The sequence below is a fragment of the Pseudomonas sp. TE3-3-F2023 genome, assembly GCF_036784815.1.
Lineage (GTDB): Bacteria > Pseudomonadota > Gammaproteobacteria > Pseudomonadales > Pseudomonadaceae > Aquipseudomonas > Aquipseudomonas pudica.
Window position 1 is genome coordinate 4833206 of sequence record NZ_CP145113.1, and the last position, 114926, is coordinate 4948131.

111 protein-coding genes (2 of these 111 running past the window's edge) are annotated in these 114926 nt (G+C 63.0%); 22 read left to right on the forward strand and 89 right to left on the reverse strand.

From position 1 onward, the window contains the following. From V3314_RS22210 to V3314_RS22230, 5 genes are all read left to right on the forward strand, one after another. On the forward strand, window positions 1–481 hold the final stretch of the coding sequence (locus tag V3314_RS22210; RefSeq protein ID WP_338459650.1) for a glycerate kinase. The gene continues 794 nt to the left of window position 1, outside the view; the window shows 481 of its 1275 coding nt (coding positions 795–1275); the start codon falls outside the window, past its left edge; it ends in the stop codon at window positions 479–481. After that, window positions 478–1893, forward strand: coding sequence for a pyruvate kinase (pyk, locus tag V3314_RS22215; protein WP_085601234.1), 1416 nt, complete (start codon window positions 478–480; stop codon window positions 1891–1893). Before V3314_RS22210 ends, pyk begins: the two co-directional genes overlap by 4 nt. A gap of 187 nt (window positions 1894–2080) precedes the next feature. After that, window positions 2081–2953, forward strand: a complete 873-nt coding sequence (locus V3314_RS22220) for an urea transporter (RefSeq protein ID WP_108480565.1) — start codon at window positions 2081–2083, stop codon at window positions 2951–2953. A gap of 45 nt (window positions 2954–2998) precedes the next feature. Then, window positions 2999–3820 (forward strand): ion transporter, encoded by an 822-nt coding sequence (locus tag V3314_RS22225; RefSeq protein ID WP_338459651.1) that lies wholly within the window; start codon window positions 2999–3001, stop codon window positions 3818–3820. A gap of 217 nt (window positions 3821–4037) precedes the next feature. Further along, window positions 4038–5039: a sulfate ABC transporter substrate-binding protein gene (locus tag V3314_RS22230; protein WP_046615020.1), complete on the forward strand. Its 1002-nt coding sequence runs from the start codon at window positions 4038–4040 to the stop codon at window positions 5037–5039. A gap of 124 nt (window positions 5040–5163) precedes the next feature. Here the strand turns inward: V3314_RS22230 and V3314_RS22235 are convergent, their stop codons facing one another. Beyond that, complete coding sequence (locus V3314_RS22235; RefSeq protein WP_085601232.1) at window positions 5164–6090, reverse strand: class I SAM-dependent methyltransferase; 927 nt, start codon at window positions 6088–6090, stop codon at window positions 5164–5166. 212 nt (window positions 6091–6302) lie between these two features. Further along, entirely contained in the window at window positions 6303–7202 is a 900-nt protein-coding gene (locus V3314_RS22240) for a DMT family transporter (protein ID WP_338459652.1), read from the reverse strand. A 134-nt stretch (window positions 7203–7336) separates the two neighbouring features. On the opposite strand from V3314_RS22240, the gene V3314_RS22245 reads away from it, so the two are divergent. From V3314_RS22245 to V3314_RS22255, 3 genes are all read left to right on the forward strand, one after another. Beyond that, entirely contained in the window at window positions 7337–7774 is a 438-nt protein-coding gene (locus V3314_RS22245) for an Lrp/AsnC family transcriptional regulator (RefSeq protein WP_025340043.1), read from the forward strand. A gap of 559 nt (window positions 7775–8333) precedes the next feature. After that, entirely contained in the window at window positions 8334–9866 is a 1533-nt protein-coding gene (locus tag V3314_RS22250) for an NCS1 family nucleobase:cation symporter-1 (protein ID WP_108480568.1), read from the forward strand. A 16-nt stretch (window positions 9867–9882) separates the two neighbouring features. Then, window positions 9883–10611: an aspartate/glutamate racemase family protein gene (locus V3314_RS22255; RefSeq protein WP_046615016.1), complete on the forward strand. Its 729-nt coding sequence runs from the start codon at window positions 9883–9885 to the stop codon at window positions 10609–10611. 138 nt (window positions 10612–10749) lie between these two features. Here V3314_RS22255 and V3314_RS22260 read toward each other — a convergent pair whose 3' ends face one another. From V3314_RS22260 to ccmA, 16 genes are all read right to left on the reverse strand, one after another. After that, window positions 10750–11412 (reverse strand): hypothetical protein, encoded by a 663-nt coding sequence (locus tag V3314_RS22260; RefSeq protein WP_025340046.1) that lies wholly within the window; start codon window positions 11410–11412, stop codon window positions 10750–10752. A gap of 238 nt (window positions 11413–11650) precedes the next feature. After that, complete coding sequence (locus V3314_RS22265) at window positions 11651–11989, reverse strand: FKBP-type peptidyl-prolyl cis-trans isomerase (RefSeq protein ID WP_046615015.1); 339 nt, start codon at window positions 11987–11989, stop codon at window positions 11651–11653. Window positions 11990–12064: 75 nt separating this feature from the next. After that, on the reverse strand, window positions 12065–12472 hold the full coding sequence (locus V3314_RS22270) for a GFA family protein (protein ID WP_046615014.1): 408 nt from the start codon (window positions 12470–12472) through the stop codon (window positions 12065–12067). A gap of 174 nt (window positions 12473–12646) precedes the next feature. Beyond that, a complete protein-coding gene (locus tag V3314_RS22275; protein ID WP_085601228.1) occupies window positions 12647–13435 on the reverse strand; it encodes a PhzF family phenazine biosynthesis protein in 789 nt (262 codons plus the stop codon). Window positions 13436–13485: 50 nt separating this feature from the next. Next, window positions 13486–14424 carry a 2-hydroxyacid dehydrogenase gene (locus tag V3314_RS22280; RefSeq protein WP_046615012.1) on the reverse strand — a complete coding sequence of 313 codons (939 nt, stop codon included), beginning with the start codon at window positions 14422–14424 and terminating at the stop codon, window positions 13486–13488. A gap of 54 nt (window positions 14425–14478) precedes the next feature. Next, window positions 14479–14700, reverse strand: a complete 222-nt coding sequence (locus V3314_RS22285; RefSeq protein ID WP_338459653.1) for a hypothetical protein — start codon at window positions 14698–14700, stop codon at window positions 14479–14481. 649 nt (window positions 14701–15349) lie between these two features. Continuing rightward, window positions 15350–15766 (reverse strand): hypothetical protein, encoded by a 417-nt coding sequence (locus tag V3314_RS22290; protein ID WP_025340051.1) that lies wholly within the window; start codon window positions 15764–15766, stop codon window positions 15350–15352. 12 nt (window positions 15767–15778) lie between these two features. After that, window positions 15779–16969: a c-type cytochrome biogenesis protein CcmI gene (gene ccmI / locus V3314_RS22295; protein WP_046614556.1), complete on the reverse strand. Its 1191-nt coding sequence runs from the start codon at window positions 16967–16969 to the stop codon at window positions 15779–15781. Then, complete coding sequence (locus tag V3314_RS22300) at window positions 16962–17450, reverse strand: cytochrome c-type biogenesis protein (RefSeq protein WP_046614557.1); 489 nt, start codon at window positions 17448–17450, stop codon at window positions 16962–16964. The genes ccmI and V3314_RS22300 overlap by 8 nt, the downstream gene beginning before the upstream one ends. Beyond that, window positions 17447–17983, reverse strand: a complete 537-nt coding sequence (locus V3314_RS22305) for a DsbE family thiol:disulfide interchange protein (protein ID WP_046614558.1) — start codon at window positions 17981–17983, stop codon at window positions 17447–17449. Before V3314_RS22305 ends, V3314_RS22300 begins: the two co-directional genes overlap by 4 nt. Next, window positions 17980–19953, reverse strand: a complete 1974-nt coding sequence (locus tag V3314_RS22310; protein WP_178081808.1) for a heme lyase CcmF/NrfE family subunit — start codon at window positions 19951–19953, stop codon at window positions 17980–17982. Before V3314_RS22310 ends, V3314_RS22305 begins: the two co-directional genes overlap by 4 nt. An 11-nt stretch (window positions 19954–19964) precedes the next feature. Continuing rightward, a complete protein-coding gene (gene ccmE / locus V3314_RS22315; protein ID WP_015271187.1) occupies window positions 19965–20420 on the reverse strand; it encodes a cytochrome c maturation protein CcmE in 456 nt (151 codons plus the stop codon). Next, window positions 20417–20593: a heme exporter protein CcmD gene (ccmD, locus tag V3314_RS22320; RefSeq protein ID WP_013973562.1), complete on the reverse strand. Its 177-nt coding sequence runs from the start codon at window positions 20591–20593 to the stop codon at window positions 20417–20419. The genes ccmE and ccmD overlap by 4 nt, the downstream gene beginning before the upstream one ends. After that, window positions 20590–21357 (reverse strand): heme ABC transporter permease, encoded by a 768-nt coding sequence (locus V3314_RS22325; protein WP_012273476.1) that lies wholly within the window; start codon window positions 21355–21357, stop codon window positions 20590–20592. Before V3314_RS22325 ends, ccmD begins: the two co-directional genes overlap by 4 nt. A gap of 46 nt (window positions 21358–21403) precedes the next feature. Continuing rightward, the gene (ccmB, locus tag V3314_RS22330) at window positions 21404–22072 is read right to left on the reverse strand and encodes a heme exporter protein CcmB (protein ID WP_012273477.1); all 669 of its coding nucleotides are present in this window, start codon (window positions 22070–22072) and stop codon (window positions 21404–21406) included. Next, the gene (gene ccmA / locus V3314_RS22335; protein ID WP_046614560.1) at window positions 22069–22701 is read right to left on the reverse strand and encodes a cytochrome c biogenesis heme-transporting ATPase CcmA; all 633 of its coding nucleotides are present in this window, start codon (window positions 22699–22701) and stop codon (window positions 22069–22071) included. Before ccmA ends, ccmB begins: the two co-directional genes overlap by 4 nt. A 266-nt stretch (window positions 22702–22967) precedes the next feature. Between ccmA and V3314_RS22340 the strand changes: the two genes are divergently transcribed. The 3 genes from V3314_RS22340 to V3314_RS22350 all read left to right on the forward strand — a co-directional run bounded on the left by V3314_RS22340 (window position 22968) and on the right by V3314_RS22350 (window position 25928). Then, complete coding sequence (locus V3314_RS22340) at window positions 22968–24524, forward strand: flagellar hook-length control protein FliK (RefSeq protein WP_338459654.1); 1557 nt, start codon at window positions 22968–22970, stop codon at window positions 24522–24524. Next, complete coding sequence (locus V3314_RS22345) at window positions 24521–24865, forward strand: EscU/YscU/HrcU family type III secretion system export apparatus switch protein (RefSeq protein ID WP_046614562.1); 345 nt, start codon at window positions 24521–24523, stop codon at window positions 24863–24865. The genes V3314_RS22340 and V3314_RS22345 overlap by 4 nt, the downstream gene beginning before the upstream one ends. A gap of 91 nt (window positions 24866–24956) precedes the next feature. After that, the gene (locus V3314_RS22350; protein WP_080958442.1) at window positions 24957–25928 is read left to right on the forward strand and encodes a helix-turn-helix domain-containing protein; all 972 of its coding nucleotides are present in this window, start codon (window positions 24957–24959) and stop codon (window positions 25926–25928) included. 10 nt (window positions 25929–25938) lie between these two features. On the opposite strand, the gene V3314_RS22355 is transcribed toward V3314_RS22350, so the two are convergent. The 6 genes from V3314_RS22355 to V3314_RS22380 form a co-directional block, all read right to left on the reverse strand. Next, complete coding sequence (locus V3314_RS22355; protein ID WP_338459655.1) at window positions 25939–26865, reverse strand: dienelactone hydrolase family protein; 927 nt, start codon at window positions 26863–26865, stop codon at window positions 25939–25941. 71 nt (window positions 26866–26936) lie between these two features. Then, entirely contained in the window at window positions 26937–27164 is a 228-nt protein-coding gene (locus V3314_RS22360) for a hypothetical protein (protein ID WP_046614564.1), read from the reverse strand. Further along, a complete protein-coding gene (locus V3314_RS22365) occupies window positions 27157–28422 on the reverse strand; it encodes an aminotransferase class I/II-fold pyridoxal phosphate-dependent enzyme (RefSeq protein ID WP_046614565.1) in 1266 nt (421 codons plus the stop codon). Before V3314_RS22365 ends, V3314_RS22360 begins: the two co-directional genes overlap by 8 nt. Before the next feature lie 50 nt (window positions 28423–28472). Next, a complete protein-coding gene (locus tag V3314_RS22370; RefSeq protein WP_046614566.1) occupies window positions 28473–29702 on the reverse strand; it encodes an MFS transporter in 1230 nt (409 codons plus the stop codon). Window positions 29703–29725: 23 nt separating this feature from the next. Next, a complete protein-coding gene (locus V3314_RS22375) occupies window positions 29726–30448 on the reverse strand; it encodes an iron-containing redox enzyme family protein (protein WP_085691635.1) in 723 nt (240 codons plus the stop codon). 75 nt (window positions 30449–30523) lie between these two features. Beyond that, complete coding sequence (locus V3314_RS22380; RefSeq protein WP_338459656.1) at window positions 30524–31099, reverse strand: GNAT family N-acetyltransferase; 576 nt, start codon at window positions 31097–31099, stop codon at window positions 30524–30526. 235 nt (window positions 31100–31334) lie between these two features. Between V3314_RS22380 and V3314_RS22385 the strand changes: the two genes are divergently transcribed. Both V3314_RS22385 and V3314_RS22390 read left to right on the forward strand, forming a co-directional pair. Continuing rightward, entirely contained in the window at window positions 31335–34088 is a 2754-nt protein-coding gene (locus V3314_RS22385) for a DUF6543 domain-containing protein (protein ID WP_338459657.1), read from the forward strand. Beyond that, window positions 34085–36949 carry a DUF6543 domain-containing protein gene (locus V3314_RS22390; RefSeq protein WP_338459658.1) on the forward strand — a complete coding sequence of 955 codons (2865 nt, stop codon included), beginning with the start codon at window positions 34085–34087 and terminating at the stop codon, window positions 36947–36949. The genes V3314_RS22385 and V3314_RS22390 overlap by 4 nt, the downstream gene beginning before the upstream one ends. Before the next feature lie 57 nt (window positions 36950–37006). On the opposite strand, the gene V3314_RS22395 is transcribed toward V3314_RS22390, so the two are convergent. The 63 genes from V3314_RS22395 to V3314_RS22705 all read right to left on the reverse strand — a co-directional run bounded on the left by V3314_RS22395 (window position 37007) and on the right by V3314_RS22705 (window position 105599). Beyond that, window positions 37007–37402 (reverse strand): DUF2802 domain-containing protein, encoded by a 396-nt coding sequence (locus V3314_RS22395; protein ID WP_023663283.1) that lies wholly within the window; start codon window positions 37400–37402, stop codon window positions 37007–37009. Between the two features lies 1 nt (window position 37403). Then, window positions 37404–37883 carry a chemotaxis protein CheW gene (locus tag V3314_RS22400; RefSeq protein ID WP_003254393.1) on the reverse strand — a complete coding sequence of 160 codons (480 nt, stop codon included), beginning with the start codon at window positions 37881–37883 and terminating at the stop codon, window positions 37404–37406. 41 nt (window positions 37884–37924) lie between these two features. Continuing rightward, window positions 37925–38818 carry a CheW domain-containing protein gene (locus V3314_RS22405; protein WP_046614570.1) on the reverse strand — a complete coding sequence of 298 codons (894 nt, stop codon included), beginning with the start codon at window positions 38816–38818 and terminating at the stop codon, window positions 37925–37927. Then, window positions 38818–39606, reverse strand: coding sequence for a ParA family protein (locus tag V3314_RS22410; RefSeq protein WP_025340066.1), 789 nt, complete (start codon window positions 39604–39606; stop codon window positions 38818–38820). Before V3314_RS22410 ends, V3314_RS22405 begins: the two co-directional genes overlap by 1 nt. Window positions 39607–39817: 211 nt before the next feature. Then, window positions 39818–40675 (reverse strand): flagellar motor protein MotD, encoded by an 858-nt coding sequence (motD, locus tag V3314_RS22415; RefSeq protein ID WP_338459659.1) that lies wholly within the window; start codon window positions 40673–40675, stop codon window positions 39818–39820. A gap of 3 nt (window positions 40676–40678) precedes the next feature. Continuing rightward, the gene (locus V3314_RS22420) at window positions 40679–41419 is read right to left on the reverse strand and encodes a flagellar motor protein (protein ID WP_046614572.1); all 741 of its coding nucleotides are present in this window, start codon (window positions 41417–41419) and stop codon (window positions 40679–40681) included. Continuing rightward, on the reverse strand, window positions 41419–42558 hold the full coding sequence (locus V3314_RS22425; protein WP_338459660.1) for a chemotaxis response regulator protein-glutamate methylesterase: 1140 nt from the start codon (window positions 42556–42558) through the stop codon (window positions 41419–41421). The genes V3314_RS22420 and V3314_RS22425 overlap by 1 nt, the downstream gene beginning before the upstream one ends. A 46-nt stretch (window positions 42559–42604) precedes the next feature. Then, complete coding sequence (locus tag V3314_RS22430; protein WP_338459661.1) at window positions 42605–44836, reverse strand: chemotaxis protein CheA; 2232 nt, start codon at window positions 44834–44836, stop codon at window positions 42605–42607. 12 nt (window positions 44837–44848) lie between these two features. Beyond that, the gene (locus tag V3314_RS22435) at window positions 44849–45637 is read right to left on the reverse strand and encodes a protein phosphatase CheZ (protein ID WP_046614575.1); all 789 of its coding nucleotides are present in this window, start codon (window positions 45635–45637) and stop codon (window positions 44849–44851) included. Between the two features lie 20 nt (window positions 45638–45657). Then, on the reverse strand, window positions 45658–46032 hold the full coding sequence (locus tag V3314_RS22440) for a chemotaxis response regulator CheY (protein ID WP_161551427.1): 375 nt from the start codon (window positions 46030–46032) through the stop codon (window positions 45658–45660). A 103-nt stretch (window positions 46033–46135) separates the two neighbouring features. Further along, the gene (gene fliA / locus V3314_RS22445) at window positions 46136–46876 is read right to left on the reverse strand and encodes an RNA polymerase sigma factor FliA (protein ID WP_046614576.1); all 741 of its coding nucleotides are present in this window, start codon (window positions 46874–46876) and stop codon (window positions 46136–46138) included. After that, window positions 46873–47706: a flagellar synthesis regulator FleN gene (gene fleN / locus V3314_RS22450; RefSeq protein ID WP_039612698.1), complete on the reverse strand. Its 834-nt coding sequence runs from the start codon at window positions 47704–47706 to the stop codon at window positions 46873–46875. Before fleN ends, fliA begins: the two co-directional genes overlap by 4 nt. A 93-nt stretch (window positions 47707–47799) precedes the next feature. After that, complete coding sequence (gene flhF, locus V3314_RS22455; RefSeq protein WP_046614577.1) at window positions 47800–49110, reverse strand: flagellar biosynthesis protein FlhF; 1311 nt, start codon at window positions 49108–49110, stop codon at window positions 47800–47802. Between the two features lie 11 nt (window positions 49111–49121). After that, complete coding sequence (flhA, locus tag V3314_RS22460) at window positions 49122–51251, reverse strand: flagellar biosynthesis protein FlhA (protein WP_025340073.1); 2130 nt, start codon at window positions 51249–51251, stop codon at window positions 49122–49124. 218 nt (window positions 51252–51469) lie between these two features. After that, window positions 51470–52612: a flagellar biosynthesis protein FlhB gene (gene flhB / locus V3314_RS22465; protein ID WP_046614578.1), complete on the reverse strand. Its 1143-nt coding sequence runs from the start codon at window positions 52610–52612 to the stop codon at window positions 51470–51472. A 2-nt stretch (window positions 52613–52614) separates the two neighbouring features. Further along, a complete protein-coding gene (gene fliR / locus V3314_RS22470) occupies window positions 52615–53391 on the reverse strand; it encodes a flagellar biosynthetic protein FliR (protein ID WP_046614579.1) in 777 nt (258 codons plus the stop codon). Window positions 53392–53398: 7 nt separating this feature from the next. After that, a complete protein-coding gene (gene fliQ / locus V3314_RS22475) occupies window positions 53399–53668 on the reverse strand; it encodes a flagellar biosynthesis protein FliQ (RefSeq protein WP_046614580.1) in 270 nt (89 codons plus the stop codon). 21 nt (window positions 53669–53689) lie between these two features. Continuing rightward, window positions 53690–54445 carry a flagellar type III secretion system pore protein FliP gene (fliP, locus tag V3314_RS22480; RefSeq protein WP_003257293.1) on the reverse strand — a complete coding sequence of 252 codons (756 nt, stop codon included), beginning with the start codon at window positions 54443–54445 and terminating at the stop codon, window positions 53690–53692. Then, window positions 54445–54879 (reverse strand): flagellar biosynthetic protein FliO, encoded by a 435-nt coding sequence (gene fliO, locus V3314_RS22485; protein ID WP_046614700.1) that lies wholly within the window; start codon window positions 54877–54879, stop codon window positions 54445–54447. The genes fliP and fliO overlap by 1 nt, the downstream gene beginning before the upstream one ends. A gap of 12 nt (window positions 54880–54891) precedes the next feature. After that, window positions 54892–55362, reverse strand: coding sequence for a flagellar motor switch protein FliN (gene fliN / locus V3314_RS22490; protein ID WP_046614701.1), 471 nt, complete (start codon window positions 55360–55362; stop codon window positions 54892–54894). A 47-nt stretch (window positions 55363–55409) separates the two neighbouring features. Continuing rightward, window positions 55410–56378 carry a flagellar motor switch protein FliM gene (fliM, locus tag V3314_RS22495; RefSeq protein WP_013973595.1) on the reverse strand — a complete coding sequence of 323 codons (969 nt, stop codon included), beginning with the start codon at window positions 56376–56378 and terminating at the stop codon, window positions 55410–55412. 9 nt (window positions 56379–56387) lie between these two features. After that, the gene (fliL, locus tag V3314_RS22500; protein WP_025340078.1) at window positions 56388–56885 is read right to left on the reverse strand and encodes a flagellar basal body-associated protein FliL; all 498 of its coding nucleotides are present in this window, start codon (window positions 56883–56885) and stop codon (window positions 56388–56390) included. A gap of 218 nt (window positions 56886–57103) precedes the next feature. Next, on the reverse strand, window positions 57104–58372 hold the full coding sequence (locus tag V3314_RS22505) for a flagellar hook-length control protein FliK (protein ID WP_046614581.1): 1269 nt from the start codon (window positions 58370–58372) through the stop codon (window positions 57104–57106). A gap of 72 nt (window positions 58373–58444) precedes the next feature. Continuing rightward, window positions 58445–58792: an Hpt domain-containing protein gene (locus V3314_RS22510; RefSeq protein ID WP_046614582.1), complete on the reverse strand. Its 348-nt coding sequence runs from the start codon at window positions 58790–58792 to the stop codon at window positions 58445–58447. 48 nt (window positions 58793–58840) lie between these two features. After that, on the reverse strand, window positions 58841–60532 hold the full coding sequence (locus V3314_RS22515; RefSeq protein WP_046614583.1) for a fused response regulator/phosphatase: 1692 nt from the start codon (window positions 60530–60532) through the stop codon (window positions 58841–58843). 8 nt (window positions 60533–60540) lie between these two features. After that, the gene (locus tag V3314_RS22520; RefSeq protein WP_013973600.1) at window positions 60541–60846 is read right to left on the reverse strand and encodes an STAS domain-containing protein; all 306 of its coding nucleotides are present in this window, start codon (window positions 60844–60846) and stop codon (window positions 60541–60543) included. Between the two features lie 191 nt (window positions 60847–61037). Continuing rightward, window positions 61038–61490 (reverse strand): flagellar export protein FliJ, encoded by a 453-nt coding sequence (gene fliJ / locus V3314_RS22525; RefSeq protein WP_046614584.1) that lies wholly within the window; start codon window positions 61488–61490, stop codon window positions 61038–61040. A gap of 6 nt (window positions 61491–61496) precedes the next feature. Then, complete coding sequence (fliI, locus tag V3314_RS22530; protein WP_046614585.1) at window positions 61497–62855, reverse strand: flagellar protein export ATPase FliI; 1359 nt, start codon at window positions 62853–62855, stop codon at window positions 61497–61499. Next, window positions 62845–63633: a flagellar assembly protein FliH gene (gene fliH, locus V3314_RS22535; protein WP_046614586.1), complete on the reverse strand. Its 789-nt coding sequence runs from the start codon at window positions 63631–63633 to the stop codon at window positions 62845–62847. The genes fliI and fliH overlap by 11 nt, the downstream gene beginning before the upstream one ends. Window positions 63634–63815: 182 nt before the next feature. Then, window positions 63816–64835: a flagellar motor switch protein FliG gene (gene fliG, locus V3314_RS22540; protein ID WP_003257289.1), complete on the reverse strand. Its 1020-nt coding sequence runs from the start codon at window positions 64833–64835 to the stop codon at window positions 63816–63818. Then, complete coding sequence (gene fliF, locus V3314_RS22545; RefSeq protein WP_046614587.1) at window positions 64828–66606, reverse strand: flagellar basal-body MS-ring/collar protein FliF; 1779 nt, start codon at window positions 66604–66606, stop codon at window positions 64828–64830. Before fliF ends, fliG begins: the two co-directional genes overlap by 8 nt. Window positions 66607–66621: 15 nt before the next feature. Beyond that, window positions 66622–66954: a flagellar hook-basal body complex protein FliE gene (gene fliE / locus V3314_RS22550; protein WP_013973606.1), complete on the reverse strand. Its 333-nt coding sequence runs from the start codon at window positions 66952–66954 to the stop codon at window positions 66622–66624. 219 nt (window positions 66955–67173) lie between these two features. Further along, window positions 67174–68529 (reverse strand): sigma-54 dependent transcriptional regulator, encoded by a 1356-nt coding sequence (locus tag V3314_RS22555; RefSeq protein WP_046614588.1) that lies wholly within the window; start codon window positions 68527–68529, stop codon window positions 67174–67176. Then, window positions 68529–69746, reverse strand: a complete 1218-nt coding sequence (locus V3314_RS22560; protein ID WP_230386480.1) for an ATP-binding protein — start codon at window positions 69744–69746, stop codon at window positions 68529–68531. The genes V3314_RS22555 and V3314_RS22560 overlap by 1 nt, the downstream gene beginning before the upstream one ends. 383 nt (window positions 69747–70129) lie before the next feature. After that, on the reverse strand, window positions 70130–71605 hold the full coding sequence (gene fleQ, locus V3314_RS22565; RefSeq protein WP_046614590.1) for a transcriptional regulator FleQ: 1476 nt from the start codon (window positions 71603–71605) through the stop codon (window positions 70130–70132). Between the two features lie 166 nt (window positions 71606–71771). Beyond that, window positions 71772–72068 (reverse strand): hypothetical protein, encoded by a 297-nt coding sequence (locus tag V3314_RS22570; protein ID WP_003257286.1) that lies wholly within the window; start codon window positions 72066–72068, stop codon window positions 71772–71774. Window positions 72069–72082: 14 nt separating this feature from the next. After that, entirely contained in the window at window positions 72083–72478 is a 396-nt protein-coding gene (fliS, locus tag V3314_RS22575) for a flagellar export chaperone FliS (RefSeq protein WP_046614591.1), read from the reverse strand. A gap of 134 nt (window positions 72479–72612) precedes the next feature. Continuing rightward, window positions 72613–74031 (reverse strand): flagellar filament capping protein FliD, encoded by a 1419-nt coding sequence (fliD, locus tag V3314_RS22580; protein WP_046614592.1) that lies wholly within the window; start codon window positions 74029–74031, stop codon window positions 72613–72615. A gap of 78 nt (window positions 74032–74109) precedes the next feature. Continuing rightward, window positions 74110–74469: a flagellar protein FlaG gene (locus V3314_RS22585; RefSeq protein WP_015271224.1), complete on the reverse strand. Its 360-nt coding sequence runs from the start codon at window positions 74467–74469 to the stop codon at window positions 74110–74112. 69 nt (window positions 74470–74538) lie between these two features. Beyond that, window positions 74539–75387, reverse strand: a complete 849-nt coding sequence (locus V3314_RS22590; protein WP_046614593.1) for a flagellin domain-containing protein — start codon at window positions 75385–75387, stop codon at window positions 74539–74541. A gap of 252 nt (window positions 75388–75639) precedes the next feature. Further along, on the reverse strand, window positions 75640–76575 hold the full coding sequence (locus V3314_RS22595) for a ketoacyl-ACP synthase III (protein ID WP_338460331.1): 936 nt from the start codon (window positions 76573–76575) through the stop codon (window positions 75640–75642). Window positions 76576–76823: 248 nt separating this feature from the next. Further along, complete coding sequence (locus V3314_RS22600) at window positions 76824–80366, reverse strand: glycosyltransferase (RefSeq protein ID WP_338459662.1); 3543 nt, start codon at window positions 80364–80366, stop codon at window positions 76824–76826. Window positions 80367–80408: 42 nt separating this feature from the next. Further along, window positions 80409–81563 carry a dTDP-4-amino-4,6-dideoxygalactose transaminase gene (gene rffA, locus V3314_RS22605; protein ID WP_178081806.1) on the reverse strand — a complete coding sequence of 385 codons (1155 nt, stop codon included), beginning with the start codon at window positions 81561–81563 and terminating at the stop codon, window positions 80409–80411. A gap of 23 nt (window positions 81564–81586) precedes the next feature. Further along, window positions 81587–82966, reverse strand: a complete 1380-nt coding sequence (locus V3314_RS22610; RefSeq protein ID WP_338459663.1) for an FAD-dependent oxidoreductase — start codon at window positions 82964–82966, stop codon at window positions 81587–81589. A gap of 11 nt (window positions 82967–82977) precedes the next feature. After that, complete coding sequence (locus tag V3314_RS22615) at window positions 82978–83745, reverse strand: hypothetical protein (protein ID WP_046614598.1); 768 nt, start codon at window positions 83743–83745, stop codon at window positions 82978–82980. Between the two features lie 36 nt (window positions 83746–83781). Next, window positions 83782–84417, reverse strand: a complete 636-nt coding sequence (locus tag V3314_RS22620) for a class I SAM-dependent methyltransferase (protein WP_046614599.1) — start codon at window positions 84415–84417, stop codon at window positions 83782–83784. Continuing rightward, complete coding sequence (locus tag V3314_RS22625; RefSeq protein ID WP_046614600.1) at window positions 84414–85112, reverse strand: WbqC family protein; 699 nt, start codon at window positions 85110–85112, stop codon at window positions 84414–84416. The genes V3314_RS22620 and V3314_RS22625 overlap by 4 nt, the downstream gene beginning before the upstream one ends. A 109-nt stretch (window positions 85113–85221) precedes the next feature. Beyond that, on the reverse strand, window positions 85222–87969 hold the full coding sequence (locus V3314_RS22630) for a glycosyltransferase (protein ID WP_338459664.1): 2748 nt from the start codon (window positions 87967–87969) through the stop codon (window positions 85222–85224). 54 nt (window positions 87970–88023) lie between these two features. Continuing rightward, entirely contained in the window at window positions 88024–91599 is a 3576-nt protein-coding gene (locus V3314_RS22635) for a glycosyltransferase (RefSeq protein ID WP_085601611.1), read from the reverse strand. 76 nt (window positions 91600–91675) lie between these two features. After that, a complete protein-coding gene (locus V3314_RS22640; RefSeq protein WP_046614603.1) occupies window positions 91676–93259 on the reverse strand; it encodes a flagellar hook-associated protein 3 in 1584 nt (527 codons plus the stop codon). Window positions 93260–93272: 13 nt separating this feature from the next. Continuing rightward, window positions 93273–95306, reverse strand: coding sequence for a flagellar hook-associated protein FlgK (gene flgK / locus V3314_RS22645; protein ID WP_338459665.1), 2034 nt, complete (start codon window positions 95304–95306; stop codon window positions 93273–93275). A gap of 12 nt (window positions 95307–95318) precedes the next feature. Continuing rightward, a complete protein-coding gene (flgJ, locus tag V3314_RS22650) occupies window positions 95319–96473 on the reverse strand; it encodes a flagellar assembly peptidoglycan hydrolase FlgJ (protein ID WP_046614605.1) in 1155 nt (384 codons plus the stop codon). Between the two features lie 11 nt (window positions 96474–96484). Continuing rightward, window positions 96485–97600: a flagellar basal body P-ring protein FlgI gene (locus V3314_RS22655; RefSeq protein WP_013973619.1), complete on the reverse strand. Its 1116-nt coding sequence runs from the start codon at window positions 97598–97600 to the stop codon at window positions 96485–96487. Window positions 97601–97606: 6 nt separating this feature from the next. After that, entirely contained in the window at window positions 97607–98302 is a 696-nt protein-coding gene (gene flgH / locus V3314_RS22660; RefSeq protein WP_015271238.1) for a flagellar basal body L-ring protein FlgH, read from the reverse strand. 50 nt (window positions 98303–98352) lie between these two features. Then, window positions 98353–99138: a flagellar basal-body rod protein FlgG gene (gene flgG, locus V3314_RS22665; RefSeq protein WP_015271239.1), complete on the reverse strand. Its 786-nt coding sequence runs from the start codon at window positions 99136–99138 to the stop codon at window positions 98353–98355. Between the two features lie 47 nt (window positions 99139–99185). Next, window positions 99186–99926 carry a flagellar basal body rod protein FlgF gene (locus V3314_RS22670; RefSeq protein WP_015271240.1) on the reverse strand — a complete coding sequence of 247 codons (741 nt, stop codon included), beginning with the start codon at window positions 99924–99926 and terminating at the stop codon, window positions 99186–99188. 274 nt (window positions 99927–100200) lie between these two features. Further along, complete coding sequence (locus V3314_RS22675) at window positions 100201–100386, reverse strand: hypothetical protein (protein WP_046614606.1); 186 nt, start codon at window positions 100384–100386, stop codon at window positions 100201–100203. Between the two features lie 72 nt (window positions 100387–100458). After that, window positions 100459–101814 carry a flagellar hook protein FlgE gene (gene flgE / locus V3314_RS22680; protein ID WP_046614607.1) on the reverse strand — a complete coding sequence of 452 codons (1356 nt, stop codon included), beginning with the start codon at window positions 101812–101814 and terminating at the stop codon, window positions 100459–100461. Between the two features lie 31 nt (window positions 101815–101845). Next, window positions 101846–102550 (reverse strand): flagellar hook assembly protein FlgD, encoded by a 705-nt coding sequence (gene flgD / locus V3314_RS22685; RefSeq protein WP_338459666.1) that lies wholly within the window; start codon window positions 102548–102550, stop codon window positions 101846–101848. 15 nt (window positions 102551–102565) lie between these two features. Beyond that, window positions 102566–103009: a flagellar basal body rod protein FlgC gene (gene flgC / locus V3314_RS22690; RefSeq protein ID WP_003257260.1), complete on the reverse strand. Its 444-nt coding sequence runs from the start codon at window positions 103007–103009 to the stop codon at window positions 102566–102568. 2 nt (window positions 103010–103011) lie between these two features. Then, the gene (gene flgB / locus V3314_RS22695; protein ID WP_015271243.1) at window positions 103012–103422 is read right to left on the reverse strand and encodes a flagellar basal body rod protein FlgB; all 411 of its coding nucleotides are present in this window, start codon (window positions 103420–103422) and stop codon (window positions 103012–103014) included. A 368-nt stretch (window positions 103423–103790) separates the two neighbouring features. Next, complete coding sequence (cheR, locus tag V3314_RS22700) at window positions 103791–104618, reverse strand: protein-glutamate O-methyltransferase CheR (protein ID WP_046614609.1); 828 nt, start codon at window positions 104616–104618, stop codon at window positions 103791–103793. 51 nt (window positions 104619–104669) lie between these two features. After that, entirely contained in the window at window positions 104670–105599 is a 930-nt protein-coding gene (locus V3314_RS22705) for a chemotaxis protein CheV (RefSeq protein WP_013973629.1), read from the reverse strand. Window positions 105600–105676: 77 nt separating this feature from the next. Between V3314_RS22705 and flgA the strand changes: the two genes are divergently transcribed. The 4 genes from flgA to V3314_RS22725 all read left to right on the forward strand — a co-directional run bounded on the left by flgA (window position 105677) and on the right by V3314_RS22725 (window position 108249). Beyond that, entirely contained in the window at window positions 105677–106429 is a 753-nt protein-coding gene (flgA, locus tag V3314_RS22710; protein WP_046614610.1) for a flagellar basal body P-ring formation chaperone FlgA, read from the forward strand. Window positions 106430–106593: 164 nt separating this feature from the next. Continuing rightward, window positions 106594–106908 carry a flagellar biosynthesis anti-sigma factor FlgM gene (gene flgM / locus V3314_RS22715; protein WP_015271247.1) on the forward strand — a complete coding sequence of 105 codons (315 nt, stop codon included), beginning with the start codon at window positions 106594–106596 and terminating at the stop codon, window positions 106906–106908. 49 nt (window positions 106909–106957) lie between these two features. Beyond that, window positions 106958–107425 carry a flagellar protein FlgN gene (locus V3314_RS22720; RefSeq protein WP_085601607.1) on the forward strand — a complete coding sequence of 156 codons (468 nt, stop codon included), beginning with the start codon at window positions 106958–106960 and terminating at the stop codon, window positions 107423–107425. An 80-nt stretch (window positions 107426–107505) separates the two neighbouring features. Then, entirely contained in the window at window positions 107506–108249 is a 744-nt protein-coding gene (locus tag V3314_RS22725; protein ID WP_046614612.1) for a flagellar brake protein, read from the forward strand. Window positions 108250–108418: 169 nt separating this feature from the next. Here the strand turns inward: V3314_RS22725 and V3314_RS22730 are convergent, their stop codons facing one another. Further along, entirely contained in the window at window positions 108419–109759 is a 1341-nt protein-coding gene (locus V3314_RS22730; RefSeq protein WP_046614613.1) for an MFS transporter, read from the reverse strand. A 249-nt stretch (window positions 109760–110008) separates the two neighbouring features. On the opposite strand from V3314_RS22730, the gene V3314_RS22735 reads away from it, so the two are divergent. Beyond that, window positions 110009–110593 (forward strand): hypothetical protein, encoded by a 585-nt coding sequence (locus V3314_RS22735; protein WP_152666418.1) that lies wholly within the window; start codon window positions 110009–110011, stop codon window positions 110591–110593. Between the two features lie 24 nt (window positions 110594–110617). On the opposite strand, the gene bkdR is transcribed toward V3314_RS22735, so the two are convergent. After that, window positions 110618–111103 carry a Bkd operon transcriptional regulator BkdR gene (gene bkdR / locus V3314_RS22740; RefSeq protein WP_012273540.1) on the reverse strand — a complete coding sequence of 162 codons (486 nt, stop codon included), beginning with the start codon at window positions 111101–111103 and terminating at the stop codon, window positions 110618–110620. Window positions 111104–111301: 198 nt separating this feature from the next. On the opposite strand from bkdR, the gene V3314_RS22745 reads away from it, so the two are divergent. The 4 genes in view from V3314_RS22745 to lpdA are tightly spaced (at most 2 nt apart) and all read left to right on the forward strand, a layout consistent with a single transcriptional unit that may run on beyond the window. After that, on the forward strand, window positions 111302–112534 hold the full coding sequence (locus V3314_RS22745) for a 3-methyl-2-oxobutanoate dehydrogenase (2-methylpropanoyl-transferring) subunit alpha (RefSeq protein ID WP_013973636.1): 1233 nt from the start codon (window positions 111302–111304) through the stop codon (window positions 112532–112534). A gap of 1 nt (window position 112535) precedes the next feature. After that, window positions 112536–113594, forward strand: coding sequence for an alpha-ketoacid dehydrogenase subunit beta (locus V3314_RS22750; protein ID WP_108481249.1), 1059 nt, complete (start codon window positions 112536–112538; stop codon window positions 113592–113594). Beyond that, entirely contained in the window at window positions 113595–114881 is a 1287-nt protein-coding gene (locus V3314_RS22755) for a dihydrolipoamide acetyltransferase family protein (RefSeq protein ID WP_338459668.1), read from the forward strand. Window positions 114882–114883: 2 nt separating this feature from the next. Beyond that, window positions 114884–114926, forward strand: partial view of a dihydrolipoyl dehydrogenase gene (gene lpdA, locus V3314_RS22760; protein WP_108481250.1) — the 5' portion only. Its footprint extends 1337 nt past the window's final position; the window shows 43 of its 1380 coding nt (coding positions 1–43); it begins with the start codon at window positions 114884–114886; the stop codon falls past the right edge of the window.

The following is a 114926-nucleotide window of genomic DNA, read 5'->3' on the forward strand; positions in this document are numbered from 1 at the left end:
CCGCCAGGCCGGGTTCAGCCCGCTGATCCTCGGCGACCTGGAAGGCGAATCACGCGAAGTGGCCAAGGTGCACGCCGGTATCGCCCGCCAGATCGTCCTGCACGGCCAGCCGCTGAAGGCACCCTGCGTGATCCTGTCCGGCGGCGAAACCACAGTGACCGTGCGCGGCAATGGCCGCGGCGGGCGCAACGCCGAGTTTCTGCTCAGCCTCACCGAAAGCCTGAAAGGCCTGCCGGGCGTGTACGCCCTGGCCGGTGACACCGACGGTATCGATGGTTCGGAAGAAAACGCCGGCGCCTTCATGACCCCGGCCAGCTACGCCCGCGCCGAAGCCCTGGGCCTGTCGGCCAGCGACGAGCTGGACAACAACAACGGCTACGGCTATTTCGCCGCCCTGGATGCGCTGATCGTCACCGAGCCGACCCGCACCAACGTCAACGACTTCCGCGCCATCCTGATCCTCGAGACTGCCCAATCATGACGCCTGATAAAAAAGTAAAGATCCTCGCCACCCTCGGCCCTGCGATCAAAGGCATCGACGACATCCGCCAACTGGTAGAAGCCGGGGTGAACATCTTCCGCCTCAACTTCAGCCACGGCGAGCACGCCGATCACGCCCTGCGCTACCAGTGGATCCGCGAAGTCGAGCAGCAACTGAACTACCCGCTGGGTATCCTCATGGACCTGCAGGGGCCGAAGCTGCGCGTCGGCCGCTTTGCCGAAGGCAAGGTGCAGCTGCAACGCGGCCAGGCCCTGCGCCTGGACCTGGACAACACCCCGGGCGACAGCCGCCGGGTCAACCTGCCGCACCCCGAGATCATCGCCGCCCTCGAGCCGGGCATGGACCTGCTGCTGGACGACGGCAAGCTGCGCCTGCGCGTCACCGCCAAGCACAGCGACGCCATCGACACCGAAGTGCTGGCCGGTGGCGAGCTGTCCGATCGCAAGGGTGTCAACGTGCCGCAAGCGGTGCTCGACCTCTCCCCGCTCACCGAGAAAGACCGCCGCGACCTGGCCTTCGGCCTTGAACTGGGCGTGGACTGGGTTGCCCTTTCGTTCGTGCAGCGCCCCGAAGACATCACCGAAGCACGCCAGCTGATCGGTGACCGTGCCTACCTGATGGCGAAGATCGAAAAACCATCGGCAGTCGAACAGCTGCAAGCCATCGCGCAGCTTGCGGATGCGATCATGGTGGCCCGCGGCGACCTGGGCGTGGAAGTACCGGCCGAAAGCGTGCCGCAGATTCAGAAACGCATCATCGGCACCTGCCGCCAACTGGGCAAGCCGGTGGTGGTGGCTACGCAGATGCTCGAATCCATGCGTTTCTCGCCAGCGCCGACCCGCGCCGAAGTCACCGACGTGGCCAACGCCGTGGCCGAAGGTGCCGATGCGGTGATGCTGTCGGCCGAGACTGCCTCGGGTGAGTACCCGCTGGAAGCCGTGCAGATGATGAGCAAGATCATCCGCCAGGTGGAGAACGGCCCGGATTACCAGGCCCAGCTCGACGTTGGCCGGCCGAAGGCCGAGGCCACCGTGTCGGACGCCATCAGCTGCGCCATCCGCCGTATCAGCGGCATTCTGCCGGTGGCGGTGCTGGTCAACTACAGCGAGTCGGGCGCCTCGACCCTGCGCGCGGCACGCGAGCGGCCACGGGCTCCGATCCTCAACCTGACCCCGAACCTGACCACTGCGCGCCGCCTGAGCGTGGCGTGGGGCGTGCACTCGGTGGTAAACGACCGCCTGCGCCAGGTGGACGAGGTGGTTTCCACTGCGCTGGAGATTGCCCAGGCACAAGGCATGGCCAGCCGTGGCGACACGTTGCTGATCACTGCCGGTGTGCCTTTCGGCAAGCCAGGGTCGACTAACACGCTGCGGATCGAGACCTTGATCTGACCGCATCGCCGGCAAGCCGGCTTCCACAGGGATCGCACCACTTCAAAGGCCTTTGCAATCCCTGTGGGAGCTGGCTTGCCGGCGATTGGAGGGCAAAGCCCTCCTTGTACACAGAAACACCAGAGCTGCGGAAAACCCGAGGCCCAAAGAGGCCCACCGCGCCCCATCAACCTCACTGACTGCCCCGATGTACACCAAAAATTTCGTCAACCCGTGCCCCGACTGGGCCACGGCGTTACTCAACGGCTTCAGCCAGGTGCTGCTGCTGCGTGACCCCCTGTGCGGCCTGTGCTGCCTGCTGGCCATCCTGCTGACCGCCCCCGGCCTGGTCGGTGGTGCCCTGCTCGGCGCCCTGGCCGGCCTGCTCACCGCCCAGGCACGCGGCTACGACCGTGCCGACCGCCAAGCCGGGCTGTACAGCTACAACGGCGTCCTGATCGGCATCCTGATCAGCGTCGTACTGCCCTGGTCGGCCATCCTGCCGCCATTGATCATCGCCGCTGGCGGCCTGTCCAGCATCATCACCCACCAATGGCGCAAACGCGGTGGCAAGCTGTTGATCGCCTACACCGCCCCCTTCGTGCTGCTTGGCTGGGCCGTATTGCTGATAGCCACCCCCTCGCCCAGCGGCTTCGTCGAGGCCGACCCGCTTTACGCGTTGGCGCGTGGCGTGGGCCAGATCTTCCTGCTCGACCAGCCCCTGGCCGGTCTGCTGATCATCATCGGCATGTTCATCGCCAACCCTTATGCCGCAATGTGGGCAGTGATCGGTTCGGCCATCGGCGGCGGCGCGGCACTGCTCACCGACCAGGCGCAAGCCGCCTGGCTGGGCCTGTATGGTTTCAACGCTGCGCTGGCGGCACTGGCGTTCAGCAGGCAGGGTGAAAAGCCGTGGGTGACACTGCTGGCCATCGCCCTGGCCCTGCTGCTGCAACCACTGTTCAAGCTGCTACCGGTGCCCGGCCTGACCGCGCCCTTCGTCGCCGCCTGCTGGCTGATGCACCTGGGCAACCACCTGGCCCAGCCTCGGCAGCGTGACGCCAGCCGCTTGCACAGCTGAAATGCAGCCCCTAGGCTCAGCCCATCGCTTTTGTGGAACGAGCCAATGAACAATCCTGCGAGCCTGCGCGAGCAGCTCTACATCATCGTCTTCCAGACCGATACCGTGGCTGGAAGACGCTTCGACAAGATCCTCCTGCTGATCATCCTGGCCAGCCTGGTTACCGTCATCCTCGACAGCATCGACGAAGTACACCAGGGCTACGCCGGCCTGCTGGCCGGCATCGAGTGGGGCTTTACCGCGATTTTCCTGGCCGAGTACCTCACCCGCCTGTACTGCTCGCCCAAGCCTTTGCGCTATGCCTTCAGCTTCTATGGCCTGGTCGATCTGCTGGCGATCGTGCCGGGGATCATCGCGCTGTACTACAGCGACGCCCAGTACCTGCTGATCATCCGGGTGATCCGGATGCTGCGGATTTTCCGCGTGCTCAAGCTCAGCCCCTATCTGAAGCAAGCCTATTACCTGATGGAGGCGCTGCGCGGCAGCAAGCAGAAGATCATCGTGTTCCTGGTGACGGTATCGACCCTGGTGACGGTGTTCGGCACCTTGATGTATGTGATCGAAGGGCCTGAGCATGGCTTTACCAGCATTCCCAAGGGCATCTACTGGGCCATCGTTACCCTGACCACGGTAGGCTTTGGCGATATCGTGCCGAAAACCCCGCTTGGGCAGGTGCTGTCCTCGCTGGTGATGATTACCGGTTATTCGATCATCGCCGTACCGACCGGGATCTTTACCGCCGAGCTGGCCAATGCCATGCGCGGGGAACAGTTGCAGCACGACTGCCCGACCTGCAGCAAGAAGAGCCATGAGCATGGCGCGGCGTTCTGTTCGCGTTGCGGGAATGTGCTGTTTCCCAAGCAATGATGTCGCCTGTTCCGGCCCTATCGCCGGCAAGCCCGCTCCCACAGGTACTGCACAATGCCCAAGACCTGTGCAGTACCTGTGGGAGCTGGCTTGCCGGCGATAGGGCCAGTACAGTCAGCAGCATAACCAAAGTCGTTTTAGTTCTTTAGCCGTTACAAACCCACCCGCTATAGTCGCAGGCAAACTGCCAACACCTTCTCGATAACAAGGAAGCAACGTGAAAAAACTCTTCACCGCCTCGCTGCTCGCCGCAGGCCTTGCCTTGGGCAATTTCGCCCAGGCCGCCCCCACCCTGCTCAACGTTTCCTACGACGTGATGCGCGACTTCTACAAGGACTACAACCCGGCCTTCCAGAAGCACTGGGAAGCCGAGCACAACGAAAAGGTCAACGTGCAGATGTCCTTCGGCGGCTCGAGCAAGCAGGCGCGAGCGGTGATCGATGGCCTGCCGGCCGATGTCATCACCATGAACATGGCCACCGACATCAACGCCCTGGCCGACAATGGCAAGCTGGTGCCGGACAACTGGGTCAGCCGCCTGCCGAACAACAGCGCGCCGTTCACCTCGGCCACTGTGTTCATCGTGCGCAAGGGTAACCCCAAGGCGCTGAAAGACTGGCCCGACCTGCTCAAGGATGGCGTGCAGGTGATCGTGCCCAACCCCAAGACCTCGGGTAACGGCCGCTACACCTACCTGTCGGCCTGGGGCTATGTGCTCAAGCAAGGCGGTGATGAAAACAAGGCCAAGGACTTTGTCGGCAAGCTGTTCAAGCAGGCGCCGGTATTGGACACCGGTGGCCGTGCCGCCACCACCACCTTCATGACCAACCAGATCGGCGACGTGCTGGTAACTTTCGAGAACGAAGCCGAAATGATCGCCCGCGAGTTCGGCCGCGACCAGTTCGAAGTGGTCTACCCGAGCGTGTCGGCCGAAGCCGAGCCGCCGGTCAGCGTGGTCGACAAGGTAGTGGCGAAGAAAGGCACCCAGGCTGCGGCCGAGGAATACCTGAAGTACCTGTGGTCGCCTGCCGCCCAGGAAATTGCCGCACAGAACTACCTGCGCCCGCGTGATGCGACGGTACTGGCCAAGTACACCGACCGCTTCCCGAAAGTGGACTTCCTGTCGGTGGAGAAGACCTTCGGTGACTGGCGCACCGTGCAGAAGACCCACTTCAATGATGGTGGGGTGTTCGACCAGATCTACACCAACAATCAGTAATTGATGCAGGCAGGTCCGGCCCTGTCGACGGCAAGCCAGCTCCCACAGGTACTGCACAGGTCTTGAGTACTGTGGAGTCCCTGTGGGAGCTGGCTTGCCGGCGATAGGGCCGGTACAGGCGACATCAGACCTGGCGGAATACCAGGGCCTTCAAGCCCCCCGCCGGGTCCACGTCAGGAAACTCCGGTGGGTTCTCCAGCCGTTCGACGAAATTCAGCGACGGCGCATGCTCCGCCATCCCCTCGATCAGGAACTCCGGCCCGATGCCCGGATCGTTCACGCACGCCAGCACCGTCCCGCCCTCGCTCAACAACTCCGGCAAGCGCCGCAGGATCTTCGCGTAATCCTGGGTCAGCACAAAGCTGCCACGCTGGAAGGTGGGCGGGTCGATGATGATCAGGTCATAAGGCCCGTACTTGCGTACCTTGCCCCACGACTTGAACAGCTCGTGCCCCAGGTACGCCACCCGCGACGCATCGTGACCATTGAGGCGGTGGTTGTCACGGCCCCGGGACAACGCCGACTTGGCCATGTCCAGGTTCACCACCTGCTCGGCGCCACCGGCAATCGCCGCCACCGAGAAACCGCAGGTGTAAGCGAACAGGTTCAGCACACGCTTGCCCGCCGCCTGCTCGCGAACCCAACGCCGACCATAGCGCATGTCGAGGAACAGGCCATTGTTCTGCCGCACGCCCAGGTCCAGCAGGTAGGTCAGCCCATCCTCGACCACCTCGCGCTGCTGGCACGGTTCGCCCAGCAGCCACTGGCCCGGGCTGTCGGGCAGGTAGCGATGCTGGAGAAGGATGGCCTGGCCAGTCCACTGCGGGCGCTCGGCGAGATTACGCAGCATGGCCTTTAGTTCGGCCAGCTGGCCTTCCGCTGGCTCGCGGAACAGGGCGACCGACAGCACGCCCTGCAGCCAGTCGACGGTAACCTGCTCCAGGCCCGCCCAGCAGCGACCGCGGCCGTGGAACAGGCGGCGGGTTTCCTGCGGGGCAGGGTCGAGGGCGGCGAGCAGGTGTTGCTCCAGAGTCTGGATCGGCGAAGTCATCATGGGTCGCAAGCTGGCAAAAGCGGCATTCTACCCCCTGAGGGCGCTTCGCGCCCTATCGCCGGCAAGCCAGCTCCCACAGGTCCTGGGCAAGCTTCGAGTCCATTGCAGTACCTGTAGGCAAGCCAGGCCCCTATAGGTACTGCGCTTGGCTTGAGCCCGATGCGGTCGAGGTGGGAGGTGGCTTGCCGACGATAGGCCGCAGAGCGGCCTCAATGGCCCTTGACCGCTATCGTCCTGGGCCTGAACCACCACCCCTGCTGCATTCCCGCCGCCGCCAGCAGGATCAACGCCACCCCCAGCCACTGCAACGGTGCCAGCCGGTGCCCGAACGCCACCCAGTCCACTAGAATCGCCGCAATCGGGTAGATGAACGACAGTGCCCCGGTCAGCGCCGTGGGCAAGCGCTGGATGGCGCTGTACAGCAACACATACATCAACCCGGTGTGCACCATGCCCAAGGTCAGCAGGCTGGCCAGCGCCGGCATTTCACCCGGCAAGCCGCCAAGCTTGACCCACGGCGCCAGCAACAGCACACCCGTGGCCACCTGGATCAGCGCGATCAGGTGCGGTGGCGTGCCACTCAGGCGCTTGATGATCAACGCCGCGATGGCGTACAGGAAGGCCGCCCCCAGCGCCAGCGCAATGCCCAGCAAATAGTCCTCGCCGCCACCCTGCCCCGCGCCATGGGCACTGACGATGGCCAGCATGCCGAGGAACGCCACACTCAGCCAGGTGACCTTGGCCAGGGTGATCTTCTCGCCAAGGAACATGGCCGCCAACCCTACCAGCATGAATGGCTGCACGTTGTATACCGCCGTGCCGATGGCAATCGACGCCCGCGAGTAAGAGGCGAACAGCAGTACCCAGTTGCCGACGATGGCCACACCACTGGCAATCGCCAGCAGTAATGCAGTGCGGCTGATCACGCCTGGCCGCAGGAAGCCGAACCCCGCGCAGATTGCCAGCAAGGTCACGGCACCGAACACGCAGCGCCAGAACACCACCTCGAGCACCGGCTGGCCGGACACCAGCACGAACCAGCCGATGGTCCCGGAAATCAGCATGGCAGCAATCATTTCCAGCGAGCCACGACGCAATGAACTGTCCATCTCATACCTCCTGTTGAAGATGGCAACAGTATGCAAAGGTTGCTGGCCGACCTTCCAGCGGATAACGAAGGAAGATTGGAATGTTTGCCTTTACTATCAAGGCAAATCAATCGAACAACCTTATTGAGGTAACCATGACCGATGCCATCGACCAACTGCTGATCAACGCGCTCATGGAAGACTCGCGCCGCTCGCTCAAGGCCCTGGCGCAAATCAGCGGGCTTTCGGCGCCCAGCGTCAGCGAACGCCTGCGCCGCCTGGAGGAGCGCGGCGTGTTGCGCGGTTACACCGTAGAGGTCGACCCGCGTGCCTTTGGCTACCAGTTGCAGGCCATCGTGCGCATCCGCCCGCTCCCCGGGCAGTTGCAGGAGGTGGAACGGCAGATTGTCGCCATTGCGGAGTTCACCGAGTGCGACAAGGTAACTGGCGAGGACTGCTTCATTGCCCGGCTGCATGTGCGCTCGATGGAGCAGCTGGATACCCTGCTCGACCGCATCAATGTGCTGGCCGAGACCAACACCGCCATCATCAAGAAAAGCCCGGTGAAGCGGCGGTTGCCGCCGATGGATTGATTTCTTCCTGTTCTGGCCTCTTCGCGGGCACGCCCGCTCCCACAGGATCTCCACAGTCCAGGATGCTGTGCGGCCCCTGTGGGAGCGGGCGCGCCCGCGAAGAGGCCAGAACAGGAAAAAGCTGACTAAATTTTGTACACAGGAATGTCACCTTAAGTGCCGTTTTTGTGTGCACTTTCCCAGATCACGCCCCAATACGTTACACACTTCCCACAACTTATTCTGACCAAATGATCAACTAAATCATCTTCGAAAAATTTAAAACTGTTCATTTGGTCAACTTATATTCCCTTCATTTCATAAACTTATATTTCAGAATGATAGATTCAAAATGATGGCAAACTGAAAGTTGCTACTTGCTTGGCATGGAACTCGCTTTTGTGTGTTCGTGTTTTGTATACAAATCAAGCAAAACATAAATACACAAGAACCCGCGACGCCGCCCAAACATCGGCCGCCGCGCCCCAAACCCTGAGATGCCAACGCTGCACCGACGAGATTGGCGAGCCCGTGCGCATGCCCGCTCATCGCAGTCCACGTGCATCAGGAGCCCGCCGGAATGAGTACCAGCCTCGACCTTGCCCCTGAACTATCCGTCGCCAGCACCCACCCCGCGTCCCCTCTAGCCGGCAGCCAGCCGGAACTTGCCTTGAGCCCGCGCCTGCATAACCGCGACCTTGCCCCGACGCGCATAGAAGGCCGCCGCTGGGGCGGCTACAGCATCTTCGCGCTGTGGACCAACGATGTGCACAACATCGCCAACTACTCGTTCGCCATGGGCTTGTTCGCCCTTGGCCTGGGTGGCTGGCAGATCCTGCTGTCGCTGGCCATCGGCGCGGCGCTGGTGTACTTCTTCATGAACCTGTCCGGCTACATGGGGCAGAAGACCGGCGTGCCGTTCCCGGTCATTAGCCGCATCGCCTTCGGTATCCACGGCGCACAGATCCCGGCGCTCATCCGCGCGGTCATCGCCATCGCCTGGTTCGGCATCCAGACCTACCTGGCTTCGGTGGTGCTGCGCGTGCTGCTCACCGCCGTATGGCCACAAATGGCAGCCTACGACCATGACAGCATCCTGGGCCTGTCGAGCCTGGGCTGGGTATGCTTCGTGTCGATCTGGCTGGTACAGCTGGTGATCCTGGCCTACGGCATGGAGATGGTGCGCCGCTACGAGGCCTTTGCCGGCCCGGTGATCCTGCTGACCGTCGCCGCCCTGGCGGTATTCATGTACTTCAAGGCCGACGCCCGCATCGCCTGGTCGGTGGCCGAACCGCTGACCGGCTACGAGATGTGGCGCAACATCTTTGCCGGCGGCGCACTGTGGCTGGCGATCTACGGCACCCTGGTACTGAACTTCTGTGACTTCGCCCGCTCCTCGCCATGCCGCAAGACCATCCGCGTCGGCAACTTCTGGGGCCTGCCGGTAAACATCCTGGTGTTCGCCATGATCACCGTGGTGCTGTGCGGCGCGCAGTTCCAGATCAACGGCCAGATCATCGACAGCCCGACCCAGATCGTTGCCGCCATACCCAGCACAGCATTCCTGGTACTGGGCTGCCTGGCCTTCCTGATCGTCACCGTGGCGGTGAACATCATGGCCAACTTCGTCGCCCCGGCCTTCGTCCTCAGCAACCTGGCACCGCGTCACCTGAACTTCCGTCGCGCCGGGCTGATCAGCGCCACCCTGGCGGTGCTGATACTGCCTTGGAACCTGTACAACAGCCCGCTGGTGATCGTGTATTTCCTGTCCGGCCTGGGTGCCCTGCTCGGCCCGCTGTACGGGGTGATCATGTCCGACTACTGGTTGCTGCGCAAAGGCTGCATCAACGTGCCGCAGCTGTACAGCGAAGACCCGGCCGGCGCCTACCACTACACCAAGGGCATCAACCTGCGCGCGGTGGCCGCCTTCGTACCGGCTGCACTGCTGGCCATCGTCCTGGCCCTGGTACCCAACTTCCACGGCATCGCGCCGTTCTCCTGGCTGATCGGTGCCGGTATCGCCGCCGCCCTGTACCTGCTGATCGCACCACGCAAATGTCATTACCACGACGTCAGCGGTGAATGCATCGCCGTTGACCACAGCAGCCATTGACCAGGGAGGGCTACCCATGCGCATTCTGATCGCCAACGTCAACACCACCGAAGCCATCACCGAAGCCATTGCCGAACAGGCCCGTGCGGTGGCCGCGCCCGGCACCGAAATCATCGGCCTCACCCCATGGTTCGGTGCCGAGTCGGTAGAAGGCAACTTCGAAAGTTACCTGGCCGCCATTGCGGTGATGGATCGGGTGCTGGCCTACGAAGGCCCTTACGACGCCGTGATCCAGGCGGGTTACGGCGAACATGGCCGCGAAGGCCTGCAGGAACTGCTGAACGTGCCAGTGGTGGATATCACCGATGCCGCCGCCAGCACGGCGATGTACCTGGGCCATGCCTACTCGGTGGTGACCACCCTGGACCGCACCGTGCCCCTGATCGAGGACCGCCTGAAGCTCTCCGGCCTGTATGACCGCTGTGCATCGGTACGCGCCAGCGGGCTGGCGGTGCTGGAGCTGGAAGCCGACCCACAGCGCGCCGTGGAGGCGATTGTCGAGCAGGCGGAACGCGCCGTGCGTGACGACAAGGCCGAGGTGATCTGCCTGGGTTGCGGCGGCATGGCTGGTTTGGACGAGCAGATCCGCCAGCGCACCGGCGTGCCGGTTGTGGATGGCGTGAGCGCGGCGGTGACCATAGCCGAATCGCTGGTGCGCATGGGCTTGAGTACTTCCAAGGTACGTACCTATGCCACGCCACGGGCGAAGAAAGTGGTGGGTTGGCCGATGCGGTTCGGGCGCTAACCCTCTATTTGCCTGTGCCGACCTCTTCGCGGGCTTGCCCGCTCCCACAGGCCCCCACCGCTCTCAAGGGCTGTGCTGTACCTGTGGGAGCGGGCAAGCCCGCGAAGAGGCCGGTACAGGCAAACCATCAACAGCGGATCAGGTCGGGCAGCTATGCGCACCATCATTCAGGCCCTGACGCACGTTGCGGCTGAGCAGGCTGGCCTTGCCGTCATGCCAGGTCAGGGTCAGGACGTACAGGGTGTCGAAGTCGTCGCCGCTCCAGTCCTCGGTGATCACCCGCTCTTCACCGAGGGCCTTGCCAGCCACGGCATTGATCAGGTCGGGGAGGTAGCCATGCGACCAGGCGGTGTACACGGTCGCGTTACGGTACTTGTCACGCAGCAACTCTTCGGCCAGCGCGTCGGTGTCGTTGGCGCCGTAATCGATGTTTACCGGCAGGCCCAGGCGAATGGCGCTGGGGCTGATGGTCATCAATGGGCGAATGTAGCTGTAGCTTTCGTCCTTGCTGCCTTCCTCGACATGCCGCGAGGGGTTGGCAGCGAACACGTAGTCGGCCTTGCCAAAGCGCTCGGGCAACACGGTAGCCAGGTCCAGCGCACGGTTGAGGCCCTGGCAGTTCAACTGCCCCAGCCCCTCGCCCGGCTTCTCGGCGTGACGCAGGAACACCAGGGTCTGTGTGCCATCCACCGGTTGCGCCCGGCTTTCGACAGCTTCCAGCGCCAGCGGTACGGCTATGGCTGTAAGCGTCAGGCTCAGCAACCAGTGACGACGGCGGCGGAAGAACGTTGGCAACTTCATCAAGACGGGCCCATGTGGCAGAAAGAATCGGGTAGACCCGCCACATCGCCCCGCCAACAGCACCGCGGGGCATCCTTGTAGTGAATGCCGTCCCTGGCAACGAGTGTGGGTGAGAGTGCCCTGAACCCGTTTGGTTCCTCCCTGGAGGTGATGCCGTTCCCTAGGCAAGGCTTAGATTAGAGGATGGGTGTTGCTGAAATGTGCAGGGCCCAAGAACATCAGGTTGCAATGAGGCCACTCAATCATCCCGCGTCAGCACTTCCAGCAATTCGATCTCGAAGGTCAAATCCGAATTCGGCGGGATCGCCCCCACGCTGCGTTCGCCATAGCCCAGGTGCGCCGGTACCAGCAGTTTGCGCTTGCCGCCAACGCGCATCCCCATCAGGCCTTGATCCCACCCCTTGATTACCCGACCAGTGCCGATCACGCACTGGAACGGCTTGCCGCGCGACCAGGACGAATCGAACTCGCTGCCGTCGGCCAGCCAGCCGGTGTACTGGGTGGTGATCAGGGCGCCTTTGACGGCGGCTTTGCCATCTCCCTGCACTAGGTCGATGATCTGCAGTTCTTGGCTCACGGGGCATACTCCAACACTGGAAACAAAGCCGCCCTTTTCGCAGGAATGCACCGGTTTGGCAAGTTCGCGTGCCCGTCAACCGAGCTGCTCGAAGGCTTCCTGGCCGGTCAGTTCCTTGGTCTGGTTGGCGAAGCAATACCAGGCGGGCTTCTCTTCGACGAAAATCTGCAGGTCGAAATCCCATTCCTGGTCGCCGTCGAGCAGGCCGACCGGCACGGCATGGAAGTCATTGGCTTTCAGCCGGTAGTACAGGTGCGTGCCGCACTGGCCGCAGAATCCACGCTGGGCCCAGTCGGAAGATTCAAAGACGCTGGGGGCGCGCCCTTCGATCACTGGTGGCTGGCTGCAATGCACTACCAGCAATGGGCCTCCGGTCCACTTGCGGCACATGCTGCAGTGGCAGGCGCTGATATGGGTGTTGTCGACGGTGACCTTGAGGCGGGTGGCGCCGCACAGGCAGGTGCCGTGTTTTTCCAGGGCCATGACTGGCTCCTTGAGCGGAAGATGGGCCAGCAAGTATAGATGCCTGTACCGGCCTCATCGCCGGCAAGCCGGCTCCCACCACGACCGCGCCGCTCTCAGGCCAGTGCAGTACCTGTGGGAGCTGGCTTGCCGGCGATGGGGCCGGTACAGGCAGCACAAGGCAGTTGCCCAAGGTCAGATGTACACGGTACCGCGCAGGTACAACGCCGCCCGCCCGCTGATGATCACCCGGCCGTTACCCGGCACTTCGCACTGCAGCTGCCCTTTGCGCCCCCCTCCCTGCTCGCAGCTCAGCACGTTCCTTCCCAGACGCTCGGCCCATATCGGTGCCAGCGAGGTGTGCGCCGAGCCCGTAACCGGGTCTTCGTTCACGCCGACCCGCGGGCCGAACCAGCGGGTGACGAAATCAAAGCCACGCCCTGCCGCGGTAACGGCGATGCCGCGCACATCGAAGGCCGATAGCGCAACGAAGTCCGGCTGCAGGGTGTCGAGCAGCAAGGCGTCATCGATCACCACCACGTAGTCGTCACTGCGGTACAGCGCCTGTGCCTGGCCAAGGCCCAGCGCCTGCAACAGGCCCGGCAGCATATCCACGGCGACCGGCTGCTTGGCCGGAAAGTCCATGGCCAGCAGCCCGTCGGCGTTGCGGCTGACGCGCAGCTCGCCACTGCGGGTGTTGAAACGCAGTACCTGCGCCTGCTCGCCCAGCTGTTCGAACAGCACATAGGCCGAGGCCAAGGTGGCATGGCCGCACAGGTCGACTTCCACGGTCGGGGTGAACCAGCGCAGGTCAAAGGTTTCGCCGTTGCGCACGAAGTAGGCGGTTTCCGACAGGTTGTTCTCTTCGGCGATGCGCTGCAGCACATCGTCCGGCAGCCAGCTTTGCAGCGGGATCACTGCCGCCGGGTTGCCCCCGAATGGTTCGGCGGAAAACGCATCGACCTGGAAGATTTCAAGTTGCATGCACACACTCCTTGTTGCCCGATCGCTGCCAGGCAGATGTATGAAAAGGGTTACTGGCGTACCGGGGTCAACACGGCTTCGCCGGCAAAGAACGCCTGCAGATTGCGCAGCACCAGGGTCACGGTGTCGCGCGCCGCCTCCGGCGACTGGCCGGCCACGTGGGGGGTGAGCACGGTGTTGCCAAGGGCCTTGAGGGCATCGGGTACAGCCGGCTCGTCGTCGAACACGTCCAGTGCCGCACCGGCCAGCTGGCCATGCTGCAACGCGGCCACCAGGGCCTGGGTGTCGACCACGCTGGCACGGGCGATATTCACCAGGTAGCCCTCGGCCCCCAGAGCCTCGAGCACCTGCGCATCGACCAGATGGCGAGTATTGGCACCGCCGGGGGTTGCCACAACCAGGATGTCGACGGCATCGGCCAGGTGCTGCGGGCTGTCGTACCAAGTGTACGGCACATCCTGGCGCGGCGTGCGGCTGTGGTAGCTGACGGGCATGGCGAAGCCCAGATGGGCGCGCCTAGCGATGGCCAGGCCCACCGCACCAAGGCCGAGAATGCCCAGGCGCTTGCCGCTCACCGAAGGGCTGATCACCCGGTTCCATTCACCCCGGCGGGTGCTGGCATCGGCGCGGGGTATGTCGCGCAACAGCGCCAGCAGCAGGGCGAGGGTGTGGTCGGCGACCGCCTCTGCATTGGCCCCGGCGCCGTTGGTGACGGTGATGCCGCGCGCAGCGGCGGCGGCCAGGTCCACCTGCTCATAGCCAGCACCGATCACACAGATGATCTGCAGGTTGGACAGCGTGTCGATTTCGCTGGCAGTCAGGCCCAGCGGGCCGCGGGTGAGCACGGCATCGATTTCATGGGCATGGCGCTGGATGGCCTCGGCCCGTAGTTGCGGCGAAGGGGCACGGATCAAGCGGTAGCCGGCCTGCTCCAGCATGGGCAGGTAATCGTCTACGGTTTCCACCAGCACCAGGACTGTCTTGTGCATGCCACCTCCGGGTCAGTTCGAAGCGACATTATGTGGAGTCACCGGCCAGTACAGTCAACCGAAATAAAGAGGTGATACTGCACTGTTCTGCTTAGCTCTGCTCTTGCTCTTGCTCTTGCTCTTGCTCTTGCTCTTGCTCTTGCTCTTGCTCTTGCTCTTGATCTTGATCTTGATCTTGATCTTGATCTTGATCTTGCTCTTGCTCTTGATCTTGATCTTGATCTTCGCGACTTCAGGAGGCCGAGCAGAGGTCTTGCGAAGGGAGGTGACGGGCATGGATGCCCGTCAAGCGCTGAGGCCCCATGGATGGGGCCTGCAGCGCGTACTCCCGGGAGCAAGACCGGCGCGAGGGAACCCCGGAGCGTAGCGCAGGGGCCGGATGATGGGAGCGCAGCGTTTTTTGGTTACTTTTTGCCGCGTTTGGCAAAAAGTGACTCGCCGTAAGGGCGAAAAGGTGAGTATGCGTCGCCATCGTAAATGGACTATGCGCGGAATCAAGACCAGTACTTTTCTGCTCTTCGCTCTTCGCTCTTCGCTCTTCGCTTTCAAGCGTGGGCATCAACAACAAGGTCAACATTCATTTTCGAAGGTGGCGCTTATTCACCTTTCCGCCCTTACGGCGGGTCACTTTTTGTCAAACGCGACAAAAAGTAACCAAAAAACGCTGGCTCCTATCATCCGGCCCCTACGCTACGCTCCGGGGTTCCCTCGCTACGGGCCTGCTCCCGGGAGTACGCGCTGCAGGCCCCATCCATGGGGCCTCAGCGCTTGACGGGCATCCATGCCCGTCACCTCCCTCCGCAGCCCCTTCGCTCGGCCTCCTGAAGTCGCAATCGGCGGCGCCTGGACTACCGCGCGCTTAAAAGCAAAAGCAAAAGCAACGGCAACGGCAACGGCAACGGCAACGGCAACGGCAACGTTGCAATTATTGGGCGAACGCACGCCCCAGACCACCCGGCACACCGCTGCTGTCAGTCTCCTGCCACGGCCCATCCGGGCTCAGCGACCAGCTCCAGCCGTTGTCGAAGCGGTAGTAGGTGCGCTGGCGGTAGAAGGTATTGGGCTTTTTCTCCAGCACATACACGCCCAACTTCGGGTCCCAATGGCTCGCCCCGCCAGGTGGCGGCGCGAAGCTGGCCGAGGTGCGTGGCATCGGTTTGGGCGTGGCCGCCGGCTTGCTCGGCGCAGGGGCCGGTTGCCTGTCCGGCAAGGGTTTGACCGCCGGCCCCGGCGGCGGCAGGCGTTCGATCGGTGGTTCGGGCTGCTCGTACGGCTCATGCACCGTACACGCAGACAAACCCAGGGCCAGGGTGATCAGGGTCAGGCGGACGATGCTGTGCATGGCATTGCTCTCTTACGGGTCGGGGCTGTCGATGGTCAGGTGCTGGATGGCCTGGGTGGCGCTGGGCAGTGGCGTGCCCTGGCCAATCCACTCGCCATGAGTTGGCTGGCCAGCGCGTGATACACGTGCAACGAGTTGGACTTCGGCAAAGTCCGACAGTTTCATTTGCGGCATCATGGCGTCAGCATCGGACAATTCCACTTCGATCGGCAACTGCGCCACGGTCACCCGCTTGGCCGCCAACGGCATGGGTGGGCCATTGCTGGCGCGGGCGAAAATGAACACCGTGTCGTCCGGCTTGACCTTGTCCTTCAACGCCGCCGCCAGTTCCACCCGCACCTTCAAGCGAGCCGCCACGGGCGCCGCAGCCTGCCCCGGCGAACCACCCAGGCGCTCGGCGGCGCGGTCGATACCGCCCTGCAGCGCCGCACGCGAGGCATCACCTTCCGGCAACTGCGCCAACAGGCGCTTCCAGTAATCGATGGCTTCCTGGTAACGCTCGCCCTCGAAGGCAGCGATACCACGCAGGCCCAGGCTGGTCACTTCATTGGGGTCGGCTTTCAGCGCCTCGTCAGTCAGCGCCTGCAGCTGCGGGCTCCATTTCTTGTCGGCGGCGAAGTACAGCGCCTGCGCCCACTGCCCGAGCAATTCGGGCTGGCGACCCGCCAAGGCCACGGCGCGCTCGAAGGTACGCGCGGCATCGCCAGGGCGCTGCTCGGCCATGTAGGCTCGGCCCAGGAAGTACACGGCCTCGGCCGAATCCGGCTGGGCCTGCACCACCCGTTCCAGGCGGGCAGTCATTTCCTCCATCGACTTGGGCGCCTCGGCAAACTCCTGGGTCAGTTCCACCTTGTCGGCCGCGCCGAAATGCAGGTACAGCCCCAATGCCAGCAGCGGCACCAGCAACGCTGCCAACAACGGCAGGGTCTTGCCCAGGTAGCCTTGGCGCGGAGTCTCGGTACCCTCGGTATCCGCCAGCAGCTCACGGGCGGCCTCGTCACGGCCCTTGGCCATCTGCGCCTCATCGAGCACGCCGGCGGCCTGCTGGGCAGCCAGTTCGGCGACGCGCTCCTGGTACAGCGCCACGTTCAGGGCGGTGCGGTCTTCTTCCTGCTGGCGGCCACGGCCACGCAGGATCGGGATCAGCAGGAAGCTGAGGGCAGCGAGCAGCAGCAGGCCCGCGCTAAGCCAGAATTCAATCATGGGTCTGTTCTTTTTCCAGCAGTTTGACGAGACGCTCGCGTTCTTCGGCGGACAACTCATTGGCGCCCTGCACGGCCGCACCGCGGCGCCGGCGCACGATCAACGCCAGCACCACGAAACCGCCGGCCAGCAAAATCCCCGGGCCGAACCACAGCAGCCAGGTACGCCCGCTGAGCGCCGGCTTGTAGCGCACGAAGTCGCCATAGCGGTCGACCATGAAGTCGACGATCTGCTGATTGCTCTTGCCCTCGCCGAGCATGCGGAATATTTCCCGACGCAGGTCGGCGGCAATCGGCGCGTTGGAGTCGGCGATGTCCTGATTCTGGCACTTGGGGCAGCGCAGCTCCTTGGTCAGCTGCTGGTAGCGCTCACGCTCGGCATCGTCGCGGAACTGGTAAGTGTCGATGGCCGCCTTGGCCACGCCTGCCAGGCTCAACCCCATGAAGAGCCCCAGCACGGCAGCTGCCAGCCCCCGCTTCATGGCTTGGCCTCGTCGACCAGGCCCTGGTACAGCGGCGCCAGCTGCTCGCGCCAGACCGTGGCATCGACCACGCCAACATGCTTGTAGCGGATGATGCCCCTGGCATCGATCAGGAAGGTTTCCGGCGCGCCATACACGCCCAGGTCCAGGCCCAGGCTGCCCTGCTCGTCACGAATGTCCAGCTGATAAGGGTTGTGGAACTCGGCCAGCCACTTCAGGGCCGCCGCATTGTCGTCCTTGTAGTTGACCCCGTGGATCACCACGCCCTGCTGGGCCAGCTGGTTCAGGTACGGGTGCTCGACCTTGCACGACGGGCACCAGGTGGCCCACACATTGACCAGTGCCGGGCGGCCCAGCAAGTCGGCCTCGGTCAGGGTACGGTCGCCCTGGGTCGAGGCCAGGGAAAACGCCGGGAACGGCTTGCCGATCATTGCCGAGGGCAGCTCGTCGGGCTTGAGGAACAGCCCTTTGTAGAGGAACACCGCCACCAGCAGGAATACCGCCAGGGGGACTACCATGATCCAACGCTTCATGCAGCTGCTCCAGACACGCCCAGGGCATCACGCACCCGGGTCTTGACCTTGACGCGATAGCGCCGGTCGAGGGCCGCCAGCAACCCGCCCAGGCCGGTCAGCAGACCGCCCAGCCAGATCCAGCGGACGTAAGGCTTGATATGCACGCGTACCGCCCAGGCACCGTTCTCCAGCGGCTCGCCAAGGGCGACGTAGAGGTCGCGGGTAAAACCGGCGTCGATGCCGGCCTCGGTCATCATCGACTGCTGCACGGTGTACAGGCGTTTCTCCGGGTGCAGGGTGGTCACTTCACGGCCATCGCGGCTGACCACCACGGTACCCTTGTCGGAGATGAAGTTCGGCCCTTCGAAGTGCCGGGCACCCTGGAACTGGAAGTGGTAACCGCCCAGTTCCACGCTCTCGCCCGGCGCCATGCGCAGGTCGCGTTCGGCGCTGTTGTTGCTCGACAGCACCACGCCCAGCGCGCACACCGCCAGGCCCAGGTGCGCCAGCTGCATGCCCCAGTAGCTGCGACCCAGGCCGGGCAGGCCCTTGAGCAGGCCTTTGTGGCGGGTCTTGTCGAGTATGTCGCGCAGCCCGCCAAGCACTACCCAGGCGGCCAGGGCGAAGGCGGTCAGGGTCGGCCAGTCGAAGTCGTCGACAATAAAGCCCGCCACCGGTGCGAGGATGGCGCTGCCGAGCAGCACCGGGGTCATCATGCTGGCCAGCCATTTGCCGGGGGTGTCTTTCCAGCGCACCACCACGCCCACGCCCAGCACCACCATCAGCAGTGCCATCAGCGGCAGGAACAAGGCATCGAAATACGGAGGGCCGACCGACAGCTTGGCACCGGTCAGCGCATCGAGCACCAGCGGGTAAAGGGTGCCGAGCAGAATCATCGAGGCCGCCACTACCAGCACCAGGTTGTTGGCCAGCAGCAGCGTCTCGCGCGACCACAGGGCAAAGCCGACCTGGCTCTTGACCACCGGTGCGCGCAGGGCGAACAGGGTTAGCGATCCACCGACCACGAACAGCAGGAAGATCAGGATGAAAATGCCCCGCGACGGGTCGGCGGCAAACGCGTGCACCGAGGTCAGCACACCGGAGCGCACCAGGAAGGTACCCAGCAGGCTCAGCGAGAACGCGGCGATTGCCAGCAGCACCGTCCAGCTTTTGAACACCCCGCGCTTCTCGGTCACCGCCAGCGAGTGGATCAGCGCCGTACCTACCAGCCAGGGCATGAACGAGGCGTTTTCCACCGGATCCCAGAACCACCAGCCCCCCCAGCCAAGCTCATAGTAGGCCCACCACGAGCCCAGGGTAATGCCGACACCGAGGAAGGCCCAGGCAACGATGGTCCATGGCCGCGACCAGCGCGCCCAGGCGGCGTCCAGGCGGCCACCGAGCAAGGCGGCGATGGCGAAGGCGAAGGCCACCGAGAAACCGACATAGCCCATGTACAGCATCGGCGGGTGAACGATCAGGCCAAAGTCCTGCAATAGCGGGTTGAGGTCGCGGCCATCGGTCGGCACCTGCGGCAGCAGGCGCTGGAACGGGTTGGAGGTGATGATCAGAAAGCTCAGGAAGCCAACGCTGATCATGCCCATTACCGCCAGCACGCGGGCCAGCATCACCTGCGGCAATTGCCGCGAGAACACCGACACGGCGAAGGTCCAGCCGCCGAGGATCAGTGCCCACAGCAGCAGCGAACCTTCGTGCGCACCCCACACGGCGCTGAACTTGTAGTACCAGGGCAAGGCGCTGTTGGAATTGCTGGCCACATAGGCGACCGAGAAGTTGTCGGTCATGAAGGCATGGGTCAGGCAGGCGAAGGCAAAGGCCAGGAAGGCGAACTGCCCCCAGGCCGCCGGCCGCGCCAGGCTCATCCACAGGCTGTCGCCACGCCAGGCGCCCAGCAGCGGTACGCTGGCCTGCACGGCGGCAAAGCAGATGGCCAGGATCATCGCCAGTTGGCCGAGTTCGGGGATCACCAGCGCCGCGTTCATGGCCTGGCCTCCCCGCCGGTGGCGGCCTGGCCGCTTTCCTTCAGGGCCTTGGTGACCTCGGGCGGCATGTACTTCTCGTCGTGCTTGGCCAGTACTTCATCGGCCACCACCACGCCATCGGCGTTGAGCTTGCCGAGGGCGACGATGCCCTGCCCTTCGCGGAACAGGTCGGGGAGGATGCCACGGTAGGTGATCGGCACCGACTTGTTGAAGTCGGTGACCACGAAGCGCACGTCCAGCGAATCTGACGAGCGCTGTACCGAACCCTTCTCGACCATGCCGCCGGCGCGAATGCGGGTGTCCAGCGGCGCTTCGCCATTGGCGATCTGGGTCGGTGTGTAGAACAGGTTGATGTTCTGCTGCAATGCGCTCAAGGCAAAGCCGACGGCAACCCCGACGCCGACCAGCAGGCCGACGATGAGCAACAGGCGTTTCTTGCGCTGCGGATTCACTGGTTGTTCTCCCGGCGCAAACGGCGCGCCTCATCTTGCAGGTAGCGACGGCGGGCCAGCACGGGCGCGGCAACATTCAGCGCCAGCACCGCCAGGCAGATGCCATAGGCCGTCCACACGTACAGGCCATGGTGGCCCATGGCGAGAAAGTCACCGAAGGTGGCGAAACTCATTGTGCGGCCCTCCGCCCCAGGCTGTTCAATACTTCGTCCTTGACCCAACTGGCGCGCGCTTCGCGCTTGAGTACTTCAAGGCGCATGCGCAGCAACAGCACCGCGCCAAAGAAGCAGTAGAAGCCCAGCGCCGTGCACAGCAGCGGCAACCACATTTCTGCGGGCATCGCTGGCTTTTCGGTGAGAGTGAAAGTGGCGCCCTGGTGCAGGGTGTTCCACCACTCCACCGAGTACTTGATGATCGGGATGTTCACCACACCGACGATCGCCAGTACCGCACAGGCCTTGGCTGCACTGTCACGATTACTGATTGCCTGGCCCAGCGCAATAATGCCGAAGTACAGGAACAACAGGATGAGCATGGACGTCAGTCGGGCATCCCAGACCCACCAGCTTCCCCAGGTGGGCTTGCCCCAGATGGCCCCGGTGACCAGTGCCACGGCGGTCATCCAGGCACCGATGGGAGCGGCGCACTGCAACGCGACGTCGGCCAGTTTCATCTTCCACACCAGCCCCACCACCCCGGCTACTGCCAGCAGCACGTAGCAGGACTGCGCCAGCATCGCCGCCGGCACGTGGATGTAAATGATGCGGAAGCTGTTGCCTTGCTGGTAGTCCTGGGGGGCGAAGGCCAGGCCCCAGGTGATGCCGACCAGCAGCAGGAGCACGGCAGCGCCGGCAAGCCACGGCAGCATGCGGCCGCTGATGGCATAGAACCATTTGGGGGAGCCCAGCTTGTGGAACCACGTCCAGCTTATTTTCATCAGGGTACATCCAGGGTATTGGCCGGGCTTGAAAGCCCGGGACTCGTTATTCGCCGACGCTGATCTTCAGGCCGGCCGCTATCGCAAAGGGTGCCAGGGTCACGGCCAGCGCCGTCAGGCTGGCGAGCCAGAGCAGGTGGCCGGTTGCTGGCATATTCTGCAACGCCGCTTGCAACGCACCACTGCCCAGGATCAATACAGGGATATACAACGGCAGAATCAGCAATGCCAGCAGCAAACCGCCGCGTTTCAGACCGACTGTCAGCGCCGCACCCACCGCGCCCAGCAGGCTCAGCACCGGCGTGCCCAGCAGCAGCGAGCCGAGCAGCACCGGCAGGCAATGGCTAGGCAGCCCCAGCATCAGCGCCAGCAGCGGCGCCAACAATACCAGCGCCAGCCCGGAAAAGATCCAGTGTGCCAGCACCTTGGCCAGCACCAGCAGCGCCAACGGGTGCGGCGACAGCACCCACTGTTCCAGCGAGCCGTCCTCGAAATCGCTGCGGAACAGGCCGTCCAGCGACAACAGCACCGCCAGCAGCGCCGCCACCCAGACCAGGCCTGGCGACAAGGTTTGCAACAATTGGCTTTCCGGGCCGACTGCCAGCGGGAACAGCGCAACCACGATGGCGAAGAATACCAACGGGTTGGCCAGCTCGGCCGGGCGGCGGAACAGCAGGCGCGCTTCTCGGCGCAACAACAGGATGAATACGCTCATGCCGCCCATTGCCCCAGGTTCAGTTCACGGTAACCGGAGGGCTTGCGTTCCAGTGTGTGGTGGGTGGTCAGCACTACTGTGCCGCCCTGCTCGCAGTGGGCCGCCAGGTGCGCCTCGAGCTGCGCCACGCCCTGCTTGTCGAGGGCGGTGAAGGGTTCGTCGAGGATCCACAGCGGCGGGCTGGCCAGATACAGCCGGGCCAGGGCCACGCGGCGCTGCTGGCCGGCAGACAGGGTATGGCACGGCACGTCTTCGAAACCACGCAGGCCGACGTCCGCCAGTGCCGCCCAGATCGCTTCGCGGCTGGCCGGCTGGTGCAGGGCGCACAGCCAGGTAAGATTCTCTTCGGCGGTGAGCAGGTCCTTGATGCCGGCGGCGTGGCCGATCCACAGCAGGATGCTGGCCAGGGCGTGGCGCTGCTCGGCCAGTGGCTTGCCGCCCAGCAGGATCTGCCCGGCCGTCGGCTGCATGAGCCCGGCCAGCAGGCGCAACAGGCTGGTCTTGCCGCTACCGTTGGGGCCGCTGATCTGCAGCATGTCGCCCGGCCGCAGCTCAAAAGCGAGATGCTCGAACAGCAGGCGCCAGTCGCGCTCGCAGGCCAGGCCCGCGGCTTGGAGGTGAAGGGTCACGGTTTCGCCTTATCTTTGTAGGGTTCCGGAGCGGTGTCGCCTGCTTCGCGGGCACGCCCGCTCCCACAAGGTTTCACGCAAGGCTTGAAAGCTGCGCAAGACCCTGTGGGAGCGGGCATGCCCGCGAAGCAGGCGACACGGCACTGAAGCCCTGTATCTCAAGTCGCCCCACTCGCTGCCGTTATACTGGCAACGACGGACGGTCGGCATTATTACACGCGCCGCCGCGCTGCCAAGAGGGCGGGTTCGACAGGTTGTATACAATCATGACTGAAATCAATAGTCTCGGCGCACAAACCGCGATCAGCCCCCAGGCCTTGAAGGCAGGCATGACCGGCGAACTGCTGCGCCTGACGCAACCGCAGCCCGGCTTGATGGCCCCCGGCGAAACCGCACAGGCCGAGGTCATGTCGTTGCGCCAGGTGGGCCAGGATTTCCAGCTGGTGCTGCGGCTGATGCAGGCCAACGGCACCCAGACCCAGCTGCAAGCCAGCGCCAGCCAGCCCTTGCCCCAGGGCAGCCAGGTCACCGTCAGCCAGACCGAAAGCAACCGCCTGGCGATCATGCTGCAGCAGGCCAGCGCCAGCCAGGTCGCCACCCTCACCCAATTGGACACCAGCAAGGTGCCGGTCGGCACCCTGCTGCAGGGCAAGGTCCTGACCAACCAGGCGCTGGCCCAGGCGCCCGGCCAGCCCGCCGTCTACCGGGCGCTGGTCAGCCTGCTGAACAGTGCCCAGGCCGGCGCTACCTTGAGCGTGGACAGCCCGCGACCGCTGGCCGTCGGCAGCCTGCTCAGCGCGCTGGTGCAGGGCGACCAGTCTCTGCGTTTTGTACCGCTCAGTGGCCGCCAGGACCAGCTCAGCATTGCCCAGCAGCTGCTGACCCAGCAAAACCGCCAGGCTTCGCTGCCCGGGCTGCTCAATGCCCTGCAACAGGTGGCGCGCGATCCAGGCGCCGATGGCGAACTGCGAGCAAGCGCCGAACGCCTGCTGGCCAGCCTGCCGGAAGCCCGGCAACTGGGTGATACCAAGGCAGTGGCTCAAGCCTTGAACAACAGCGGTGCCTTTCTCGAAGCCAAACTGCTGGGCGGCTTCCCGGCCAGCGTCGCCACCGACCTGAAGGCGCACTTGCTGCGGCTGATCGCCGTCGCACCGGCGAGCGTACCCGGAGCACCCAACCTGGCGCCCGCCAGCCTGGTCGTCACCATGCCGGCCCTGGCCCGCAGTGCGCTGGGCATGCTCGAACGGGTCAGCCCCAAGCCGCAACCGGGCGCATTCCCGCTGCCATCGCGCCTGCTCAAGGCCATGGAAGACGAAGGCGACCTGCAACAACTGCTGCGCCTGGCCGCCGCTGCGGTTTCGCGCCTGCAAAGCCATGCCATGAGCAGCCTTCAACAAACCGGTACGCTGGAAAATGGCAACCTGCAGACCACCTGGCAAACCGAAGTGCCGATCCGTCACGGCCAGGAGTTCATCCCGTTGCAGGTCAAGCTGCAGCGCGAGGAAACGCCACAACAGCAGGCCGACCGCCAACAGGAATCAGCCGACCCACTGCAAGCCCTGTGGCGTATCGAGCTGGCTTTCGACCTCTCGCCCCTTGGCCCGGTGCAGGTCCAGGCACAACTGAGCCAAGGCCGCCTGGGTGGCCAGCTTTGGGCGGAACGCGAGGCGACAGCCCGGCTGATCGACAGCCAGCTCGGCAGCTTGCGCGAACGCCTGTTGGCGCGGGGCCTGGATGTGGGTGATCTGGAATGCCATCCTGGTATCCCGCCACAAGGCCCGCGTACGCGGGTAGAACAACGCTGGGTGGATGAGAACGCATGACGCACCAACCTGCACGGCAGGCAATTGCCCTGTTCTACGACGGGCAGCAAGCCCCTACCCTCACCGCCAAGGGCGACGATGCGCTGGCCGAGGCCATTCTGGCATTGGCCCGCGAGCACGAAGTGCCGATCTACGAAAATGCCGAGCTGGTGCGCCTGCTGGCGCGCCTGGAGCTGGGGGACCAGATACCGGAGGCGCTGTACCTGACCATTGCCGAAATCATCGCCTTTGCCTGGCACCTGCGGGGCAAAGTGCCCGCGGGCTTCGATGACGAACCTGCCGCCCCAGAGGCAACCCCACCGCTGCTCGGAAGGCTGCTGCCCGGAGGCGAAGGCGCCTGACCGCCATGGTATTCATGCAAATTGCCTTTTTGCGCCATCTTGGTAACGTGCCGTTCAAGGTCAGGCGCTTGGCGATGTAAGGAATACTGTAATGCGTACCATCTGGTTCTTGCTGCTCCCGGGCACCCACATCCTTGATCTCGGCGGCCCGTTACAAATCATGGCGAGCCTCGAAGAACTCCAGCTGGCACCGGTCAACGTACGTTGCATAGCCGCCAGACAACAGGTCAGCAGTTTCCAGGGCGTGACATTGAGTGGCCTGCACCAGTTGCCTGAGCGGCTCGCACCGCAGGACTTGCTGTTCGTGGTAGGCAACAAGCTCTCTGCGACACCCGCCGAAACAGCGATATTGACCGCCACCGCCCTGTGGCTGGCGAAGGTGGTCAGGCAAACGCCGGATATAAAGCTGTGCTCCATATGCACCGGTGCGTTCCTGCTGGGCGAAGCTGGCTTGCTGGATGGCCGGCAATGCACCACGCACCATCGTTATGTCGACTTGCTTCGGTCGCGCTACCCAGCAGCCAAGGTGCTGGAGAACCGCCTGTTCGTCGAGGACGATGGCGTGTTCACCTCGGCAGGCGTGTCCAGCGGAACCGACCTGGCGTTGCACATCGTCAGCCTGGAATTTGGCAAGGTAGTGGCCAACCAGGTGGCGCAGGAGCTGGTCATCTACCGTCGCCGCGCTGGCGAAGATGTGCAACTGCGCGCGGCTGACCTGGCGCGCAACCACATCCACCCGTTGGTGCATGCGGCCCAGGACTACATCGATGCACACCTGGGTACCCACTTCAGCTTTGAACAACTGGCCAGCCAGTTCAATGTCAGCTACCGGCACCTGGCGCGGCTGTTCCGCGATAATACCGGTCAAACGCTGCAGAGCTACCTGCGCACCCAACGCATCGACCTGGCCCGTGAACTTTTGCGCAGCAGCCACCTGAACGTGGAACAGATCGCCGAACGTTGCGGCTACGGCAGCAGCCATGCCTTTCGCCTGGCATGGCGTCAGGAAATGCCGCAACCGCCACTGCAGTTTCGCCATGCTCTGGCCCACGAGGGCGCCTAGATTTCGACTGCTATCGCTCGCTTATCGCAGTCGGGGCGAAGCTTTCGGTGAAAAACTCCACCACGGCCCGGCGCGACGCGTCGCGCGCTGCCGGGTCAGGTGCCGAACGCCCCACGCCGCCCTGGCCACGATGCAGGAACGGGTCCTGATACTCCTGGGCGGCCTCCAGCCCATTGAAACCGTGCTCTGCGCCGGGGTAAACCAGCACCTGCGCCCGCGCCTGGTCTTCGCTGGGCAGGGTTGAAATAAGCGACGGGCAGGCACCCGGGTCATCGTCGTACTGGTCGTTTTCTCCTACCAGCACCAGCAAGCGCGCCGGGGCCAGGTGCTTGAAGGTATAACCCGGCACATGGTTGTAACCCCAGCACACGGGGTAGAACGCGGCCATCGAGATGGGACGTACGCCTGAGGCTTGCTCCAGCTCGTCATTGATGGGTGCAGAGGCGGCGAGCATGGCCTGTACGCCCCCCCAGGAAAACCCGAGCACCCCCACGCGGTGGCCGTCGACGCCAGGCTGCTTGGCCAGGTAAGCCAGGGCGCCTGCCAGGTCCGACAGGGTATCGTGCACGCGTGGCGGCCGCCCTTGTGCTCCGCCTGTGAGCCTGCGCGCGCCCCACATGTCCAACTCCAGCGTTGCGATGCCGCGGGCATTCAGGTCACCGCCATGCAACGGACCGCGCGAATCCATCCCCGCCGAGCCATGCAGGATGATCACGGCCGGTACCGGCCCCGCGGCTTTGGCCGGCAGCGACAACACGGCCGGAACCCGAATCGGTATCGCCTTGCCAGCGGATGGCAGTGGCTGACTATAGAAAGAGACCAGCCGTTTGCTGACCGTGGCAACGGTGCCGCTGTCGCCAGCGGCGACCTCAGCCCGGGCCGTTGCGAACTGAAGGGCGCAGCCCAGCACCAAGCTGATGGCCATTACTTTGAACATCTGGTTACCCCTGAACGTCATGAGCGGGTGTTGAACCGGCACCCGTTATCGAAAATTGACGGCGCCCGGCATCAGCCGCACATCGCCAGTACTGCCAGGCCGTCGACATGCCATTGGGTGAATGCCAACGGGTCGAGCATCGCCATGCCCGTCATCACGCAACTCGCCAGCGCGAAAGCCACGGCATAGAAGCGCACTTCCTTCACGCAGGCCGTGCCATACACCGCGATCAGTGCAAGGATCTGCACCCCCACGGCGAACACGCCAATGCCGAATCCTGAAGCGAGCAGTTCAGTCATTGAACACCGCGTTCCGGGCACGGCCGACCGGCACTGTCATGGATGGTTGCAAGGACACGGCGTGGAAAGCCTGTTGCAGGTCGGCCTTGATATCGTCCACACGCTCCAGGCCGACGCACAACCTGATCAAACCATCCGTGATACCCGCCTGATGCCGCGCCTGTGCGTCCAGCCGCCCGTGCGTGGTTGTGGCCGGATGCGTGACCATGCTGCGGGTGTCGCCAATGTTGGTACAGCGCGCCACGCAACGCAGTTGGTCAATCCATTGCCAGGCTGCGGCCTGGCCCCCGACGATCTCGAAAGCCAACAGCCCGCCATGGCCGTCCTGCTGGCGGCATGCCAATGCGTGCTGGGGGTGGTGCTCGAGGCCGGTGTAATGCACCGCCGTCACCAGGTCCTGATGGGCAAGCCAACGGGCCAGCTCGAAGGCGCTCTCCTGCGCCCGCATCATCCTGACTTCAAGGGTTTCCAGGCTTTTGAGCAGCAGCCAGGCGTTGAACGGGCTGCAGGAAATGCCCAAGGTACGCAGAACACCCCGCAACACCTGAATGAGGCTTTGCGAACCGGTCACGACGCCCGCCAAGGCACGCCCTTGGCCATCCATGTACTTGCCGGCGGAGTGGATGACCAGGTCCGCTCCCAGTGTGTGGGGCCGCTGAAAAACCGGGGTAAGCAAGGTGTTGTCCACCACCAGCAACGCGCCTTTTTCATGTGCCAGCAAGCTTATGGCGCGGATATCACCGATTTTCAGCAGCGGATTGGAGGGCGACTCCAACACCACCAGACGGGTCCTGCCGTCGATTGCCGAGGTCCACTGCGCCAGGTCTGTCAAATCGACGAACCGGGCCTCGATCCCGAACCGGGCCATGTAGTAGCTGAAGGCATTGACGGTAGTGCCGAACACGTCACGGCTGCAGACAATGTTGTCACCTTGCTGGAGAAAGGCGTGACAAAGCGCGGTGAAAGCGCCCATGCCGGAAGCGAACGCCACTGCGCTTTCAGCGTTTTCCAACGCTGCCACACGGCTTTCAAACGCTTGAACGGTCGGGTTGGTGAACCGGCTGTATACATTGCCCTGCTGTTGCCCGCTGAAGCGCTCGCAAGCCTCTTTCGCTGAAGCGAAGGTATAGGCGGACGTCATGGCCAAAGGCTCGCAGAACACATCGGACAGGTCACTGACCCGGTGAGCATGCAGCGCCCTGGTTGCATTGAAATCAGTTGCGTTGAAATCATCCAGGCCAATCACGGTAGATTGCATGGGTTTGCGCCTCCTTGTTTGCATTGAACAATGGGCAATTGATTGGTGGACTATTCAGGTTCGGCGAGTTGAGCGGCCAGGGTTTCGCTTGATGGGCGAACCGCTATCAGCCACAACGATGCCAGGGCAGCCACCGCCGTGGCCGTGGCCAGGCCGGCCAAGGTCAGCTGATAGCTTTGATGCCGGTCGAAATCCAGTGCGCCCAGCTGCGTGGCAACCAACGCGCCAAGTTGATGTACCAGGAACAGCATCCCGAACACCTTGCCTTTGATTTCGGCGCCATACAGCGCGAAGCAAAAGGCAGACGTGAGCACCACCGTTCCGAGGTAACTGGCGCCAAACAGCACAGCGAACACGTAGGTTCCGAGAGGCCCAGGCGTGGTCAGCAGCACGATGACCGCAGCGGTTCGCAGCAGGTAGAACATCATCAGCAGCAGCCCCTTGTTGTAGCGGGTGGCCAACCAGCCCGCCAGCAGGCCACTGACCAGCTCCAGCACACCTAACAGGCTCAGGCCGCTGGCCTGTACCGAACTGGGCAGCGCCTCACCCTGCCAGAACGACACCAGGTGAACATCGATGAACGCCATGGTGGCACCACAACTGGCAAAACTGAGGGCCAGCACGAAGAAGCGCGGATCACGCAGCAGAAACGTCACCGGATGCCTGACCTTTGCCGCCTGCGGGTCCGGCTTCAACGGCACGGTGCGGGATACCCAATACAGCGCCAGGCTCAGAGGCACCAGGAAGATCAGGCCAACCCAGGAGAACACCGACTGCCAGGGCACGCTCTGCTGCAGCATGATCCACAACGGCGACAGCACGATGAAGCCGATGGAGGTGCCGTTGGTGACGAATGCGAAAGCGAAGGCCTTGAACCGTTCGGCGACCAGGCGATCGACCAGAATACCCATGGGTACATAGGTCATCGCAGCAAGGGCAAAGGCGCCGAGCAGGCCATACAACAGGGTGAACACCAGCAGGTGCGAGCCCGCGAAGGTCACGCCCAGCAGCACCACCCCGCCGCTGACACTGCCCAGGGCCACCGTGCTCAAGGGGCCGACCCTGTCGCTCAACCAACCCACCACAGGCGATACCAGGCCGATGGTCAGGACGAACAGCGATCCTGCCGTGGCCAAGGCTGCGCGCCCCTCGCCAAAGTGGGAGGCCAGGTCGACGAAGTAGACCTGGTACAACCCCTTCAAGGCGCTGGACAGGAACATCACCACGAAGCCGACTACCAGCACCGAGACGATCAAGGTAGAGCTGAATTTCTGTTTCATGGGCAATCCTTATCGTGTGGGCATTACACCGCCTCGGCTTGCGGAGCTCGGCAATACGCCTGGTACATGTTTTCGTACATCGCGTAGAACAGCTGGCAGGTGTGGTCTACCGCCTGCAACGCCTCTTCCTGCATCTGCGCCGTGGTGCACAACTGCGAGACAAGGTCCAGGCCTTCATTGACATGGCCCACGTCTTCCTTCTGGTGTACCGAAAAGAACAGCAAGTCTTGTTCGGCCAGGCCATAGGCACGCCCCAGCAGCACATGCCGTGCATCACCTGCGACGGTCTCGAGGTTCTGCCCCTCGCTGGCGATCATCACTGCTGCCGCACCAATGTGATAACGCGCCGGGTCACGTACCGCTTGCAGGCGGAAATCGATCAACTCCCATGTAGCTGGCAGCGGTTGCTCGGCATCACGCTCGGCATCGCTGATACCGAGCGCCCTCAGGAAGTTCTGCATGAGCACGACATGATTGTCGGTGCGGGACAGCCGACCGGTTTCTTCTTCGAAACAATTGGTGATCAGCGCCCGCTTGTGAGCGGGCAGCGGGCAGTGGAAGAACAAGTGCTCGACATAGGTCAGGAAATACTTGGTGAGCTGGTAGCCTTGCAGCGCGACCTTGCGCAGCAGCGGCCTGTTGCCCTCAGGCGCAAGCAGTTCCTTGAAAATCGGGTGGGACAAGGTCAGATGGTGGTGCAGCTTCTGCTCCAACTGATCGCGAAAGTCTGCGGTAGATAAGGCCATTGGGGGTGTTCCTTGGGTCAGAAAGGCGGGTGCCGTTGACGGCGATGGCCGCAGGCAGTGTCGACGAAGGGCAAGTCAGTTCAGGTTGAGTCGCAGCGCAAGGCCTTCCACGGACTGGGCCATGTAATGGCCGCGGTGCTTCACGCCGTCGACCCGTGCGTAGTCGTCCAGCACGCCGTAGGTCTGGAACCCGAAGGTTTGCCATAACCGGTGCGCCCGGGTGCCCTCGCGTACATCCAGGGTCAACAGCTCGATACCTTGGGCCTGGCACAGGCGCACGACTTCCCTGAAAGCCCTTGCCACCAGGCCGGTCCCGCGATAGGCCGGATGCACCACGCCCTTGCTCAGGTCGGCAATATGCCGGCAGTTCGGCATGCTGCTACGCGAAACAATGACCAGGCAGGCAGGCCCGGCCATTGCCTGGCCGAGCAAGACGTGGGTATTGCCGCCTTGGATGCGCTCTTGCAACGCGGCAGTGAATTCGACGCTCTGCCCGGCAGACATCTTGTGCTCGTAACCCAGAACACCGCCATCGCCAACCGTGCTGTTGATGAGTTGCATGATGGCCGGCGCGGTATCGCTGTCGGCCTGGCGCAACCACTGCAACTGTGGCTCGCCAGGGGCCATCTGCTTTGAAGAGAGGGTGTTCATTGCGTAAATCCCTTGTGCGTACAAGCAGGGATTTAAACGTTTAAGGGCGACGGCGGGTAAGAAGGGAACCGGACAGGAAGCGGAAGGATAGTGACATGCACGACCAAAATGCCATCAGCGCCAGAGGGCCGGGGGGGGACGAGATCGGCCAGGCCGCGTACCGACATATCTACCACCGCTTTTCCGTACCCCTGCTTCAACCTTGCCGGCTTCCTCTCAGCGCAAGGGTACCCCCATGCATTCGACTCGCATCAACGTGATGGGCACGCATTACGTTATAGACCACCTCGGCCATGTGCCTCGCCCCGATCGTGAAGCCAACCGCGCCATCCGCCAATGGCTCGCGCAGCAAGGCCATGACCTGGATCCTGACCAGCTCGACGTCGTTACCCTCAACTACTGCCCGGACGGTGCAGGTGGCCAGTTGGCCGCGATCAGCCAACGCACCAGCCTGCCCCAGGCACTGCTGGGCAACTGGCAGGGCGAGTCGGCCAGTGACCTGTTCGGCAAGCTGCTGCAAGCACCGTGGGCAGGTACATTGCCCGCAGGCCCGCTACGGTTGGTGGACACCCTCCCGGCACCCGCCTTCAATAACTACGGGGCACCCTTCGAAGTATTCAACGGCCTGTTCCGGCGCACTGCCCCGCAACGCTACGACGCTTCCACCCATTTGCCGGTAAGCGCCGAAGCCTTCCAGCAGTTCATCACCCAACTGGATTTCCAGCATCCTTTCAAGGCGGCGCTGGATGCCTACTGGCGAGACCATCTGCGCAGTCACAGGCTGGCGCTGAAGCTCAATTTCATCGCAGCTTGCAATAAACAGGTCAGCGAAGGCAGCCTCAGCGAGCCGGCGCGGCAACTGGTCTGGCAAGCGGCCGGGCTGATGCCACGGCGCAACAGGCTGCGACGCAGCACGTTGAGCATCTACGGCTATGCAGCGACCGACCTGCTGTACCTGAACGACCCCGCCACAGACATGACGGTGCTGTACGTACCTGGCAACAGCTCACCGTTGCTGACGTTCAGCAGCGAACGAGAATTGAAGGCCTGGGTCGGCGAACAATGCAAAGACCCGACCAAACGCCAGGCCCTGAAACAGCACTTTCGCCTGGCCGATTGCCCGCAAGGTCTAGATTTCAGCGGCCTGGACACTGCGATGGAGGGGCTGGGTGCCTACCCTGAGCGTCACCTGCTACCGCCCGAACACGGCTATTTCAACGACGACGGCACCTGGCCGCCGCAGACCTATGTCAATTATCGACCTACCAAGTACAACCCAAGGATCAAGGGCGACCTGTTCCAGGCGTTGGCCGAGCGCCAGCGTCAGCGCAGCTACGACGATGCCGCGTTTCTGATCACGGCTGACAGCGAAGTCATCAAGGCCAGGTGGCGTGGCTACCTGGCCACTACGCTCAACCTGCTGGCGCCACTGTGCCTGGTGGTACCCGGCCTGGGGCCGCTGCTAGCCATCGGTGGCATCGCCCAGCTTGGCCTGGGGCTCGACCAGGCAATCAACGGCAAGTCACTGCAGCAGCAGCAGGAAGGCATCGGCAACATCACCTGGGGCCTGTTCAACGCCTTGCCCCTGGCGGCAGGCGCTGCCGCAAGGGCCCAGGCGTTGTTCGAATTCAAGGTCGAGGGTTTCGCGCCACCGATGCGGCTGAATGAACAGATCGGCTACCCCCTGAGCCCGCTCTCGCCACCGCGCTTCCCCGAGCCCGAGGGCGCACGCTATTTCCATATCACCGACCCGATAGAGCCACTGGAGGACGCTGACGAGGCGGTTGCCCACGCCGTCATTCGTACACCCCAGTACGATGGTGAGCCAGACACCCTGGCAGCGAACATCGATGGCTACAACGCCAGGGTGATCTACGACATGGAGCGGGACGTATTCATTCGGGCCGAAGACCTGAACCAGGTCGACCCTGTCGGCTTCGTGGCGGTACCCGGCAGCCGGAACCTGCGCCCCGCGCCGCAAGGGCGCGTGGTGACCCATGCGATGCGCAGTCGTACCTTGCGGGCGCTGGGCGTGGACCTGCCATTGCCGCTACAGGTGCCGGCCAGAGCCCCGGGCAGTTGGCCAATACCCAAGCACATCTCCTGCCTGTGGGTCGGTGACCAGATCATCGGCCCGGAGCTGCTGGCCAACCTGGGCCAGAACGCAGCGCGGTTGCAAGGCAGTGAATACAGCATGCGGTTGTTCCTTTCCAGCACTGCCCGGCAGGCGTATGCCGAAAACCTGGATCTGCTGGCCAGTCATGCCCCGGGCTTGCAGGTGCTGCCGCTGGAAGAGCAGGCCTTCTTCAGGGCTTTCCGCCAAAGCAGGTACTACGCGCAATACGACGCTGCCCTGGATGGCAACGGTGGTGTTGCCCGCAACTATGCATCGGCATGCGATGTGCTGCGCTACCCGATGCTGCACCACGAAGGTGGCTTGTACATGGATGTCGATGACACCTTGCTCGCGCCAGGCGAATACTCATTGATCATCGACGGGCAACCGGTAGGTGCCGCCGGTGAAACCATCGATAAGGTCGAGTTGAGCACCGACGCCAATGGGCTGCTGCTGGCACCGCCCATGTCCAATGAAAAGATGAGCATGAACAGCCTCTACAACTCCAGCCTTATCGGCAGCCACCCCGGCAACCCCACCTTGGAGGCCATTTCCGAAGAGATGTACGCACGCTACCAGCTCAATCGCGACTTCTACGACAGCAAGCCCAGCCTGGCTGAAGACCCGAGGAATTTCTATAAGTATGCCAGCCGCCTGAGCTACCTCACCGGCCCTGCCCTGCTAAGCGACGTGGTCGATCGGCAACTGCCGAGCCTGCGTATCCTGCGCCAGCTCACCAATCTCTATGGGATGCCGCGCATCAACGCCTACCGGTTCGTCGATCTGCCACGCATGCGCGATTCGGTAAGTACGCTCCTGCCCCTGAACCGCTTCGCCAGTGTCGGTGGCAACCATTCCTGGAGCCGAACATGAACCCGCGCCAACCTGTGGTCGGCGCAGCCGGTCAAGACTACATCAAGGCGATGCTGGGTTCCGTGCCTCGCCCAGACCGCAGTGCCAGTGCAGCCATCCGCGAATGGGCCAGCCAGCAGCGTCTGGACGTGGAACCCGACAACACGCTTGCAGTGACCTTGCATTGCAAATTCGTTCCCAAGCGGGGCTGGCTGGCCAAGATCGTCCAACAAATGAGCCTGACCGAAGCGCTGCTTGGCAACTGGCAGCAAAGCGGCTACTCCAAGGTTGCCGAGCAAACCGCGCAGCTGCTGCTAAGAGGCGGGACGGCCACCGTCGACTTGCTAGGCGTACTGGCGGAGCTGTCACTGCCACATGGTCGAGCGCCCTGGGCCCAGGCCTTCAGCCATGGTCAGGTGACGATCGTCGATGAATTGCCAGGAAGCGGCCTGGACCACGACATCGATGTGCACACCGAATTCCACGGCCTTTTTCGCCAGACCGCCCCCATGCGCTACGACGCCAGCACTTATGTCCAGTTCGATGCCAGGACTTTCCAGTCCTTCATCTGGCAACTCGACTTCCAGGGCGTATTCAAACGCCAGCTCGATGACTTCTGGGCCCATGCCGCCAGCCAGTACAGCGTCAGCGCGTGCATCGCATTCCTCGCTGCCTGCAACCGGCAGGCATTGCGGGGCAACCTCAGTGAACAGGGGCGCAGCCTGGCGTGGCGGGCGGCAGGCGTGGAACGCTGGCACCACGGCGCCAGCCTCAGTGCCAACGGGGTAGACGCCAGGCTGCTGAACATCAATGGCTACCCATCAAGCGACATCCTCTGCCTGAGCGATACGCGCAGCCGCCTGACCTTGCTGTACATACCGGGCAATGCGGCGCCGTTGCATGAGTTCGCCAACCCGGGCGCCATGCGTGCGTGGCTTGCCAGGCAATGCCGCGACGCCGACAAACGGGCGGCCCTGCTTGCCCACTTCAGTGCCTGCGATATTCCCGACAGGATCGGCCGGTCGGGGTTGCGTCGGGTACTTCAGGGCATGGGCGATTTCCCGCCCCGCCAGATCATCCTGCCTGCAACCAGCGTGTATCGCCTGGTCAGGGTATGGAACCCGCATACCCTGATCAACTACAAGGCAGACACTTACAGCCCACGCGTCGAACACAACCTGTTCGACGCATTGACGGTGGCCCAACGTCAACGCAGCCAATCCGACGCCGACTTCCTGATCACGCGCGACAGTGAAGTGACCAAGGCCGCATGGCGCAGCTATTTCTACCTGACCATGAACCTGGCCACACCGTTTCTGCTGGTGGTTCCCGGACTGCTACCCCTGGCTGCCGTGGCCGGGGTGACCCAATTTACAGTGGGCCTGGACCAGGCGCTGCACGGCAAGGACTTGAACCAACAGCTCGAAGGCGCGGAGCAGGCCGTGTTCGGCCTGCTGAACGCAGCCCCGGGGCTGGCGCGCGGGCTCAAGGCGAGCAAGGCGCTGTTCGGCCGACGCCCTATTGGCTTCATCAAACCGGTGAGGATCAATGGCCGCGTAGGTTACCCGCTGAGCCCGGTGTCGCCGCCACGCTGGCCCGGCCCTGCGATGACACCCTATTTCCGGGACCTCGCAGAAGCAGGTGACCAAGTGGCTGCCACCTGGCCCGGCGCCGACTCACACGTTGCCCGCTGCGTAACGCGGCGCAGGGCATTCGGCACGGGTGACGAACTGATCGGCGATGTGGGCAATGGCCCGCACCCGCTCTACTACGACGCCCGACAGGACAGTTTCGTGCTCAAGTACCCCAACGGCACACGCGGCGCCCAGCACTATGTGGCCAGCACCGACCCGCTGCAGCCCTCGATCAGCCGGCTGCTGCCCGATACGGACCCGTCGCGGGAAATCAGCCCGGCATCGCGCTCGCGTACGCTGCGGGCACTGGGTATCGATCTGCAGCTGCCCGTCGACCTCGACGCCCTGGGGACCGCACCAGGCATACCCGTCCCCAGGCAGGTTTTTCACATCTGGCTGGGTGACAGGACGATCGCCGGTGATTACCTGGCTGCGCTCCACAACAACGTACAGGCACTGCGCAACAGCGATTTCACGCTCAAGCTCTACCTCTCCAATGCAAACCCTCAGGCATTCGAACGCAACATGACCCTGCTGCAGCCCCGCATCGCCGAGGGGCTGAAGGTGGCGGTGCTGGAGCACCAGACCTTCTATCGCCAGTTCGAGGCAAGTGAATACTTCGGCCAGTACCAGGCTGCGCTGGAAGGGAATGGCGGTGTGGCGAGCAACTTCTCCTCGGCCTCGGACATCTTGCGCTACCGCGTCCTGCACAGCGAAGGGGGCATCTACCTAGATATTGACGACCATCTGCTGGTCGAGCCGGACGCAACCGGGCAGCTGCGGGCAAAGATCGACAGCGTACCGCTCACCACGCCACTCGACGGGCTGCTGCTGAGGAGCCCGGTGTGCAATGCGCAATTGGGCATGTATACCAGCTACAACACCAGCATGATTGGTAGCCGTGCTGGCAATCCGGTGCTGAATGCCATATCCGACGAGATACTGACCCGCTACCTCACCCCAGAGGGCCAGGCGTTCTACCAGGTCCCCAAGCCGCCGCGACAGTATGCGGCGGCATTCCAGGCCTATACCGAAAGGCTCAACACGCTGACCGGGCCTGCGGTGCTCAACCACGTGATCGACCAACGTCTACCTGAGCTGTACACCTTCAGGCAGGTGGCAGACCTGGCAAACATGCACACCCTGAACTACGACGCGCTGCTGGATGAAGCAGCACAACGGCGTGCAGAGCTGCGCTTGCTGCCACTGGAAGAGGTCGCAATGGCGGGGAACGCACAGGGCTACTGACTGCCGAGCGAGCCTGCACGGCCGCTGCAGCAGATGGCCGCCCAATGCTCATGGCAATCAGTTGCTGCGATGCAGCTTGCTCATCAGCTCGGCCTCGGCCTGGGTGAGGCCGCAGCTTTCGGTCAGCTCGGCCACGCTGGCCCCCATGCCCACCAGCTTGGCCGCCTGGGTGAAGGTGACGTTGTGCGGGTCGCGTTGCTCCAGCTGCTGGATCTTGTCTGGCAGCGGAGCAACCGCCACGCGCAGGTCATGCAGCGCCTCGCCCATGCGCACGGTACCGTTCTGGTAGTCGTCCAGGCGCTTGGCCAGGTCCTTGATGCGCTGGTCACGCAGCGCATCACCCGCCGCCTGCTGCGCAGCCAGCTCGCGCTGGCGCTTGCTGTAGTTGAGGAAAAACCACAGGCTCAGCGCCCAGACCAGCGCCAGGAAGATGACAGCAACCTCTAGGATCAACTCAGATATTCTCCAGCTCGGACCATTCTTCCTCGGTCATCATCTTGTCCAGCTCGACCAGGATCAACAGCTCGCCGTTCTTGTTGCAAACACCCTGGATGAACTTGGCCGACTCTTCGTTACCCACGTTCGGCGCGGTCTCGATCTCGGACTGACGCAGGTACACCACCTCGGCCACGCTGTCGACCAGGATCCCGACCACTTGCTTGTCGGCCTCGATGATGACGATACGGGTGTTGTCGGTGACTTCGGTCGGCATCAGGCCAAAGCGCTGGCGGGTGTCGATCACGGTCACCACGTTGCCGCGCAGGTTGATGATGCCCAGCACATAGCTTGGCGCACCCGGCACCGGGGCGATCTCGGTGTAGCGCAACACTTCCTGCACCTGCATCACGTTGATGCCGTAGGACTCATTGTCCAGACGGAAGGTAACCCACTGCAGGATCGGATCTTCGGAACCTTGTGCAGACGACTTTTTCATTCCCCTACCCTCAAAATCCGCCATCGGCGGTGTGTTCGGTGTCATTTCTGTTTGGCGTGCATCTGCTTGACCGCGCCACTGGCGATCAGCTCGGCCAGTGCCGCGACGTCGAGCAGTGCACACATGTGTTCAATCACCGTGCCGGCCAGCCACGGGCGCTGGCCACGCTGGCTGCGCCACTTGATCTCGGACGGGTCCAGACGCAGCGAGCGGCTGACCTGGTGCACGGCCAACCCCCATTCGTAGCCCTGCACGGAAATCACGTATTGCAGGCCTTGGCGAAAATCATCCCGGTAGCGGTCGGGCATCACCCAACGCGCGGTATCCAGCACCTTCAGGTTGCCGGCCTGGCAGGTCAGGATGCCGAGGAACCAGTCGGGCTGGCCGAACAGCGGTGTCAGTTCCTGGCCGGCCAGGGTGTAGATCGAGCCAAGGCACACCAGCGGCACCGCCAGGGTCAGCCCGGCCACATCGAACAGCAGGCATTCGAACGGCTCGGCGGCCCAGGCCGGGCGGCCATCGACCGTGGCCGGGGGCACAGGCACCTGCGGCGCCGGCAGGTGCACATCCACCAGCGGCACTGCCGGTTCCACGGTTTGCTCTTCGACCAGCACCGGGATGCTTGCCTCGGCCACCACTTCGCGCTCGACCACCGTCACCACCGGCGCTTCCACCGGCATCACACGGGGCAGCACCGCCAGCCTGGGCTCGGCGAATGGCCGTGGTGCGGGGCTGACGGTTGCTTCGGCTGGCGCAGGCCTGGCTTGCTGCAAGGCATCACGCGCCTGCTCTTCGCGCACCGCTTCGGCGAACTCGTCCGCCGCCGCTGGCGCCTCGAACAGGTCTTCAGCTTCGGTGGCCTCCTGCAGCAGGCCGTCGAGGTATGACTGCAGGGCCATCTGTGGCCGGGTATTGGTTTGCCGAGTCTGGGTCATCAGGCCACCTGCGCTGCAGTCTTGTAGGTCAGCAGGTGCTTGAGCAGCGCCCGATAGGCAATCAGGCCGCGGCTCTTGCTGTCGAATTGCGAGGGTGTGACGCCCTTGCGGCTGGCATCGCGCAGGCGCGTATCCACCGGGATGTAGCCCTGCCACACATGTTGGTCGTAGGTGTCTCGCAGCAGCTTGAGCGTGGCCAGCGAGGCCTGGGTACGGCGGTCGAACAAGGTCGGCACTATCTGGTACGGCAGCGCCTGTTTGCGCGAACGGTTGACCATGGCCAAGGTACCGACCATGCGCTCCAGGCCCTTGACCGCGAGAAATTCGGTTTGCACCGGGATAACCAGCTGCTGGCTGGCTGCCAGGGCATTGACCATCAGCACGCCGAGCAAGGGTGGGCTGTCGATCAGGGCAAAGTCGAAATCCTGCCACAGCTGCGCCAGACTCTTGGCGATCACCAGGCCCAGGCCGTTCTGCCCCGGTGACTGGCGCTCGAGCACCGCCAGCGCGGTGCTCGACGGCAACAGCGAGATGCGCTCGTCACTGGTGGGCAGCAGCAGTTGCCCGGGCAGGCCCTCGGGTACCGCGCCCTTGTGCAGGAACAGGTCGTAGCAGCTGTGCTCCAGGGCATCGGGGTTGTGCCCGAAATAACTGGTCATCGAGCCGTGCGGGTCGAGGTCGACAACGACCACACGCTTGCCGGCCTCGGCCAGCAGGCCGGCCAGGGCGATGGTAGTGGTGGTCTTGCCGACGCCACCTTTTTGATTGGCTACTGCCCAGACTCTCATCAAGCAAACTCTATCTATTGATTTGGCAGGGACACTGTAGAAAACAACTCTTTAAAAGCCTGCACGATTCCTGTGGGAGCGGGCGAGCCCGCGAACACCGGCGCAGCCGGTGCCATTCACCGCGTCGTCTGCTTCGCGGGCATGCCCGCTCCCACAGGGGACAGCGCCATCTTCAACATCGTGTTCATAGCAACGTCGGGGAATTGACGGATCACTGCCCCGCCACCGTCGCAGGCGTTGCTGGTGCACTTTGTGTGCCAGCCCGACGCAATGCGGCATCCGGCGTGGCATTTGCACTGCCCGTTCCAGTCAGGCTGCGGCGCACATCGAGGTTGCGCGAAATCACCAGCACCACGCGGCGGTTGCGCGCACGGCCTTCGGCAGTGTCGTTGCTGGCCACCGGCTGGTACTCGCCATAGCCGACCGAGGCCATGCGTGCCGGGTTGACCCCTTCCATGGCCAGCAGGCGCACGATGCTCGCCGCCCGCGCCGATGACAGCTCCCAGTTGGTCGGGTACTGCGCGGTGCGGATCGGCAGGTTGTCGGTAAAGCCCTCGACATGCACCGGGTTGGCGAACGGCTTGAGAATGCCGGCCACCTTCTCGATGATGGCAAACGCCTTGTCGCTGGGCATGGCATCGCCACTGCCGAACAACAACGAGGAATTGAGCTCGATCTCGATCCACAGCTCATTGCCGCGCACAGTCATCTGGTCGCTCTTGATCAGGTCGCCAAAGGCATCGCGCACGTCATCGCTGATGGTTTTCAGCGGGTCGGCACTGCTCGCCCCAAGTCCCGCATCGGTCTGCTCGCTGTCCTTCACCAACGGTTCGGCCGGGCGCACGCTCAGCGGCCGCTCTTCACCGATGGGGATCGGCTTCATGCTGCGCTCGGGGTCGTTGAACACCCCGAGCAAGGCCTGGGAAATGACCTTGTACTTGCCCTCGTTGATCGAGGAAATCGAGTACATCACCACGAAAAAGGCGAACAGCAGGGTAATGAAGTCGGCGTACGACACCAGCCAGCGTTCGTGGTTTTCGTGTTCCTCGGTATGACGACGGCGACGCATGGGTTACTCCATGAAGCCTTGCAGCTTCAGCTCGATCGAGCGCGGGTTCTCACCCTCGGCAATCGACAGCAGGCCCTCTAGCAGCATCTCGCGGTAGCGCGACTGGCGCATGACGATGGCCTTGAGCTTGTTGGCGATCGGCAGCAGCACCAGGTTGGCGCTGGCCACCCCGTAGATGGTCGCGACGAAGGCCACGGCAATGCCGTTGCCCAGTTGCGACGGGTCGGCCAGGTTGCCCATCACGTGGATCAGGCCCATCACCGCACCGATGATGCCGATGGTCGGCGCGTAGCCGCCCATGCTCTCGAACACCTTGGCAGCCTGGATATCACGGCTTTCCTGGGTCAGGAAGTCGACTTCGAGAATACTGCGGATAGCCTCCGGCTCCGCGCCATCCACCAGCAACTGCAGGCCCTTGCGCGCATAAGGGTCAGGCTCGCCGTCGGCCACCCCTTCCAGGCCCAGCAGGCCTTCCTTGCGCGCGGTCAGGCTCCAGTTGACGACGCGGTCGATCCCGCCCGCCAGGTCGACCCGTGGCGGAAACAGGATCCAACGCAGAATCTGCAAGGCACGCTTGAACGACGACAGCGGCGACTGCAGCAAGGCAGCCGCCAGCGTGCCGCCCAGTACGATCAGCGCCGCCGGGCCATTGATCAGGGCGCCGACATGGCCGCCTTCGAGAAAGTTGCCACCGACGATGGCGACAAAGGCAAGGATCAGGCCGATCAGGCTGAGCACGTCCATCAGACGCACGCCTCCACCAGGTGCTTGCCGATTTCGTCCAGGCTGTACACCGCGTCAGCCAGGTTGGCCTTGACAATGGCCATGGGCATGCCATAGATCACGCAGCTGGCTTCATCCTGGGCCCACACCGTACTGCCGCCCTGCTTGAGCAGGCGCGCACCTTCACGGCCATCGGCGCCCATGCCGGTAAGCACCACCGACAGTACCTTGTCGCCATACGACTTGGCCGCCGAGCCGAAGGTGATGTCCACGCACGGCTTGTAGTTCAGGCGCTCGTCACCGGGCAGGATCTTCACCGTGCCACGGCCGTCGATCATCATCTGCTTGCCACCTGGGGCCAGCAGGGCCAGGCCCGGGCGCAGCATGTCGCCGTCCTCGGCTTCCTTGACGCTGATGCGGCACAGTTTGTCCAGGCGTTCGGCAAAGGCCTTGGTGAACGCCGCCGGCATGTGCTGGATGAGCACGATCGGCGCCGGGAAGTTGGCCGGCAGCTGGGTCAGCACGCGCTGAAGGGCGACCGGGCCGCCGGTGGAGGTGCCGATGGCCACCAGCTTGTATGGCTTGCGCTTGGGTGCCGGCGAGTGTGCTGGCGCTGCCGCCGGGGCCGCCGCACGCGCAGGCGCAGGCGCAGGCGTACGCGCCGCTGCCGGGCTGGCGAAACCGCTGGCGGGTGCGTGGCTGCTGCCTGCCGGCGCTGGTGCGGCAACCGGCGCGGGGCTGGCGTAGCTGCCAAAACGGCGGTTGCTGCGGGAAATGGTATGCACCTTCTCGCACAGCAGTTGCTTGACCTTGTCGGGGTTGCGCGAGATGTCCTCGAAGTTTTTCGGCAGGTAATCCACCGCACCGGCATCCAGCGCATCGAGGGTGACACGGGCGCCTTCATGGGTCAGCGACGAGAACATCAACACCGGCGTCGGGCAGCGCTGCATGATGTGCCGCACTGCGGTGATGCCATCCATCATGGGCATTTCGTAGTCCATGGTGATGACATCGGGCTTGAGCGCCAGCGCCTGGTCGATTGCTTCCTTGCCGTTGGTCGCGGTACCCACTACCTGGATCGTCGGATCCGCCGAGAGGATTTCCGAGACGCGGCGGCGGAAGAAACCGGAATCATCCACCACCAGGACCTTGACTGCCATAAACACTCCATTAGGTGGCGCAACCCGCCAGGGTGCGCCACCGAAATCAAATACGCCGCGCGGCGTAACGCTTGAGCATGCTCGGGACGTCGAGAATCAACGCAATGCGACCGTCGCCGGTGATGGTGGCCCCGGACATGCCCGGGGTGCCCTGCAGCATCTTGCCCAGCGGCTTGATTACCACTTCTTCCTGGCCAACCAGTTGATCGACGACAAAGCCGATACGCTGGGTACCGACCGACAGGATCACCACGTGGCCCTCATGCTGCTCTTCGTGCACCTGGCCCTGGACAAGCCAGCGCTTGAGGTAGAACAGCGGCAGCGCCTTGTCGCGCACGATCACCACTTCCTGGCCGTCGACCACGTTGGTACGCGACAGGTCGAGGTGGAAGATCTCGTTGACGTTGACCAGCGGGAAGGCGAACGCCTGGTTGCCCAGCATCACCATCAGGGTGGGCATGATCGCCAGGGTCAGCGGCACCTTGATGACGATCTTCGAGCCCTGGCCCTTGGCCGAGAAGATGTTGATCGAGCCGTTGAGCTGGGAGATCTTGGTCTTCACCACGTCCATGCCCACACCGCGGCCAGACACATCGGAAATCTCGGTCTTGGTCGAGAAGCCCGGGGCGAAGATCAGGTTGTAGCAGTCCGACTCGCTCAGGCGATCGGCGGCGTCCTTGTCCATCAGGCCCTTTTCCACGGCCTTGGCACGCAGGATGTTGGGGTCCATGCCCTTGCCGTCGTCAGAGATCGACAGCAGGATGTGATCGCCTTCCTGCTCGGCCGACAGCACCACCCGGCCGGTGCGCGCCTTGCCGGCGGCTTCACGCTCTTCGGGCATTTCCACGCCATGGTCGACGGCGTTGCGCACCAGGTGCACCAACGGGTCGGCCAGGGCCTCGACCAGGTTCTTGTCGAGGTCGGTCTCTTCGCCGACCAGCTCCAGGTTGATCTCCTTCTTGAGCTGGCGGGCCAGGTCGCGCACCAGGCGCGGGAAGCGGCCGAAGACTTTCTTGATCGGCTGCATGCGGGTTTTCATCACCGCGGTCTGCAGGTCGGCGGTGACCACGTCGAGGTTGGACACCGCCTTGGACATGGCCTCGTCACCGCTGTTCAGCCCCAGGCGCACCAGGCGGTTACGCACCAGCACCAGTTCGCCGACCATGTTCATGATCTCGTCCAGGCGCGCGGTATCGACCCGCACGGTGGTTTCCGCTTCACTGGCACCATGCTTGTCGGCGGCCGGGGCCGGGGCGCGAGGTGCTGCGGCAGGTTTGCTGGCAGGCGCCGGTGCCGGCGCAGCTGCTGCTGGCTTGGCCACGGGCTGGCTGTCGGCCTTGGCCACGACCGGCGCTTGCGCCTTGGCTGCAGCCGGGGCTTCGACGGCGGCAACGTCGCCACCGAACTTGCCCTTGCCGTGCAACTGGTCCAGCAGCGCCTCGAACTCGTGCTCGCTGATTTCATCGCTGGCTGCACTGGTGTCAGTTGCAGCAGGCGCCGACGCCTTGGCACCAGGCAAGGCATCGGCCTGGAAGGTACCCTTGCCATGCAACTGGTCCAGCAGCGATTCGAACTCGGCGTCGGTAATTTCGTCGCTGGCCGCTTCCGGCGCGCTGGCAACCGGCTGCGCGGCAACCTCGGCGCTGAACTGGCCTTTGCCGTGCAACTGGTCGAGCAGCGACTCGAACTCGGCGTCGCTGATTTCGTCACCTGCGCCGCTGACGGTCTCGCCCTGCATCTGCTCGTCGGCCGCAGCTTGTGCCTTGACCGCATCGAGCGAATCGAGCAGTTGTTCGAACTCGCTGTCGGTGATGTCCTGCTCTTCCACCGGCGCTTCGGCAACCGGCTCCGGTGCCGCAGCGGCAGGCGCCTCGACGGCTTCTGCGCCGCCCGGCTCGGCCAGGCGCGACAGCGCGGCCAGCAGCTCGGGGGTAGCCGGGGTCACTTCGGCGCGCTCGCGCACCTGGCCAAACATGCTGTTGACCGTGTCCAGTGCCTCGAGCACCACATCCATCAGTTCCGCGTCGACCCGGCGCTCACCTTTGCGCAGGACGTCGAACACGTTCTCGGCGATATGGCAGCACTCCACCAGCTCGTTCAGCTGAAGGAAGCCGGCGCCCCCTTTTACAGTGTGGAAACCGCGAAAGATCGCATTGAGCAGGTCGGCATCGTCGGGCCGGCTTTCCAGCTCGACCAGTTGCTCGGACAGTTGCTCAAGAATTTCGCCGGCTTCTACCAGGAAATCCTGGAGGATTTCTTCATCGGCGCCGAAGCTCATCAAACGTGCTCCTTAAAAACCCAGGCTGGACAGCAGATCATCGACATCGTCCTGACCGGACACGACATCTTCACGCTTATCGGCATGAATCTGCGGACCTTCACCCCGAGTCGGATGTTTTTCTCGATCTTTTTCTGCGCGCAGTTGATCGTGGTCATGCTGGATGCCCGCAAAGCGGTCGACCTGGCTGGCCATCAACACCAGTTTGAGCAGGTTGCTTTCCACCTCGGTGACCAGGGTGGTGACGCGCTTGATCACCTGGCCGGTCAGGTCCTGATAGTCCTGGGCCAGCAGAATGTCGTTGAGGTGGCCGGCGACCTTGCGGTTACCTTCGGCGCTGAGCGTCAGGAAACTGTCGACGCGCTTGACCAGGTCTCGGAACTCCGGCGCAGCCACTTCGCGGCGCATGAAACGCTGCCAGTCGGTGCTCAGGGCCTCGGCCTCGCTGGCCAGGTCGTTGAGCACCGGGGTGCTTTCCTCGACCAGGTCCATGGTGCGGTTGGCCGCGCCCTCGGTGAGCCTGACCACGTAAGACAGGCGCTCGGTGGCGTCGGTTATCTGCGACACCTCCTCGGCCTGCGGCATGGTCGGGTCGATCTGGAAACTGACTATGGCACTGTGCAGCTCGCGGGTCAGCTTGCCGACTTCCTGGTACAGGCCGCGGTCACGGGTCTGGTTCAGCTCGTGAATCAGCTGCACCGCCTCGCCGAAACGGCCACGCTCCAGGCTTTCGACCAGCTCCTGGGCATGCTTCTTCAGGGTCGATTCGAACTCGCCCAAAGACGTTTGTGATGAATCCATGGCGCGCCCCCTGACGTGACTCAGCCGTTGACGCGTTCGAAGATCTTCTCGATCTTTTCTTTGAGCACCTGGGCGGTGAACGGCTTCACAACGTAGCCATTGACGCCGGCCTGGGCCGCTTCGATGATCTGGTCGCGCTTGGCTTCGGCGGTCACCATCAGCACCGGCATGGTTTTCAGGCGATCGTGGGCACGCACCTTGCGCAGCAGGTCGATACCGGACATGCCGGGCATGTTCCAGTCGGTCACCAGGAAGTCATAGTGGCCGTTCTCCAGCATCGGCAGCGCCGTGGTGCCGTCATCGGCTTCTTCGGTGTTGGTGAAGCCCAGGTCACGCAACAGGTTCTTGATGATCCGCCGCATCGTCGAAAAGTCGTCAACGATGAGGATTTTCATGTCTTTGTTCAAGTAGACCTCCAAGCAGTCTCAAACGCGCTCGGCCCCGAGCGCGCATTCACAATTCGGTACAACGTAGAAAACGACTGCAACGACAGCGGGCTCAACGCGCCCGCCATTCCCCCAGGCGGCTGCGCAGGCGCGCGGCACACTGGCTGTGCAACTGGCTGACCCGCGACTCGCTGACCCCCAGCACCTCACCAATTTCCTTGAGGTTCAGCTCTTCGTCGTAGTACAGCGCCAGCACCAGGCGCTCACGCTCCGGCAGGTTGGCGATGGCCTCGGTCAGGGCAGCCTGGAAGCGCTCGTCCTCCAGGCCACGCGCAGGTTCCACCTGGCCACTGGCGCCATCCTCATGCAGCCCTTCGTGCTCGCCGTCCTGCAGCAGGTCGTCGAAGCTGAACAGGCGGCTGCCCAGGGTATCGTTCAAGATCCCGTAGTAATCATCGAGACTCAATTGGAGTTCGGCAGCAACTTCATGATCTTTAGCGTCACGACCGGTTCGGGCTTCAACCGCACGCATCGCGTCGCTGACCATGCGGGTGTTGCGGTGCACCGAACGCGGTGCCCAATCGCCCTTGCGCACTTCATCGAGCATGGCCCCGCGAATGCGAATGCCGGCGTAGGTTTCGAAGCTGGCGCCCTTGCTGGCGTCGTACTTGTTGGCCACTTCCAGCAGGCCGATCATGCCGGCCTGGATCAGGTCCTCGACCTGCACATTGGCTGGCAGCCGCGCCAGCAGGTGGTAGGCGATGCGCTTGACCAGCGGGGCGTAGCGCTCGATCAGCTCGTACTGGGCGTCTTTCGACGCCCGGCTGTACATCTTGAAACCGCTGGCGTTCATAGCACAGGTCCCGCGCTGGTGGGCTGCACCAGGCGCTCGACAAAGAACTCCAGATGGCCGCGCGGGTTGGCCGGCAGCGGCCAGCTGTCGACCTTCTGGGCAATCGCCTTGAAGGCCAGCGCGCATTTGGAGCGTGGGAAGGCTTCGTATACGGCGCGCTGCTTCTGCACGGCCTTGCGCACGCACTCGTCATACGGCACGGCGCCCACGTACTGCAGGGCAACGTCGAGGAAGCGGTCGGTGACCTTGGTCAGTTTGGCGAACAGGTTGCGGCCCTCCTGCGGACTCTGCGCCATGTTGGCCAGCACCCGGAAACGGTTCATGCCGTAGTCGCGGTTGAGCAGCTTGATCAGGGCGTAGGCATCGGTGATCGAGGTGGGTTCGTCGCATACCACCAGCAGCACTTCCTGGGCGGCGCGGACGAAGCTGACCACCGAATCACCGATACCGGCAGCAGTGTCGATCACCAGCACGTCGAGGTTGTCGCCGACTTCGCTGAACGCCTGGATCAGCCCGGCATGCTGGGCCGGGGCCAGGTGCACCATGCTCTGCGTGCCCGAGGCAGCCGGCACGATGCGCACGCCACCGGGGCCCTGCAACATCACATCGCGCAGCTCGCAGCGCCCTTCGATGACATCGGCCAGGGTCCGCTTGGGGGTAAGGCCCAGCAACACATCGACATTGGCCAGGCCCAGGTCGGCGTCGAGCAGCATGACCCTGCGGCCAAGCTCGGCCAGCGCCAGGGACAGGTTCACTGAAACGTTAGTCTTGCCGACGCCACCTTTGCCACCGGTCACGGCGATCACCTGTACGGGATGCATGCTACCCATGTCTGTTCTTTACCTTGTCTCGCTGGGACTCAGGCCACACGTAGGGCAATTCTGCGTACCCTTTGGCATAGCTACCTTGCACACGCTTCATCATCAACCCGCTCGCCGTGGGTTGTGATAGAGATCAGCGAACATGTCGGCCATGGCCTCTTCGCTGGGCTCGTCCTGTTGCTGCACATTGACCGCGCGGGAGACCAACTGGTGCCCTCGAGGCAGGTGCACGTCGTCAGGAATGCGCGGCCCATCTGTCAGGTAGGCCACCGGCAGTTCATGACTGATGGCAAGGCTCAGCACGTCGCCAAGGCTCGCCGTTTCATCGAGTTTGGTCAGGATGCAACCGGCCAGGCCGCAGCGCTTGTAGCTGTGGTAGGCGGCAGTCAGCACCTGCTTCTGGCTGGTAGTGGCCAGCACCAGGTAGTTCTTCGCGGCGATGCCACGCCCGGCCAGGGTGTCCAGCTGCATGCGCAGGGCCGGGTCGCTGGCCTGCAGGCCGGCGGTATCGATCAGCACCACGCGCTTGCGCAGCAGCGGCTCCAGCGCCGCAGCCAGCGACTGGCCCGGGTCGACGTAGGTCACCGGTACGTTGAGGATGCGACCCAGAGTCTTGAGCTGCTCCTGGGCACCGATGCGGAAACTGTCCATGCTCACCAGCGCCAGGTTCTGCGCGCCGTACTTGAGCACGTAGCGGGCCGCCAGCTTGGCCAGGGTGGTGGTCTTGCCCATGCCGGCCGGGCCGACCATGGCGATCACACCGCCCTCTTCGATCGGCTCGACTTCGGGGATTTCGATCATCCGCGCAAGGTGCGCCAGCAGCATGCGCCAGGCCTGGCGTGGCTCGTCGATCTCGGCAGTCAGGTCCAGCAGCTCACGGGCGATCGGCCCGGACAGGCCGATGCGCTGCAGCCTGCGCCAGACAGTGGCCTGCTGCGGCTTGCTGCCCTGCAACTGGTTCCAGGCCAGCGAGCCGAGCTGCACTTCCAGCAGCTCGCGCAGGCCTGACAGCTCGGAGCGCATGGCATCGAACAGGCGCGGGTCGACCGGTGCCGGCGCCGGGGCTGCAGCTGCGGCCTCGGGCGCATCGACGTGCGGTTCGATCAACGGCTCGGCGGCGGTCAGCGACTGCCCGGCGAACAACTGGCGGTTGTTGTCGCTGCTGTCCTGGCGGTGACCCAGCTCGGCCTGGGCGGTGGCGATGCGCGTATGGGTCTTGCGCAGCTCTTCTTCCAGTTCGGCGTTGGGCACACGCGGGGCCAGGGCGGACAGCTTGTAGTCCAGCGCGGCCGTCAGCTCGACACCGCCGGCGATGCGACGGTTGCCGATGATCGCGGCATCGGCGCCCAGCTCGTCACGGACCAGCTTCATGGCCTGACGCATATCGGCGGCGAAAAATCGCTTAACTTGCATTATCCCCTACCTCAGCCATTAGGGCCCACGGTGGCAACGATGGTGACTTGCTTGTTGTCCGGTATTTCCTGATACGCCAGAACATGCAAATTCGGTACAGCCAGGCGACCGAAACGCGACAGCATGGCGCGGATCGGGCCGGCGACCAGGAGAATGGCCGGCTGGCCCTGCATTTCCTGGCGCTGGGCCGCCTCGATCAGCGAACGCTGCAGCTTCTCGGCCATGCTCGGCTCCAGAAGAACACCGTCTTCCTGACCTTGCCCGGCCCTTTGCAGACTATTGAGCAAAATCTGTTCCAACCTTGGCTCCAGGGTAATCACTGGCAGCTCCGACTCAACGCCGACAATGCTTTGCACGATGGCGCGACACAATCCGACGCGCACCGCCGCCACCAGTGCGGCGGTATCTTGACTCTTGCCGGCGTTGTTCGCGATCGCCTCGGCGATACTGCGAATATCGCGCACAGGCACCTGTTCCGACAACAACGCTTGCAGCACCTTGAGCAGGCCCGACAAGGAAATGACACCCGGCACCAGCTCCTCTGCAAGTTTAGGCGATGCCTTGGCCAACACCTGCAGCAGTTGCTGGACCTCTTCATGACCGATCAGCTCGTGGCAGTGCTTCTGCAGGATCTGGTTCAGGTGGGTGGCCACCACGGTGCTGGCGTCAACCACGGTGTAGCCCAGCGACTGCGCCTGGGAGCGCTGGCCGACATCGATCCACACGGCTTCAAGGCCGAACGCCGGATCGCGCGCGGCAATGCCGTTGAGGGTACCGAACACCTGCCCGGGGTTGATTGCCAGTTCGCGGTCGGGGTAGATCTCGGCCTCGGCCAGGATCACCCCCATCAGGGTCAGGCGATAAGCGCTGGGCTGCAGGTCGAGGTTGTCGCGGATGTGCACCGTGGGCATGAGGAAGCCCAGGTCTTGCGACAGCTTCTTGCGCACGCCCTTGATCCGCGCAAGCAATTGGCCACCCTGGTTGCGATCGACCAGGGGGATCAGCCGGTAGCCGACCTCCAGGCCAATCATGTCGATCGGCGTGACGTCGTCCCAGCCCAGCTCCTTGGTTTCCAGCGCGCGCTGTGGCGAGGGCAGCAGGTCCTGCTGGCGCTGCGCCTCTTGCAGCGCCTGCGCCTTGGCCTTCTGCTGCTTCTTCCACACCAGGTAGGCGCCGCCACCGGCCAGCAGGCCGAGGCTGAGGAAGGCCACGTGCGGCATGCCCGGCACCAGGCCCATGACGATCATCAGTGCGGCGGACACCGCCAGGGCCTTGGGCGAATCGAACATCTGCCGGTTGATCAGCTTGCCCATGTCCTCGGAGCCCGAGGCCCGGGTGACCATGATCGCGGCAGCGGTGGACAGCAACAGTGATGGCAATTGCGCCACCAAACCGTCACCGATGGTCAGCAAGGCGTACACCTTGCCGGCATCGCCAAAGCTCATGCCGTGCTGCAGCATGCCGATCAGCATGCCGCCGATCAGGTTGATGAACAGGATCAGCAGGCCGGCGATGGCGTCACCGCGGACGAACTTGCTGGCACCGTCCATCGAACCGTAGAACTCAGCTTCCTGCGCTACTTCGGCACGACGGTGCTTGGCCTGGGCCTGGTCGATCAGGCCGGCGTTGAGGTCAGCGTCGATGGCCATCTGCTTGCCGGGCATGGCGTCGAGGGTGAAACGCGCGCTCACTTCCGAGATACGCCCGGCGCCCTTGGTCACCACCACGAAGTTGATGATCATGAGGATGGCGAACACCACGGCACCGACCACGTAGTTACCGCCGATCACCACCTCACCGAAGGCCTGGATCACCTTGCCGGCAGCGCCGTGGCCCTCCTGGCCATGCAGCATCACCACCCGGGTGGAAGCCACGTTAAGGGCCAGGCGCAACAGCGTGGCCACCAGCAGGATGGTAGGGAACGCGGCAAAGTCGAGCGGGCGCAAGGCGTAGACGCAGACCAGCAGGACCACGATCGACAGGGCGATGTTGAAAGTGAAGAACACGTCGAGCAGGAACGGCGGTATCGGCAACATCATCATTGCCAACATCACCAGCAGCAACAGCGGCACACCCAGGTTGCCCCGACCGAGCCCGGCCAGGTTGTTACGGGCGTTGCTGATTAACTGAGTGCGATCCACCGCGAGTCCTCTTGATGCAAAACTTTGACGCACAGGGAGCGCCTGGCGCTGGCTTTGCAAGAAGCCTTCCAACTTTGCTCGACGGGGGATTTATGTTGCCTGTTCCGGCCTCTTCGCGGGCACGCCCGCTCCCACAGGTACGGCGTCGCCCTCGAGGAGCATGAGGCCCCTGTGGGAGCGGGCGTGCCCGCGAAAGGGCCAGAAGCCCTGACACAAGGTCAACTGTCGCGGCGAAGGTCCGGCGGGATCGGCAGGTCGTCCTTCAGCGGCTCTGGCCGCTTGCCCTTCCCAGCCCGGTACTGGCGGATCTGGAACACATAGGCCAGCACCTGTGCTACCGCCAGGTAAAGCCCGGCAGGGATTTCCTGCTCGAGTTCGGTGGAGTAGTAGATCGCCCGCGCCAACGCCGGCGATTCGAGGATCTGGACCTTGTGCTCCACACCGATCTCGCGAATCTTCAAGGCAATGAAATCCGTGCCCTTGGCCAGCAGCAACGGCGCCGCCCCGCCCTTCTCCGGGTCGTATTGCAAGGCCACCGCATAATGCGTCGGGTTGGTAATGATTACATCGGCTTCGGGCACAGCCGCCATCATGCGCCGCTGCGAGGCCTCACGCTGCAGCTGGCGGATTCGCTGCTTGACCTCGGGCTTGCCTTCACTGTCCTTGTACTCGTCCTTGATTTCCTGCTTGGTCATCTTCAGTTTGTTGTGCGCCTGCCACAGCTGGAACGGCACATCCGCCGCCGCAATCAACAGCAGCCCGGCCGACATCCACAACGCACTCCAGCCCACCACCTGCAAGCTATGGATGATCGCCTGCTCCAACGGCTCATTGGCAATGGCAAGCAGCGCCTGGCGGTCATTGACCAGCACCACCACCGCCACGACCAGAATCACGAAAAACTTGGCGAGTGCTTTCACGAGCTCCGTCAGCGCGTTCATCGAGAACATCCGCTTGATCCCCGACAAGGGATTCATGCGGCTGAATTTAGGCTGCAGCAGGCTGCCGGAAAACAGGAAACCGCCCAGGGCAATCGGCGCGACGAAGGAAATCACGAACAACAGGATCAATATCGGCTGCACCGCCCAGATGGCCATCTTGCCCGAGGCCAGCAGGAGTGCCCCCATGGCCCGCTCATCGACGACGAAGTCGCGAGTCAGGCTGAAGTTCATGCGCATGATCGCCAACAGCGTCTCGGCCAGGTGGCCACCGAACGCCAGCAGGCCACCGGCACCGGCCAAGGTCACCGCTACCGTGTTCAGCTCCTTGGAACGCGCGACCTCGCCTTTTTCGCGGGCATCGCGTTTGCGCTTGTCGGTGGGTTCTTCTGTCTTGTCCTGACCGCTTTCGCTTTCCGCCATGCTCAGCGCGCCCTCGCCAGTTCACGCAGCCATTGCAGCGCTTCGCTGGCCAATGCCTGGTAATGGGAAAGTATGTCGGCCAGGCCGACCCAGAAAATGAACATGCCCATGACCAGGGTAAGCGGAAAACCGATGGAGAAAATGTTCAACTGCGGCGCGGCACGCGTCATCACGCCAAAGGCGATGTTCACCACCAGCAGCGCGGCGATAGCCGGCAGGATCAGCAGCAGGCCGGCGCCGAACACCCAGCCCAGGCGTCCCGCCATCTCCCAGAACTGATTGACTACCAGCGCATTGCCCACCGGCAAGGTGGTGAAGCTTTCGGTCAGCACCTCGAACGCCACCAGATGACCGTTCATCAGCAGGAACAGCACGCTCACCAGCATGGTCATGAACTGGCTGATCACCGCAACGTTGACGCCGTTGGCCGGGTCGACCATCGACGCGAAGGCCATGCCCATCTGCACCGCGACGATCTGGCCAGCGATCACGAAAGCCTGGAACAACAACTGCAACGACAACCCGAACAAGGCGCCGACGATGACCTGTTCGGCACACAGCAGCAGGCCGCGCAGGCTCAACGGGTCGAACTCGGGCAGGGGCGGCAGGGCCGGGACGATCACCACGGTGATGGCCACCGCCACGTACAGGCGCACCCGCGCAGGCAGCATGCGGGTACCGAAGATGGGCATGGTCATCAGCACCGCCGTCACCCGGAACAACGGCAGGATGAAGGTGGCGACCCAGGTGCCGATCTGCGTGTCGGTCAGCTCCAGCATCGGCACGTCAACCGATCAGCTGCGGGATGCTGGTGTAGAGGCTGGTGAAGTACTCCATGAACTTCTGCACCAGCCACGGCCCGGCGACGATCAGCGTGATCAGCATCACCAGCAGGCGCGGCAGAAAGCTCAGGGTCTGTTCGTTGATCTGCGTGGCGGCCTGGAACATCGCCACCACCAGGCCCACCAGCAGGCTGGGCACTACCAGTATGGCGACCATCAGGGTGGTCAGCCACAGGGCATCACGGAACAGGTCGACTGCGACTTCAGGTGTCATCGGCGGCTCTCCTTGACGGCGTCAGACGCCGCCGAAACTGCTGGCCAGGGTACCCATGATCAGGGCCCAGCCATCGACCAGCACGAACAGCATGATCTTGAACGGCAGCGAAATGATCAGCGGCGACAGCATCATCATGCCCATTGCCATCAGCACACTGGCCACCACCATGTCGATGATCAGGAACGGGATGAAGATCATGAAACCGATCTGGAACGCGGTCTTCAGCTCGGAGGTGACGAACGCCGGCACCAGGATCGTCAGCGGCACCTGGTCCGGGCCGGCGATGTCGGTACGCTTGGACAGGCGCATGAACAAGTCGAGGTCGCTTTGCCGGGTTTGTGCCAGCATGAAGTCCTTGAGCGGCCCCTGGGCCTTGTCGATGGCCTGCTGGGCGGTCATCTGCTCTTTCAGGTACGGCTGCAGCGCGTCCTGGTTCACCCGGTCGAACACCGGCGCCATGATGAACATGGTCAGGAACAGCGCCATGCCGGTCAGCAGCTGGTTCGACGGCGTCTGCTGCAGGCCCAGGGCCTGCCGCAGGATCGAGAACACGATGATGATACGGGTGAAGCTGGTCATCAGGATGACGAACGCCGGGATGAAGCTGAGCGCCGTCATGATCAGCAGGATCTGCAGGCTGACCGAATACTCCTGCTGCCCGTCCGCGGTATTGGACAGGGTAATGGCCGGGATCGACAGCGGGTCGGCCCCCAGGGCCAGCGGCGCAGCCAGCAGCAGCGCCAGAGTCAACAACACACGCAGCGCGCCACTCATCACTTCTTGTCCTTAGGGTCCTTGCCCATCAGCTCCATCAGCCGCTGGGCAAACTCCGGCGTCGCCTGGCGGGCGTTTTCCGGCACTTCCACGGGTTCGGCCAGCACATGCAGGGTCTCGATGCTGCCGGGGGTATGGCCGATCAGGATCTGCTCCTTGCCCACCTGCACCAGCAGCAGGCGGTCACGCGGGCCAATGGCCCGGCTGCCGACGATCTCGATCACCTGCCCGCCCTTCACCGCCGTGCTTTGCATGCGCCGCAGCAACCAGGCCAGGAAGAAGATCAGGCCGACCACCAACAGCAGGCCGAAGACCATCTGCGCCAGCTGCCCACCGAGGCTGCCAGGCGCGGTTGCCGGGGTTGCCGCCGGTGTGGCCGCGGCCAGGCAGGCCTGGCTGGCGAGCAGCGCGGCGACCGCCGCGATGGCGCGCATCGTGCCCTTCACTCAGCGCAGCTTCTTGATACGTTCGCTGGGACTGATCACGTCGGTCAGGCGGATGCCGAACTTCTCGTTGACCACCACCACTTCGCCATGGGCGATCAGCGTGCCGTTGACCAGCACGTCGAGCGGCTCGCCGGCCAGGCGGTCGAGTTCGATCACCGAGCCCTGGTTGAGCTGCAGCAGGTTGCGGATGTTGATCTCGGTGCTGCCCACTTCCATGGAAATGTTCACCGGGATATCCAGGATCACGTCCAGGTTAGGGCCTTCGAGGCTGACGTTTTCGCTCGGCTTCGGCGAGCTGGCGAATTCCTCCATCGGCAGGCGGCCCGCGCCGCCAGTGCTGCTACCGGTGTCGCCACCCAGGAGTGCATCGATATCTGCCTGGCCGGCAGCACCGGTTTCTTCCAGTGCCGCAGCCCATTCATCGGCCAGCGCCTGGTCCTCTGCAGAGGTGATCTCGTTTTCGTTAGCCATGGTTTCCTCGACAGGCATTCAATTCGTTATGAGCGACCGGCACGCCGTCAGCGGCGTTCGATCGGGTCGATGATCTGCAGCGCCAGGTTGCCCTTGTGCGAACCCAGGCGCGCCTTGAACGACGGCACGCCGTTGGCGCGCAGCACCAGGTGCTCGGGCAGTTCCACCGGGATCACATCGCCGGGCTGCATGTGCAGGATGTCGCGCAGCTTCAGCTGGCGCCGGGCAACCGTGGCGGTCAGCGGCACGGCAACGTCCAGCACGTCCTCGCGCAGGGCCTTGACCCAGCGCTCGTCCTGGTCGTCCAGGTCGGACTGGAAACCAGCATCCAGCATTTCCCGCACCGGCTCGATCATCGAGTACGGCATGGTCACATGCAGGTCGCCGCCACCGCCGTCCAGCTCGATGTGGAAGGTGGATACCACCACTGCCTCGCTGGGGCCGACAATGTTGGCCATGGCCGGGTTTACCTCGGAGTTCATGTACTCGAAGGTGACCGGCATGATTGCCTGCCAGGCTTCCTTGAGGTCGACGAAACACTGGTCCAGCACCATGCGCACCACGCGCAACTCGGTGGGGGTGAACTCGCGGCCTTCGATCTTGGCGTGGCGGCCGTCGCCGCCGAAGAAGTTGTCCACCAGCTTGAACACCAGCTTGGCGTCGAGGATGAACAGCGAGGTACCGCGCAGCGGCTTGATCTTGACCAGGTTGAGGCTGGTCGGCACGTACAGCGAGTGCACGTATTCGCCGAACTTCATCACCTGCACGCCACCCACCGCCACGTCGGCGGAGCGGCGCAGCAGGTTGAACATGCTGATACGGGTATAACGGGCGAAACGCTCGTTGATCATTTCCAGGGTCGGCATGCGACCCCGCACGATACGGTCCTGACTGGTCAGGTCGTAGCTTTTGATGCTGCCAGGCTCGGATGCACTCTCGGTCTGCACCAGCCCGTCGTCGACGCCATGCAACAGGGCATCGATTTCATCCTGGGACAGCAGGTCCTGTACGGCCATTGCGGACTCCTACTGCAATACGAAATTGGTGAACAGCAACTGGTCGACGACCGGCTTGCCGACTTCCTTCTGCGCCACTTCCTGAACCACTGCGGTGGCCTTCTGGCGCAACATTTCCTGCCCCACCGGGCTGCCGGCCAGGGTGTCGAAGCCTTGCCCGGAGAACATCATCACCAGGTTGTTGCGGATCACCGGCATGTGCACCTTGAGCGCATCCAGGTCAGCCTGGCTGCGCGCTTGCAGGGTGATGCTCACCTGCATGTAGCGCTGGCGGCCGTTCTGGTTGAAGTTGACCACGAAGGCCGGGGCCAGCGCTTCGTAGATGGCCGCTGGCTTGACGTTGCTGGCTGCAGGATCGGCGGCCGGGGCCGGCTCGCTCTTGTGCATGATGAACCAGGTAGCGCCCACCGAAAGGCCGATCGCCAGCAACAGGCCAACGACTGCCAGCAGGATCAGCTTGAGTTTGCCTTTAGTGGCGGGGTCTTTGACTGCTTCGCTCTTCGCCATGCCAATAATCCGTCGTCCATCGGGGGTTCAAGGGAGGATGGCTTGGCTTGAGCAAGTGTTATGCCAGATTTCGCAGAGGATGGGTTCCAGCAGGTTTTGCGGTGCTGCCTTCTTCGCGGGCACGCCCGCTCCCACAGGCAACGCACAGGATTCGAAACCGATGAAATTCCTGTGGGAGCGGGCGCGCCCGCGAAGAGGCCGGCTCAGGCTAACGGTTATCAGGCGTAGTAATCGACCGCACTGTCGCCAACAACCACCTGCTGCTCCACAGGCCGGGCGCTATCGACTGCCTCTGCCCCACCCCGCTCGGCCCGGCGCGCCGCCACCCCGGACAGGTTGCTGCCCTGTGCCTGCCCCTGCTGCTGTTGCTGCTGCCCGCGCGACTGGTCGGCCACGTTGACGTCCGGCTGTGCCAGCCCCTGCTGGGCGAACAACTCGCGCAGGCGGTGCACCTGGCTGTCAAGGGCGTCACGCACGCCGGCGTGGCCGCTGATGAAGGTGACCTGGGTCGACTGGTCCGTCGCAACATTGACGCGAATGTCCAGGCGGCCCAGTTCCGCCGGCTCCAGCTGGATATCCGCCGATTTGAGGTTCTGGCTGGACAGGTACATGACCCGGTTGACCAGGCCCTCGGCCCAGGCGTTCTGGTTCATCGGCAACGGTTGGTGCAATGGGCTGGCATTGGCCGGCACGGCATTGGCGGTCTTGGCCGTGGCAGCCTGGGTCAGGTTGGCCAGGCGGTTGGCGAAATCGTCTACGCGTGTATCGCTGCCAGCGCTCTTGGTGTCTTTCAGGCCATCTTCGAGCAAGCCAGCAAAGGCCTTGTCGCCAGGCTCGCCCGTTTCACCCTCGGCATTCTCGACCAGATTCGCCAAGGTATTGACGGCCATCTGCCCCTCTTCGCCCTGAGCTTGCGAAGGGTCCAAGGCATGCGCCGACGTCGCTCCCTTGGCCTGGGCGCTTTGTTCCAGCGCCAGGCGCAGGGTAGGCAGGTTGGCCAAAGGGTCGGAGTCAGGGTCGAAGGCTTCCTCGGCGACCGGCTCCTCGGGCAGCTCGGCGGTGACCTGCGCCTGCGCCGTGGCGGCCTGCAACACCGGCGCCACCGCTTCGGCCTGGGCCTGGATCAGTTGTGCGCCAGGCTGGGCGTCGGTTACCTGGCCGGCCACCAGGCTGGCATCGCGCAAGCCGGTGTCGGCCTGGGCCTGGTCGTCGGCTGGCAATTGTTTGCCGTCATCGGCAACCGCGGGTTTGTCGGCAGGGTCTTTCTTGCCGCCCTGTGCCGCCTCGGGCTTGTCCTTGGGCTTGGTCTGGGCGACCTTGTCGTCCTGCCCGGCAGCCTTGTCTCGACCCTGCCTGGCCATTACCTGGCCGAAGCCGTCGCCCTTGTCGCCCGGCGCCTGCAGCGGCTTGTCGGCCTGTACGGGGGCCGAGCGCGAGGTGTTGGCAATGGCGTTGCCTTGCAACAATGGGTTGGGTGCGACAGGCATCGAGCGGTCTCCGCGCCAGAAACAAAAAAAACATCCAGCCAGAGACAGGCAAGACTCGCGCCAAGTCTTGTATCAACCCGCCAAAATGCGTTGCTGCTCACTTTGGTAGAAGCGCTGCACCTCGATGAATTCGTGGTCGATGCGGTTGATCAGGTCCTCGATGCCATACAAAGGACGCTGCCTTGCACGCTCCTCCAGTTGCTGGCACAAGCTGGCCAACGCAAACGCGCCCATGTTGCTGCTGCTGCCCTTGAAACTGTGGGCTGCGGAACCGAGCTCTTCGGCACTTTTGGCCGCGTGCAGCTGGCCCAGGCGCCGTTCGGAATCGTCGAGAAAAGTCTGCACCAACTGCAGGTAGCCATCTTCCATGACCGCACGCAGGTCACTGAGTACCTTGTGGTCAATATGCAAGTCAGTCACTTGTTCACTCCTTGATCAAGCCAGATTATGCCCGAGCCAACCCGTGGCTCACCAGACGAACTCCACATGCGCGCAACGCCCGCCCTCACTCCAGTGCGCGCTGGTAGCAAGCCGCCGCACCAGGTTCAGGCCACGCCCGCTCAGCCCCTGCTCCAGCGAGGGCCGCGACAACACCCGTTGCACATCGAACCCCGCACCACTGTCACGCACCTCGATCATCAGACGCCCACCGCCTGCATGCGGTTCAACCTGGAAATCGATGCGCACGTAACCGTCGGTCAGCACTCCAAGGCGCCGGGCGCGTTCCTGATAATAGTCGGCAAAGCCCTGCACATCACACTTGAGCTGCGAGTCCAGCCCCAATACGCCGTGCTCCAAGGCATTGGAATACAGCTCGCTGAGCACGCTGTGCAGGTTGCCGGTACGCGCGCGCAGGCCGTGAATCTCCTGCAACAACTGCACCAGGTACGGCACCGGATTGAAGCGCTTGAGGCTCTGGCCACGAACCTCGAACCCCAGCGACCAGTCCAGCGGGCTGGAGCGGCCGCTATCAGAGTAGATCATCGGCGCCGGCACCCGCTCCTCGGCGCTGAACATACGAATGTCGCACAGGCTGATGTCATCGCGCGGGCGCCCGCCAAAGCGCTCCAGGGCCTGCATCACTTCGTCGAACAACCGCACCGGGTCACGATTGTCGGCCAGCACCCTGAGCAGGCGCTGCACACCGAACAGGCGTTCCCGGTCGTCGGCGGTGTCCAGCACGCCGTCCGACAGCAACAGCAGGCGCTCGCCCGGCGCCAGCGGCAACACTTCGGTACTGTCATCGAAACGCTCGGCATCCAGGATACCCAGCGGCAGGTGTCGCGAAGTCAGCGCCGACAGCACTTGACCGTCCACTGCCAGGCGATAACCATCGGGCATGCCGCCGTTCCACACTTCCACCGAACCGCGCTGCATGCTGAGGTTGAGCAGCAGCGCACAACAGAACATGTCCACCGGCAGGATACGTTTGAGCTTGGCGTTCATCTCGCGCAGGATCTGCGCCATGCCGTAGCCCTTGGCAGTCATGCCGTAGAACACTTCGGCCAGCGGCATGGCGCCCACCGCCGCCGGCAGGCCGTGGCCGGTGAAATCGCCGAGCAGCACCCGCATGTCACCGGACGGGGTGAACGCGGCCAGCATCAGGTCGCCATTGAACAGCGCATAGGGCGATTGCAGATAGCGAATGTTGGGCGCGGCCAGGCAGCCGGAGTGGGCCACCTTGTCGAATACTGCCTTGGCCACCCGCTGCTCATTGAGCAGGTGGTGGTGGTGCCGGGCAATCTGGTCGCGCTGCTCCAGCACGGTGGCCTGCAGCCGTCGCAGGCGGTCCATGGCGCGGATCTTGGCGCCGAGGATCACCGCACTGTAGGGCTTGGCCATGAAGTCGTCGCCCCCGGCCTCCAGGCAGCGCACCAGGCCTTCCTCCTCGTTCAATGAAGTCAGGAAAATGATCGGCACCAGCGCTTCGCCCGCCAGCGCCTTGATCTGCCGTGCCGCCTCGAAGCCATCCATCACCGGCATCAACGCATCCAGCAGCACCAGTTGCGGGCGCCGCTCGATGAACAGCGCCACCGCCTGCTCGCCGTTTTCCGCGGTGAATACCTGATGGCCCTGACGGCGCACGATCTGCGCCAGCAGCAGGCGGTCGGCGGCACCGTCTTCGGCAACCAGCACGGTCAACGCCTGTTCGGCCGGCATATCGGCGCTCAACTGATATCGAAGAGTTTTTCGAAATTGGAGATGGCGAGGATCTTGCGCACGTCGGAGCTGGCATGCACCACACGCACATCCGACTCATCGCCGCCCGCATGGTCACGCAGCAACAGCAGCATGCCGAGCGCGGAACTGTCGAGGTAGGTAGTGTCCTTCAGGTCGACGACCACCGAGTCGGGCCGGCTGGGCTGGCGTTCGTAGGCATCACGAAATTCCTGGTGCTTGCCGAAATCGAAGCGCCCCTTGATCTTTATCGTCAGCTTTTTCCCGTCCTGCGAAAAATCAGTCTCGACTGCCATGCTAGCGATTCCTTCGATGATGGCGGATGCAACTCCTTACAGGTTTAGCAGGCGATGGCGGGGGTGGCAAGCATGGGGGCTGCCCGTCCCGGCCTCTTCGCGGGTAAACCCGCTCCCACAGGATCTCCGCGAATTCGAAACCTGCCCCGTAGCCGTGGGAGCGGGTTTACCCGCGAAGAGGCCAGTACAGGCTATAAGTGATTCTGCCGCGGCAGGCGTTGTGACAGCTCGTCGAGCAAGCGCTGCTCACGCTTGTCTTCGGCCCGCCGAGCTTCCTCCTGGTAGCGCTGCACCAGCTTGCGCAAGCCTTCGACACGGGCATAGGCCTGCTGCCATGTGCCGCGCGCGTTGTTGAGGTTGTTCTGGTGCCAGACCAGGCTCTGGCGCTGCTGGGTCATGGCCGTTTCCAGCTGCCCGAGGAAGCGCTGGTAATTGACCAGCCAGCTACCGTTTACCCCCTGCCCGCCACGGTTGATCCATTGCAGCTGGTAATCCTCGCGAAACCGCTCGAGCTCGGCCAGCTTGGCCTGGGCCGTGGCCACCTGCTGCTGGAACTGCCCAAGGCGCTGGGCGGCCTGGCGCTCGGCCTCTTCGGCCATGTCCACCACCGGCGCCAGGCGCGCGGCACGTCCGGGCAGCGCCATGGCCTATCAACCGCCCGCCGGGGGCGCAAAGATCGCCCCCAACTGTTCGCGGCTTTGCGCCATGTCCACGCTCTCGCGCAGGCCCTGGCGCAGAAACTCCAGCAGCTTCGATTGCAGGGCAATGGCCAGGTCGGTTTCCGGGTCGCCACCGGCCACATAGGCACCCACGCTGATCAGATCGCGGCTTTGCGACAGCCGCGACCACAATTGCTTGAACTTTTGCGCCTGGCGCAAATGGTCGGCATCGACCACCTGGGGCATGACCCGGCTGATCGAGGCCTCGATGTCGATGGCCGGGTAGTGGCCTTCCTCGGCCAGCCGCCTCGACAGCACGAAGTGGCCATCGAGCACACCACGCGCCGAGTCGGCAATCGGGTCCTGCTGGTCGTCACCCTCGGACAACACGGTATAGAACGCGGTGATCGAACCACCACCAGGCTCGCCGTTACCGGCCCGCTCCACCAGCTTGGGCAGCTTGGCGAACACCGACGGCGGGTAACCCCGGGTGGCCGGCGGCTCGCCGATGGCCAGGGCAATTTCACGCTGGGCCTGGGCGAAACGGGTCAGCGAGTCCATCAGCAACAGCACGTTCTTGCCCTTGTCGCGGAAGTACTCGGCAATACGCGTGCAATACATGGCAGCACGCAAGCGCATCAGCGGCGCATCGTCGGCGGGCGAAGCGACCACCACCGAGCGCTTGAGGCCTTCTTCACCAAGGATATGCTCGATGAACTCCTTGACCTCGCGACCCCGCTCACCGATCAGGCCGACGACGATGATCTCGGCTTCGGTGAAGCGGGTCATCATGCCCAGCAACACCGACTTGCCCACACCGGTACCGGCAAACAGGCCCAGGCGCTGGCCGCGTCCGACGGTGAGCAGGCCATTGATGCTGCGAATACCCACATCCAGCGGCTTGCTGATGGGGTCGCGATTCAACGGATTGATCACCGGGCCGTCCATCGGCACCCAGTCCTCGGCCTTCATCCCGCCCTTGCCATCCAGCGCGCGGCCGGCGCCGTCGAGCACGCGACCGAGCATGCTCATGCCCATGGGCAGGCGGCCGCTGTCATCCAGCGGCACCACCCGGGCGCCGGGGGCGATGCCGACGATGCTGCCGACCGGCATGAGGAATACCTTGGGCCCGGCAAAGCCCATGACTTCGGCCTCCACCTGCACCGGGTGGTAGCTGTCGTCGTTGATTACCAGGCAGCGGCTGCCGACTGCAGCGCGCAGGCCTTCGGCTTCCAGGGTGAGGCCGACCATGCGCAGCAGGCGGCCCTCGACGACGGGCTGGGCCGGCAGCTCGATGGCCTCGGCGTAACTGCCCAGGCGCTTGCCGAAACTGGTGCGCTCAAGATGCATCCGGGCTACCCACGGCGTGCTCTGGCAGGCTATTCAGGTCTATCGTCATGTCCGGCGCTGCCGGGTGCAGCGAATGGTCGTGCAACTGGTCGAACAGTTGTGTCACGGCTTTCTCGATGCGGGTTTCCATGGTTGCGTCGATGCGGCTGTGCGCGGTCTCGATACGGCAGCCGCCTGGTAGCAGTGCGCTGTCCTCGAGCAGCCGCCAGCTTTCCTCATGGCGTTCGCGCAGGGCCTTGACCAGCTCGAAATCCTGCGGGTTGAGGTGGATGCGGATATTGTCCGCGCCCATGGGCAGCAGCTTGAGCGCTTCGCGCAGTACCTGGGTGATCTGGCTGGAATCGCCGCGCAGTTCACGACCGATCACCTGGCGGGTCATGTGCGCCACCAGGTGGACCAGGGCCTTCTCGATCTGCGTGTCCTGCTCGGCGATCGGCTCCATCAGGTTGGTCATCAGCCGATCGAGGCTTTCCAGCTTGGTCTTCAGTGCTTCTTCGGCTTCCTGGCGGACCTTGAGCTGGGTGCTATGGAAGCCCTCGCGCTCACCGGTGGCGAAGCCTTCGTTGTAGGCCTCCTGGCGGATGGCCTCGAGTTCTTCCAGGGTCAGCGGCTGGACTTCTTCCAGCGGCACTTCCTCGACTTCTTCCTCGACTACCTCGGGTTCCGGCTCCGGTTCGGGCTCAGGCTCCGGGTCGAAGCTGGGCAGCGCCCATACGTCCACGCCCTCGAGGTCGCGGGCGCGGATCAGGTCGCTGGGGTGATGTTCTTTGGTGGACATGTTTTCAGGTACTCAACAAGCCTGTTCGACAAATGCGGGGCCCTGTGGGAGCTGGCTTGCCGGCGATCAAGGGCGAAGCCCTTGCCATACAGCAGCGGTGCCTGGGCCGGCCTCATCGCCGGCAAGCCAGCTCCCACAAGTACCGCACCAGGCCGCAAAATTCATTTGCCTGCCCTGGTGGATCAGATCATTTCCTCGGCACCCTTGCCGCCGAGCACGATCTCGCCGGCCTCGGCCATGCGGCGGGCGATGGTGAGGATTTCCTTCTGCGCCGTCTCCACGTCGCTGACCCGCACCGGCCCCTTGGCCTCCAGGTCGTCGCGCAACAGCTCCGACGCACGTTTGGACATGTTCTTGAAGATCTTGTCCTTGACCCGCTCGTCGGCGCCCTTGAGCGACACCACCAGCACGTCGGACGAGACTTCGCGCAGCAGCGCCTGGATGCCACGGTCGTCGACGTCGGCCAGGTTGTTGAAGACGAACATCAGGTCTTCGATCTGCTCCGACAGGTCGCTGTCGATTTCGCGGATCGCGTCCATCAGTGCACCTTCCACCGAGCTGTCGAGGAAGTTCATGATGTCGGCGGCGCGCTTGATGCCGCCCAAGGTGGTACGCGCCGCGTTGGAGTTGCCCGAGAACTGCTTCTCGAGGATCTGGTTCAGCTCCTTCAACGCCGCCGGCTGCACGGTGTTCAGCGACGACACGCGAAGGACGATGTCCAGGCGCACCTTGTGGTCGAAGTTGCTCAGCACTTCGCCGGCCTGGTCGGGGTCGAGGTAGGCAACCACGATGGCCTGGATCTGCGGGTGCTCGTAGCGGATCACGTCGGCAACGGCGCGCGGCTCCATCCACTTCAGGCTGTCCAGGCCGCTGGTGTTGCCACCGAGCAGGATGCGGTCGACCAGGCCGTTGGCCTTGTCCTCGCCCAGGGCCTGGTTGAGCATCTTGCGGATATAGGCATCGGAGCCCACGCCCAGGCTGGTCTGGTCGCCGACGATTTCGACGAACTCGCTCATCACCTGCTCGACCTGTTCACGGTGCACATTGCCCATCTGCGCCATGGCCACACCCACCCGCTGCACTTCCTTGGGCCCCATGTGCCGCAGCACCTGGGCGGCATCGGTCTCGCCCAGCGAAAGCAGGAGGATCGCTGCCTTGTCGACGCGGCTCAGCTTGGCGGTAACGGCTCGGTTATCACTCATCGGCGTTGATCCACTCTTTCACGACCTGGGCAACCCGGCCCGGGTCTTCGGCCACCAGGCCTTTGATTGCGTTGAGCTGTGCCTCGTAACCCTCGTTCGGGCTAGGCAGCAGAATGCTTGTCGGGCCACCCAGGCTGACGCGGTCGTTGGCCAGTTCGCCATCCAGACCCATCATGCCGCCCAGCTCCATGTCGCTATCCGAGGCAGCCTGCTTGCCGCCCCCTGTAATGTTGTTCAGTACCGGCCGCAGCACACCGAACACCAGCACCAGGATGAACACCACGCCCAGCACTTGCTTGACGATGTCCCAGAACCACGGCTGCTGGTAGAAGGCGATGTCGGCGATCTCTTCGCCACGGTCAGCGGCGAACGGTACGTTGATCACCGTCACGCTGTCGCCACGGCTGGCATCGAAGCCGACCGCGTCCTGTACCAGGCGAGTGAAGCGTGCCAGGTCCTCGGCGCCCCATGGCGCACGAGTGGCGTCGCCGGTGGCCGGGTCGATCTTGACCTGGTCGTCCACCACCACCGCCACCGACAGGCGGGTCATGCGCCCCTGCTGCTGGCGGGTGTGGCTGATGGAACGGTCCAGCTCGAAGTTCTTGGTGCTTTGCTGGCGCTTGTCCGACGGGTACGGCGCGAGCATCGGCTGGCCGGTGGCCGGGTCCATGATCTGCTGGCCGTTGGCATCCACCAGCGGCTGGCCAGGCTGGATGGCCGCGGCCGGGGTAGCGGCACCACCGGTGGTCTGCGGTGCCGAGGCCGGGCCTGGCGGCTGGTTGCTCAGCGCGCCGGGCACACCTTGCGGGCCCTGGCTGCTGGCACGTTGTTCGTCGACCGACTGCTCGCTGCGCAGCGCCGGCTGGTCTGGGTTGAACTGCTCGGAGGTGGATTCGACCGCGCTGAAGTCGAGGTCGGCGGACACTTCCGCCTTGTAGCGGTCATTGCCCAGCACCGGCTGCAGGATATTGTGCACCCGCTGGGTGAGCATGCTTTCCACCCGGCGGCTGTAGTCGAACTGTTTGCCTGCCTGAGTCAGGGCGGTGTCCTGGATCTGCTCGGACAGCAGGTTGCCCTTCTGGTCGACCACGGTGACCTGGGACTTGTCCAGTTCCGGCACGCTGGTGGCAACCAGGTTGACGATGGCCATCACCTGCCCGGCTTCCAGGGCACGGCCCGGGTACAGCTCGACCAGTACCGAAGCACTGGGCTTGCGTTCGTCACGCACGAACACCGAGCTTTTCGGGATGGCCAGGTGCACGCGCGCACCCTTGACGTTGTTCAGGCTGGACACGGTACGCGCCAGTTCGCCTTCCAGGCTGCGACGGTAACGGGTGGCTTCCATGAACTGGCTGGTGCCCAGGCCCTGCTCCTTGTCGAGCAGCTCGAAGCCGACATTGCCATCGCTCGGTGCCACGCCGGCGGCCGCCAGTTTCAGGCGCGCACGGGAGAGGTCGTCGGCCTTGACCAGCAGAGCGCCGGAATTGGGCTCGACGTTGTAAGGGATGTCGGCAGCGGCCAGGGTATCCATGACCTGCTTGGTGTCCATGCCCGCCAGGCTGCCGTACAGCGGACGGTAATCGGGTTGTTGCGACCACAGCACCACGGCAAAGCCGATCGCCACGCTGGCGGCCAGGCCGACCAGAAGGCCGATCTGACGCAGCATGGGCATCTGCGCGATGTTTTCCAGAAACGCCATGCCGAACAGCGGCGGCTTGGCCGCGGGCGGGCCGCTTTTGGCAGGGGGGTTGTCGACGACTGCTTCAGCCATGGTTTACGTCCGTCCTCAAACCGGCATCTGCATGATGTCCTGGTACGCCTGGACCAGCTTGTTGCGTACCTGGGTCAGTGCCTGCATCGACACACTGGCCTTTTGCGAAGCGATCATCACGTCGGTGAGGTCGACACCACTCTTGCCGATCTCGAACGCGTTGGCCAACTGGGTCGAAGCCTGCTGCGTCTCATGCACCTTGCCGATGGCCTGGCCGAGCATGTCGGCAAAGGTACTCTGCCCCGGTGCCAACTCGGGGGCGGCAGCCACCTTGGGCAGCGACATGGCATCGGCCTGCATGGCCCGCATGTCCAACATCAGACGATTGAATTCAACACCTTGGCTCATGACCCTTCTCTCTCCTGCGGCCGCATTTTTTTGACAGTGATGCGGCGGATAGCCAACCTAAAGCAACAAAGGTGCCAGCCTTGGCGAGCAACGCGATCCCTGTGGGAGCGGGCGTGCCCGCGAACACCGGCGCAGCCGGTGCCCGCCACCGCGTCGAATTCTTCGCGGGCACGCCCGCTCCCACACGGGGACCGCGCCAGCAGCGGTATATATTGCCCGTCAGCCGAACAGGCTGGCCTCGACGTCAAACCCGGCATCGCGCATCTGCGCCAGCTTGTAGCGCAGGGTACGCGGGCTTATCCCCAGGCGTTCGGCCGCCTCTTTGCGGCGGCCGCGCTCGGCGCGCAGGGTGTCGATGATCATCTGGTACTCATGACGACGCATGTCATCGCCCAGCCCGCCAGCCTCGGCTACCACCTCTGGCGATGGCTCGATGCCAGCTGACAATGGAATGGCGCCTGCCAGACAAAAATCCGCCGCCTCGATCACCCCTCCCTGCTGCAGGATCAGCGCCCGCTGCAGGGCGTTGTCCAGTTCGCGTACATTGCCCGGCCAGGCATACGCCTGCAGGCAGGCCCGGGCCTGGGGCGACAGCTGCACCGGGGCATGCTTCATCTTGGCCACGTGACGCGCCAAAAGGCGCTCGGCCAGTTGCAGAATGTCACCCGGGCGTTCGCGCAGCGGGCGCCAGGCCAGGGGGAACACCGACAGGCGGTAATAAAGATCCTCGCGGAAACGCCCGGCCGCCACTTCGCCAGCCAAGTCACGGTTGGTGGTGGCCAGCACGCGGATATCCAGGCTGATCGGCTTGCGCCCGCCTACGCGCTCCACCTCGCGCTCCTGCAGCACCCGCAGCAGCTTGGCCTGCAAGGCCATTGGCATTTCCGATATTTCGTCGAGCAGCAAGGTGCCACCTTCGGCCTGCTCGAACTTGCCGGCCTGGGCAGCGATGGCACCGGTAAAGGCACCCTTCTCGTGGCCGAACAGCGTGGCCTCGAGCATGTTGTCGGGGATGGCAGCACAATTGATCGCCACGAAAGGCTGCGCCGCCCGCGGCGACTGCTGGTGAATGAAGCGCGCAAGCACTTCCTTGCCGGTACCGGATTCGCCGGAAATCAGCACGGTCGAGTCACTGCGCGCCACCCGTGCGGCCAATTCCAGCAACTGTCGACTGGCCGGTTCGCAGGCCACCGGGCCTTCCTCTTCAGCCACGCGCCCGGCGGCATGCCGCTCGACCAGGCTGAGCAATGCCTTGGGCTCGAATGGCTTGACCAGATAGTCGGCGGCCCCTTGGCGCATCGCCTCGACGGCACGCTCCACCGCTGCATGCGCAGTCATGAGCAACACGGGCAATTGCGGATGCTGGCGGCGCAGCTGGGCCAGCAGTTGGTGCCCATCCATGCCTGGCATGTTCACATCGCTGACTACCAGGCTGAAGGCCTCCTCCAGCACCGCTTCCAGCGCTTCTTCGGCACTGCCCACCGCCTGGTAGGCGAAGCCGCCGATTTCCAGGGTATCGCTCAGCGCCTGGCGCAGTACGCGGTCGTCCTCGACCAGCAGCACCTTGATCGCCATCACATGCCCTCCGCCAGCTGCCCGTCGATCAACGGCAGCTCCACTCGCACACAGGTACCACGGCCAACCTTCGAGCGCAGGCGCAGCGTACCCTGGTGCGCGCGCACCACGGCCTTGACCACGGCCAGGCCCAGGCCGGTGCCAGTGGCCTTGGTGGTGAGGAACGGCTCGCCCAGGCGGCCGAGCAGCTCGGCATCGATGCCACTGCCGGCGTCGCTTACACACAGGTGCAGGCTGCGCTCGCGGCGGAACAGGTGCACCTTCAGTCGCGCCGGGCCATCGCTGGCTTGCAGCGCATTTTCGATCAGGTTGAGCAATGCACCAATCAGGGTGTCGCGGTTGCATAGCAGCTCACCCAGGTGGCTGTCGCACTGCCAGCGCACGGCGTGCCCCTGCACATGCACCTGGGCAGCCTGCTGCAGGGCCTGGAACAAGGCTTTTGGCGTGACCCGATCACTCAACGGCAGCTCGCCACGGGCGAACACCAGCATGTCGCGTACCTGGTGTTCCAGCTCGTGCAGGCGCTCCTTCAAGGTGCCGGCAAAGCGCTGGCGGGTTTCCGCGCCCAGCTCCTGTTCGGGATCAGCCAGGTGGCTGGCGTAGAGCATCGCCGCCGACAGTGGCGTGCGAATCTGGTGCGCCAGCGAAGCGACCATGCGCCCCAACGACGACAGGCGCTCGTGGCGGGCCAATTGGTCTTGCAGGCGACGGGTTTCGGTCAGGTCGTTGAGCAACACCAGCTGGCCAGGCTCGGCATCCAGCGAGCGAGTGGCAATGGACAGGCGGCGGCCATCACGTAGCGAGACTTCGTGACCGTCATCCTTGCGCGGGGCAAAGCTGCGGGCGATCACCTGGCGCCACAGCTGGCCGACCAGCGGCTCGCCGAGCAGTTCGCAGGCGGCCGGGTTGGCTTCGCGTACCAGGCCCTGGCCATCGATCACGATCACCCCGCCGGGCAGCAGGTCCAGCAGGTTCTGCAGGCGGTTGGCCAGGCGTTCCTTTTCGCTCAGTTCATCGATGCGCTGGGCGCTGACCACCGCCAGCTCGCCCTTGAGTTCGCTGACCCGGGCTTCGAGCAGGCTGTAGGACTGGCTCAGCTGGCTGGACACCTGATTGAACAGGGCGAAGGCTTGTTCGACACCCTGGCGGCTTTCCTGCTCGACCAGGGATTGCCCCTGCGGATCGGGGGCTAGGGATACGTGGGCGGCCTGGGGCATCTTGCTCTCTCGCGTGGCTGACCGTCATAAAAACGGTGTGTTGCCAAGGGTGTAGCAATAGCCGTGCCGGAGATAGGGATTTTGGCTGGCTGTGCCGGCCTCTTCGCGGGTGAACCCGCTCCCGCAGGGACCGTGCAGGCTTCAAGCCTTGCGCAGTACTGGAGATTTTGGCTCCCTGTACCGGCCTCTTCGCGGGCATGCCCGCTCCCACAGGGACCGTGCAGGCTTCAAGCCTTGCGCAGTACTGGAGATTTTGGCTCCCTGTGCCGGCCTCTTCGCGGGCTTGCCCGCTCCCACAGGGATATCACCGAATTCAAGCTGTGCATCGATCCTGTGGGAGCGGGCGTGCCCGCGAAGAGGCCGGTACAGGCAACCGACAGGCGTCAATCCTCCGCCTGTTCCTCGCCGCCCTGACGGCTCATGCCGTACTTGCGCATCTTCTCGACCAGGGTGGTGCGGCGAATACGCAAACGTTCAGCTGCGCGTGCAACGATACCGTTGGCATCGTCCAGCGCCTGCTGTATCAGGCCTTGCTCCAGGCTACCCAGGTAGTCCTTCAGGTCCAGGCCTTCAGGTGGCAACATGGCGTGGTTGCTGAAGTTCGGCGTATGGCCGTTGATCGCCACGCGCTCTTCCAGGTCGCTGCGCAGGCTGTCGACCATCTGCTCGTCTTCGTCATCGACGTAACGGAATTTCTTCGGCAGCTCGGACACGCCAATCACCCCGTACGGGTGCATGATCGCCATGCGCTCGACCAGGTTGGCCAGTTCACGCACATTGCCCGGCCAGCCATGGCGACACAGCGACATGATCGACGCGGAGTTGAAGCGGATAGAGCCGCGCTTCTCGTGCTCCATGCGCGAGATCAGCTCGTTCATCAGCAGCGGGATGTCTTCCACCCGCTCACGCAGCGGCGCCATCTCGATGGGGAACACGTTCAGGCGGTAGTACAGGTCTTCGCGGAACGTGCCCTCCTCGATCATGGTCTCGAGGTTCTTGTGGGTCGCGGCGATGATGCGCACGTCGATGCTCTGGGTCTTGTTGCTACCCACGCGCTCGAAGGTACGCTCCTGCAGTACGCGCAACAGCTTGACCTGCATCGGCAACGGCATGTCGCCGATTTCGTCGAGGAACAGTGTACCGCCGTTGGCCAGCTCGAAACGCCCGGCACGGCTGGTGATCGCCCCGGTGAAGGCGCCCTTCTCGTGGCCGAACAGTTCGCTTTCCAGCAGTTCGGCCGGGATCGCACCGCAGTTGACCGGCACGAACGGCGCTTCGCGGCGCTTGGAATGGTAGTGCAGGTTGCGCGCGACCACTTCCTTGCCGGTGCCGGACTCACCCAGGATCAGCACGCTGGCATCGGTATCGGCAACCTGCTGCATCATCTGCCGCACGTGCTGAATGGCACGGCTGGTACCGACAAGGCTGCGGAACAGGTTAGGTTCGCGCTGGCGACCACGCTCGCGCGCCTGGTCGTACATCTCGCGATAGACCTGGGCACGGTGCAGCGAATCCAGCAGCTGGCTGTAGCTTGGCGGCATTTCCAGGTTGGAAAGCACCCGGCGGCGAAGGTCTTCCGGGAACTCCGCAGAAGAAATTTCACCTAAAAGCAGAACCGGAAGGAACTCATCCCACCCAGCCACTGTCTTAACGAGCCCAAGCACACTGCCCGGGGCATTTACAGTGCCGATAAGCACGCACAGCACTTCGCGACTCGAAGACAACGGCTCGACCACCTGCTGCCAGTCCTGGCTGGAGCAAGCGAGGTTTTCTTCGCCGAGGAAGTTAAGCACCACCGCCAGGTCGCGGCGGCGTGCGCTGTCGTCGTCGATCAGCAGAATCTTGGTTTCACGCCACATGCAATAGCAACTTCCCTAGTCATATCGGCGCCCGAGGGCGTGCTCGACATCATTCCGACTGAATGGTCAGTGTTCGGACGTCTGAAATTCGAAAACAGCCACTAGTAAAGTCAAAAAAAACCAGCCAGTCAAATTAATGGCGCATGGCTTTTGGCAACGTCTGTGGTCAGGTGAACAAATGGTATACCTTTGCCGCGTTCTTCGCCTGACGGATTTTCGTCATTTCGTCCACCAAGGATTGACGTTCACCACTTGCAACATCGATTAGTTGACGATATACGGCCAACAACTGCTCAAGGCTGGCACTGACATCGGCCTCGTTGCCTTTCGCCTCGCTCACCATGTCACCGATGCGCAAGCGGCATTCCAGGTCGAGCTCGCCCACAGCCTCCCAGTTACGCTCGGCCAGTGCCGCCAGCAGCATTTCCCGAGTCTGCTCGATCCGGGCGATTACTTCGCTCATGTCATCCTCCTTTATCAGGAAGCCGACGACTGATCGCCGATTGCGTCCCAACCTTCCTTCACAGTGATCAGCAGGCGCGCGACCTCGTCGATGATGGCCGGGTCACCTGTGACGTTGGCCTCTACCAGGCGGCGGCTCATGTACATGTACAAGCTGTCCAGCTCAGCCAGGCTGTCGGCATGGTTTTCCAGGTCCAGGCCTTCACGCAGGCCGCCGATGATGTCGATGGCCTTGCCGATAAGGATGCCCCGTTGCGCGATGTCGTTGCGGGCAATGGCACCCTTGGCCTGCGCCATGCGATCAAGGCCGCCCTGCATGAGCATCTGCACCAGGCGGTGCGGGCTGGCTTCGGACGTCTGCGCTGCGCCGTTGACTTTCTGGTACTGCCGAAGGGCCAACATCGGGTTCATGGATCTGCCTCGTTGCTGCGGTAAAAAGTTGCTTGTACCTGCTGTATCGCCTGTACGTCAAAAAACTTTAGGGAAAAAGCAAAAAGCCCGGGGCATCTTGGGGACGCCGCCGGGCTTTTGGCATGTTCAGCCGATCAGGATTTCTTGGCCTGGGCGTTGATCGCTTCGAAGATCGAGGTGATCTGGTCGGCCTGGGCCTTCATCTTGCCCAGGGCGGTGTCCAGGGCCACGTACTTCTTGGTCAGCGATTCGGTCAGGGACTCGGTGCGGCGATCGAGCGCGGCCTGCTGGTTGGCCAGTTCCGAGACCGCCTTGTCAAGGTTCGACTTGCGCGTTGCAAGGCTACCATCGGTCTTGTTGTAAGGATCGATGGCCTTGTTCATGCGCTCGAAGATACCGTCGGTGCCGGTGAACAGCTCCTGCACTTCCGGGCCGAGCTTCTTGTCGTTCATCGCCGAGGTGAACTTGCTGCTGTTGAATTCGAGCGTGCCATCCTTCTGGGTGTTGATACCCAACTGGCTCAGCGTGGTCAGCTGGTCGCCGGCCCCCACCTCACTCAGCACCTTGCGCACATCACCCAGCAGAGAGCGGGTGGTCGGGTCGTTGGTGAGCGGGCCGAGCACCAGCTTGTCATCGTCATCACGGCTGGTCGACGTGAGCGAAGTGATCGCCTTCTGCAGCGTATTGTAGGCATCGACGAAGCTCTGGACCGACTTCTTCAGGCCATCGTTGTCCGCCGCAACGGTGACCGCGGTCGGCGTACCAGTGGCGACGCCGCTGGCCTTGGGGCTGACCCCGGTCAGCTCGAGGGTCATGCCGCTGATCGCGCTATCGAGGGTATTGGAGGCACTCTTGACCTTCAGACCGTCGATGGTCAGCTCGGCGTCCTGCGCCTTGGCAGTGATGAAGCCGGCGCCAGTGCCGGACATCTGCGTGGTGCCATCGATGGTCAGCTCGGGGATACCGCTCAGGGAAATGTCACTGCCGGCACCGGTGGTGGTCGAGCTGAGCACCAGGCGCGAGCCACCTTCTTCATTGACGATGTTAGCGGAAATACCGTTGGCGCTCATTTCCTTGTTGATCTGGTCACGCACGCTCTGCAGCGTGGCACCGCTGGCCACATCCAGATCATAGGTCTTGCCACCCTGGCTGATGGTCAGCTTGCCAGCCGTGATCGCACTGCTGGCACCGCCGGCGAACTGCTGGCTGGCGACTTTCGAGCTGGTGGCCAGCTTGTCCACCACGATGTCGTAGCTACCCGGCACGGCCGTGTTGCTGGACTTGATCTTGACCACCGACTCGTTGGCCGAGGTCGCTGCATAGGCGTTGAACGACGGCGCATCCTTGTTGTTGAGCGCCTTCATGGCGTCCTGGAATGCCGTGAGGGCACTGCGCAGCGAGCCGATACCCGAAATCATCGCAGTATTGTTGCTGGTTTGCCGAGTGATCTGCGCCTGCTTGGCGGATGTATCGGCCTTGACCAGCGCGGTCACGATATCGGTAATGTTGAGACCAGAACCCAGGCCTGTACTGGAAGTAATCGGGCTTGCCATGCTGTAGTCCCTCTCATCAACGCGTCAACCCGCTCCTGCGGGACTGACATGCATCACTTCATTGGTGTTCGCCGCCAATCATACCTTGGCGTCGAACAGAACACTTTTGACATCGCTCAGGCTGTGAGCGATCCGCAGGGCCTCTTCCGAGGGCAACTGGCGAATCAGTTCACCACTGTCGGTAGCGATGACTTTGACCACGATCTTGCCGGATTCTTCATCCGTGGAAAATTCCAGATTGCGCTGCGATGCCTTCAGGAACTTTTCGATCTCCGAAACGGCATGTTTGACCTTGTCGGCATCCTGCACCGCCTTGGCGTCTTTCTTGTCGTCTTCGGGTTTTACGTTTTCCGTCGACCGGGCAACCGGTTTTTCGGCAACCTGCTCGGCCGGACGTGCGGCCGGATAAGACAGGTTCAGCTTGACGCTCATGTCCATGCCCACCACCTCGCAATGAAAAGGCGGGGAAGTGCCTTACCGGCACTTCCCCGCCAGCAACCAGGCAGATTAGCCCAGCAGCTTCAGTACTGCCGATGGCAGCTGGTTGGCCTGGGCCAGAACCGAGGTGGAAGCTTGCTGCAGGGTCTGCTGCTTGGTCAGCTGGGCAGTTTCAGCAGCGAAGTCGGTGTCCTGTACGCGGCCACGGGCAGCTTCGGCGTTTTCGTTGATGTTTTGCAGGTTGTTGATGGTGCTGGTCAGACGGTTCTGCGCGGCACCCAGGTCAGCACGGTTGCTGTTGATGGTTTGCAGAGCGGCGTCGATGGCCGAAACAGCAGCGCTGAAGTTGGCTTCGGCGGTGGTGGTGTCGGAACCCTGAATGTTGATCGAGGAAGTAACGCCCAGGTCCGAAGCGGTGAACTTGGCGCTCAGGTCGATGGTGATCTGGTTGGCCGAACCGGTGTTGGAACCAACCTGGAAGGTCATGACCGAAGCCGAACCGTCCAGCAGGTTCTTGCCGTTCAGCTGGGTGCTGTTGGCGATACGGGTCAGTTCCGAAGCCATCGACTGGAATTCTTTGTCCAGAGCGACACGGTCGTTGGTGCTGTTCGAGTCGTTTCGGGACTGAACGGCCAGTTCACGCATACGCTGCAGAATGTTGGTCTGCTCTTGCATCGCGCCTTCAGCGGTCTGGGCGATGGAGATACCGTCGTTGGCGTTTTTGATAGCCATGGTCTGACCACGGATCTGCGAAGTCATGCGGGTAGCGATCTGCAGGCCGGCGGCGTCGTCTTTGGCGCTGTTGATTTTCAGGCCGGAGGACAGACGGGTCATCGAGGTGCTCAGCGCTTCGGAAGCACGGTTCAGGTTTTTCTGAACGCCCAGAGAGGTGGTGTTGGTGTTAACAGTCAAAGCCATGACGAATTCCTCGTTGGATTGGGTACTACGGCTTCCGGCCTTGGCAATTCGCCGGGTGTGGCACAGAGAACCTTCGTAATGTTTATCGTCGTCAGGGCAGTTTGCTTTAGGGCGATTTCTCACTTTTTTTGCTGGCATCCGGCCATCCCAATGAAATCAAGGGTTTGACGCCAGATTACAGGCGCACTCACTGTGCAGGAGAAAAGAAAACGCCGCCTGAAAGCGGCGGCGTCTTGAAGTCGACAAAGGGGGTCAATCGCGGCGCTCGATGATTGCCGAACCCCAGGAAAGGCCTACGCCGAAACCGCTCAGGGCAACCCGCTGGTGCTGCGAACCCAGCACATGCTTTTCCAGCAGCAACGGAATGCTCGAAGAGACGGTATTGCCGGTCTCGACCATGTCCTTGACGAACCGCTGCCTGTACTCGCCCTCCACAAAGCGCGCCGAAACCGCATCCACGATTGCCGCGCTACCTTGGTGAAGGCAATAGAGGTCGATATCGCCCGCCTTGAGGCCGCTGGCATCGAGCAACTGCTGAAGGTGCGCAGGCACCTTGACCAAGGCGAAGTTGTAGACCTGACGACCATTCATGAAGAACTTGCCGTCGGTAGTACGCAAGTGCTCAGCCCCGGCTCCGTCGCTGCCGAACAGCGACTTGCCGAGCTGCCACGCAGCGCCGTCGCCCATCCAGGTCGCAGTGGCGGCATCACCAAACAGCATGGTGGTATTGCGATCTTCGGGATCGACGATCTTCGAGTAAGGATCTGCGGTGATCAGCAGGCCGTTTTTCAGCCCGGCCGCTTCCATGAAGCCCTTCATGGCATACAGGCCATAGACATAGCCCGAGCAGCCCAGAGAAATATCGAAAGCTGCAACCTGGGTGCTCAGGCCCAGCTTGTGCTGCACGATCGCAGCGGTATGCGGCAAGCCTTCGGCGTCGCCGTTCTGGGTCACAACGATCACGACATCGATGGACGCAGGATCAAGGCCAGGGTTGGCAGAAAACAGGCTTCTTGCTGCCTCCACGCAAAGATCAGAGGTTTCCTGGGTGGCCTCCTTGCGCGGCAGGAAGGTCGAACCGATCTTGCCGAAGATGAAATCCTGGTCCTTGCCGAATTTCGCGCCCTGCGCGTAATTGTCGACGCCCTCGACAGGTACGTAACTGGCGATGCTTTTGATGCCAATCATTGTGGCTTCCCGATAGATATGGCGAAAATTCGCGGGCTTTCGCGCCGGGTTCAGATACCTCGGGTGAAAAGACGACGAGACTGCCCGCAGACTCGATAGCTTAGAGATGCACGTTTCGACTGCCAAGTCACGATCGTTCATACGATCGGCCAATCGCCCGACAAGATCAATGCCCCTCGTACGCAACCACGGCCCTGTGTGCGCTACCGGACACCCGCCTCAAGCGGGTACCCGGCATGCATCGTGGCTCAGGAAAGCCAGGCCCGGCGCCAGGCCTCCAGGCGCTCCCCCTGAAGCAGCCAGTTCGACCGGACAGCATTCTGCAGGGCATCCCCCAACGCTGCCGACGCGTCGCGGTCCTCCAGATGCAGACGGATGGCCCGCAGCCAGTCAGCCGTCTGGTTTTCCACCCTCGACAACGGCAAGGTGTCTGCGCCGGCAAAACCGGCCACCCGGCTACAGATCACCGGATGCGCGCAAGCAGCGTGCTGAAGCACCCGCAGGTCGGCCGAGCAGGCATTGCCCAGGGTCTCGGCCATCGGCACCAGCGCCAGGTCGAGATTCAGGGCTGCAAGGCTATTACCCAGGTTTTCATCAGAAACATGCGGGTGGTGCTCCCGGACGAACGGCCGCAGCGCTGGTGGGCAGTCGCCCAGAACGACCCAATCGACCTCATGCGCCATCGCCGGCACTACTTCGGCCAGCAAGACGGCATCCTTGTTACCGATCCAGCCCAGACGCGGCTTTTGCGCCATGCGCCGCAAGCCTTGCAACTGGCCCCAGGCGACAGGTAGTGCGCTTTCGAGCAGGTGCACGTCATCGTGCTGGCCTTGCAACAGCTCCGCCAACGCCGGGGCAGCGACGACCACCCTGTCTGCCTGCATCAACCCGTAGCGCATGCGCTGCAGTAATTCATCCGCACCCAGGCCGGCGGCGAACCCCATTTCCGGGATATAACCGTCCAACTCATACACCTTGAACGCTTGAGAGAAGGCACGTAGACGACGCAAGGTCTGCAACCCCCCATCCGCCAGCGGACGCTGCAAGACAATACTCGAAGGCGCATAGCGCTGTATGTCCACCAGGGTCAGAACCCCGATGGTCACCGAACCATCGATCACGCCAGCATTCCGCAATGCCATGAGAGGCTGTATTACACGGGCCTGTCCAGCCGCCTGCTGGTCAGCAGCGAAAGCCAGCACTGTCGGAGCGATGCCTTGCAATGGTCGCCAGCACAGCCCGTTATCCTGCCGCGCATGGCTGTGACCTACAAGCAATGACTGGTTGGCGTTGTAGGAGGGATCATTGACCAGTTGCGGCAACCAGCGAGCGTAAAGCGCATCTTCCTGTTCAGCACCGATTGCATCAGCGGGGGCTGCTTCCAGCAGCAGCCTGGCACGTGGAGTCCAGACATTCAGGTAGCCGGCCTGCTGCAAACGCAGGCACAGGTCGGCTTCAGCCCAGGGTTCCAATAACGGGTCGACGGAGAAACCACCCGATTCAAGGAAGGTTTCACGCCGCACCATCAGACAACGATCACCCACGACCACACCGTTGCGTTCGGTCACCAGCGCCGCCAGGTCGCCCTTATCGCCCAGGACCTGCCCGGCAAATGCAGGACCGACGCTGCCGCCCATTCCGAGTACCTGGCCTGCCTGTTGAATCACCCCATCGGGGCTCGCCAGCATGCACCCCACAGCACCGACCTCAGGGCGCTGCGCATGGTTGAGCAAGGCAAGTAGCCAATCACCATCATTGACCATGGCGGCAGCATCCAGCCATAGCAGAAACTCGCCCTGCGCCTCCTGAGCCGCTGCGTTGCACATGGCCGCACGAGACTGCCCCGGCATGAAACGCAGTACCTGGACACGTCCTGGTTCAACCTGGCTCAGCATGTCCAGCCACTGGAGCAACACAGGATCGTCATTGCCTGGCTCTACCAGCAGCACTTCATGCGTGACAGCTGCCGTGTTCTGCAACAACTGCTCAAGGCAGCGCTGCAACCGTGACAAGTCGCCTTCGATGTAGATGATCAAACTCACCGAGGCCGGCCGCGAATGCCCATAGTCGATCTGGTAGCAATTCGCCGCCTGCTCGATCGAATCAACCTGCGCCTCAGGATAACCGCGCTCCAGCAGGTGCTTCTGGATGACCGTTCGCTCATCGTCGCATACCGTGACGTCTGGCCGATTGGCGATCAACAGCGGCTCGCTGATATGACCCACCACCCCCAACCCATGCTCGACAATCAAGCGTAACTGGTAAGCCAGTTCGTAGGCGCCACCTGCAGCCGGGTCGAACCCACCCTGCTGCACGAGCGTGCGCCTGTGGTACAACCAATGCCGCGACAATGCGGCCGGATGTGCCAGCAACATGTCCAGGTTGAGGTCGGGTCGCAGGCGAGCTTCAACGCTGTCATCGGCTCCACGCACAGCCTCGTCGGCAAACACCGCACCAAATGCCACCTGGGCCTGTGACAGGTCGAGGGCCGCCACCAGCAGGCCACTGGCAGTGAATTCCACTCCTGCGTCAACCACCATGCACCAATCACAAGGGCTGCTTTCCAGCAGGCCATTGATAGCGGCCAGCGGCGCTCGAGCATCAGCAGGCACCCACTGCACGTTCGGACGACGCGGCTCCATCGCTCCCAGCACACAGACCTGGATGCGTTGATACAGCACGTCGTCCAGGCTCCCGAGGGTACGCGCCAAGGCTCCCGGATCGCCATGATCCAGCACCAGCACGGCAATCGAAGGCGCATCGGGTGCCGCCAGCCGGTCCTGCATCAACTGCAACTGCTGCGGCAGCGGGTAACGCTGGCGCAGCCATGTCAGCATCCCGCCGTTATTGCCGGCCGTCTCGCGACGGGCTGCAAACTGGGTCTTGGCGATGAACACCTCGAGTTGCTGCCAGAAGGGTGCCGTTCGCTCCACATAACGCTGCAGTGCACCTTCCAGCCCTGCACTGGCACGCTCGAACGCGTCGGGCCGATCGAGCATGGCGAAGCCGTGGCTGCCGATGAAGCTGGCTTCAAGAAACTGCTCGTCGATGCCGTGCCCAGGAATGAAGATCACCGGGCAGCCACAAAGGACCGCGATCACACAGGTCATCGACCATTCGTGGGTATAAAGCACCTCGGCCTTGCGCAGCAGCACTGCCAGCTCGGGTAATGTCAGGGCATTGGCCATGCTCAGCAGTTGGATATCGCCAGGCAACTGCGAATAGTCGATCTGCTCCAGCGGGTGGCGATTCTGGTAAAGGTACTTGCCTTCACGCAGCGTGCCCGGTGCCGGAGCACTGAACAGTTCGACATCGATCGTCGGCAGGCACAGCAAATCGCCATCGGGATAACCATGCCGCGCGGCGATCAGGGCACCGGAATAGAACAACAGGTCTCTGCCTGCAGCCTGCATGCTCTGGCCGGTAAGAAAACCCTCGAAGTTCAACAAGAAGCGCGCTACCACATCGCAGCCAAGCGGGTTGCCCACCACCACTTCCGGATAGACAGCGATCGGTACCTTGCCTTCGGCCTGATGCCGCTTCTGGGTCAGCGGGTCCAGCAACGGCGTTTTCAGGTCCGGATTGACCACCTGACCACCACAGATATAAGCCTCGCGCCCGTTGAGGTTGAGCACGTGGCAAAGATAGTGCAGCGACGCGACGCCCGAGGAGGTTTCCCGGTAGTCTGGTGCCAGGATGTAATACGGATGCTCCGGTTTGGCGTACATCAACCTCAGGCGCGTCAGTGCCTGGTCGAGCGAATGGGCGTCAACCCGGGCAGAATTGGGCATCGCTTGGAAACTCCAGAATCAGGAAAATACAGGCAGCCGGCCTCAGACAGCACGTGGCTCGGCAAAGAACTGGGCGATTGCTGTACACACACGGGCAACCTGGCGAGCAGTCATGTCCGAGTAGAGTGGCAAGCGCACCAGACGCTGGGCAACATCGCAGGTTACCGGCAGTTCTCCGACGCTGCGGGAATACCGCAGGCCGGCAGGTGAATCGTGCAGCGGTACATAGTGGAACACCGCATGGATATCCCGCTCGCGCAAGAACTGGATCAGTTCGCTGCGCTCATGGTTGTTGCGCATCAACAGGTAGAAAATGTGCGCATTGGCTGGCCGTCCGCCCGGCGTACGGGGAAGCTGGAAGCAGCCATCGGCTTCCAGCGCCTGCAACTGATTGTAATAAGCTTCGTACAAAGCCCGCCGATGGGCGTTGATGCTTTCCCCCTGCTCCAGCTGTGCATAGAGGAAGGCAGCCGTCAATTCACTGGGAAGGAACGAAGAGCCGACATCGACCCAAGTGTATTTGCTGACTTCGCCCCGGGCGAACGCCTTGCGGTTGGTACCCTTCTGCCAGATGATTTCTGCGCGCTCGATCAGTTTCGGGTCGTTGATCAGCAACGCCCCTCCCTCACCGCTGATGACGTTCTTGGTTTCATGGAAACTCAGGCAACCGAGGTGCCCGATGGTACCAAGCGCACGGGTCTTTTCCCTGGCGAGAATCGCCTGCGCAGCGTCTTCGATAAGCATCAGGCCGTGGTTGTTGCAGATGCGCAGCAGCGCCTCCATGTCACAAGGCTGCCCAGCATAATGAACTGCCACGACCGCCTTGGTTTTCTCGGTGATCGCGGCTTCGACCAGACGCTCGTCAAGGTTGAGGCTGTCCGGGCGTATATCCACGAATACCGGAACCGCACCACGCAGCACGAACGCATTGGCGGTAGATACAAACGTGAAAGACGGCATGATGACCTCATCCCCCGGACCGACATCGGCCAGGATCGCCGCCATCTCCAATGCAGCGGTACAGGAATGGGCCAGCAGCGCCTTCGGGCAACCCAGGTTGTCTTCCAGCCATTGCTGGCACGATTGAGTGAACTGTCCATCGCCAGCGATGCCGCCATTCATCACTGCCTGGGCGATATAGAACAATTCCTTGCCAACGACGAAAGGCTTGTTGAAAGGTATGACCTGATTGCTCACGTTCGTATTCTCCACCGCGTGCGTCAGATGAAATCGCTCAGCGGCAGGTAGCCGCCGATGAGCGCATCGAGAAACTCGACCTGTACTGCCTTCTCCAGGCCGTTACGGGCAAAGAAATCCCTCGCACGCTGGTAGTAGTGGCCCTCAAGCGCCTGGTCGGCATCGGTATGCCCTGCGTCATAGCCATGCTGGGAAAGCGCCGAACATTTGACTGCCGCGTATTTGCGGCAGCACGCTTCGACTGAATCATCAAGCATTGCGCGCCGAAGTGGCCGGGTGTATTCGAAATACGCGTGAGCCTGGGGCGAGAGTTGCAGTCCCTGTAACAGCGCCGACAGGTTATCGGCCAGCCAAGGCGCAAAGTGATAACCATCCCGCCGCGTGCCGGTCGCAATGAAGGTGTTGTCATTGAGTTGGCCGATTACCGGATAGCCATCAAGGCTGACCGGTCGATAGCCGAAGTTGTACCGCACGAAACCGCTGGCACGGTGCATCTGGTTGACCTGGTTGATCGCTCCATTTATCAGGGCAGCCACGGACTCGGCGCGTGGCACCTGTTCGTCGACCGTGGTGATCAGGTTGGTCGCTCCAACCACGAACAGATCGTCCTGGTACGGCGCATGGTAGATACCACAGGCGCCACCACGATTTGGCGTACGAAGCACGTAACGTCCCTGGATCCCCGGGTTCTTCAAAACGACAGTAGCACCGACGCCGTTGATGACCCGAATGCAGTCGTCTTCGGCCCACAGCCGGGTCGCCTTGCTGCCGTTGGCCAGCACCAGACGTTCCGCAGCCAGCACTCGGCCATCGGTCAGGCGAGCACCACAGGTTCGGCCTCCGATCTTGTCGAGAGACTCCACCACGCCCTCGACGAAGCGCACACCGCGCCTTGCCAACGTCTGTTGCAGGGCCTGGATGACACCATCGGGATTGACCACGCCTTCGCGGGGCAGGAAAAGGGCGTTGCGGCTTCGGTAGGCCGAAGCCGGCGAATAGGCCGGCTCCAATGTCGGCTCGATCCGCTCGTACGGCTCGGCAAACTCCTCGAGATAATCGGCGATGGCGTCAAACGCCTGGTCCTCGAACCTGTTGGAGGCATTGTTGTTGACCAGCACGGTACCCAGCCGGTAGTGCTCTGCGGGAATCTCGAACTCTTCGACAAACGCCCCCCACAACCGCGCGGAAGCCTGGCTCAATTCGAACTTAAGGCGGTCGCGCGGTTTGTCCAACGCACCTGGCTCCAGCTCCGCGAACGAGTTGAGCATGGCTGCAGCAGCCATGGAGGCGCTGTAAGGCCGCGACATCGGGCCTACCACTGTAATGCGCTCGGCAGGAACCGAACGGGAAAGGCCGGCAGCGATCGCCAGGCCAACCATGCCGTTACCAATGATCAGGAACATGGCATGCCCTCTTACAGCACTTTGACGATGCACAGGGACGGGTAGGTCTGCGATCGCTTGATCTCGTGACGCACCTTGCCCAACACTTCAGCTACGTAGGCGTAACCCTCGCCTGGCAGAAAATCACGCTGCAACTGGAAGAACACCAACTGCGAACCGGGGACGCAGCGCGGCAGGATCTGTTCCAGGGCAAAGCGGGTCGGCCCCTCCAGGTTCATGTCGAAAAAGGCCAACGCCACCAGCAGGTTGCGATTCTCCTCGATGAAACGTGGCAAGGTATCCTTGATATCACCCTCGACCACCTGATGTCCGCTGGAAACCTGTGGCAGGGCATTGATGCTCTCGTGCAATGCCAGCAAGTGGCGCAGGTAATCGGCATACCCGCTACCGGTATCGTAGCAACCGTCCTGGAAGTGCTCGTTGGTCACCTTGCTGTCGCTGGCGTGCGATTTGTAGCCGGCGAAGGTATCAAATGCCGCGATGCGGCGCTGTTTGTTGAACGGTTCGAAAATGGCCCTCAGATTCTCGCAGAGCACGGCGTTCTGGCCACGCCATGTGCCAAAGTCCAGCACCGAGCCGGGCAGCGAGACGATCTCGCGGTACAGGTCGGAAATCGCCAGCATCCGCGCAAGGGAGGCCGAGCGGATGAACAGGCCGAGGTTGCGCTCTTTTTCGGCGTCATCGAGCGGCGCATTGGCAAATGACTGCCAGAGTCGCTCCCGCGCCTCGAGCTGGCTGTCGCTGGACTGGGTTACGGAAGTAGAGCCTTTCTTGAGCATAGATATCTCCAGGAAACAGGGAAGTCGAACGGCAGGTCACGGGGCCTTGCGCACGAGGAGGGTGAATTCGTACAAGCCATAGTCATGCAAGAGTGCCACCTGCCTGGAGTAGGTTCTTTTGCACAGATCAAAGTAGAAGCACGGGTCACCGTAATACAGGTAGTCGCGCATGAATGGCGCGTCGGAGTAGCTGGTGAGGCAGTTGAAGGCAAAGCCTTTGGTCGAGCAGGCATCCATGTTGCGAAGCACCTCGGCAATATATTGTTCCCAGGCTTCCCGCGGGGTTTGCTGTGACACATTGAAAATACCGCTGGCTACCGCGTAATCGGCAGTCCGGGTGGGCCGGTCGGCGACCTCGAAGCAGGTGAACTGATCCGCACCGTGTTTGGCGCGAGCCGACGCGATCATCTCGGGCGACAGGTCATAGCCGTGATAGTCCACTACGCCGCCGCGCTCGCGCAGCCAGTCGAGCAATGCCCCGTAGCCACAACCCACGTCGACCAGACTGAAGCCTCGCTGCCATTCTTCCTGCGACACCAGCTTGAGCAACTGTTCGAAGCGCAGGTGCTGCGAAGCGCTTCCGTTCCAGTCAACCCCTTCCGGAGTGGCGCCATGCTCACGAATGCGCGAGGAATAGTACTGTTCGACTTCTCGCAAAATGGTCGTGCTCATGGGCGCCGCTCCAGGAAGGCAGGCGCGTCGGCGCCGGTATTGAACAACAGGTCGATGACACTCACCGCATGCTGAAACTCGCCGTACAGCTGCGGGTACTCGAGATAGCCGTCATAACCCATATACGACAGGCCAAGACCGGCAGTGGCGAACGCGGCCTCGTCCAGGTAACAGCTGGCTGCCGGTCCCGACAGGTAGTGCGTACCACCTACCGCCTGGCACAACTGGATGAGGCGCTCGTTCTTGCCAGTTGCATGGCCCAGATTTTCGGAACGGTACAGCGGTGTGCGGATACCCAGCAGAGGGCACAGGCCGGCAATGAACAGGTGATTGATTTGCGAAAGATGAGTGAGCTCGGCGGCCTGCTCGTAAAGCGCCCTGACAGGCCCTTCCATCTGCTGGAAGCAGGCCGCGCGGCGGTAGCTCATTTCGATGGTCTTCCAGTGCGCAGCCGCCCAGCCAGGCTCACTGACCTCAACTTCGTTGATCAACTGCTCGTAGCGCCCCTTGTTCTTCACCGGGATGCTCAGCCAGTGCTCTCCGTGGGCAGTCTTGATCTTGTTGCGGTTACGCCAGTCGCGGCGCGTGTACTGGACATCATCGAAGAGGATGAACGCATCGACGCTGCCGATCAGGTCGAAGTACCCTTTCCAGGGAATGTAGTTGGACTGCAGCACAGCCACTTTCTTTTGCATTCACAACCTCGTCCACACCACGTGAAACCAGGCGCCACGCCTGTCAATTATTTGCCGCCAGGCACAAAAAAGCCGGGCTCCTGCCCGGCTTTTGCAATTCCCGCGCCAGCTACTTGAACGGCGCCAGCCAGCTTGCTTGGGCACTGGCCCGCCGACCATCGATCGCCACGTCACGGGCAAATGCGCCCGGCCACTTCGCCAGCAACGCCTGGGCCGCCTCCTCGGGTGCCGGGGAAACTGCACCATCAATCATCAGCTGCGCCTGAGGAGTCCATACCACCAGGCTGCCGGCAGCGGTGACGGCAAGGCACAGGTCGACATCGGCCGCCACATTCCCCTGCAACCCGTCGCATTGCTCGAACACACCGGCACGCACCATCAGGCAATTCCCCGACACCGCCGGGCAACCACGCACGACGCCAGACCAGTGATCCCGGCTGCCGGGCTCTTCCGGCGAGCTGGCCCAGGGTGCATGCACACGCGGCCCTGCGAGCAGATCGTAACCGGCATGCGCAAGGCTGCCATCCATGCCGACCAGGCGCGCGCCAACCACCCCAACCTCCGGTCGTTGTGCCTGGTTGAGCATTGCCTCGATCCAGGCCGGGGAGATCACCTGGCAACGCTCGCTAAGCAGCAGCAGGTATTCACCGCGCGCGTGTCGGGCAGCCTGGTTGAACAGGTTCTCTCCAACTTCGGCGGCGACCAGACGCAGACGGCCGGCGAACGATCGAAGTGCGTCTGACAGCAGGCCATGTTGCTCCTGGGTACAGATCAGCACGATCTCGTAGCGAGGGTAGCGAGTACGCTGGAACAGACTGGTCAGGCTGCGCTCAAGCGCAGACCGGTCGCCCTCATGAACCATCAGGATGCTGACAAGCGGGGTCGAGTTGTGCCGGAAATCGATGGCCAACCCGGCAGCGCCCTGATCGCTGACCTGTGCCTGATAGCCCAGTCGTTTCAGGTGACGGTCGAGAATGTCCACCGCCTCGGAACGCATCGGCTCCGACGCCTGTCCGCCGATCACCAGATATTCGTCCATGTGCGCCATGCCGCCGAGCCCGCGCTCTTCGACAAGACGCAGCAACAGATCGTATTCAAGCGCATGGCCGAAACGGCTATCGAAGCCACCCAGATCAAGTACAGCCTGGCGGCGAAGCAACCAGTGACGCGACATCAGGGCCGGCTGGCTACGCAGCAGGTCGAGGTCGCTACCAGGGCGCATGATACCCAGCAAACGCCCCTCTTCATCGCGTTGTATCTCATCGGCACAAATGGCATCGCAGGCCGGAGACTCTCCCAGTTCCAACTGCAGCCGCAGCAGGCCGCCGCCGGCAAGGATGTCACCCGCCTGCAGCAACATCACCCATTCACTCGGCAACTGGCGCAGCGCGTGATTCAGGTGTGAAACCCAGTTACCTGGTTCCACCTGGATGAAATGCAAGGTGTCCCGCGCGGTGGTGATGGCCGGCGGTTTCCCGGCTTTTAGCACCACCAGCTTGAAATTGCGCAGCCCGGCCGCCAGCAGGCTGTCGAAGGTCGCCTGCAGGGCCAGGTCATCGTCCTGCAGGTCCGCGACCACGAAACCAATTTGCGGGCCGGGCCGCTTGGCCAATTGTGCAAGCACGCGTTGACGCACCGCGTACGCTGGCGTTGCGTCCGCCAACACCTGCAACAGCCGTCCCGAGGCAGTAGTTGCCAGCCACCCAGGCACGTCCTGACAGGGAAGGCTGTCAAGGCGCTCAAGCCAGGCACTCAATTCGCGGACTTTTTCCGCTTGCACTTCGTCCTCCAGGGTCGCCAGCAGACGCTGGCAGACGTCGCGGCTGAACAAGCCCAATGCCAGGGCCTGCCAGTAACGCTGCTGCAGACTTTCTTTGGTGTCATTGGGATGCACCTCGAGCAGTTCACGCTGACGCACCCAGGTGCCTTCAAGTGCATGACGGTGCTCTTGCCCGGTTGGCCAGCCATGGCAGAGGAACTCGAGCTGCGCCAGGCGCTGGAACAGGTCCCTCTGGTAGTACGGCATCTCAATGTACTGCCGGGGTTCGAACTGGCGGTCCGGGTCGGCGATCACACTGGTCCACCGCGAGGTGAACAGCAACGGCGGCTCGCCTGCATCGTAGCTGCCACGCACCAACCGGTTGAGCACGACAAAGCCCGCATCGCCGGTGCATGTACCATCACGTTCGGCGTCCCACGCACGCAACAGACGCACAGTCCGCACCAACTGCTCTTCCCGGGCTACCGGCGACAAAGTGCGCGGCGCCAATTCACAGATGACGTCGGTCTGATCAAGCTGAATGATGGCCCCGTCGGCCAGCAACGCCAACGACAGCGCAACCCGCCAGCTGGCGAAATCCAGATCCTCCGGCAAATCCTTCAGCACCGAACGCAGCCTCTCGACCCTGACCACGGCGCGCCAGGCTGGCTGGTTCGCCAACGCATGCGCCCGAATACGCGCCGAGGCCCCCTCCCCTTCCTGCGCGGGAAATGCGTGGCCCAGCTTGTAATAAGCCACTTGACCATTGCCCGGAACATATCCCAAGGCGTAACCCTGAGCCCCCAACGCCAGTGGGTTGGCACTCAGGCAGTCGGCAGCTCTGTCCAGTGCCGGGGCTTGCACGAAGTCGGCATCCAGGGCCAGATTGACCAGCGGCGTGGCAACCTGCTGCAGCGCCTGACTCAGACGCGCGCTGCACACAGCGCCCGGACTATGGGCTTCAAGGGCTTCCAGTGCCAGACAGGCAATGCCCGCCTGGCGGTAGTAATGCAACGCTCGCTCACGATGAGCGGCCTGATCATGACCCAGCAGCACCACCGTTACATCACTGCGCGGTCCGTTTGCGATATCGACCATAAAGCACCTTCGAAGGGAGAGTTGGGCGCCCGCTCGCAACGAACGCGAAAAGAATCAATCCGCCAGCCAGGCATTCGACCATTGCTGCAAATGCTGCGGCATCAGCACATAGTCCCGCAGCACCGTTTCGCGCAAGGCATCACCCTGGCGGTAGCTGGCCTGAGGGTCGGCCAGGTGCATGCGGATCGCATCCAGCCATTGTTCCGAGGTGTTGTTGCGAACCCGCGTGCAAGGCAGGTAGCCGTCATAGGCCTTGGTGTCGGTGCAGATCACCGGGAAGCCGCACGCACCATACTCAAGCAGGCGCAAGTTGCTCTTGCAGTCGTTGAACAGGTTCTGTTCGAGCGGTGCCAGCGCCAGGTCAAGGTTGAGGCTGGCCAGCTTCTGCGGGTACGACGCCAAGGGCACGCCTTTGTGGAATTCCTTCACATAAGGCCGCAGGATATCCGGGCACATGCCGAAGAATACCCAGTCGACCTCGTCGGCCAGGGCCTTGATGACGTCCAGCAACAGCTCCAGATCGCCCCGGTGGCTGGTGCCCCCCGCCCAGCCAACGCGTGGCCGCGCGCTAGTCTGGCGCTCGCTGGCCAGCCCGGCCCACAGCGGGGCGGCGAGCATGTTGGGGACTACCCGGATATCGTGGTGCATGCTCGACAGTGCATCAGCCAGCGGCTGGGTCGACACCACCACCCGGTCGCACAAGGCAATGCCTTGGCTGACCAGCTCGCGCATGTTGGCCGGTATGTTCCGCGCATGGGCGTTCTTTTCCGGCACCTCGATGATGTAGTCGTCGATCTCGTAGATGCGCCGGGCGTTCGACAGGCGCTTGAAGCGCGTCATTTCATCGATCGAATTGACCGTGTAGCGACACTGCAAGATCATCACATCGGGCTTCTCGCGCTCGATATCGATCATCTCCGGGGTACTGTAATCAAGCCGCCCCTGGATCCAGCCCGCACGCTCCAGCTCGGTGAAAGGCTGTGCCACCCGGTAGTGACCGACCGCCGAGGTGTTGATCGGCAGCGCCAACACCGACGGCAGCACACGGCTGATGAACGGGTCCCAGCCACGACGCTGTCCGGCATCAAGGTTGAAGCTGGCCATCTTCAGGCTCAGGTTGCGGTTGTAGGCAGGGTCGCGGGCAACCTTGGCCAACCAGCGTTCATGGAAGATGTCCTTGTCCAGCACCTTGCGCTGGCTGTCGGTCCGCACGTCGCGGGTCGAGGCGAAGCGCACGAGCACCGCATGGGGTGTCCATACCGCCAGATAACCTTGCTCGCGGATGCGCAGACAGAGGTCGGCGTCCTGCAGGCCGCCCTTGAGCCCCTGCACATCGAAACCGCCCAGCGTGGCGAACAGCTCGCGGCGCACCAGCAGGCAGTCCAGGCTAAGCGCGCTCCAGTTCTGCACGGCATTGAGCCGGAGCATGTAGCCACCGCTGTCAGCCGGCATGCCAACGAACGGGCTGCTGACGCCACCATGCAGCCCCAGGACCAGCCCGGCGCCAAAGATTTCGCCGCTTTGGGTACACAGCTTGGGCGCCACCACGCCGACCTCCGGGCGCTGGGCCTGAACCATCAACTGCTCCAGCCAGGGCCGGTCGAAGGCGGCGCAGGCGCTGTCGAGCATCAGCAGGTAGTCGCCACGGGCAGCCTCGCTGGCCTGGTTCAACTGCGCCAGCTGGCTGCCGCTGACCACCTCGATCACCCGCAATTGGCTGCTGCCCAGCCCCTGCATGGCCTGCAGCCATTGACGCAGGTCGGCAGGCGTATCCGGCGAGGCGATCAGCAGTACCTCGAATCGGCCATACTGGGTGTGTTCGAACAGGGACTCGACACAACGCATTGCCGCGCTCAGGTCGTCACCGAGCGTCACCAGGATCGAGACCAGGGCTTGCTCCGGGTGCCGGTACGCCACCCGGCACAACGACATGCCTTCGGCACCGACAACCTCGGCATCGACACCCAGACGCCGCAGATGGGCTCGCACCACGCGTGGCGCCTGCTGCACGCAACGCGGGTCGCGCAGCCACTGGCCAAAGTCATGCTGGCAATGCACCAGGAGTTCGTCGATGTGCTCGATGACTTGCAGGCCCTGGCTTTCCGCCAGACGCCAGAGCAGGTCGTGGGGTGCCAGGGCATCGAAGTCCGTGTCGAAGCCGCCGACCTCGCGCAGCGCCGCACAGTTGAATGCCAGTACGCGTCCTACATACGGCAGGCTGCGCATCAGGTCGAGGTTGAAGTCCGGCTTGAAGATGGGGGTTGTCGGGCGCAGCCCGTCATGGCTACCTTCGTCGACATAGATACAGGCCCGCTCGCGAAGTGCCATGCGCTCGCCCATGATCGCCAGGGCATGAGGCACGAGGCGGTCGCCAGCGCGCAACAGCAATACCCAGTCGGCATCGCCGGCGCGTGTCAGGCGCGCCTGCAACTGGGCCAGGCCATTGCCTTGCACCAGCATGCGCTCAACCCCGACCGGGTGGCCTGCCAATTCCAGCGTCGCAGGCGCCAGCAGCCAGCAGCCAGCTGCGGAATAGGACTGCGCAGCAAGGCTGTCGAGGGTCGCGCGCAGGGCCAGTTCATCACCCGCCTCGGCCCAGATCACCGGGACGATACGCGGCTGCCGGGCCCACTGCTCGAAGCGCTTGGGCAGGGCCTTGAGCTGTGCAGCCGACAGGTCACGGCACTCCAGCCACTGGGCATACACCTCTTCAAACGACAGGCAGTCAGTGCCAACCTGCTGCGCCTGGCGGGCCTGCTGAGCCCCGTAAAGGCGGTTGAGTTCGTATTCGTCCCACTGCGCGCCCTGCTCGCCCTGGTACCGCTCCAGTGACAGATAGCGCACCCAGCCACTGGCTGGTGCGGCCTCGCTTGCCCGCGCAGCCAGCATTGCCTTTATCCAGTCGGTCTCGATCGGGAAGGCCAGGGTCATGCCTGCCTGGTGACTCAAACGTGCAGGGTGCAGACGCTCCATGCTGAGAAAGCGTGACAGATGCCCCAGATTGCCTCGGCGCATGAGGCAAATGTACAGCGCCATGTCCAGGCGCGCGGCAAACCCGCTGCCCTCCTGCACCAGCGCCGGCAGGAACTCGGCCACCAGGTCACGGCGCATCAGTGCATGGCTGAGGCCGCCGAACAGGTTGGGTGCGTTCGTCTCCAACGCTTCGAGCAAGTCGCTGCCCTTGACTACCGCATCCTCCGGGCACATCACTGCATTGAGCATGCGCGGCGGTAGCAAGGCATCGTCGGCTGCGCACAGCATGCGCTGGCAGATGGTCATGCTGACATCGGCATGCTGTTCCATGACCGCGGCCTGCAGGCCGACACATTCAGGGAACAGTCGGTCGTCGTCACAGAGAAACTTGATCAGCGGCCCTTCAGCATGCTCCAGGCACGCCAGCAGGTTGCGGGCGAACCCAAGGGTCTGTGGGTTGCGCACGTAGCGTACCGGCTTGCCGGTCTGGCTCACAACCTCGTCGACGATACGCTGGATCTCCAGGCCACGGCTGTCATCGCAGACCAGCACCTCCAGCGTCGAGTAATCCTGGTTGAGCGCGCTGAGCAAGGTGGCGCGGAAAAACTCGGGGTTGAAGGCTGGGATGGCGATGCTGACGAGGGTCTGTTGATTCACGGCGAAGACCTTGAAGAGGTGGCGTGACCAGCACCGAATGGGCTGGCACACGCCGGATGACGCGAGAGAGGTGAAATCAGATGTAGTTGACCAACGACAGGCTGGCGACCTTGGCATAGGCCTGCAGCGACGCTTGCAGCATGTTGGTCTGCATCTGCAGGCGCAGCATCACTTCAGCCGGGTCGCTTTCGCGGATCGAGCTCTGGGTCTTGGTGTTCTCGGTGCTCAGCGCCTCGTTGGTTTCGGCCTGCACATCCAGCGCCTGGCCACGGCCGCCGATCGCACTGACCGACGACGACACCTGGTTGGTCGCACTGGCGATGTTGCCAACCGCCGAATCCAGCGCGGCGAGGAAGTTCTGCCGCGCCACCGGGTCGTTGTCCACCGGGCTGGTCAGTGCGGTACGCAGCTTGCCGATGGTGTCGAGGATGTTCTGGGTCTGGTGGGTATCGACCTTGACCGCGAACGAGTCCCCGGCATTCGGCGCACCGGACAGCTCGAAGCTGACCCCTGCCGCGGTGGCGGTGGTGCCGTTCGGCCCGCCCAGTGCACCCGATGCCACCGGGCGGCTGTCAGCAGTGACCGGTGCGGCGTATAGCTCGAAGGTGCTGCTGCCGGTGAACTTGAGTACCGCGCCACCGCCAGGGAAAGCGGCCTTGTAGGCAGCCTCATCGGTGATGGTCGCGCCCGTCACTTGCTCGGAAGAGGTATTGCCGGGGCTACGGGTGCCGGAAACCTCATCGGCCTTGGAACTCAGGCTGAACGTATGCCCTGCGATAGCGGCATCTTCATTACCCTTGTCGCCATCCTTGAAGGTGATGTCCAGGCGCAGATCGACACCGCGGAAGCTGATGCTGGTGTTGTCGCCATTGGGGTCGAACTTGCCGCCCTGGCTGGCCTCGAGCGTGACGTCATTGCCGTCGACGTCGGTGATCTTGTATTCGGTGCTGCTGAGGAATTCGATGGTGTACGGCTCGCCACTGCGGAAGCGATCGTTGTACAGGCTGTTGCCGGAGACCTGGCCGTTGGACAGGCTGACGCGGCCATCGTCGGTCGCCGGCGCGGTCAGGCTGGTCTGGCTGCGGCTGGTGTTCAGCGCCTGCTCGAAGGCATCGTAGCCGGTTTCATTGGCCGCCAGGCTGAGCATGTCACCCACCTGCAGGTTGAGCTTGCCCTGGTCGCCCTGGTAGCTGTAGGTGCCATCGGCATTGCGCGCGTAAGGCGGGGTATCGCCCTTGGAGCCAGAGAAGATGTACTTGCCGTTCTCGTCCTTGCTGTTCATCAAGGAGAACAGCTGGTCCTCCAGCGACGCCAGTTCGTCGGCGTTGGCCTTGCGGTCGGCATCGGTGAATGTACCGTTGCCAGAACTCACCGCCAGCTCGTTGACCCGCTGCAGGATGGTGCCGATGGAGTTGAGGGTGCTTTCGGCAGTGCCCAAGGCATTGCGCACGTTGACGATGTTGCTGCTGTACTGCTTCAGCATGTTCTGCTGCTGCTCCAGTTGCAGCAGACGCGCCGCCCCCACCGGGTCATCCTTGGCCGAACGCACGCGAATGCCATCGCTTGCCTCCTGCTGGCTCTTCACCGTCTTGGCAAAGTTGCTCTGGTAGTTGGCCTGGTTGGTGTTGTAGAACTGCGAAGTAGAGATGCGTACGCTCACGATCTACGGCTCCTTAAAGACTGTTGATCAGGGTGGCGAAGGTTTCCTGGGCCGCCTTGATGATCTGCGACGACGCGGTGTAGTACTGCTGGAACTTGATCAGGTTGCCGGTCTCTTCATCGATCGACACACCCGACAGGCCGTTGCGGCTTTCCACAGCAGAGGTATGCAAGGCTGTGGTTGCATCGCTGTCCATCTGCGCCTGGCCGGCCTTGCCGCCAACGTTGGAGACCAGCTTGGCGTAGGCATCGGTGAAGCTGATGCCCTTGCCGTTGGCGCCAACCTCGACCGTGGACTTGGTCTGCAGGTCGATCACCGACAAGGCGTTGCGGTTGTCTGCCGAACCTGCGCCGGTCAGCGCCACGGTATAGCTGTCGCCGTTCTTCGGTGCGCCGGAAACGCTCATCTCGAAGGTGAAATTGCCGCCCAGCGAATTGCCGCTGCCATCGACCATCGGCACCGACAGCTGCAACTTGTTCTCCTGGCCAGGCACGATGGTGCCGCTGCCGATCTCGGTACCCTTGGCGTCGTACATCTTGTAGGCCTGAGGCGAACTGGTGTCATCGCCGAACACCAGCTTGACCGGGGTCGAATACTTCAGGCCAGTCTGCAATTGCGAACGTTGGGCGGCATCGTAGATGTCCATCTCCGAGGTCAGCGTCGGCTGAGTGATGACGCCGGTACCTTTGTTGCCCGATCCGCTGGTGGCGGTCAGCGGCGAAGCCAAGGCCAGGCGCTTTGGGTCGGTCAGGACAGTGTCGATGCCTGCGGCCGCATTGCGGGTCGGGGTGATCTTGAAGCTGTCGCCAGCACTCAGGCCGCCACCATTGAGCGACAGGGTGAACCCGTCGATCACCGGGGGCGGGGTGTCGGTGAGGTCGAAACTGCCCATGTCGGTGCCTTCTGGCAGCTTGCGCACGCTGTAGCCAGTGGCGCTGGTGAAGGTCACCTGGTAATCGCTGGTGCTGAGCTTGCCAGTGTCCTTGATGGTCACATCGAGGTTGCCGGAACCTGCGCTGTTGCCGGTCTTGGCGACACTACGCTGGCTGATGGCCGCGGCGCTGTTGATATCGCCGAACAGGGTGGCACCGAAGTCACCATTCTTGTCGATGCCCTGGGCCAGCTGGCTGTTGATCGCATCGGCTACTACCAGGGCCACGCGACCGAGCTCGTTGAGCGCCGGGTCGAGGGTATCCTTGCGGTAGCGGATCAGGCCGCCGAGCTCACCACCGGTAGTGCTGCTGGTGATGTCCATCTTGGTCGAGCCGCGATTGAGGATCAGGCTCATGCGAGTCGGGTCGGTGGCGCTCGGCTGCACGCCGATGGTCTGGGTGGTGTTGCCCAGCACCAGGGCCTGGCCGTTCTTCAGGTAGATGTCGTAGTTGCCGTTCTTCTGCTCTACAACATCGGCACCGATCAGCGCCGACAATTCGCGCACCGCGCCGTCGCGCTGGTCGAGCAGATCGTTGGGCTGGCCATTGACGGCCGTCATCTTGGAGATCTGGCCGTTGAGGTCGGCAATCGACTTGGTCAATGCGTTGACCTTGTCAGCGATCGACGCCATGTTGGCATTGATGTCGCTGTTCTGCTGGTTCAGCTGCGACGACAGGGTGTTGAAGCGCTTGGCCAGGGACTGCGCGCTGGTCAGCAGCAGTTGGCGCGAGGCATCCTCGGTCGGCTTGGCCGCGGCATCCTGCATGGCGCTGAAGAAGCTTTTCAGTGCAGCGGTGATGCCGGTGTCGCTGCTCGACAGGGCGGTATCCAGCGGCGTGATCTGGTTCAGGTACGAGGTGGCATCGCTGCTCAGCGAGGTGGTGCTGCGCAGCTGGTTCTCGAGGAACGCGTTATAGACCCTGCGCACATCCGCCAAGGTAGTACCGCTGCCAATGAACACCTGGCCGACTTGCTGGCCGCCCTTGGTCTTCTGCACGTTCTGCTGGCGCGAGTAGCTTTCGACATCGGCGTTGGCGATGTTGTTACCGAGGGTGTACATCCCCGATTGCGCGGCGCCAAGCCCCGACATACCAATGTTGATCAGACTCGCCATGGTTCCATGCCCTTAAAGTTTCGTTGCGGTACCGAGCATTGCGTAGTGCTCGTACGACTTCATCTGTCTTGCGATCTGCGAGATCTTGCTGGCGTAATTCGGGTCGGTGGCGTACCCGGCCTTTTGCAACTCTTGCACGAACTGCTCTGGTTTATCGGCGGCCTTCACCGCATCTTGATAGCGCGAATTGTTCTGCAGCAGGCTGACCAGGTCGTGGAAGCTGTCCTGGTAGGAATCGTAGGAGCGGAACGCCGCTGTCTCCTTGACGAACTGGCCATCGCGGAACTCGCTGGTGATCGCACGCGCCTCGCCACCCTCCCAGTTGCCGGTTGCCTTGATGCCGAACAGGTTGTGGCTGCTGCTGCCATCGGTGTTGCGCATGACCGACTTGCCCCAGCCGGTTTCCAGGGCGGCCTGCGCTACCAGGTAGCGTGGGTCGATACCGATGCGCTTGGCTGCCTGCTCGGCCATCGGCAGCATGGTGGCGACGAATTCGTCGCTGTCGGCAAAGGCCTTTTTCGGTGCCAGCGGTGGCTGGGCCACGGCGCGCCCGAGGATGCGCAAGCCGTTATCCGGCACGGCGAAGGCCTTGGCCACTTGCTGGCCGTCACGGGCCGGTACGGCTGCGGTATTGGTGCTGGCCGCCGACGGCACGATGCCGGCCATCAGGCGGTCGGTGAGCTTGCTCGGCAGCGCCAGGCGTCGTGAATTGAGCGCGGCGACGTCGTTGCGGGTGGCAGTCGACTGCACGGCATGCACGGGCTCGGCCACCTTGTTGCCCCACAACGTCGGTGCATTGCCCTCGATACGCGGAAACGGGCTGGTGTTGGCCGGCGTGCCCTTGTTCTTCGACAGCTGGCGCACCAGTACGTCCTGCAGCCCGATGCCGCCACCTTCGCGGGACATGCTCACGGCCAACTGCTGGTCGTACATGTCGCGGTACTGCTTCACCGTTTCGGTGTTCATCGGGTTGTCGTCGGCCAGCACGTCGCTGGCCTTGCGCGAGGCCTTGAGCATTTCGCTGATGAACAGCGACTCGAACTCCTGGGCCACCTTGCGCACGTTGGCATCGCTGTCGCGGTCGCCATGCTTGAGCGAGCTCAGGCGATTGAGGTCGGTGTAGGCGCCGCTGTCGGCACTGCCAGAAACCAGGCTTTTGCTGTTCATGAGCGCCGTCCTCAGATCACGATCAGGTCGGCCTGCAGGGCGCCGGCCTGTTTCAGGGCTTCGAGGATGGCCATCAGGTCGCTGGGCGCTGCGCCCACCTGGTTCACCGCGCGGACGATTTCATCCAGCGTGGTGCCCGGGCCGAACTTGAACATCGGCTTGGCTTCCTGCTCGGCGTTGACCCGCGAGCGCGGCACAACGGCGGTCTGGCCATTGGAGAACGGCCCCGGCTGGCTGACGATCGGGTCTTCGGTAATGGTCACGGTCAGGCTGCCGTGGGTCACTGCGGCCGGCGACACCTTGACGTTCTGCCCAATGACGATGGTGCCGGTGCGCGAGTTGATGATGACCTTGGCGACTGCCTGGCCAGGGTCGATCTCGAGGTTCTCGAGGATCGACAGGTAGTCCACGCGCTGGCTCGGGTCCATCGGCGCAGTGACACGCACCGAACCGCCGTCCACGGCCTGGGCCACGCCCGGGCCGAGCAGGTCGTTGACCTTGTCGACAATGCGCTTGGCGGTGGTGAAGTCGGGGCGATTGAGGTTCAGGGTCAGGCTGTTGCCCTGGTTGAAGCCGCTCGGCACTGCACGCTCGACGGTAGCACCGCCAGGGATACGACCGGCCGACGGAACGTTGACGGTGATCTTCGAACCGTCACGGCCCTCGGCATCGAAGCCACCCACCACCAGGTTGCCCTGGGCCACGGCATAGACGTTGCCATCGATACCCTTGAGCGGGGTCATCAGCAGGCTGCCGCCGCGCAGGCTCTTGGAGTTACCGATCGAGGACACGGTAATGTCCACCACCTGGCCTGGCTTGGCGAACGCCGGCAGGTCGGCATGCACCGACACTGCAGCAACGTTCTTCAGCTGCACGTTGCCGGAGCCGGCCGGCACCTTGATGCCGAACTGCGACAGCATGTTGTTGAAGGTCTGCAGGGTGAACGGCGTCTGGGTGGTCTGGTCACCCGTGCCGTTTAGCCCCACCACCAGGCCGTAGCCGATCAGCTGGTTGGAGCGCACGCCAGAAATGCTGGCGATGTCCTTCAGGCGCTCGGCCTGGGCGCCAAAGGCACAGGACAGGAGCAGGGTTGCGGCAATCAGCTGCCTCACGTTGAACATGGTCATCCGTACTCAGAAAGGCCAAAGCGGGCTGATGAAGAAGCGGTCCAGCCACCCGGGCTGGCTGGCATCGGCGAACGAGCCGGTACCGGAATAGGTAATGCGCGCGTCGGCCACACGGGTGGACGGCACGGTGTTGTCGGTGGCGATGTCATCGGCGCGGATCATGCCGGCAATGCGCACCAGCTCTTCACCGGTGTTCAGGGTCAGCCACTTCTCGCCGCGCACGGCGATGATGCCGTTGGGCAGCACTTCGGCCACGGTCACGGTGATCGAACCGGTCAGGGTGTTGCCCTGAGTGGCCTTGCTGTCACCCTTGGTGGCGCGCTCGCCGCTGTAGCCGGCCTCCAGCGACAGGTCACCACTGCCGAACGGGTTGTTGGTGTTCGGCGTGGTGCCGAACAACGATGTCAGGCCGATGTTGGCGTTGCTGTTTTTCTGGATCTGCGAGCCGGCGTTCTTGCTGGCCGATGTGCGCTCGTTGAGGGTGATGGTGATGATGTCACCCACCCGGAAAGCCTTGCGGTCGCTGTACAGGTTCTGCTCGAAGCCGGCCTGGTAGATCGAACCGTTGTTGGCCGCTGCCGGCAACGGGGTGCGCGGCAGTACCGGCGCGTAGTACGGGTCGTTGGGCTTGGGCGTCGGCGCGACGCAACCTGCCAGCAACACCGCCCCCCCCAGGGCGAAAACGGACAACAGACGATTCATGACGCTTACCTCACGGGTGCAACGGAGTGACGGGGTTAGAGCTGCCTGCTTCAGAGCTGTTGAGTAACGAACGACAGCATCTGGTCAGCGGTGGAAATGACCTTGGAGTTCATCTCGTAGGCACGCTGGGTGGTGATCATGTTCACCAGCTCTTCCACGGTGCTGACGTTGGAGTTTTCCAGGGTCTGCTGCAGGGTGGTGCCGAAACCGTTCAGGCCCGGGGTGCCGACTTGCGGCGCGCCACTGGCGGCGGTCTCGAGGAACAGGTTGTCGCCAATCGCCTGCAGGCCGGCCGGGTTGATGAAGTCGGCGGTCTGGATGTTGCCGATCACCTGCGCAGCCGGGTTGCCGGCGGTGGTGATCGACACGGTGCCGTCCTGGCCGACGGTGAAGGTCTGCGCGTCGTTCGGCACGACGATGGCAGGCTCCAGCGCGAAGCCGTTGGCGGTGACGATCTGGCCGTCGGAGTTCAGGTGGAAGGTACCGTCACGGGTGTACGAAACAGTGCCGTCCGGCTGCAATACCTGGAAGAAGCCACGACCGTTGACCGCCATGTCCAGCGGGTTTTCCGTGGTCTGCAGGCTACCGGTCTGGAAGTTCTTCTGGGTGCCGACAATGCGCACACCAGTACCGACCTGCAGGCCGGAAGGCAGCTCGCTGTCCTGGGTGGACTGCGCGCCTGGCTGGCGTTTGATCTGGTACAGCAGGTCCTGGAACTCGGCGCGATCCCGTTTGAAGCCGGTGGTCGAGACGTTGGCCAGGTTGTTGGAGATGACCGTCAGGTTGGTGTCCTGGGCGGACAGGCCGGTTTTAGCGACCCAAAGAGCCGGAAGCATGTAAGTTCTCCTCGTGCGCCTGTTTTACGGCACCCGTTCAAAAGTGATTAGCCGATTTGCAAAACACGCGCCATGGCTTCGTCGCCTTCCTTGGCCGCGTTCATCATCTTGACGTGCAGTTCGAATTGACGGGACAGCGCCAGTACCGAAGTCATTTCTTCCACGGCGTTGACATTGCTGCCTTCCAGGAAGCCCGATACCACCCGTACATTGACGTCGGCGTCGGCCGGTTGGCCGTCGCGGGTATGGATCAGGCCATCCAGGCCCTTGGTCAGGCCTTTGGTATCGGGGTTGACCAGCTTGATGCGGTCGACTTCGGCCATCACTCGCGGGTCTTCCCCCATGGAGCGGATGCTGATGGTGCCATCGGCGCCGACTTCAACCTTCTGCTCTGGCGGAATCGCAATCGGGCCGCCGTTGCCGATTACCGGCATGCCGTTGCCGGCACGCAGCACACCGAGGGCATCGATGTTCAGGCTGCCGGTGCGTACGTAGGCTTCACTGCCATCGGGCGCCTGCACGGCGATGAAGCCCTTGCCGGTCACCGTCACATCCAGATCGCGGCCGGTTTCCACCATCGGACCTTCGCTGAAGTCGGTGGCCGGGCGCTCGGTCATGGCAAAGGCGCGCGACGGAAAGCTGTCGCCGAACACCGGCATCGAGCGAGCCTGCTCCAGGTCTCGCTGGAAACCGTTGGTGGAAATGTTCGCCAGGTTGTTGGCGTGCGCCTTCTGCGCCAGCGCATTCTGGCTGGCACCGGTCATGGCCACGTAAAGCATCTTGTCCACAGTCATCCTCCATTGCACTGGCGGTCGTTTGCCGCTCGCCGTTGCTATGCGAGCTAGAAAGCAAGTTCCGAACCAACTTTGCGAAATCATGAAAAAGCCCGTGGATACGGGCTTTCGAGGGGGCAGTCGGTGTGTTGGACGCCGGTTATCCGGCGCTTGGTTGCCGATGGCGGCAAACCTGTACCGGCCTCGTCGCGGGTGGACCCGCTCCCACCGGTACAGCGCGGCACCTGTGGGAGCGGGTTCACCCGCGAAGAGGCCGGTACCGGTTTATTCAAGGCTCGCGGCAACCACCGTTGCTGTAAGGCCCGGCGAATTTCTTCCAGCCCTCCCCCGGCGGCCATTGCGAGCAGACCAGGCGCCCATCCACCTGGCTTTCCCAGCGCCACCAGGGCGCGGTACCGGCCTGGGCCTGGTACAGGCAAAAAGCAGCGACCAATGTGACAACCAGCCTTTTCATGACCCCTCCGGCAAAGACGACGAACCCCTTCATGACAAAGGGGTTCGCCCACATGCACTCAGCCAGCGACCATCAGGCCATCTGGATGACGGTCTGCATGATGGTGCTTTCAGTGGAGATAGTCTTGGCGTTCGCCTGGTAGTTGCTCTGCGCCTTGATCAGCTCTACCAGCTCCTGCGTCAGGTTCACGTTCGAGCCTTCCAGCGCGTTGGACTCGACGCTGCCCAGGGTACCTGTCTTCGGCGCATCGATGCCCGGGATACCGGACGTGTAGGTTTCGGTCCAGCGGGTACCACCAATCTGCTGCAGGCCCTGCTCGTTGGCGAAGCTGGCCAGGGCCACCTGGCCAATGGCGCGGGATTGCTGGTTGCTGAAGCTGGCGAACAGCACACCCGTCGAGTCGATGCTCAGGCTCGACAGGATACCGGTCGCGTAGCCGTCCTGGGACTGCGACATGCGCGCGGTCTCGGTGTTGTAGGAGGTGGTGCTGTTCATCGCCAGGCGCATGCCATCGGCATTGCCCACCGCGCCGTTGGAGATCCAGTTACCCGCAGAATCTTCAACCGCCGGCACCCAGCCAGTCATGGTGAAGGTGTTGTTGGTCACGGTGAACGACGAGCCCGCCGGGTGGCCGGTATTGTCCGCAGTCATGCTCTTGACCGAACCATCGCTGTTGAAGCTGATGGTGCCAGTCAGCGGCGCGGTGGAGGATGGCGAAAACGGGTTGCGCCCATCGACCAGGGTGTACATGGTCCACTCATTGGTGCCAGTCTTGCGATAGAACTGCTCCATGGTGTGCTCGTTACCCTGGCTGTCGTACACCTTGGTCGGGAAAGACTTGGTGTAAGTCGTCTGATCGGAAGGATCGAACGGCAGGTTCGGCACCATCGCGCCCGTGCCATCGTCCACTTCCAACGGAATGTCGGCGGCCGAAGAGTTCAGGTTGATGCCCTGGTCGATCAGGGACGTTGCCTTTGGCTGCAGCGACGACGTATCGATCTGCAGATCGGTCAGCACACCCTTCTGGATCTTGCCAGTCGAGTCGGCGGCATAGCCCTGCAGGCGCAGGCCGTCCGAGGTAACCACGAAGTTGTCCTTGCTGGCCTGGAAAGCACCGGCACGGGTGTACACGCGCGAGCCGTTATCAGACAGCACGAAGAAGCCCTGCCCCTGAATCCCCATGTCCAGCACGTTGCCGGTGGTATTGACGTCACCCTGGGTGAACTGCTGGGAAACTGCTGCCAGGCGCACGCCGTTACCTACCTGGTTCTTGCCCACGCCCAGGCGGTTGGAACCTGCATAGACATCGGCGAACTCGGCACGCGACGACTTGAAGCCGTTGGTGTTGACGTTGGCGATGTTGTTGCCAGTGACATCCAATTGCTTGTTTGCTGCGTACAGACCGCTAAGGCCGATATTGAAAGACATGAATTCGCTCCTTTTGCCGCTCTAGCGGGCCTTAGATACCGATGGTTTGCACGTCGGAGAGGGACACTTTGCCGACACCGGCGAGGTTGAGCACCATTTCGCCGGCGGCGCTGAAACTGACGCTGGTCACCTTGGCTGGCAACAGCGTATTCATCTGCACCGACTTGCCATCCACCGTGGTGGTGGCAGTGAAGGTGTAGGTACCAGGGTCGACTTTTTCGCCACTGTTGTTGGTACCGTCCCAGATGAAGTCGGCGTAACCGGCTTTCTGCTCACCCAGCTCGATGGTCTTGACGGTATTGCCGTCCTTGTCCTTGATGGTGATCTTCGCTTCACCGATGGCTTGTGGTACGACGAACTGCGCATTGAAGCTTTCTGCGGTGTCGACCACGGCCTTGTCGTTCTGCACCACCACCGAACGCCCGACCAGCGACGACGCCTGCAGGGCCTGGGACGAGGCCATGGCGCTGGTGATGGAGTTGACCGATTCGTTCAGCGAGGTAATGCCTTCCAGGCTGCTGAACTGCGCCAACTGGGCAACGAATTCACCGTTATCCTGTGGGTCCAGCGGGTTCTGGTGCTGCATCTGGGTGACCAGCAATTGCAGGAACGCGTCCTTGCCGAGCGAGTCGTTGCCGGTCTTGGATGCGGTGTCCGTGGTCTTCTTGGTGTTGGTACCTACACCCGACGCCGCCAGCACGTCATTGAGGTTCACACCGTTGGTATCGATTGCCATGGTCTGGTTTCCTTATCACTGACCGAGGGTCAGGACCTTCTGCATCATGGCCTTGGCCGTGTTCATCAGCTCGGCATTGGTCTGGAACGCGCGGCTGGCGGAGATCATGTCAGCCATCTCCTCAACCACGTTGACGTTCGGGTAGTAGACGTAGCCATCCTTGTTCGCCGCCGGGTGGTTGGGCTCGTAACGGGCCTCCAGGTTGCTCTGGTCCTCGACGATGCCTTTTACCTGCACGCCCTGCCCTGCCTCGCCCTGGTCTTCGAACAGCGACTGGCTGCCGCCGGCCTGCGCGTCCTGGAAGGTGGTGGCGAACACCGGGTGGCGGGCGCGGTAGGTCTGATCGATGCTCGAGGAAACGGTCTCGGCGTTGGCGATGTTGGAAGCAACGGTGTTCAGGCGCGTGTTCTGCGCACTCATGCCGCTACCGGCAATATTGAAGACACTGGAAAGGGACATGGTCATTCTCCCCGCAGGGCCGAAACCAGCCCTTTGAATTTACTGTTGAGCAAGGTGAAGCTGGCCTGGAAGCCGACGGCGTTTTCGGTGTAGTTCGATTGCTCGATCTGCGCGTCCACGGTGTTCTGGTCGATCGACGGCTGCGTTGGCGTGCGGTACTTGAGGGTATCGTCAGCCATGGCCAGGCCCTCGGCCTCGATATGACGACTGTTGGTACGATCCAGGCTGAAACGGCCGCCGCTTTGCTGCTTGTCGCTTTCGGCAGCGAGCACCGAGGCGAAGTCCATGTCGCGCGCCTTGTAGTTGGGCGTGTCGGCGTTGGCGATGTTGTTGGCCAGCACTTCGGCACGCTGAGCGCGGAAGCCCAGGGCCTTTTCGTGAATACCAAGCGCCTTGTCGAAACTGATGCTCATGTCGGGGAAACCTTCGGAGGTTGACCGGAATATCGTTGGGCAAGGTATAGCAAGTGCTGTGCCAACCAACAGAAACCCCGGAAATACGGGCTTGCAGGGCGAGATGCTGTCAGAGTGATGCCAGAAAAGCGGCAAAGGCCTTCCGCCTTGGGCGGCGAAAGCGGCAATTGCCGGGCGGCAAAAGCGGCAAAACAAAAAATTGACGTCAGCATTTCTCCTGTGCCGGCCTCTTCGCGGGTAAACCCGCTCCCACAAGGTTCTGCACAGCTTTCAAGGTCGGCGCGGTACCTGTGGGAGCGGGCATGCCCGCGAAGAGGCCGGCACAGGCAAACAAAAAGGCCGGCAACTTTCGCTGCCGGCCTTTGTGCTTACTTCGCCTGGTAGATGATTCCCGGGCTGCACTGCACCATCTGGTAATGGTCCGGCAGCCCGTTCAGCGCCTCGGAAGCCCCGAGGAACAGATACCCGCCCGGCTTCAAGGTACTGTGGATACGCAACAGGATGTCCTTCTTCACCTGCGCCGAGAAGTAGATCAGCACGTTACGGCAGAACACCACATCGAACTTGCCCAGGCTGGCATAGCTGTCGAGCAGGTTGAACGAGCGGAACTCGACGCGGCTGCGAATCGCAGGCTTGACTGCCCAGCGCCCCGCCCCCTTGGTGTCGAAGTAGCGCTGCAGGCGCTCCTGGGACAAGCCACGGGCAATCGCCAGGCTGTCGTACTCGCCGGTCTTGCAGTTGGTCAACATCGTGCCGGACAGGTCGGTGGCAACGATCTGCGCGCCCATCTTCAACTGGCCGAGGTTGCTGCGCTCGAATTCGTCGATGGCCATCGAGATGGAATACGGCTCCTGCCCCGACGAACAGGCCGCCGACCACATGCGCAGGCGCTGGCCGGGGTTGTTGCGGATGAACTCGGGTATGACCTTGTTCTTCAGTACCTCGAACGGATAGGTATCGCGAAACCACAGGGTCTCGTTGGTGGTCATGGCATCGACCACCTGCTCACGCAAGCCGCCGCGCGGCTGGGCCTGGATCCGCTGAACCAGCTCGCCCAGGCTCTTGATGCCCTGTTGCTCCATCAGCTTGTTGAGACGGCTGGAGACCAGGTACTGCTTATTCTCGCCCAGCAGGATGCCACAGGCTTTCTCCAGGAAGACCCGGAACTGTTCGAAATCCAAATTACCCGTAGACACTACTGCCGCCTCTTTTAAATCACTGGTGCCGGGGGCCTGCCCCCGGCTGCTTCAATGCGCTGCCTTGATCCGGTCGACTACCCGCTGGGCCAGGTCGTCCGGCTTGAACTTGGCCAGGAAGTCATCGGCACCGACCTTCTTGACCATCGCCTGGTTGAACACCCCGGAAAGCGAAGTATGCAGGCAGATGTGCAATTTTTGCATGCGCGGATCGCTGCGGATCTCCGCCGTCAGCGTATAACCGTCCATTTCCGGCATTTCAATGTCCGAGATCATCATCAGGAACTCTTCTTCCGGCTTCTTGCCCTCATCCACCAGCTGGCGCAGGTAGTTCAGGGCCTGACGGCCGTCGTTGAGCGCTACCACCTCGACCCCCACGGTCTGCAGGCAGCGGCTGACCTGCTTGCGCGCCACCGACGAATCGTCGACGGTGAGCACCCGCAACAGCACGGCCTTGTCCTGCACCTCGGCATCGATCACCCCGGCCGACACCGATTCGGACGACGGCGCCACTTCGGCCAGCACCTTCTCCACATCGATGATCTCGACCATGCGGTTGTCCACCCGGGTGACCGCCGTCAGGTAGTGGTCACGGCCGGTGCCCTTGGGTGGCGGATGGATTTCTTCCCAGTTCATGTTGACGATGCGCTCCACCGAGTGCACCAGGAAGCCCTGGGTCTTGGTGTTGTACTCGGTGATGATCACGAAACTGTTGCGCGTGTCTTCCTGCAGCGGCCGCAACCCGGTGGCCATCGACAGGTCGAGGATCGGGATGGTCGCCCCGCGAATATTGGCAACACCGCGCACCACCGGGTGCGCCTTGGGCAGCAGGGTCAGCGCAGGGCATTGCAGCACCTCCCTGACCTTGAATACGTTGATGCCGTAAAGCTGCTCGCCATTGAGGCGGAACAGCAGCAATTCCAGGCGATTCTGCCCCACCAGCTGCGTGCGCTGGTTGACCGAATCCATAACACCTGCCATGCCAGACTCCTTTATGTTTCAGCCTTTCGTTGCAACTCAGGTAGCGAGTCGGCACGGGCTTTGCTTTTTTGAGCGCCATGTACACGAAAACGACATTTTTCCGACGATTGACACGCCTGCTGACTGGCTCGCTGGCCATGCTGTGCCTGATGGTGCCCGGCGCTCGCACGGTAGCGGACGCGTTTACCTTGCCTGAACAGCTTATCGGTGTCACTCAAGGGTTTCTTGAATTCAGCGTCGAAGATTATCTGGCCACCACCCAGACCGCCGGCCGTTACGAGATCCAGGTCAACCCACTGGACCCGCGCCTGCGCATGCCGCTGTGCAGCCAGCAGCTGGACGCCTCGCTGGAAAGCCCGGCCCAGCCGCTGGGCCGCGTCACGGTAAAGGTCCGCTGCGAAGGCACTGCGCCATGGACCGTATTCGTGCCGGCCACCGTGCGGCTGTTCCGCGATGTGGTCGTGGTGACCCGGCCGCTCAAGCGCGACAACGTGGTGGGCGAAGGCGACGTGGCCCTGCGCGAGCGCGATGTCGGCACCCTGGGCCAAGGCTTTTTGACCGAACTGGAACAGGCGGTGGGCATGAAGATGCTGCGCCCCACGGTGATCGACCAGGTACTCACCCCGCAACACCTGGAACAGGCCGAGGTGGTGCGCAAGGGCGACCACGTGGTGATCATCGCCCGCAGTGGCAGCCTGAGTGTGCGCATGCCCGGAGAAGCCCTGAGCAAGGGCGGCCTGAGCGAACAGATCCGGGTGCGCAATCTCAATTCCAAACGGGTAATCAAAGCCAGGGTGACCGGCCCCGGCCAGGTCGAGGTAAGTATGTAGCCAGCCCATTGATTTGCGCTGGCGGTGAGGAACCGCTTTTCCTAAACTGTGTCAGAAAACGGGTTCGCGAGCTTGCTGACAGGCGGCTATGCATTTGTGCCTAAAGTTTCTTTCGGGTTGGCCGAAAACAAGGCAAGCGTCCAAATACCCAGAGGTTTCTGATCATGGTCATCGACTTCAGTCGTTTGAATAACTCTCCGTCCGTAACGGGCGGCGTGCGCGGCAACACCGCGAGCGGCAGCGCCGAAAAACCGGCAGCCAGCCAGGAAGCGGCAACCGCCACCAGCGCCAGCGGAGAAGCGGTACACCTCAGCCAAGAGGCCCAGCAGTTGCAGAAGATCAGCGACAAGCTGCGCGACGAGCCGGTGGTCAACAGTGCCCGTGTGGCCCAGTTGAAACAGGCGATCGCCGACGGCAGCTACCAGGTCGATGCCGGCCGGGTCGCCAGCAAACTGCTCGATTTCGAAGCCCAGCGCTGACCGTTCGGCGCGCTGACTTCATGGACGCTAGAAAAGCCAAGAGTTAGCCATGCACGACACCACCTTGCTGCAACTGATCGAAGATGACATTGCCCCCATGCAGGAACTGCTGGAGCTTCTGCAAAAAGAAGCGATCGCCCTGCATGGCCGCGACATGGCGCCACTGGAGAACATCCTGGCCCGCAAGCAGTCTTTGATCGTGCTGCTGGAGCAGCAAGGCCTGCGGCGCAACAACCTGCTTGCCAGCCTTGGCCTGAGCCCTGATCGCGCCGGAGTGGAAGCCGTGGCGGCACAATCGCCGAACGGTGAGCTGCTACTGCAACAACTCGATGTGATCAGCCAGCTGATGCAAGCCTGCCAGCAGCTCAACGAGACCAATGGCCGGATCATCCAGGTGCAGCAACACGTCACCAACAACCAGATCCGGATCCTCATGGGCGGCGAAGCCCCTTCGCTCTACGACAGCCGCGGCAGCACCTCGCCACTGGCCAAGCCACGGGCGCTCAGCCAAGTGTGATTTTTTCTATCAAGGCACGGAACATACTGGCAAAATGCCGTTAATTGCGTGTGTCGCTTTTGCCTGGAGAACGATAAGCCGTGTTCAATGAATCCGATGCCCCGCAGCCGCCAAAGGTGCTGAACACCCCTTTGGAGATTGCGGCCAACTTGCGGCAGCTGCAGGAAAGCCATGACCCTCTGATCATCACCTTCCACGACCGCAGCCAGCGCTTCCAGAGCTACGTGGTGCACGTGGACCGTGAAAGCAACACCTTGGCGCTGGACGAGATGATCCCGCGCGACGGTGAGAAGTTCATCGAGAACGGCGAACACTTTCGCGTCGAAGGCTTCCACGATGGCGTGCGTATCGCCTGGGACTGTAACCACGAGCTGAAGATCAGCGAAGTCGACGGCCACCGTTGCTACCGCGGCGCCATGCCCCAGGAAATGACCTACCACCAGCGCCGCAACGCCTTCCGTGCCGCGCTGAAGCTGTCGCAGCTGGTCGATATCATCCTTGATGGTACCCACCTCAAGGGCAACGGCGCCCTGCGTGGCAAGCTGCTGGACATCTCCGCCACCGGCTGCAAGCTGCGCTTCGAAGGCAATGTCGAAGATCGCCTGCAACTGGGCCAGGTGTACGAGCGATTCAAGGCGGGTAACCCGCTGGGCCTGGTCGACACCATGGTCGAACTGCGTCACCTGCACTACGAAGAGCGGATCAACACTACCTTTGCCGGGGTGCGCTTCCACAACCTCAACGGGCAGGCGCAGCGCAAGGTCGAGAGCTTCGTGTACCAGTTGCAGCGTGAAGCGCGGCGGTTCGACAAAGACGACTATTGATTGTCGATCGAGTACAAAAACGCCACCTATCAAGGTGGCGTTGTCATTGGTGCGTCTCCTCTGCCGGCCTCTTCGCGGGCTCGCCCGCTCCCACAGGTACAGCGCATGCCTTGAGCCCGGCGCGGCTTCCTGTGGGAGCGGGTTCACCCGCGAAGATGCCGGCATAGATCTACACCGACTTGCTGACCTCACCTTCCGGCTCAGGCTGCTTGTCAGCCCCCTTCTCTTCCGCCTCGGTATCCTCCGCCGCCACCGGCGCCTGCATTACCTCCTGCACCGTCTGCTCATCCACCCGTGGGTCCAGCGCCGCCGACAACGGTGAACCTGCAGCCGGCATGGCAACGTGGCCCAAAGGTGCATCCTGCACCTGATGCAGCCCGGTAACCGCCTTCGGCCGGATGCGCCACACCAGCACCAGGGCAAAGAACACGAAGAAGGCATACAGCATCTGCGGGCCCAGCACCTTCATCAGCACACCTGCGGCCAGCGGCCCGATACACGCGCCCACGCCGTAGGTCACCAGCAGCATCGCGGTCAGCGACACCCGCCGTTCGCTTTCCACATGGTCGTTGGAAAACGCCACAGCCAGCGGATACAGGCAGAATTGCAGCAACGAAATCACGAAGCCTATTCCAAACAGCAACTCCAGCGGCACGCTGGGCAACATTGCCAGCGGCGCCGAGGCCAGCGCCAACCCCACCGCCACGCTGCGGATCAGCACGGCCCGATCATAGCGGTCAGACAACCAGCCCAGCGGCCACTGCACCAACAGGCCGGCAAAAATGCAGCTACCCATGAACAGACCAACCTGCTCGGTAGTCATGCCCTGGCTGGAGGCATACAAAGGCGCCAGGCCATAGAACGAGCCGACGATAAGCCCCGAACCCAGCACCGTGCTGAGCGACTGCGGCACGCGCTTGATGAAGAACTTCGGCTCCATGGGTGCCGGGCGCAACGGCGCCGGGTGAATGCGCCGGGTCATCGCGACCGGTACCAGGCACAGGGTGAAACACATGGCCACCAGCATCAGCAACTCCAGGCCAAGCTGTGGGTGCACCACCAGGATCAGCTGGCCGAGCACCAGGCCCAGGTACGAGGCGATCATGTAGCCGCTGAATACCGCGCCGCGATGCTTCACATCAGCCTGCTCGTTCAGCCAGCTCTCGATGACCATGTACTGACACATCATCCCCAGGCCGACGATCATCCGCAGCCCGACCCAAGCCGGCAACCAGCTGGTCAGACCATGGCCGAGCACCGCCGCGCCGACGATGCCGGCGCAAGTGGCATAGGCGCGAATGTGCCCTACCCGGCCAATCAACCGGTGGCCGACCTTGCCGCCTACTGCCAGGCCGAAGTAGTTGGCCGCCATCAAGGCACCCACCCACAGGCTGTCGACATGATCGGCTGCCAGGCGCAGGGCCAGGTAGGTACTGAGCAGGCCCGAGCCGATCAACATCATCAGCGCGGCGAAATACAACGACTGAAACGGCTTCCAGATATTTCGCATAAGTCCCTTGCGGCTCCCGGGTCAGGTGGCGATGGGTTGCAGCCAAGCATAAGGGCAAATGCCAGGGAATGAGTGCATTGGCGGGTAAAATGCTGTTGCCGGGGCGCGTCCGGTGCAGGTCATGTCGCGATCAGGCCTGTAAGCAGACTGACAGGCACCCCCTTCCGTTGGCTGAAACGCATCCATGTCCCAAGTCGACAGGCAGTACCTTAGCCTGGGCTACCGCCTCAGCAATCATCGGAGACTTACATGATAAGGGCAAATTTCACCGCTACACTTTCTAACGTCCACCGTGGCCAGATCGTTGTTGCAGACAACAACGTACACCCAGTGCTTGGCCTGGATGAAGACGGCTGGCTGTGCACGACAGCCGCGCGCAGGAGCGTGCCACGCAGCGCGAATCAATTCCAACGACTTGCATTCCATTTCGAATTCATCGAACACCGTGAAAACCGCACGCACTACTACATTACCTGCGCAGAACACTGGGCCTATATTGGCGCCAGGCTTGAAAGCAATTCCAATGGCTGGCTAGGCCTGTATGGTACGCATGTGGCCGGGCGGGTCCGGGATGTGCTCAACGCCCCACATCCGTACAACCTGCTACGTACCCGGCCTTACTGGAAAATCGAAACGCTCCAGCCATGGGACGGCACAGTGGAGAGCGCCGGCCTTATTCCCTTCTACCTGCGGGACATGAACGGCTACCGTGTTGCGGAGTCGCTCTCGGACGATGTCCCGGTACTTGACCTGGGCCGTCAGTACTACCTCAACGCCGGCGAGCGTACCGGTGACGTGCTCGAATTCTTCCTGCGCGATATTCAGCTGACCTGACCAGCAAGCGCAGTACTCGGACGGCTACTCCCGCAAGGTCATGCCATTGGCCGGCAGCGGCAAGGCCGTCTTGTAGCGCACCTGCTTCAAGGCAAAACTGGAACGGATGTTGGCCACCCCTGGCAACCGAGTCAGGTAATCCAGGAACCGTTCCAGCGCCTGGATGCTGGGCAGCAGTACCCGCAACAGGTAGTCCGGATCGCCCGTCATCAGGTAACACTCCATCACTTCTGGCCGTTCGGCAATTTCTTCCTCGAAACGGTGCAACGACTGCTCGACCTGTTTTTCCAGGCTCACATGGATGAACACGTTCACGTCCAGCCCCAGCGCCTCGGGCGACAGCAAGGTCACCTGCTGGCGGATCACCCCCAGTTCTTCCATGGCCCGCACTCGGTTGAAGCAGGGTGTGGGGGACAGGTTCACCGAGCGGGCCAGCTCGGCGTTGGTGATGCGGGCATTTTCTTGCAAGCTGTTGAGAATGCCGATATCGGTACGATCGAGTTTGCGCATGAGACAAAATCACCGGTTTTTTGTGTTTATGCGGAATGTTTATCTGCCCTGCTCGGCAAAGGCAATCAACTTGAGAGAAAAATTCTCCTGCTGGCCCACTAAGATGTAAGGGACGCTGACCTACCAGTCACAAGCCGGTACTCAGCGGCGGCCGCTTCAGAGCTCACAAAAACAAATACCCGAGCGAGCGTAAAAAGCATGAACGAGTACGCCCCCCTGCGTTTGCATGTGCCCGAGCCTACCGGCCGGCCAGGCTGCCAGACCGATTTCTCCTACCTGCGCCTGAACGATGCAGGTCAAGCCCGTAAACCGCCAGTCGATGTCGACGCTGCCGACACCGCGGACCTGTCCTACAGCCTGATCCGCGTGCTCGACGAGCAAGGCGACGCGCAAGGCCCGTGGGCCGAAGACATCGACCCGCAAGTTCTCCGCCAGGGCATGCGCGCCATGCTCAAGACGCGGATTTTCGACAGCCGCATGGTAGTCGCCCAGCGCCAGAAGAAGATGTCCTTCTACATGCAGAGCCTGGGTGAAGAGGCCATCGGCAGCGGCCAGGCCCTGGCCCTGAACCGCACCGACATGTGCTTCCCCACCTACCGCCAGCAAAGCATCCTGATGGCCCGCGACGTGTCGCTGGTCGAGATGATCTGCCAGCTGCTGTCCAACGAGCGCGACCCGCTCAAGGGCCGCCAGCTGCCGATCATGTATTCGGTACGCGAGGCCGGCTTCTTCACCATCAGCGGCAACCTGGCGACCCAGTTCGTGCAGGCGGTCGGCTGGGCCATGGCCTCGGCGATCAAGGGCGATACCAAGATCGCCTCGGCATGGATCGGCGACGGCGCAACCGCCGAGTCGGACTTCCACACCGCCCTCACCTTCGCCCACGTGTACCGTGCCCCGGTGATCCTCAACGTGGTCAACAACCAGTGGGCGATCTCCACCTTCCAGGCCATCGCCGGTGGCGAGTCGACCACCTTCGCCGGCCGTGGCGTGGGTTGCGGCATTGCCTCGCTACGGGTTGACGGCAACGACTTCGTCGCCGTGTACGCCGCTTCGCGCTGGGCCGCAGAACGCGCCCGTCGCGGCCTGGGCCCGAGCCTGATCGAATGGGTCACCTACCGTGCCGGCCCGCATTCCACTTCGGACGACCCGTCTAAGTACCGCCCGGCCGATGACTGGAGCCACTTCCCGCTCGGCGACCCGATCGCCCGCCTGAAGCAGCACCTGATCAAGATCGGCCACTGGTCCGAGGAAGAGCACCAGGCCACCACTGCCGAGCTGGAAGCCGCGGTGATCGCCGCGCAGAAAGAAGCCGAGCAGTACGGCACCCTGGCCAATGGTCACATCCCGAGTGCCGCCTCGATGTTCGAGGACGTGTACAAGGAAATGCCCGACCACCTGCGCCGTCAACGCCAGGAACTGGGGGTTTGAGATGAACGACCACAACAACAGCATCAACCCGGAAACCGCCATGGCCACCACTACCATGACCATGATCCAGGCCCTGCGCTCGGCCATGGATGTCATGCTCGAGCGCGACGACAATGTGGTGATCTACGGCCAGGACGTCGGCTACTTCGGCGGCGTGTTCCGCTGCACCGAAGGCCTGCAGACCAAGTACGGCAAGTCCCGTGTGTTCGACGCGCCGATCTCCGAGAGCGGTATCGTCGGCACCGCCGTGGGCATGGGTGCCTACGGCCTGCGCCCGGTGGTGGAAATCCAGTTCGCCGACTATTTCTACCCGGCCTCCGACCAGATCGTTTCCGAGATGGCGCGCCTGCGTTACCGTTCGGCCGGCGAATTCATCGCCCCGCTGACCCTGCGCATGCCCTGCGGTGGCGGGATCTATGGCGGCCAGACACACAGCCAGAGCCCGGAAGCGATGTTCACCCAGGTGTGCGGCCTGCGGACTGTCATGCCGTCCAACCCCTATGACGCCAAGGGCCTGCTGATCGCCTCGATCGAATGCGATGACCCGGTGATCTTCCTGGAACCCAAGCGCCTGTACAACGGCCCGTTCGACGGCCACCACGACCGCCCTGTCACGCCGTGGTCGAAGCACCCGCAAAGCGCCGTGCCCGATGGCTACTACAGCGTGCCGCTGGACAAGGCGGCCATTACCCGCCCCGGCAATGACGTGACCGTGCTGACCTACGGCACCACGGTGTACGTGGCCCAGGTGGCCGCCGAAGAAACCGGCGTCGACGCCGAGGTGATCGACCTGCGCAGCCTGTGGCCGCTGGACCTGGACACCATCGTCGAGTCTGTGAAAAAGACTGGCCGCTGCGTGGTGGTACACGAGGCTACCCGCACCTGCGGTTTCGGCGCCGAACTGGTGTCGCTGGTGCAGGAACACTGCTTCCACCACCTGGAGGCGCCGATCGAGCGCGTCACCGGCTGGGACACCCCCTACCCACACGCACAGGAATGGGCTTACTTCCCAGGGCCTTCGCGGGTAGGTGCGGCATTGAAAAAGGTCATGGAGGTCTGAATGGGCACGCACGTCATCAAGATGCCGGACATTGGCGAAGGCATCGCGCAGGTCGAGTTGGTCGAGTGGTTCGTCAAGGTCGGTGACATGATCGCCGAAGACCAGGTAGTCGCCGACGTCATGACCGACAAGGCCACCGTGGAAATCCCTTCGCCGGTCAGCGGCAAGGTGCTGGCACTGGGTGGGCAACCAGGTGAAGTGATGGCGGTCGGCAGCGAGCTGATCCGCATCGAAGTGGAAGGCAGCGGCAACCATGTGGATGTGCCCACCAAGGATGTGCCCAAGCGCGAACAGGTCGAGGCCCCCGATGCCCCGGTAGCCGCCAAGCTAGAGCCGCAGAAGGAAGCAAGACCGGCCGCGTACCAGACGCCCGTCAACCACGAGGCAGCCCCGATCGTGCCACGCCAGCCAGGCGACAAGCCGCTGGCCTCGCCGGCGGTGCGCAAGCGTGCTCTGGATGCAGGTATCGAACTGCGTTACGTGCATGGCAGCGGCCCGGCCGGGCGCATCCTGCACGAAGACCTCGACGCCTTCATGAGCAAGCCGCACAGCGCCGGCGGACAAGCCCCGAGCGGCTATGCCAAGCGCACCGACAGCGAGCAGGTGCCGGTGATCGGCCTGCGCCGCAAGATCGCTCAGCGCATGCAGGACGCCAAGCGCCGGGTTGCGCACTTCAGCTATGTGGAAGAAATCGACGTCACCGCCCTGGAAGCCCTGCGCCAGCAACTCAACAGCAAGCATGGCGACAGCCGCGGCAAGCTGACCCTGCTGCCGTTCCTGGTGCGTGCCCTTGTCGTGGCACTGCGCGATTTCCCGCAGATCAACGCCACCTATGACGACGAAGCCCAGGTCATCACCCGCCATGGCGCGGTACATGTGGGTATCGCCACCCAGGGCGACAACGGCCTGATGGTACCGGTGCTGCGCCATGCCGAAGCTGGCAGCCTGTGGAGCAACGCCAGCGAGATCTCGCGCCTGGCCAACGCTGCCCGCAACAACAAGGCCAGCCGCGACGAGCTGTCCGGTTCGACCATCACCCTGACCAGCCTGGGCGCCCTGGGCGGCATCGTCAGCACGCCGGTGGTCAACACCCCGGAAGTGGCGATCGTCGGCGTCAACCGCATGGTCGAGCGACCTGTGGTGATCGATGGCCAGATCGTCGTGCGCAAGATGATGAACCTGTCCAGCTCGTTCGACCACCGCGTGGTCGATGGCATGGACGCCGCGCTGTTCATCCAGGCCGTGCGCGGCCTGCTCGAACAACCCGCCTGCCTGTTCGTGGAGTGAGCATGCAACAGACTATCCAGACTACCCTGTTGATCATCGGCGGCG

Coding starts and splice junctions, on each gene's coding strand:
- pyk (WP_085601234.1), top strand. CDS start 478: ATGACGCCTGATAAAAAAGTAAAGATCCTCGCCACCCTCGGCCCTGCG.
- V3314_RS22220 (WP_108480565.1), top strand. CDS start 2,081: ATGTACACCAAAAATTTCGTCAACCCGTGCCCCGACTGGGCCACGGCG.
- V3314_RS22225 (WP_338459651.1), top strand. CDS start 2,999: ATGAACAATCCTGCGAGCCTGCGCGAGCAGCTCTACATCATCGTCTTC.
- V3314_RS22235 (WP_085601232.1), bottom strand. CDS start 6,090: ATGACTTCGCCGATCCAGACTCTGGAGCAACACCTGCTCGCCGCCCTC.
- V3314_RS22240 (WP_338459652.1), bottom strand. CDS start 7,202: ATGGACAGTTCATTGCGTCGTGGCTCGCTGGAAATGATTGCTGCCATG.
- V3314_RS22245 (WP_025340043.1), top strand. CDS start 7,337: ATGACCGATGCCATCGACCAACTGCTGATCAACGCGCTCATGGAAGAC.
- V3314_RS22250 (WP_108480568.1), top strand. CDS start 8,334: ATGAGTACCAGCCTCGACCTTGCCCCTGAACTATCCGTCGCCAGCACC.
- V3314_RS22255 (WP_046615016.1), top strand. CDS start 9,883: ATGCGCATTCTGATCGCCAACGTCAACACCACCGAAGCCATCACCGAA.
- V3314_RS22260 (WP_025340046.1), bottom strand. CDS start 11,412: ATGAAGTTGCCAACGTTCTTCCGCCGCCGTCGTCACTGGTTGCTGAGC.
- V3314_RS22270 (WP_046615014.1), bottom strand. CDS start 12,472: ATGGCCCTGGAAAAACACGGCACCTGCCTGTGCGGCGCCACCCGCCTC.
- V3314_RS22275 (WP_085601228.1), bottom strand. CDS start 13,435: ATGCAACTTGAAATCTTCCAGGTCGATGCGTTTTCCGCCGAACCATTC.
- V3314_RS22280 (WP_046615012.1), bottom strand. CDS start 14,424: ATGCACAAGACAGTCCTGGTGCTGGTGGAAACCGTAGACGATTACCTG.
- V3314_RS22285 (WP_338459653.1), bottom strand. CDS start 14,700: ATGCCCGTCACCTCCCTTCGCAAGACCTCTGCTCGGCCTCCTGAAGTC.
- V3314_RS22290 (WP_025340051.1), bottom strand. CDS start 15,766: ATGCACAGCATCGTCCGCCTGACCCTGATCACCCTGGCCCTGGGTTTG.
- ccmI (WP_046614556.1), bottom strand. CDS start 16,969: ATGATTGAATTCTGGCTTAGCGCGGGCCTGCTGCTGCTCGCTGCCCTC.
- V3314_RS22300 (WP_046614557.1), bottom strand. CDS start 17,450: ATGAAGCGGGGGCTGGCAGCTGCCGTGCTGGGGCTCTTCATGGGGTTG.
- V3314_RS22305 (WP_046614558.1), bottom strand. CDS start 17,983: ATGAAGCGTTGGATCATGGTAGTCCCCCTGGCGGTATTCCTGCTGGTG.
- ccmD (WP_013973562.1), bottom strand. CDS start 20,593: ATGAGTTTCGCCACCTTCGGTGACTTTCTCGCCATGGGCCACCATGGC.
- V3314_RS22325 (WP_012273476.1), bottom strand. CDS start 21,357: ATGAAAATAAGCTGGACGTGGTTCCACAAGCTGGGCTCCCCCAAATGG.
- ccmB (WP_012273477.1), bottom strand. CDS start 22,072: ATGAGCGTATTCATCCTGTTGTTGCGCCGAGAAGCGCGCCTGCTGTTC.
- V3314_RS22340 (WP_338459654.1), top strand. CDS start 22,968: ATGACTGAAATCAATAGTCTCGGCGCACAAACCGCGATCAGCCCCCAG.
- V3314_RS22345 (WP_046614562.1), top strand. CDS start 24,521: ATGACGCACCAACCTGCACGGCAGGCAATTGCCCTGTTCTACGACGGG.
- V3314_RS22350 (WP_080958442.1), top strand. CDS start 24,957: ATGCGTACCATCTGGTTCTTGCTGCTCCCGGGCACCCACATCCTTGAT.
- V3314_RS22355 (WP_338459655.1), bottom strand. CDS start 26,865: ATGTTCAAAGTAATGGCCATCAGCTTGGTGCTGGGCTGCGCCCTTCAG.
- V3314_RS22360 (WP_046614564.1), bottom strand. CDS start 27,164: ATGACTGAACTGCTCGCTTCAGGATTCGGCATTGGCGTGTTCGCCGTG.
- V3314_RS22365 (WP_046614565.1), bottom strand. CDS start 28,422: ATGCAATCTACCGTGATTGGCCTGGATGATTTCAACGCAACTGATTTC.
- V3314_RS22370 (WP_046614566.1), bottom strand. CDS start 29,702: ATGAAACAGAAATTCAGCTCTACCTTGATCGTCTCGGTGCTGGTAGTC.
- V3314_RS22375 (WP_085691635.1), bottom strand. CDS start 30,448: ATGGCCTTATCTACCGCAGACTTTCGCGATCAGTTGGAGCAGAAGCTG.
- V3314_RS22380 (WP_338459656.1), bottom strand. CDS start 31,099: ATGAACACCCTCTCTTCAAAGCAGATGGCCCCTGGCGAGCCACAGTTG.
- V3314_RS22385 (WP_338459657.1), top strand. CDS start 31,335: ATGCATTCGACTCGCATCAACGTGATGGGCACGCATTACGTTATAGAC.
- V3314_RS22390 (WP_338459658.1), top strand. CDS start 34,085: ATGAACCCGCGCCAACCTGTGGTCGGCGCAGCCGGTCAAGACTACATC.
- V3314_RS22400 (WP_003254393.1), bottom strand. CDS start 37,883: ATGAAAAAGTCGTCTGCACAAGGTTCCGAAGATCCGATCCTGCAGTGG.
- V3314_RS22405 (WP_046614570.1), bottom strand. CDS start 38,818: ATGACCCAGACTCGGCAAACCAATACCCGGCCACAGATGGCCCTGCAG.
- V3314_RS22410 (WP_025340066.1), bottom strand. CDS start 39,606: ATGAGAGTCTGGGCAGTAGCCAATCAAAAAGGTGGCGTCGGCAAGACC.
- motD (WP_338459659.1), bottom strand. CDS start 40,675: ATGCGTCGCCGTCGTCATACCGAGGAACACGAAAACCACGAACGCTGG.
- V3314_RS22420 (WP_046614572.1), bottom strand. CDS start 41,419: ATGGACGTGCTCAGCCTGATCGGCCTGATCCTTGCCTTTGTCGCCATC.
- V3314_RS22425 (WP_338459660.1), bottom strand. CDS start 42,558: ATGGCAGTCAAGGTCCTGGTGGTGGATGATTCCGGTTTCTTCCGCCGC.
- V3314_RS22430 (WP_338459661.1), bottom strand. CDS start 44,836: ATGAGCTTCGGCGCCGATGAAGAAATCCTCCAGGATTTCCTGGTAGAA.
- V3314_RS22435 (WP_046614575.1), bottom strand. CDS start 45,637: ATGGATTCATCACAAACGTCTTTGGGCGAGTTCGAATCGACCCTGAAG.
- V3314_RS22440 (WP_161551427.1), bottom strand. CDS start 46,032: ATGAAAATCCTCATCGTTGACGACTTTTCGACGATGCGGCGGATCATC.
- fliA (WP_046614576.1), bottom strand. CDS start 46,876: ATGAACGCCAGCGGTTTCAAGATGTACAGCCGGGCGTCGAAAGACGCC.
- fleN (WP_039612698.1), bottom strand. CDS start 47,706: ATGGGTAGCATGCATCCCGTACAGGTGATCGCCGTGACCGGTGGCAAA.
- flhF (WP_046614577.1), bottom strand. CDS start 49,110: ATGCAAGTTAAGCGATTTTTCGCCGCCGATATGCGTCAGGCCATGAAG.
- flhB (WP_046614578.1), bottom strand. CDS start 52,612: ATGGCGGAAAGCGAAAGCGGTCAGGACAAGACAGAAGAACCCACCGAC.
- fliR (WP_046614579.1), bottom strand. CDS start 53,391: ATGCTGGAGCTGACCGACACGCAGATCGGCACCTGGGTCGCCACCTTC.
- fliQ (WP_046614580.1), bottom strand. CDS start 53,668: ATGACACCTGAAGTCGCAGTCGACCTGTTCCGTGATGCCCTGTGGCTG.
- fliP (WP_003257293.1), bottom strand. CDS start 54,445: ATGAGTGGCGCGCTGCGTGTGTTGTTGACTCTGGCGCTGCTGCTGGCT.
- fliO (WP_046614700.1), bottom strand. CDS start 54,879: ATGCGCGCCATCGCGGCGGTCGCCGCGCTGCTCGCCAGCCAGGCCTGC.
- fliN (WP_046614701.1), bottom strand. CDS start 55,362: ATGGCTAACGAAAACGAGATCACCTCTGCAGAGGACCAGGCGCTGGCC.
- fliM (WP_013973595.1), bottom strand. CDS start 56,378: ATGGCCGTACAGGACCTGCTGTCCCAGGATGAAATCGATGCCCTGTTG.
- fliL (WP_025340078.1), bottom strand. CDS start 56,885: ATGGCGAAGAGCGAAGCAGTCAAAGACCCCGCCACTAAAGGCAAACTC.
- V3314_RS22505 (WP_046614581.1), bottom strand. CDS start 58,372: ATGCCTGTCGCACCCAACCCATTGTTGCAAGGCAACGCCATTGCCAAC.
- V3314_RS22515 (WP_046614583.1), bottom strand. CDS start 60,532: ATGCCGGCCGAACAGGCGTTGACCGTGCTGGTTGCCGAAGACGGTGCC.
- V3314_RS22520 (WP_013973600.1), bottom strand. CDS start 60,846: ATGGCAGTCGAGACTGATTTTTCGCAGGACGGGAAAAAGCTGACGATA.
- fliJ (WP_046614584.1), bottom strand. CDS start 61,490: ATGGCGCTGCCCGGACGTGCCGCGCGCCTGGCGCCGGTGGTGGACATG.
- fliI (WP_046614585.1), bottom strand. CDS start 62,855: ATGCATCTTGAGCGCACCAGTTTCGGCAAGCGCCTGGGCAGTTACGCC.
- fliH (WP_046614586.1), bottom strand. CDS start 63,633: ATGTCCACCAAAGAACATCACCCCAGCGACCTGATCCGCGCCCGCGAC.
- fliG (WP_003257289.1), bottom strand. CDS start 64,835: ATGAGTGATAACCGAGCCGTTACCGCCAAGCTGAGCCGCGTCGACAAG.
- fliF (WP_046614587.1), bottom strand. CDS start 66,606: ATGGCTGAAGCAGTCGTCGACAACCCCCCTGCCAAAAGCGGCCCGCCC.
- fliE (WP_013973606.1), bottom strand. CDS start 66,954: ATGAGCCAAGGTGTTGAATTCAATCGTCTGATGTTGGACATGCGGGCC.
- V3314_RS22555 (WP_046614588.1), bottom strand. CDS start 68,529: ATGGCGATCAAGGTGCTGCTGGTCGAGGACGACCGCGTACTGCGCCAG.
- V3314_RS22560 (WP_230386480.1), bottom strand. CDS start 69,746: ATGCCCCAGGCCGCCCACGTATCCCTAGCCCCCGATCCGCAGGGGCAA.
- fleQ (WP_046614590.1), bottom strand. CDS start 71,605: ATGTGGCGTGAAACCAAGATTCTGCTGATCGACGACGACAGCGCACGC.
- V3314_RS22570 (WP_003257286.1), bottom strand. CDS start 72,068: ATGAGCGAAGTAATCGCCCGGATCGAGCAGACTCGGGAAATGCTGCTG.
- fliS (WP_046614591.1), bottom strand. CDS start 72,478: ATGAACCCGATGTTGGCCCTTCGGCAGTACCAGAAAGTCAACGGCGCA.
- fliD (WP_046614592.1), bottom strand. CDS start 74,031: ATGGCAAGCCCGATTACTTCCAGTACAGGCCTGGGTTCTGGTCTCAAC.
- V3314_RS22585 (WP_015271224.1), bottom strand. CDS start 74,469: ATGGACATGAGCGTCAAGCTGAACCTGTCTTATCCGGCCGCACGTCCG.
- V3314_RS22590 (WP_046614593.1), bottom strand. CDS start 75,387: ATGGCTTTGACTGTTAACACCAACACCACCTCTCTGGGCGTTCAGAAA.
- V3314_RS22595 (WP_338460331.1), bottom strand. CDS start 76,575: ATGATTGGCATCAAAAGCATCGCCAGTTACGTACCTGTCGAGGGCGTC.
- V3314_RS22600 (WP_338459662.1), bottom strand. CDS start 80,366: ATGCCCAATTCTGCCCGGGTTGACGCCCATTCGCTCGACCAGGCACTG.
- V3314_RS22610 (WP_338459663.1), bottom strand. CDS start 82,966: ATGTTCCTGATCATTGGTAACGGCATGGTTGGCCTGGCGATCGCTGCC.
- V3314_RS22615 (WP_046614598.1), bottom strand. CDS start 83,745: ATGCTCAAGAAAGGCTCTACTTCCGTAACCCAGTCCAGCGACAGCCAG.
- V3314_RS22620 (WP_046614599.1), bottom strand. CDS start 84,417: ATGAGCACGACCATTTTGCGAGAAGTCGAACAGTACTATTCCTCGCGC.
- V3314_RS22625 (WP_046614600.1), bottom strand. CDS start 85,112: ATGCAAAAGAAAGTGGCTGTGCTGCAGTCCAACTACATTCCCTGGAAA.
- V3314_RS22630 (WP_338459664.1), bottom strand. CDS start 87,969: ATGGTCGATATCGCAAACGGACCGCGCAGTGATGTAACGGTGGTGCTG.
- flgK (WP_338459665.1), bottom strand. CDS start 95,306: ATGGCGAGTCTGATCAACATTGGTATGTCGGGGCTTGGCGCCGCGCAA.
- flgJ (WP_046614605.1), bottom strand. CDS start 96,473: ATGAACAGCAAAAGCCTGGTTTCTGGCAGTGCCGACAGCGGCGCCTAC.
- V3314_RS22655 (WP_013973619.1), bottom strand. CDS start 97,600: ATGACCATGTTCAACGTGAGGCAGCTGATTGCCGCAACCCTGCTCCTG.
- flgH (WP_015271238.1), bottom strand. CDS start 98,302: ATGAATCGTCTGTTGTCCGTTTTCGCCCTGGGGGGGGCGGTGTTGCTG.
- flgG (WP_015271239.1), bottom strand. CDS start 99,138: ATGCTTCCGGCTCTTTGGGTCGCTAAAACCGGCCTGTCCGCCCAGGAC.
- V3314_RS22675 (WP_046614606.1), bottom strand. CDS start 100,386: ATGAAAAGGCTGGTTGTCACATTGGTCGCTGCTTTTTGCCTGTACCAG.
- flgE (WP_046614607.1), bottom strand. CDS start 101,814: ATGTCTTTCAATATCGGCCTTAGCGGTCTGTACGCAGCAAACAAGCAA.
- flgD (WP_338459666.1), bottom strand. CDS start 102,550: ATGGCAATCGATACCAACGGTGTGAACCTCAATGACGTGCTGGCGGCG.
- flgC (WP_003257260.1), bottom strand. CDS start 103,009: ATGTCCCTTTCCAGTGTCTTCAATATTGCCGGTAGCGGCATGAGTGCG.
- flgB (WP_015271243.1), bottom strand. CDS start 103,422: ATGAGCATCAGTTTCGACAAGGCGCTTGGTATTCACGAAAAGGCCCTG.
- V3314_RS22705 (WP_013973629.1), bottom strand. CDS start 105,599: ATGGCAGGTGTTATGGATTCGGTCAACCAGCGCACGCAGCTGGTGGGG.
- flgA (WP_046614610.1), top strand. CDS start 105,677: ATGTACACGAAAACGACATTTTTCCGACGATTGACACGCCTGCTGACT.
- flgM (WP_015271247.1), top strand. CDS start 106,594: ATGGTCATCGACTTCAGTCGTTTGAATAACTCTCCGTCCGTAACGGGC.
- V3314_RS22720 (WP_085601607.1), top strand. CDS start 106,958: ATGCACGACACCACCTTGCTGCAACTGATCGAAGATGACATTGCCCCC.
- V3314_RS22730 (WP_046614613.1), bottom strand. CDS start 109,759: ATGCGAAATATCTGGAAGCCGTTTCAGTCGTTGTATTTCGCCGCGCTG.
- V3314_RS22735 (WP_152666418.1), top strand. CDS start 110,009: ATGATAAGGGCAAATTTCACCGCTACACTTTCTAACGTCCACCGTGGC.
- bkdR (WP_012273540.1), bottom strand. CDS start 111,103: ATGCGCAAACTCGATCGTACCGATATCGGCATTCTCAACAGCTTGCAA.
- V3314_RS22745 (WP_013973636.1), top strand. CDS start 111,302: ATGAACGAGTACGCCCCCCTGCGTTTGCATGTGCCCGAGCCTACCGGC.
- V3314_RS22750 (WP_108481249.1), top strand. CDS start 112,536: ATGAACGACCACAACAACAGCATCAACCCGGAAACCGCCATGGCCACC.
- V3314_RS22755 (WP_338459668.1), top strand. CDS start 113,595: ATGGGCACGCACGTCATCAAGATGCCGGACATTGGCGAAGGCATCGCG.